The sequence below is a fragment of the Methyloversatilis discipulorum genome, from assembly GCF_018780585.1.
GTDB lineage: Bacteria > Pseudomonadota > Gammaproteobacteria > Burkholderiales > Rhodocyclaceae > Methyloversatilis > Methyloversatilis discipulorum_B.
In genome coordinates this window covers 1-86,493 of record NZ_JADMJL010000041.1, presented here as the reverse complement: position 1 = coordinate 86,493, position 86,493 = coordinate 1, and the positions used below count along the sequence as shown (strand labels likewise).

General features: G+C 66.9%; 85 protein-coding genes and 1 tRNA gene. 32 read left to right on the top strand and 54 right to left on the bottom strand.

Going from position 1 to position 86,493, the window contains the following annotated elements:
* Window positions 1-108: 108 nt before the first annotated feature.
* Both IV112_RS17235 and IV112_RS17230 read right to left on the bottom strand, forming a co-directional pair.
* The gene (locus IV112_RS17235; RefSeq protein ID WP_304005561.1) at window positions 109-525 is read right to left on the bottom strand and encodes an SMI1/KNR4 family protein; all 417 of its coding nucleotides are present in this window, start codon (window positions 523-525) and stop codon (window positions 109-111) included.
* Between the two features lie 221 nt (window positions 526-746).
* Window positions 747-1,634, bottom strand: coding sequence for a LysR family transcriptional regulator (locus IV112_RS17230; protein WP_304005558.1), 888 nt, complete (start codon window positions 1,632-1,634; stop codon window positions 747-749).
* A 95-nt stretch (window positions 1,635-1,729) separates the two neighbouring features.
* On the opposite strand from IV112_RS17230, the gene IV112_RS17225 reads away from it, so the two are divergent.
* From IV112_RS17225 to IV112_RS17210, 4 genes are all read left to right on the top strand, one after another.
* The gene (locus tag IV112_RS17225) at window positions 1,730-2,554 is read left to right on the top strand and encodes a DODA-type extradiol aromatic ring-opening family dioxygenase (protein ID WP_304005556.1); all 825 of its coding nucleotides are present in this window, start codon (window positions 1,730-1,732) and stop codon (window positions 2,552-2,554) included.
* Entirely contained in the window at window positions 2,551-3,138 is a 588-nt protein-coding gene (locus tag IV112_RS17220) for a cytochrome b (protein ID WP_304005554.1), read from the top strand. Before IV112_RS17225 ends, IV112_RS17220 begins: the two co-directional genes overlap by 4 nt.
* Before the next feature lie 56 nt (window positions 3,139-3,194).
* A complete protein-coding gene (locus tag IV112_RS17215) occupies window positions 3,195-3,770 on the top strand; it encodes a YceI family protein (RefSeq protein ID WP_304005552.1) in 576 nt (191 codons plus the stop codon).
* A 289-nt stretch (window positions 3,771-4,059) separates the two neighbouring features.
* Entirely contained in the window at window positions 4,060-4,623 is a 564-nt protein-coding gene (locus IV112_RS17210) for an antibiotic biosynthesis monooxygenase (protein WP_304005550.1), read from the top strand.
* Window positions 4,624-4,898: 275 nt separating this feature from the next.
* Here the strand turns inward: IV112_RS17210 and IV112_RS17205 are convergent, their stop codons facing one another.
* Entirely contained in the window at window positions 4,899-5,543 is a 645-nt protein-coding gene (locus IV112_RS17205) for a histidine phosphatase family protein (protein ID WP_304005547.1), read from the bottom strand.
* Between the two features lie 310 nt (window positions 5,544-5,853).
* On the opposite strand from IV112_RS17205, the gene IV112_RS17200 reads away from it, so the two are divergent.
* The 3 genes from IV112_RS17200 to IV112_RS17190 all read left to right on the top strand — a co-directional run bounded on the left by IV112_RS17200 (window position 5,854) and on the right by IV112_RS17190 (window position 9,743).
* Entirely contained in the window at window positions 5,854-6,360 is a 507-nt protein-coding gene (locus tag IV112_RS17200) for a TRAP transporter small permease subunit (RefSeq protein WP_304005545.1), read from the top strand.
* Window positions 6,357-8,021: a TRAP transporter large permease gene (locus IV112_RS17195; RefSeq protein ID WP_304005542.1), complete on the top strand. Its 1,665-nt coding sequence runs from the start codon at window positions 6,357-6,359 to the stop codon at window positions 8,019-8,021. Before IV112_RS17200 ends, IV112_RS17195 begins: the two co-directional genes overlap by 4 nt.
* Before the next feature lie 114 nt (window positions 8,022-8,135).
* The gene (locus IV112_RS17190) at window positions 8,136-9,743 is read left to right on the top strand and encodes a methyl-accepting chemotaxis protein (protein ID WP_304005539.1); all 1,608 of its coding nucleotides are present in this window, start codon (window positions 8,136-8,138) and stop codon (window positions 9,741-9,743) included.
* A gap of 46 nt (window positions 9,744-9,789) precedes the next feature.
* Here IV112_RS17190 and IV112_RS17185 read toward each other — a convergent pair whose 3' ends face one another.
* A complete protein-coding gene (locus IV112_RS17185; RefSeq protein WP_304005536.1) occupies window positions 9,790-10,605 on the bottom strand; it encodes an alpha/beta fold hydrolase in 816 nt (271 codons plus the stop codon).
* A 125-nt stretch (window positions 10,606-10,730) separates the two neighbouring features.
* Here IV112_RS17185 and IV112_RS17180 point away from each other — a divergent pair, with 125 nt between their 5' ends.
* Window positions 10,731-11,234 (top strand): hypothetical protein, encoded by a 504-nt coding sequence (locus IV112_RS17180; protein WP_304005534.1) that lies wholly within the window; start codon window positions 10,731-10,733, stop codon window positions 11,232-11,234.
* An 18-nt stretch (window positions 11,235-11,252) separates the two neighbouring features.
* Here the strand turns inward: IV112_RS17180 and IV112_RS17175 are convergent, their stop codons facing one another.
* The 7 genes from IV112_RS17175 to IV112_RS17145 form a co-directional block, all read right to left on the bottom strand.
* On the bottom strand, window positions 11,253-12,986 hold the full coding sequence (locus tag IV112_RS17175; protein WP_304005530.1) for a cation:proton antiporter domain-containing protein: 1,734 nt from the start codon (window positions 12,984-12,986) through the stop codon (window positions 11,253-11,255).
* A 79-nt stretch (window positions 12,987-13,065) separates the two neighbouring features.
* Window positions 13,066-13,839: a fumarylacetoacetate hydrolase family protein gene (locus IV112_RS17170; protein ID WP_304005528.1), complete on the bottom strand. Its 774-nt coding sequence runs from the start codon at window positions 13,837-13,839 to the stop codon at window positions 13,066-13,068.
* A gap of 59 nt (window positions 13,840-13,898) precedes the next feature.
* Complete coding sequence (locus IV112_RS17165) at window positions 13,899-14,540, bottom strand: NADPH-dependent FMN reductase (RefSeq protein ID WP_020163331.1); 642 nt, start codon at window positions 14,538-14,540, stop codon at window positions 13,899-13,901.
* Window positions 14,537-15,178, bottom strand: a complete 642-nt coding sequence (locus IV112_RS17160; RefSeq protein ID WP_020163330.1) for a ParA family protein — start codon at window positions 15,176-15,178, stop codon at window positions 14,537-14,539. Before IV112_RS17160 ends, IV112_RS17165 begins: the two co-directional genes overlap by 4 nt.
* Complete coding sequence (locus tag IV112_RS17155) at window positions 15,175-15,834, bottom strand: SDR family NAD(P)-dependent oxidoreductase (protein ID WP_019915384.1); 660 nt, start codon at window positions 15,832-15,834, stop codon at window positions 15,175-15,177. The genes IV112_RS17160 and IV112_RS17155 overlap by 4 nt, the downstream gene beginning before the upstream one ends.
* A gap of 33 nt (window positions 15,835-15,867) precedes the next feature.
* Window positions 15,868-16,206 carry a hypothetical protein gene (locus tag IV112_RS17150; protein WP_304005523.1) on the bottom strand — a complete coding sequence of 113 codons (339 nt, stop codon included), beginning with the start codon at window positions 16,204-16,206 and terminating at the stop codon, window positions 15,868-15,870.
* A 44-nt stretch (window positions 16,207-16,250) separates the two neighbouring features.
* The gene (locus IV112_RS17145) at window positions 16,251-17,234 is read right to left on the bottom strand and encodes a quinone oxidoreductase (protein ID WP_304005521.1); all 984 of its coding nucleotides are present in this window, start codon (window positions 17,232-17,234) and stop codon (window positions 16,251-16,253) included.
* Window positions 17,235-17,400: 166 nt separating this feature from the next.
* Between IV112_RS17145 and IV112_RS17140 the strand changes: the two genes are divergently transcribed.
* From IV112_RS17140 to IV112_RS17130, 3 genes are all read left to right on the top strand, one after another.
* A complete protein-coding gene (locus IV112_RS17140; RefSeq protein ID WP_019915387.1) occupies window positions 17,401-18,168 on the top strand; it encodes a ParA family protein in 768 nt (255 codons plus the stop codon).
* Window positions 18,165-18,377: a hypothetical protein gene (locus IV112_RS17135; RefSeq protein ID WP_304005518.1), complete on the top strand. Its 213-nt coding sequence runs from the start codon at window positions 18,165-18,167 to the stop codon at window positions 18,375-18,377. Before IV112_RS17140 ends, IV112_RS17135 begins: the two co-directional genes overlap by 4 nt.
* Window positions 18,378-18,438: 61 nt before the next feature.
* Window positions 18,439-18,954, top strand: a complete 516-nt coding sequence (locus IV112_RS17130) for a hypothetical protein (protein ID WP_304005516.1) — start codon at window positions 18,439-18,441, stop codon at window positions 18,952-18,954.
* 127 nt (window positions 18,955-19,081) lie between these two features.
* Here the strand turns inward: IV112_RS17130 and IV112_RS17125 are convergent, their stop codons facing one another.
* The 6 genes from IV112_RS17125 to uvrD form a co-directional block, all read right to left on the bottom strand.
* Window positions 19,082-20,566 (bottom strand): diguanylate cyclase, encoded by a 1,485-nt coding sequence (locus IV112_RS17125; protein ID WP_304005514.1) that lies wholly within the window; start codon window positions 20,564-20,566, stop codon window positions 19,082-19,084.
* Window positions 20,567-20,726: 160 nt separating this feature from the next.
* Window positions 20,727-23,912 (bottom strand): sensor domain-containing protein, encoded by a 3,186-nt coding sequence (locus tag IV112_RS17120; RefSeq protein ID WP_304005513.1) that lies wholly within the window; start codon window positions 23,910-23,912, stop codon window positions 20,727-20,729.
* The gene (locus IV112_RS17115; RefSeq protein WP_304005511.1) at window positions 23,909-24,745 is read right to left on the bottom strand and encodes a transporter substrate-binding domain-containing protein; all 837 of its coding nucleotides are present in this window, start codon (window positions 24,743-24,745) and stop codon (window positions 23,909-23,911) included. Before IV112_RS17115 ends, IV112_RS17120 begins: the two co-directional genes overlap by 4 nt.
* A gap of 31 nt (window positions 24,746-24,776) precedes the next feature.
* A complete protein-coding gene (locus tag IV112_RS17110; protein WP_304005508.1) occupies window positions 24,777-25,358 on the bottom strand; it encodes a poly-gamma-glutamate hydrolase family protein in 582 nt (193 codons plus the stop codon).
* 5 nt (window positions 25,359-25,363) lie between these two features.
* The gene (locus tag IV112_RS17105) at window positions 25,364-26,260 is read right to left on the bottom strand and encodes a tetratricopeptide repeat protein (protein WP_304005506.1); all 897 of its coding nucleotides are present in this window, start codon (window positions 26,258-26,260) and stop codon (window positions 25,364-25,366) included.
* A 6-nt stretch (window positions 26,261-26,266) separates the two neighbouring features.
* On the bottom strand, window positions 26,267-28,495 hold the full coding sequence (gene uvrD / locus IV112_RS17100) for a DNA helicase II (protein ID WP_304005503.1): 2,229 nt from the start codon (window positions 28,493-28,495) through the stop codon (window positions 26,267-26,269).
* Between the two features lie 136 nt (window positions 28,496-28,631).
* On the opposite strand from uvrD, the gene IV112_RS17095 reads away from it, so the two are divergent.
* From IV112_RS17095 to IV112_RS17070, 6 genes are all read left to right on the top strand, one after another.
* Window positions 28,632-29,561, top strand: a complete 930-nt coding sequence (locus IV112_RS17095; protein WP_304005502.1) for a mechanosensitive ion channel family protein — start codon at window positions 28,632-28,634, stop codon at window positions 29,559-29,561.
* A 94-nt stretch (window positions 29,562-29,655) separates the two neighbouring features.
* A complete protein-coding gene (gene leuS / locus IV112_RS17090; RefSeq protein ID WP_304005500.1) occupies window positions 29,656-32,289 on the top strand; it encodes a leucine--tRNA ligase in 2,634 nt (877 codons plus the stop codon).
* Complete coding sequence (locus IV112_RS17085) at window positions 32,283-32,819, top strand: LPS-assembly lipoprotein LptE (RefSeq protein WP_304005498.1); 537 nt, start codon at window positions 32,283-32,285, stop codon at window positions 32,817-32,819. Before leuS ends, IV112_RS17085 begins: the two co-directional genes overlap by 7 nt.
* Window positions 32,820-32,824: 5 nt before the next feature.
* Window positions 32,825-33,829: a DNA polymerase III subunit delta gene (gene holA / locus IV112_RS17080; protein ID WP_304005497.1), complete on the top strand. Its 1,005-nt coding sequence runs from the start codon at window positions 32,825-32,827 to the stop codon at window positions 33,827-33,829.
* A gap of 96 nt (window positions 33,830-33,925) precedes the next feature.
* Window positions 33,926-35,182 carry a glutamate-5-semialdehyde dehydrogenase gene (locus tag IV112_RS17075; protein ID WP_304005495.1) on the top strand — a complete coding sequence of 419 codons (1,257 nt, stop codon included), beginning with the start codon at window positions 33,926-33,928 and terminating at the stop codon, window positions 35,180-35,182.
* 70 nt (window positions 35,183-35,252) lie between these two features.
* A complete protein-coding gene (locus IV112_RS17070; RefSeq protein WP_304005492.1) occupies window positions 35,253-35,849 on the top strand; it encodes a MarC family protein in 597 nt (198 codons plus the stop codon).
* Window positions 35,850-35,892: 43 nt separating this feature from the next.
* Here the strand turns inward: IV112_RS17070 and IV112_RS17065 are convergent, their stop codons facing one another.
* A complete protein-coding gene (locus IV112_RS17065) occupies window positions 35,893-37,290 on the bottom strand; it encodes a FecR family protein (RefSeq protein ID WP_304005489.1) in 1,398 nt (465 codons plus the stop codon).
* Window positions 37,291-37,299: 9 nt separating this feature from the next.
* Complete coding sequence (locus tag IV112_RS17060; protein WP_304005487.1) at window positions 37,300-38,628, bottom strand: tetratricopeptide repeat protein; 1,329 nt, start codon at window positions 38,626-38,628, stop codon at window positions 37,300-37,302.
* Between the two features lie 199 nt (window positions 38,629-38,827).
* Here IV112_RS17060 and IV112_RS17055 point away from each other — a divergent pair, with 199 nt between their 5' ends.
* Window positions 38,828-39,409, top strand: a complete 582-nt coding sequence (locus tag IV112_RS17055) for a chalcone isomerase family protein (RefSeq protein WP_304005485.1) — start codon at window positions 38,828-38,830, stop codon at window positions 39,407-39,409.
* Window positions 39,406-39,957 carry a methylated-DNA--[protein]-cysteine S-methyltransferase gene (locus IV112_RS17050; RefSeq protein WP_304005482.1) on the top strand — a complete coding sequence of 184 codons (552 nt, stop codon included), beginning with the start codon at window positions 39,406-39,408 and terminating at the stop codon, window positions 39,955-39,957. The genes IV112_RS17055 and IV112_RS17050 overlap by 4 nt, the downstream gene beginning before the upstream one ends.
* Here IV112_RS17050 and folB read toward each other — a convergent pair.
* A complete protein-coding gene (folB, locus tag IV112_RS17045; RefSeq protein ID WP_019915410.1) occupies window positions 39,896-40,255 on the bottom strand; it encodes a dihydroneopterin aldolase in 360 nt (119 codons plus the stop codon). The genes IV112_RS17050 and folB overlap by 62 nt on opposite strands.
* 63 nt (window positions 40,256-40,318) lie before the next feature.
* Here folB and plsY point away from each other — a divergent pair, with 63 nt between their 5' ends.
* Entirely contained in the window at window positions 40,319-40,936 is a 618-nt protein-coding gene (plsY, locus tag IV112_RS17040) for a glycerol-3-phosphate 1-O-acyltransferase PlsY (RefSeq protein WP_304005478.1), read from the top strand.
* A gap of 6 nt (window positions 40,937-40,942) precedes the next feature.
* Here the strand turns inward: plsY and tsaD are convergent, their stop codons facing one another.
* Window positions 40,943-41,953 carry a tRNA (adenosine(37)-N6)-threonylcarbamoyltransferase complex transferase subunit TsaD gene (gene tsaD, locus IV112_RS17035; RefSeq protein WP_304005475.1) on the bottom strand — a complete coding sequence of 337 codons (1,011 nt, stop codon included), beginning with the start codon at window positions 41,951-41,953 and terminating at the stop codon, window positions 40,943-40,945.
* A gap of 129 nt (window positions 41,954-42,082) precedes the next feature.
* Between tsaD and rpsU the strand changes: the two genes are divergently transcribed.
* The 5 genes from rpsU (at window position 42,083) to IV112_RS17010 (ending at window position 47,337) form a co-directional block, all read left to right on the top strand.
* The gene (gene rpsU / locus IV112_RS17030; RefSeq protein ID WP_008061479.1) at window positions 42,083-42,295 is read left to right on the top strand and encodes a 30S ribosomal protein S21; all 213 of its coding nucleotides are present in this window, start codon (window positions 42,083-42,085) and stop codon (window positions 42,293-42,295) included.
* Window positions 42,296-42,408: 113 nt separating this feature from the next.
* Entirely contained in the window at window positions 42,409-42,864 is a 456-nt protein-coding gene (locus tag IV112_RS17025) for a GatB/YqeY domain-containing protein (RefSeq protein ID WP_304005471.1), read from the top strand.
* A gap of 11 nt (window positions 42,865-42,875) precedes the next feature.
* Window positions 42,876-44,645: a DNA primase gene (dnaG, locus tag IV112_RS17020; RefSeq protein ID WP_304005468.1), complete on the top strand. Its 1,770-nt coding sequence runs from the start codon at window positions 42,876-42,878 to the stop codon at window positions 44,643-44,645.
* Between the two features lie 181 nt (window positions 44,646-44,826).
* Complete coding sequence (gene rpoD / locus IV112_RS17015) at window positions 44,827-46,848, top strand: RNA polymerase sigma factor RpoD (RefSeq protein ID WP_019915415.1); 2,022 nt, start codon at window positions 44,827-44,829, stop codon at window positions 46,846-46,848.
* Window positions 46,849-46,905: 57 nt separating this feature from the next.
* On the top strand, window positions 46,906-47,337 hold the full coding sequence (locus IV112_RS17010) for a CBS domain-containing protein (RefSeq protein ID WP_304005464.1): 432 nt from the start codon (window positions 46,906-46,908) through the stop codon (window positions 47,335-47,337).
* Between the two features lie 39 nt (window positions 47,338-47,376).
* On the opposite strand, the gene IV112_RS17005 is transcribed toward IV112_RS17010, so the two are convergent.
* Window positions 47,377-48,537, bottom strand: coding sequence for an alkaline phosphatase family protein (locus IV112_RS17005; RefSeq protein WP_304005461.1), 1,161 nt, complete (start codon window positions 48,535-48,537; stop codon window positions 47,377-47,379).
* Between the two features lie 76 nt (window positions 48,538-48,613).
* Here IV112_RS17005 and IV112_RS17000 point away from each other — a divergent pair.
* Together IV112_RS17000 and IV112_RS16995 are read left to right on the top strand one after the other, a co-directional pair.
* Window positions 48,614-48,692 (top strand) — tRNA-Ile (locus IV112_RS17000).
* Window positions 48,693-48,853: 161 nt separating this feature from the next.
* Entirely contained in the window at window positions 48,854-49,624 is a 771-nt protein-coding gene (locus IV112_RS16995) for an MBL fold metallo-hydrolase (RefSeq protein WP_304005457.1), read from the top strand.
* Between the two features lie 20 nt (window positions 49,625-49,644).
* Here IV112_RS16995 and IV112_RS16990 read toward each other — a convergent pair whose 3' ends face one another.
* The 4 genes from IV112_RS16990 to IV112_RS16975 form a co-directional block, all read right to left on the bottom strand.
* The gene (locus tag IV112_RS16990; RefSeq protein ID WP_304005454.1) at window positions 49,645-49,989 is read right to left on the bottom strand and encodes a BON domain-containing protein; all 345 of its coding nucleotides are present in this window, start codon (window positions 49,987-49,989) and stop codon (window positions 49,645-49,647) included.
* A 183-nt stretch (window positions 49,990-50,172) separates the two neighbouring features.
* Window positions 50,173-51,549, bottom strand: a complete 1,377-nt coding sequence (locus tag IV112_RS16985; protein WP_304005453.1) for a sigma 54-interacting transcriptional regulator — start codon at window positions 51,547-51,549, stop codon at window positions 50,173-50,175.
* The gene (locus tag IV112_RS16980; RefSeq protein ID WP_304005450.1) at window positions 51,546-52,028 is read right to left on the bottom strand and encodes a hypothetical protein; all 483 of its coding nucleotides are present in this window, start codon (window positions 52,026-52,028) and stop codon (window positions 51,546-51,548) included. The genes IV112_RS16985 and IV112_RS16980 overlap by 4 nt, the downstream gene beginning before the upstream one ends.
* Window positions 52,018-53,415 (bottom strand): HAMP domain-containing sensor histidine kinase, encoded by a 1,398-nt coding sequence (locus tag IV112_RS16975; RefSeq protein WP_304005447.1) that lies wholly within the window; start codon window positions 53,413-53,415, stop codon window positions 52,018-52,020. Before IV112_RS16975 ends, IV112_RS16980 begins: the two co-directional genes overlap by 11 nt.
* Before the next feature lie 351 nt (window positions 53,416-53,766).
* Here IV112_RS16975 and IV112_RS16970 point away from each other — a divergent pair, with 351 nt between their 5' ends.
* Window positions 53,767-54,348 carry a bactofilin family protein gene (locus IV112_RS16970; RefSeq protein ID WP_304005444.1) on the top strand — a complete coding sequence of 194 codons (582 nt, stop codon included), beginning with the start codon at window positions 53,767-53,769 and terminating at the stop codon, window positions 54,346-54,348.
* 6 nt (window positions 54,349-54,354) lie between these two features.
* Here the strand turns inward: IV112_RS16970 and IV112_RS16965 are convergent, their stop codons facing one another.
* The 4 genes from IV112_RS16965 to IV112_RS16950 form a co-directional block, all read right to left on the bottom strand.
* Entirely contained in the window at window positions 54,355-55,797 is a 1,443-nt protein-coding gene (locus tag IV112_RS16965; protein WP_304005442.1) for an efflux transporter outer membrane subunit, read from the bottom strand.
* Window positions 55,794-58,907: an efflux RND transporter permease subunit gene (locus tag IV112_RS16960; protein WP_304005439.1), complete on the bottom strand. Its 3,114-nt coding sequence runs from the start codon at window positions 58,905-58,907 to the stop codon at window positions 55,794-55,796. Before IV112_RS16960 ends, IV112_RS16965 begins: the two co-directional genes overlap by 4 nt.
* Before the next feature lie 14 nt (window positions 58,908-58,921).
* A complete protein-coding gene (locus IV112_RS16955; RefSeq protein ID WP_304005437.1) occupies window positions 58,922-60,145 on the bottom strand; it encodes an efflux RND transporter periplasmic adaptor subunit in 1,224 nt (407 codons plus the stop codon).
* A gap of 104 nt (window positions 60,146-60,249) precedes the next feature.
* Entirely contained in the window at window positions 60,250-61,641 is a 1,392-nt protein-coding gene (locus tag IV112_RS16950; protein WP_304005435.1) for a TAXI family TRAP transporter solute-binding subunit, read from the bottom strand.
* Between the two features lie 204 nt (window positions 61,642-61,845).
* Here IV112_RS16950 and IV112_RS16945 point away from each other — a divergent pair, with 204 nt between their 5' ends.
* Together IV112_RS16945 and IV112_RS16940 are read left to right on the top strand one after the other, a co-directional pair.
* Complete coding sequence (locus IV112_RS16945; RefSeq protein ID WP_304005432.1) at window positions 61,846-62,880, top strand: HD domain-containing phosphohydrolase; 1,035 nt, start codon at window positions 61,846-61,848, stop codon at window positions 62,878-62,880.
* Window positions 62,881-62,883: 3 nt separating this feature from the next.
* A complete protein-coding gene (locus IV112_RS16940) occupies window positions 62,884-65,997 on the top strand; it encodes an ATP-binding protein (RefSeq protein ID WP_304005431.1) in 3,114 nt (1,037 codons plus the stop codon).
* Here IV112_RS16940 and IV112_RS16935 read toward each other — a convergent pair whose 3' ends face one another.
* From IV112_RS16935 to IV112_RS16870, 14 genes are all read right to left on the bottom strand, one after another.
* Window positions 65,998-66,651, bottom strand: a complete 654-nt coding sequence (locus IV112_RS16935; RefSeq protein ID WP_304005428.1) for a laminin B domain-containing protein — start codon at window positions 66,649-66,651, stop codon at window positions 65,998-66,000. It lies immediately after the preceding gene.
* A 98-nt stretch (window positions 66,652-66,749) separates the two neighbouring features.
* On the bottom strand, window positions 66,750-67,148 hold the full coding sequence (gene gloA, locus IV112_RS16930; RefSeq protein ID WP_304005425.1) for a lactoylglutathione lyase: 399 nt from the start codon (window positions 67,146-67,148) through the stop codon (window positions 66,750-66,752).
* A 15-nt stretch (window positions 67,149-67,163) separates the two neighbouring features.
* Complete coding sequence (locus IV112_RS16925) at window positions 67,164-67,940, bottom strand: M48 family metallopeptidase (RefSeq protein WP_019915436.1); 777 nt, start codon at window positions 67,938-67,940, stop codon at window positions 67,164-67,166.
* Window positions 67,909-68,652 (bottom strand): lysophospholipid acyltransferase family protein, encoded by a 744-nt coding sequence (locus tag IV112_RS16920; protein ID WP_304005422.1) that lies wholly within the window; start codon window positions 68,650-68,652, stop codon window positions 67,909-67,911. Before IV112_RS16920 ends, IV112_RS16925 begins: the two co-directional genes overlap by 32 nt.
* Entirely contained in the window at window positions 68,652-69,194 is a 543-nt protein-coding gene (gene gmhB / locus IV112_RS16915; RefSeq protein WP_020163287.1) for a D-glycero-beta-D-manno-heptose 1,7-bisphosphate 7-phosphatase, read from the bottom strand. Before gmhB ends, IV112_RS16920 begins: the two co-directional genes overlap by 1 nt.
* A gap of 4 nt (window positions 69,195-69,198) precedes the next feature.
* The gene (glyS, locus tag IV112_RS16910) at window positions 69,199-71,304 is read right to left on the bottom strand and encodes a glycine--tRNA ligase subunit beta (RefSeq protein WP_304005418.1); all 2,106 of its coding nucleotides are present in this window, start codon (window positions 71,302-71,304) and stop codon (window positions 69,199-69,201) included.
* Between the two features lie 63 nt (window positions 71,305-71,367).
* Entirely contained in the window at window positions 71,368-72,318 is a 951-nt protein-coding gene (gene glyQ, locus IV112_RS16905) for a glycine--tRNA ligase subunit alpha (protein ID WP_304005415.1), read from the bottom strand.
* Between the two features lie 38 nt (window positions 72,319-72,356).
* The gene (lnt, locus tag IV112_RS16900) at window positions 72,357-73,817 is read right to left on the bottom strand and encodes an apolipoprotein N-acyltransferase (protein ID WP_304005413.1); all 1,461 of its coding nucleotides are present in this window, start codon (window positions 73,815-73,817) and stop codon (window positions 72,357-72,359) included.
* Window positions 73,814-74,671: an HlyC/CorC family transporter gene (locus IV112_RS16895; protein WP_304005412.1), complete on the bottom strand. Its 858-nt coding sequence runs from the start codon at window positions 74,669-74,671 to the stop codon at window positions 73,814-73,816. The genes lnt and IV112_RS16895 overlap by 4 nt, the downstream gene beginning before the upstream one ends.
* Window positions 74,672-74,763: 92 nt before the next feature.
* Window positions 74,764-75,246: an OmpA family protein gene (locus IV112_RS16890; RefSeq protein ID WP_304005410.1), complete on the bottom strand. Its 483-nt coding sequence runs from the start codon at window positions 75,244-75,246 to the stop codon at window positions 74,764-74,766.
* Window position 75,247: 1 nt separating this feature from the next.
* Complete coding sequence (ybeY, locus tag IV112_RS16885) at window positions 75,248-75,721, bottom strand: rRNA maturation RNase YbeY (RefSeq protein ID WP_304005408.1); 474 nt, start codon at window positions 75,719-75,721, stop codon at window positions 75,248-75,250.
* Window positions 75,721-76,704, bottom strand: a complete 984-nt coding sequence (locus IV112_RS16880; protein ID WP_296808578.1) for a PhoH family protein — start codon at window positions 76,702-76,704, stop codon at window positions 75,721-75,723. Before IV112_RS16880 ends, ybeY begins: the two co-directional genes overlap by 1 nt.
* On the bottom strand, window positions 76,701-78,050 hold the full coding sequence (gene miaB, locus IV112_RS16875) for a tRNA (N6-isopentenyl adenosine(37)-C2)-methylthiotransferase MiaB (protein ID WP_304005405.1): 1,350 nt from the start codon (window positions 78,048-78,050) through the stop codon (window positions 76,701-76,703). Before miaB ends, IV112_RS16880 begins: the two co-directional genes overlap by 4 nt.
* Before the next feature lie 17 nt (window positions 78,051-78,067).
* Window positions 78,068-78,382, bottom strand: a complete 315-nt coding sequence (locus IV112_RS16870; protein WP_304005402.1) for a hypothetical protein — start codon at window positions 78,380-78,382, stop codon at window positions 78,068-78,070.
* A gap of 193 nt (window positions 78,383-78,575) precedes the next feature.
* On the opposite strand from IV112_RS16870, the gene rpoH reads away from it, so the two are divergent.
* Window positions 78,576-79,463, top strand: coding sequence for an RNA polymerase sigma factor RpoH (rpoH, locus tag IV112_RS16865; protein WP_020163277.1), 888 nt, complete (start codon window positions 78,576-78,578; stop codon window positions 79,461-79,463).
* 65 nt (window positions 79,464-79,528) lie between these two features.
* Here rpoH and IV112_RS16860 read toward each other — a convergent pair whose 3' ends face one another.
* Genes IV112_RS16860 through IV112_RS16840 form a run of 5 tightly spaced genes read right to left on the bottom strand, consistent with a single transcriptional unit; the run spans window position 79,529 to window position 83,282 of the window.
* Window positions 79,529-80,113 carry an SCO family protein gene (locus IV112_RS16860; protein WP_304005398.1) on the bottom strand — a complete coding sequence of 195 codons (585 nt, stop codon included), beginning with the start codon at window positions 80,111-80,113 and terminating at the stop codon, window positions 79,529-79,531.
* On the bottom strand, window positions 80,110-81,009 hold the full coding sequence (gene cyoE, locus IV112_RS16855) for a heme o synthase (RefSeq protein WP_304005396.1): 900 nt from the start codon (window positions 81,007-81,009) through the stop codon (window positions 80,110-80,112). The genes IV112_RS16860 and cyoE overlap by 4 nt, the downstream gene beginning before the upstream one ends.
* Window positions 80,990-82,006 (bottom strand): COX15/CtaA family protein, encoded by a 1,017-nt coding sequence (locus IV112_RS16850; protein ID WP_304005394.1) that lies wholly within the window; start codon window positions 82,004-82,006, stop codon window positions 80,990-80,992. The genes cyoE and IV112_RS16850 overlap by 20 nt, the downstream gene beginning before the upstream one ends.
* The gene (locus tag IV112_RS16845) at window positions 82,006-82,563 is read right to left on the bottom strand and encodes a hypothetical protein (protein ID WP_304005393.1); all 558 of its coding nucleotides are present in this window, start codon (window positions 82,561-82,563) and stop codon (window positions 82,006-82,008) included. The genes IV112_RS16850 and IV112_RS16845 overlap by 1 nt, the downstream gene beginning before the upstream one ends.
* Window positions 82,560-83,282 (bottom strand): SURF1 family protein, encoded by a 723-nt coding sequence (locus tag IV112_RS16840; protein ID WP_304005391.1) that lies wholly within the window; start codon window positions 83,280-83,282, stop codon window positions 82,560-82,562. Before IV112_RS16840 ends, IV112_RS16845 begins: the two co-directional genes overlap by 4 nt.
* Window positions 83,283-83,336: 54 nt before the next feature.
* Here IV112_RS16840 and IV112_RS16835 point away from each other — a divergent pair, with 54 nt between their 5' ends.
* Window positions 83,337-83,531 (top strand): twin transmembrane helix small protein, encoded by a 195-nt coding sequence (locus IV112_RS16835; protein ID WP_019915456.1) that lies wholly within the window; start codon window positions 83,337-83,339, stop codon window positions 83,529-83,531.
* 154 nt (window positions 83,532-83,685) lie between these two features.
* On the opposite strand, the gene IV112_RS16830 is transcribed toward IV112_RS16835, so the two are convergent.
* The 5 genes from IV112_RS16830 to IV112_RS16810 form a co-directional block, all read right to left on the bottom strand.
* Window positions 83,686-84,552 (bottom strand): cytochrome c oxidase subunit 3, encoded by an 867-nt coding sequence (locus IV112_RS16830; RefSeq protein WP_020163271.1) that lies wholly within the window; start codon window positions 84,550-84,552, stop codon window positions 83,686-83,688.
* Window positions 84,553-84,577: 25 nt separating this feature from the next.
* Window positions 84,578-84,766: a DUF2970 domain-containing protein gene (locus tag IV112_RS16825; protein ID WP_019915458.1), complete on the bottom strand. Its 189-nt coding sequence runs from the start codon at window positions 84,764-84,766 to the stop codon at window positions 84,578-84,580.
* Window position 84,767: 1 nt separating this feature from the next.
* Entirely contained in the window at window positions 84,768-85,352 is a 585-nt protein-coding gene (locus tag IV112_RS16820) for a cytochrome c oxidase assembly protein (RefSeq protein ID WP_304005386.1), read from the bottom strand.
* Window positions 85,349-85,459, bottom strand: coding sequence for a cytochrome oxidase small assembly protein (locus IV112_RS16815; RefSeq protein ID WP_304005564.1), 111 nt, complete (start codon window positions 85,457-85,459; stop codon window positions 85,349-85,351). The genes IV112_RS16820 and IV112_RS16815 overlap by 4 nt, the downstream gene beginning before the upstream one ends.
* Window positions 85,460-85,476: 17 nt before the next feature.
* Window positions 85,477-86,493, bottom strand: a 1,017-nt coding sequence (locus IV112_RS16810; protein ID WP_304005383.1) for a cbb3-type cytochrome c oxidase subunit I, incomplete at its 5' end; no start/stop codon positions are given.

Below are 86,493 nucleotides of genomic sequence, written 5' to 3'. Positions count from 1 at the left end.
ACAACGGCATGTGAACGGGCGAGGGTGGGAAGGGGGTTTTTCTACAGCCTCAACGCTGGAGTTAAGCCGCGGCGCGTAGCGCCGTCGGCTTGAACGACTTGTTAGGACTCACAGCCGTAACTCACCAGCCAGTGACTTTGATAAAAGATCAAATACTGAATCAGCTACTTTCACAAATTCGTTATCAATTGGCATGTGAGCAAAGACTTGTTGACCTTTTTGATCCAAAACAAAGAAGATGCCATCAACGCCAGGAGCACCAATAACTAAGTGCGAGTCTTGATAAGCAGCTTGAGACCAATGCAATGCTTCGTCTAAATCAAACAAAATCATATTACGAACGAAGCGAAGAGAGCCTTCAGAGAACAATTCGCCCACACCATTGCTTTCATGTAGGAAGGCTATGTACTCGGTTAGTGAAAAACCATGAAATCGCTTTGTCAGTTCATGAATTTTATCCGACGAAGCTGGTGGGAAGAACTCCAGCTTTCCTTCAGACTCTTTACGAAGCATCGAGATAGTCATTGTTGTGAGTCCTAACTTTGTTTTCTGGCGCAGTTTTGCGCCATAACTACGGAGGCTGCCGGATAAACGGGCTGGGGTGAGCGTTCCGAAACGGTTTCAGGCTCACGGTTTTGGCGCGCCATGCTGTATATTCATCCAGTATTAAACAGCGATGAAAAACCTCACCCCTTCAATCTCTCATCTGCGGTCATCCGGAATGTACCCGAACAGGCTGTGTCCAACTATGCCATCAGCCTTTCGGCCAACCAGTCCATCAGCACCCGGACCCGGTGCGGAACATGCCGGTTGCCGGGCAGCACGGCATACACGCCCAGTTCCGGTGTCGCGCAGTCGGTGAGCACAGGCAGCAGCCGGCCGTCGGCCAGCCAGGGGTCGAGGATGAAATCGGGCTGGCAGGTGAGGCCCATGCCGCGGGCGGCGGCTTCGGTCAGCACGTCGCCGTTGCTGGCGGTGAGCGGGCTGCGCAGCGGCACGGTGACGGTGCGGCCGTCGGGCGTGGTGAAGGTCCAACTCGGCTGGGTGGCAACGGCGGTGTAGCCGAGGCAGGCGTGGTTCGCCAGATCTTCCGGCGTGGCCGGCGCACCGTGGCGGGCGAGGTAGTCGGGTGAGGCGACGGCGATCAGCCGGCTCGTGCCGATGCGGCGCGCGACGGTGGCTGGGTCGAGCTTCGCGGTGACGCGGATGGCGATGTCCATGCCCTCTTCAATCAGGTTCACGCGGCGGTCGTTGTAGTCGATGTCGAGCGTGACTTCCGGGTAGTGCTCGGCGAAATCGAGCAGCAGCGGCGACAGGCGTTTCAGGCCGTAGCTCAGCGGCGCGCCGACGCGGATCGGGCCGCGCGGCGTCTGCCGCTCTTCGGCGATGCCGGTTTCGGCGGCTTCGACCAGGTTCAGGATGACGCGGCATTTCTCCAGATAGGCGGTGCCGGCCGAGGTGAGCGACAGCCGGCGCGTGCTGCGCGCCAGCAACTTGGCGCCGAGGTGGGCTTCGAGCGCGGCGATCTGACGGGTGACCACCGAGCGGGCAACACCCATCTGCTGGGCGACGGCGGAAAAGCTGCCCAGTTCAGTCACGCGAACGAAGAGCTGCATGGCGTCGAGTCGATCCATTGTTGCTATTCCTGCAACGAGTATTTGCGGATTGTCGTCTATTTCGGACAAGCCGGAATGACTAAGCTGCAGTCATCGAATCACGGATGTCCGCCATGAGCACCGCCGCACTGCACACCTACCCGTCCAGCCTCTTCGTACCGCACGGCGCGCCGACCTTTGCGCTGCGCCCGGGTGCGGCCGGTGCGGCGCTGAAGGCGAAGGCCGACCTGCTGCCGCGGCCGCGCGCCATCGTCGCGGTCAGCGCGCACTGGGACCGCACCGTACCCACGGTCGGCACCGCCGACCGGCTGGACACCATTCACGATTTCTACGGCTTCCCGCCCGAGCTGTATGCGATCCGCTACCCGGCGACCGGCTGCCGCGAACTGGCGGGCATCGTTGCCTCGGCCATCGAGGACGCCGGCCTGCCGGTGCAGCTCGACGCCGAACGCGGCCTCGATCACGGCGCCTGGGTGCCGCTGCGCCTGATGTACCCCGACGCCGACGTGCCGGTGATTCCGCTGTCGCTGCAGAGCCGCGGCGGCGCCGAGGGCGCCTACCGGCTGGGCCGGGCGCTGGCGCCGCTGGCGGCGCAAGGCCTGCGCGTGCTCGGCTCCGGCAACCTCACACACAACCTGCGCGACTGGCAGATCGTCGCCCACGGCGACGGCCGCACGCCTGCCTATGTGCGCGCCTTTGCTGACTGGTTCGCCGGACGGCTGGCGGCGGGCGACACCGACGCACTGCTCGACTACCGCCGACGCGCGCCGGACGCCGTGCGCGCCCACCCGAGCGAGGAACACCTGCTGCCCTTCTTCGTCGCACTCGGCGCGGCGGGCGAAGGGGCAACCGCCGAGCGCTTCCACGCCGGCATCGACGACTATGTGCTGGCGATGGACGCCTGGGCCTTCACCCCCGCGCAAGGAGCGCTGCAATGAGCCTGAAGAACACCGCCGACAGCTACGGCCGCATCGCCAAGTGGTTCCACTGGACGACGGCGGCGCTCTTTCTCGCCGCCTACGTGTCGGTCTATTACCGCCAGTGGTTCACCGAAAAGCAGACGCCGGAGAACATGACCGCGCTGCAGATCCATCTGTCGGTCGGCGTCAGCATCGCCGTCATCGTGGCGCTGCGTGTGATCTGGCGCCTGATGAACCGCGCGCCCGCTGACGAGCCGGGTACGCCGCTGGCGCACCTCGCCGCCCATATGGGCCATCTGGCGCTTTACGCAGTGATGATCGTCGCGCCGATCACCGGCTACCTCGGCACCGGCGTGAACACGGATTTCTTCTTCCTGTTCGAGATTCCGAAGTTCGAGAGCACCGCGCTGTTCCAGAGCGTGGTGGCCGAAGGCATGGGTCTGGACTTCAAGACCTTCGAAAAGCCGATCGACTTCATCCACAAGGATGTGCTTGGCGCCTGGCTGATCTGGCTGCTCGTGCTGGGCCACGCCGGGGCCGCGCTGTACCACCACTTCGTCCTGCGTGACCGCACGCTGGTGAAGATGACTTCCGGCGGCTGAGCCGCCCTCACCCTCGCTGCATATATATATAGATGTACCCAAACCGGAGAACCGCCATGACCTCGCTGAAAACCCTCATCGCCTCGCTCGCTCTCGCCGCTGTCGCCGCCCCCGCGCTGGCCGCGCCGGAAACCTTCAAGCTCGACCCGAACCACAGCTTTCCGCGCTTCTCGTACAGCCACTTCGGCTACTCGACCCAGCTGAGCCGTTTCGACAAGACTTCCGGCACGATCACGCTGGACCGCGCGGCGAAGACCGGCGCGGTGGATATCACCATCGACACGAAGTCGGTCAGCACCGGTTCGTCGCTGTTCAACGAGCACATCCAGGCCGAGGATTTCCTCGACACCGCCCGCTACCCGACCGCCACCTTCAAGTCGACCAAGGTGGTGTTCGACGGGGACAAGCCGGTCGCGGTCGACGGCACGCTGACGCTGAAGGGCGTGAGCAAGCCGGTGACGCTGAAGGTGACCAGCTTCCATTCGATGCCGCATCCGATGACCAAGAAGGACGCCATCGGCGCCAACGCCACGGTCACCGTCAAGCGCACCGACTTCAACATGGGCAAGTACGCCCCGAACGTCGGCGACGAGGTGACGATCGACATCGCGGTCGAGGCGAGCAAGGATTAAGCAGCCGGAAATGCGCCCGACCTGCCGCCGGGCCAGGGTTCTGCAGGAGGGGTCTTCCGACCCCGACAGCAGCGGTGCGTCATACGCACTGTCGCGGCCAAGGCCGCTCCCACAAGGGTTGCGCCAGATCCGCGACCCGAGCCTGGAGCATGGTTCTGTGGGAGGGGTCTCGACCCCGACAGCGGCGGGTCGTCATGCGCACTGTCGTGGCCAAGGCCGCTCCCCCGGGGGCACCGACGTACACAACCCTGCTTCTCTGACAAACGTCATACGGATAACGGAGATCATCATGAGCGCCGCCCCACCGCAAGCCCATGTCACCCGCATCGCCCGCCGCCGGGCACGGGTCGGGTTCGAGGTCGAATACGAAGCGCTGATCCGCGAAATGTTCGCAGCCATGCGTCATGCGCCCGGCTTTCTCGGCGGGCAGATGATCACGCCCGAGCAGCCGGGCGGCGACTACCAGGTGATCGCACATTTCCGCACCGAAGCCGACCTGAAGGCATGGGACGAAAGCCCGGCACGCGCGGCACTGCAGCCGCGCCTGTGCGCGGCCGGCGAAAACGAGCCCGAGTACCGGGTGGTCACCGGGCTGGAAGCGTGGTTCGGGCCGCAGGTGGTGGCGCCCTCCACCCACCCGCCGCGCGCCCGCATGGCGCTGGTGACCTGGATGGGCATTTTTCCGACGGTGTCGCTGTTCCTGTGGCTGGTGGCGCCCTGGCTCACGCCGCTGCCCTTCCTGCCGCGCGTCGCGCTGCTGACCGCGCTGATCGTGATCACGATGACCTGGGTGGTGATGCCGCGGCTGACGCGACTGATGCGCGGCTTCCTGAACCCGGCCGCAGGCGGATAGCGTCCGTCTCCGGGCAGCACCTGGACCGTGGTTCCGCAGGAGGCGCCTGCCGGTCCCGACAGCCGCCTTCATCGAAGCCGGCGGACCGCATCGGCCCTGTCGCGGTCAGAAGACCGCTCCTACAGGTGAAGCGCCCCCCGCAACCGGAGCCCTGATTCCGTAGGAGGGGCCCTCTGACCCCGACAGCGGCCGGACCAGAGCCGAGGTCTGGTGGGAGCGAGCTTGCTCGCGATTGCGGCGTGGATCGAAGCCGATGGCTTGCGACGCCGCGCTGCTTACGCCGGCAACTCGTCCAGCGCGCCGTCGAGGTGGGTCTGGTCGCCCCAGCGCTCGATGCGCCAGCCGTTCGCATCGTGCGCGATCCAGTTCAGCGCACAGTTGGGAATTTCGAAATCGCGTGGGCCGGTAAGACCCATATTGCGTACACGGCGGGCGACGATGTCGAGCACGCCGCCGTGCGTCACCAGCAGCAGCGTGTGGCCGGCGTGGCGTGCGCGCAGTGCCTCGACCAGCCCCCAGATGCGCGCATCGAACTGCAGCAGGCTTTCTCCGCTGCCACCCGGAAACTGCGCCGCCGGCTCCCGCGCCTCGAAACGGTGGAAGTCCTCAGGGTGGCGCTCGCGCGCTTCGGCATAGGTCAGCCCCTGGAAGGCGCCGTAATGGCGCTCGCGCAACTGCGGTTCCGGCATCACCGGCTGGCCGCGCGGTACCGCGATGCGGCCGGCCGTGACCCAGGCGCGCCCAAGATCGGATCCGTAGAGGTGATCGATGCGCTCACCCAGCAGCGCCTGCGCGGTCGCCTGCGCCTGCCGCAACCCATGCTCGTTCAGCGGAATGTCGATCTGGCCCTGTACGCGGCGGTCGACGTTCCAGGTGGTTTCGCCGTGGCGGACCAGGCAGATGCGGGTGGTGGCGGTCATGAGGCGATCCTTGTGCGATGCAATATTGTAGGACGTGCCGGCGCCGGGCGCGCAACCGGGCCGGACCGAAGCCCTGTTGGGTCAGAAGAACGCGCCCACAAGACCCGACCACCGCTCACGCGTTTCTGCAGGAGGGGCCTTCCGACCCCGACCGCTGGCGACCGAGCCACCGCCCTGTCGCGGTCAGAAGACCGCTCCTACACAACCCGGCTACTGGACACGCCCCGCAGGAGGGGTCTTCCGAGCCCGACCGCCGGCGCCCGACCCGCGGCAGCGGTTACCATCGCGACTTCATTTCCACACGCATGCCATGCGCACCCTGCTCCCGCTCGCCGACCTGATCGATCGATTGAATGACGCCTGCGGTCGCGTGCTGCCGTGGACCGTGCTGGCGGCGGTGCTGCTGGCGGTAGGCAATGCGCTGGCGCGCAAGTTCGACGCCGGCTCGAATGCGCTGCTGGAGGCGCAGTGGTATCTGGTGTCGGCCGCTTTCCTGCTCGGTGCCGGGCGCGTGCTGAAGCTGGACGAGCACGTACGCATCGACCTGCTCACGTCGCGCCTGTCGCCGCGCGGACGCATCAAGGCCGACATCGCCGCGCTGGCGCTGACGGTGCTGCCGGTGTGCCTGCTGATGCTGTGGCTGTCCTGGCCCTGGTTCGTCGGGGCCTGGGTCAGCCACGAGGTGTCGGCCAGCGCCGGCGGCCTGCCGCTGTGGCCGGCCCGTATTCTCGTGCCGGCAGGCTTCGCGCTGCTCACGCTGCAGACGCTGGCGCTCATCGTGCGCCGGGTGGCCGCGCTGGCGGAGACTGACGCGTGACCGCCTGGCTGGCCGCCAATCTGGCCCCGGTCATGTTCTGCGCGATGGTGCTGTTCCTGCTGTCGGGGGCGCCGGTCGCGTTCGCGCTCGCCACCTGCGGCATCGTGTTCGGCCTGATCGGCATCGAACTGGGCCTGCTCTCCGCGTCGCTGGTGCAGGCGATGCCGGACCGCGTGTTCGGCGTCATGAGCAACGACACGCTGCTGGCCATTCCCTTCTTCACCTTCATGGGCCTGCTGCTCGAACGATCGGGCATGGCCGAGGACCTGCTCGACACGGTCGGCCGGCTGTTCGGCACGCTGCGCGGCGGGCTGGCGGTGGCGGTGGTGCTGGTCGGCGCGATGCTGGCAGCCACCACCGGCGTGGTCGCCGCGTCGGTCATCTCGATGGGGTTGATCTCGCTGCCCATCATGCTGCGCGCCGGCTACGACGCGCGGCTGGCCAGCGGCGTGATCGCCGCATCGGGCACGCTGGCGCAGATCATTCCGCCCTCGCTCGTGCTCATCGTACTGGCCGACCAGCTGAACCGGCCGGTCGGCGACATGTACCGCGGAGCGCTGCTGCCCGGTCTGGTGCTGACCGGCTTCTATCTGATCTACGTGCTGGGGGTCGCCTGGTTCAGCCCGAAGCGCGCACCGGCGCTGCCGGAGGCCGACGACCACGACGCAGCCGAACGGCGCGGCGTGTGGGTGCTGTTCGCGGTCGCGCTGGCGGCCGGTGTCGGCGCCAGTCAGTTGCCGGCGCTGCAGGCGCACGCCGCCGACGCGCGCGCGCTGCTGTCGGTCACCGCCGGTGGCGCAGCGGCCTGGCTGCTGGCGCTGACCGACCGCCTGCTGCGCCTGAACCTGCTGCCCGATCTGGCGCGCCGCGTCGCCTTCGTGCTGATGCCGCCGCTGGCGCTGATCTTCCTCGTGCTCGGCACCATCTACCTCGGCCTGGCGACGCCGACCGAAGGCGGCGCGATGGGCGCGGCCGGCGCGCTGCTGATGGCGCTGGCGCGCCGCCGGCTCAGTGGCGAGCTGCTGAACCAGGCGCTCGACCGCACGGTGCGGCTGACCTGCTTCGTGCTGTTCATCCTGATCGGCGCGCGCCTGTTCTCGCTCACCTTCTACGGCATCGACGGTCACCTGTGGGTCGAACACCTGCTGCTGTCGCTGCCCGGCGGCCAGACCGGCTTCCTGATCGCGGTGATGCTGCTGGTGTTCGTGCTCGCCTTCTTCCTCGACTTCTTCGAACTGGCTTTCATCATCGTGCCGCTGCTGGCGCCGGTGGCCGAAAAGCTGGGCATCGATCTGGTGTGGTTCGGCGTGCTGCTGGCGGTGAACATGCAGACCTCCTTCATGCACCCGCCCTTCGGCTTCGCGCTGTTCTACCTGCGCTCGGTGGCGCCGAAGACGCTGCCCACGCGCGACATCTACTGGGGCGCCGTGCCCTTCGTCGGCATCCAGATCGTCATGGTGGCGCTGGTGCTGGCGGTGCCTCAGCTGGTGACCGCCAACCTCGGCGGGCCGGCGCGGGCGGCCGGCAGTGGCGGCTACATCGACGACGGCTACGCGCGTGCCGGCAGCGCGCCTCGTCTGCCGGCCGACCACCCCGAGGCGGCGCTCGAAGCGGCAATCGAGCGGGCGGAACGCCTGTCCGGCCAGAGCGAGGGCGACTGAGGGCAGCACAAGCGCCCTCCATCGGGAATCCGTCCTGCGCGGTCGCCGCGGCGTCAAGTAATGCCGCGTACGGCCGTGAACCCTTCGTCCATAGCGAATCGAAGGAACTCCCCCGTGAAAATATCCACACGACTGGCGCTGATCGTGTCGTGCTCCGCCATCGGACTGGTCCTGATCGGCGGCATCGCGCTGAGCGAAATCCGCTCGACCATGATGGCCGAACGCGAAGCCCGCATCGTCACGCTGCTCAAGCTGTCGACCGGCATCCTGCAGCGCTATCACGAGCAGGAAAAGGCCGGCACGCTGACGCGCGAACAGGCTCAGGCCCATGCGCGAGAGGCGCTGCTGGGTCTGCAGAGCGACGATCACTACATGTTCGCGCGCAGCGCCGACGATGTGCTGCTGGCCCATGTGCGCAAGGAAAAGCTCGGCCAGAAGGACAATGGTGGCGTTGCCCCGGACGGTCGCACCAACACCGACGTCTACCGCGAAGCGCTGGCCAAGGCCGACCCCGCCTTCGTCACGGTACCGGCGAAGAAGCCGGGGGCCAGCGAGGCGCTGCCGAAGATGAACGGCGTCACCCATTTCGCGCCCTGGGGCTGGACCCTGGGGACCGGCTTCTTCGTCGATGACATCGAACAGGCCTTCAAGTCCTACGCGCTGACGCTGCTGGTCATCGCGCTGGCGGTGATCGCGGCCACCGTGGCGCTGACCATCACCGCGTCGCGCCGCATCTTTGCGCAGATCGGCGGCGAACCGGAGGTCGCGATGCGGGCCGCCACCGAAATTGCCGCCGGACGACTCGACGTGGCGATGCCGTCGGCACGCAACGGCAGCCTGATGCATTCGCTGTCCATCATGCGCGACAGCCTGAAAACCATGATAGGCGGCATCCAGCAGGGTTCGAAGTCGCTGACCGCCGCGGCCTCCGACATCGCCGAGCGCATGCAGCAGATCCGCGAGGCCTCCGGCCAGTCGTCGTCCGCGACCTCCTCGACCGCCGCGGCAATCGAGGAAATGACGGTCAGCGTGAGCCAGATCGCCGACAGCGCGCGCGACTCGGAGAACCACTCCAGCCGCTCGGCCGAACTGGCCATCGTCGGCGAACAGCGTGTGCAGTCGGCCGCCGGCGCCATCGAGGATGTGTCACGGCAGGTCACCGACGCGTCGGAGCGCATCGGCGAACTGGCCGAACGCTCGCGTCAGATCAGCGGCATCGCCAAGACCATCAAGGAAATTGCCGAACAGACCAATCTGCTGGCGCTGAACGCGGCGATCGAAGCAGCACGTGCCGGTGAACAAGGCCGCGGCTTCGCCGTCGTCGCCGACGAGGTGCGCAAGCTGGCCGAGCGCACCACGCAGGCGACCGGCGAAATCGCGCAGACCATCGCGGCGATCCAGACCGACACCGACGCCGTCGTGCACAGCATGGAAGCGGTGCGCCCGCAGATACAGAAGGGCGTGGCACTCGCCGGCGAAGCCGCGGCAGCACTGCGCAGCATCAACGACGGCGCGACCGAGGCGCTGCACCAGATCCGCAGCGTCGCCCATGCGACCGCGGAACAGACGCAGGCCAGCAACAGCATCGCCAGCAACGTCGAACGCATCGCCCACATGGTCGAGGAATCCGACCACTCGGTGCTGGCTGCAGAACAGACCGTTCATCAGCTCGGCGCGCTGGCCACCGAGCTCGATTCGACCATCGCCCGCTTCCGCGTCTGATCGCGGTCAGCGTCCGCTGCAGGCAAGGTCGGTGATCGCCGTGCGCTCACCGGCCTCCGCCCCGCTCGATCATTTCGAGCACCGCCCGCGCGCACGCCTCCGGCGCCTCCATCGGCACCAGGTGGCCGGTCGGCAGTTCCATCCAGTTCGCACCCCAGAAGCGGCGGTTCTGTTCGCGACCGGCGAGGCGGGTTTCTTCGGAATGACTGCCGGTGATGAAGCCGACCGGCGTACCGCGGGCGCGCAGCCGGCGCACGGCGATCAGCGCGTCGCGGTGCGCGATCGTCGCGTACACGTCGCGCTCGGTTTCGCGCGGAATGGCCAGCGTGACGCCGCCGCCCGGGTGCTCATGCAGGCCGGCACGGATGAAGTCGTCGAGCACGCCGGGTGCCCAACGCTGCACGAAATCCTTGCTACCCAGATGCGCGCGCGCGTCCTCGCGCGACGCCCAGTGGTTGCGCCGACGCGCCGCCACCGGCGCCGGACCGAGCTTCCAGGTGAGTCCGGTCGCTTTGGCCGCCGACACGAGCGTCGCCCGCCAGCCGAGCACCATGGGCGAGTCGATCAGCACGACCTGCGCCACACGCTGTGGCAGTCGCGCGGCCGCCATCGCGGCCAGATAGCCGCCCATCGAATGCCCCACCAGCACCAGCGGCCCATCGGGCAGCGCCTGGATGCACTCCATCACCTGCGCCCGCATGCGCCGCCAGCCGTGACCGGGCCGGTGCCGCGCTTCGGTGCCTATGGTGTCGATCGCGTGGACCGTCCAGCGCGCCGACAGCAGGTCGAGAAAGGCGCGGTAAACGCCCGCCGGATAGCCGTTCGCGTGCAGGAAAAGGAGGCGGGAAGACGGTATGTTCATTGGATCGGAAGCATAACCCCGGCCGGCAGAATGCTCCCTGCGGCCGTTTGAGTCATGTCAATGTTGCGGCGCGGAATCCAGCGCAGACTGGTTATAAACAACCCACCAATCGGAAGGAAGACATCATGAAAAGAGAATGGGCAGTCATCGCGCTCTCCCTCTGTATGAGCGGCCCGGTATGGGCCGACGCGTCGGGCAAGCACGCCGGCGCCGACCACCCGGCCGAGGCCGTCAAGGGCAAGAAGCCGGCCAATGTCGCCGCCAAGCCTGCGCTGCCTCCGGGCGTCAGCACGAAGTCGAAGAAGGTGCATGCCGGCTACGAGCATCCGGCCGTTGAAGGCCATGACCAGCATGTGCCGACCGCGGTGGAGAACAAGCCGGCCTTGCCGCCGGGCGCCACCACGGCAACGCACAAGGTGCACGCAGGCCAGGAGCATCCGGCCGTCGAAGGTCATGACCAGCATGTGCCAACCGCGGTCGAGAACAAGCCGGCCTTGCCGCCGGGCGCCACCACGGCCACCCACAAGGTGCACGCCGGTTACGAACACCCGGCGATCGAAGGCCATGACCACCCGCTGCCGTCGGCCACCGAAAGCCGGCCGGCCTTGCCGCCGGGCGTCAAGCCCTGAACCGGCGACCGGTGGCGCTCAGGCGCTGCCGGCTGCCCGCTCCGCATTGATCAGCCGTGCGCCCGTGTCGGCATCGACGCCGACGCGGTCGAGCACATGCACCCCCATCTGCAGCGCCGCTTCGAGCGCTTCGGGAATCACTTCGCTGGCCCCCGCCGCCATCAGTTCGCGCGCATGTGCGGCATCGCGCGCACGCGCGATCAGCGGCAGCGCCGGAAACTCCGCGCGCAGACTGCGCACGACGTGACGGGCCGCTGCCGTGTCGTCCATCGTGACGACGATGGCGCGCGCGCGGCCGGCGCCGAGGTGATGCAGCAGGGACGGGCGGCCGGCATCGCCGACGATGACCGGTCGCCCCTGCGCGTGATGTTCGGCCGCCGCCGCCACGTGGCGCTCGATCGCCACCCAGCGCACGTCGGCGCGGTCGAGCAGGCGCGCCACCAGCTGGCCGACGCGGCCGAAGCCCGCGATGATGACCAGGTCCTCGTCGGCTTCGTCGTCCGGCAATGACACGGGTGCCTCGGCCTCGCGCGTGTCGAGCTTCTGCCGCAGCATGCGGCCGGCCCGCGCCGCCAGCGGCGTCAGGAACATGCTCAAGGTCACCACCAGCAGCATGAAGTTGCCAACCGCGCCGGCCAGCACACCGCCGGCGATGGCCACACCAATGACGATGAAGCCGAATTCGCCCGCCTGGCCGAGCAGCAGCGCCGCCTCGGCCGCCTCGCCGCGGCTCAGGCCGCTGCGCCGGAACAGGCCGTACATGGTCGCGCTCTTGATCGCGTACAGGCCGAGCACCGAGGCGACCAGCCAGCCGGCGTCGCCGGCCACCTGCAGCAGATCGAGGCTCATGCCGACCGACACGAAGAACAGGCCCATCAGCAGACCCTTGAACGGCTCGATGGCGAGCAGCGCGGCGTGACGGTATTCGGTTTCGGCCAGCATCAGGCCGGCGAGGAAGGCGCCGAGCGCCATCGACAGGCCGGCGGCGCCGGTCAGCGCCGCCACGCCAAGCGTGGCGAACAGCGTCAGCGCCATGAAGCTGTCAGCCTGGGTGGTGACCGACACGCGGCGGAACAGCGGGGTCAGCACGAGGCGTCCGAACAACAGGATGAGCGCCACGGCCGCCGCCGCCTTCAGCAGCGCGGTCAGCATCAGCATCAGGAAATGCCCGCCACCGCCCTCTCCACTCTGGCCGGCCATCAGACCGAGCAGGATGAGCAGCGGCACGACGGCGATGTCCTGCAGCAGCAGCACGGCGAAACTCATGCGGCCGACGGTGGAGCGGGTCTGGCCGGATTCGGCCAGCAACTGCATCACCACCGCCGTTGACGACATGGCCAGACCGAGGCCGAGCACCACCGCCGTTTCTTCGCTGTGGCCGAAGCCCAGCGCGACCGCGCCGATCAGCGCACCGCAGCCCAGCCATTGCGCGGTGCCGACACCCAGCACCCAGCGGCGCAGCGACCACAGCTGACGCGCCGGCAGTTCGAGGCCGATCACGAACAGCATGAACACCACACCCAGTTCCGCGAGTACGCGCACACCCTCGCCGTCGGCGATGGTGAGCCAGCGCAGCCAGCCCTGATCGGCGGCAACGCGACCCAGGCCGTTCGGGCCGACCAGCGCGCCGATCACCAGAAAGGCCACCACCTGGCTCACCCGCGCGCGGGCGAGCAGCGGCATCACCAGACCGGCGATGGCGAGGAAGAGCAGGATGGGCTGCAGATGAGGCAGGCCGGCGTGGGCGTCCATTGTTTCAGGATGCCTCGGCGCACGGCCGGCCGTATTGACGCAGGTCGGTCGGCGCGCGGCGGTTCATGCCGCGGCGGCCTTACTCGGTCGGGGCGTACACGTTGGTCAGCGTGCCGACGCCGCTGACGGTGACCTCGACCGTGGTGCCCGGCTTCATCGGCAGCACGCCGACCGAAGTGCCGCAGCAGATCACGTCGCCCGGCATCAGCGTCATGTCGCGCGAAATGCGCGACACCAGCTGCGCCGGCGAGAAGATCATGTCGGTCACCGGGTAGCGCTGGCGCTCGCGGCCGCCGACCGTGGTGACGATTTCGGCATCGGCCGGCAGCGGATCGGTCGAGATGACCGGGCCGAAGCAGCCGAAGCCGTCGAAGCTCTTGGCGCGCGTCCATTGGCCGAAGGACGGGTTCTTGTCCACCAGCTCGAGCGCGCTGACGTCGTTGATGCAGGTGTAGCCGAAGATGGCGTCGGCGGCCTGCGCCTCGTCCAGATTGCGCGCGACCTTGCCGACGACGACGCCCAGTTCGCCTTCGTAGAACACGCGACCGTCGAAGCCGGCCGGCTTCGGGATGGGCTGCTGGTGCCAGTTCAGCGCCTGCGGCGAGCGCACCAGGTAGAGCGGATCTTCCGGAATCGGGTGGCCGGCCTTTTCCACTGCGGCGCGGATGTTGTGCACGATGATGACCATCTTCGGCGGCAGGCAGGGCATCAGCCACTCGATGCCATCCAGCGGCACGGTCTCACCGGTCGGTACCGGGTTGGCGAACAGATCGCCGTCCAGCAGTTCGACCGCATCGCCATTGATGCGGCCCAGGCGTTCGGCGCCGTTATGGCGCAGGCGCAGGTATTTCATGTCTCTTCCAGGCTCGTGTTTGTTGTAATGAAAAACTTCAGTCGCGCAGGCGAGTTCCGTCAATCGCGCAGGCGCGAGGCGACATCGACCAGGCGCGCGACCGTGCGGCGCAGCATCTGCTGCATCCGTTCGTCGGCCAGGCCGCCTTCCGGCGTGAAGGCAGAAGCGGCGTTGCCGACCGCGATCTGCTCCGACAGCACCAGCGCGCCGACCGACTGCAGCACCGCGCGCAGATGCACCAGACCGCGCAGACCGCCGAGCGCGCCAGGCGAGGCAGCGCCCAGTGCGACCGTCTTGTTGGCGTAGGGCACGGTGCCCGCTTCGTCGCCGGCCGGGCGCGACACCCAGTCCAGCGTGTTCTTGAGCACGGCGCTCATCGAACCGTTGTATTCGGGCGATGCGATGAACAGGCCATCGTGCGACTTGAACAGTTCCTTCAGCGGACGCACACCCAGCGGCAGCCCGGCCGACGCTTCGAGATCGCCGTCGTACAGCGGCAGCGGATGATCACGCAGATCCATCAGCGTCGCCTCGCCGCCGGCCTCCTCGATCGCGCGCGCGGCGGCGATCGCCAGCTTGCGGTTGAACGAGGCCTCGCGCGTGCTGCCGGCGAACACCAGGATGCGGGCCTTGGCGCCATCCAGCTCGGAACTGTCGCGGACGACGGCCAGGCTCTTGCTGTTGCGTGTCGAGTTGTTCATGGGGAATCCAGCCAATCGATGATGGGTTGCCACTGTTCGCGGTCGGTCTGCGCGCGCGAGCGCGACAGGTCGAAAATGCTCATGCCGTGCGCCGCTGTCTGCACGTACAGCTGCGAGTTGCGCAGATAGGCCAGCACCGGCAGTTCGAGGCCGGCGCAGAAACGCTCCAGCTCGTGCGCGGCGCGGGTGCGGGTGTCCACGCGCATGCCGACGATGCCGATCTTCACCTTGTTCGCGGCGACCCGCTTGTGCTCGGCCAGTTCGGTCAGGAAGTCGCCGGTGGCGAGAATGTCGAAGATGGAGGGCTGGACCGGAATCAGCACGCGGTCGACCATCTTCAGCATCGCCTCCAGCCGCTTGCCACGCAGGCCGGCCGGCGTGTCGAGCACGACATGGGTGGTGCCGCGCGGCGGACGGGCCGGCTGTTCCGGCTCGAGTTCCCAGGTGGAAATCGGCGCCAGCAATGGCGAGCGCATGCCCAGCCAGTGGCGGGCCGACTGCTGGCGGTCGATGTCGCCCAGCATGACGCGCGCGCCCTGGGTGGCCCAGTGACCGGCAACATTGGTGGCCAGCGTGCTCTTGCCGGCGCCACCCTTGGGGTTGGCGATCAGCACGCTGCGCAGTGCCCGCTCCGTCATGACAATACGATCTCGCGCGCAAACTGGCCCGGCGGCTGCGCGTGCAGCGTCCAGAACGCGTCGGCCACGCGGGCGGCATCGAGCAGGCTGCCTTCGCGCAGCACGCCGGCAATGGTGACGATGGCGGCATGCACGCCGGCCGGCGACAGTTCCTGGTGCAGGCTGAAAACGAGGTTGCGCAGAGCCGCCTTCTGCACCGACAGCGAGGCGGCCGCGGCGACCGGCTCCATCGCCAGACCACCGCCGGTGTACAGGATGCTGCCCTGACCGGTCGCCCGCATCGCCGGCAGCACGGCGCGTGCCGCGGTCAGCGCCCCGAGCACGCCGATGCGCAGGTCGGACGCCAGCGCTTCCGGGTCGAGCACCGACGGTGCGCATTCACGCGGCACCGAGGCGTTGAAGATGAGCACCTCTGGCGGCGGCATCGCCTGCCGCATGTTCTCGATGGCCGATACGATGGATTCGTCGCTGCCGGCATCGACCACGAAACCCTGCGCGGTCACGCCGCGCGCGGCCAGTTCGTGCTCGTAGCGCTCGAGTTTGCCGGCGTCGCGCGAAATCATCGCCACGCAATAGCCCTCGGCGGCGAAGCGCCGCGCCACTGCGGCACCGACGCCCGAGCCCATGCCGACGATGGCACACACTTTCGAACCCATAGTTCTCTCCCGACCTGCTGCGCTTCTGCGTGTTTACTTGTTCTTTGCTGCCGCACGTGCCGCGGCCAGTGCGCTGCGACGTTCCTCGTCCGCCTGCGCGATGGCCTGCTTCTGTTCGTCGCTCAGTGGCTCGCCCAGCTGCTTCTCGATGCCGGCAGCCACCCGCGCCGACGGTTCGGTGATGCGCCCTTCCGCCGGCATGGCGGCGCGCACCTGTGCCGCCGGCAACTTCGTGATGTCGACGACGCGACGCACGAACTGCTCGTCGATGCGGCGGGTTTCGGCCTTCAGAAAGGCCGTCTGCGCCGGCGTCTGCGCCGCGGCGGGAGACAGGATGCAGCAGCAGGCGAGCAGCGACAACAGAAACTTCATCGAAAAGCGCTCCGAAAGAGGGTGTCGCCAGTGCAGCGGATGCTTCACTGCGGCAACAGGATGGTCGAGCCGGTCGTGCGGCGCGCGGCCAGTGCTTCATGCGCGCGGGCACAGTCGGCTAACGCATGACGCTGCTGAATGTTGATCTGCAGCGTGCCGTCGAGCACGCGGGCGAACAGTTCGCCGGCCGCGGCGACCAGGTCGGCACGGGCGGCGATGTAGTGGAACAGCGTCGGCCGGGTCAGGAAGAGCGAGCCCTTCTGCGCCAGCATGCCGGGCTCGAATGGTGCGACCGGACCGGACGCGTTGCCATAGCTCACCATCATGCCCATGGGCTGCAGGCAGTCGAGCGACGCCATGAATGTGTCGCGGCCGATGCCGTCATAGACCACGCGCACGCCGCGGCCACCGGTCAGCGCGCGCACCTGCGCCGGCAGATCGGCGGGTACGACGCCGGTCAGCACGTGTTCGCAGCCGTTGGCCTGCGCCAGCGCCGCCTTGTCCGGCGTGCTGACGGTGCCGATGACGGTGGCGCCGAGCGCGCGTGCCCACTGGCAGGCGATCAGGCCGACACCGCCGGCGGCGGCATGAATGAGCACCGCATCGCCAGCTTCAACGCGGCAGGTGCGGCGCAGCAGGTAGTGCGCGGTCAGTCCCTTGAGCATCAGCGCGGCAGCGGTGTCGACGGAAATGCCGTCCGGCAGCCTCACCAGCCGGTCGGCCGCGATGTTGCGCGCCGTCGCGTAGGCGCCGAGCGGACCGCCTGCGTAGGCGACACGGTCACCGACCGCGACCTCGCTGACGCCGGCGCCCACCGCCTCGACCACGCCGGCCGCTTCCTGCCCCAGTCCGCTCGGCAGCGGCACCGGGTAGAGACCGCTGCGGTGATAGATGTCGATGAAATTGACGCCGACCGCGTGCTGGCGCACACGCGCCTCGCCTGGCCCCGGCGCGCCCGGCTCGACCGCCTCGTACTGCAGCACTTCAGGACCGCCGGTGCGGTGCATGCGTACAGCGAAATCCGTCATGGTCATCCTGCCCTCATGGTGATTGGCGCGGAATTCTACCGGTCATGATCAGGGTCTGTTGCCCTTCGCGTCGCGGCGTGCACGCGCGGCGACCGCCATCGGCACGCTTATTGTGCACTGCACCCAATGATTTGGCAGAATGCCTCTTTCGGTCAGGGAGTCCGTCATGCGTCGCGTCGTGTTCAACCAGAAAGGTGGCGTCGGCAAGTCCACCATCACCTGCAATCTCGCCGCCATCAGCGCGGCAAGCGGCAAACGTACGCTGGTGATCGACCTCGATACGCAGGGCAATTCGAGCAACTACCTGCTGGGCAAGGCGGCGGATAGCGTCGAACTGGGCGCCGCCGACTTCTTCGACCAGATCCTGAACTTCAAGCTGACGCCGAAGGACACCACCGAATTCATCACCGACACCGCCCACCCGGGCCTGGCCGTGATGACCGCCAGCGCCAAGCTGGCCGAGCTCGAGAACAAGCTGGAATCGCGCTACAAGATCTACAAGTTGCGCGAGGCGCTGGAAGCGCTGGACCAGTTCGACCACATCTACATCGATACGCCGCCGGCGCTGAACTTCTACTCGCGTTGCGCGCTGATTGCGGCGGAATCGGTGCTGATCCCGTTCGATTGCGACGAGTTCTCGCGCAAGGCGCTGTACCAGCTGATCGACAACATCGAAGAGATCCGCGCCGACCACAACGAGGCGCTGAAGCTAGAAGGCATCGTCGTGAACCAGTACCAGGCGCGCTCCAGCCTGCCGGCCCGCGTGGTGCAGGAACTGCGCGACGAGGGCCTGCCGGTGCTCGACGCGACGCTGTCGCCGTCGGTCAAGGTGAAGGAGTCGCATGAGGCGGCACTGCCGCTGATCCACTTCGCGCCGTCGCACAAGCTGGCGCAGGAATTCGTCGCGCTGCACACGCTGCTGAACGGCGCGTGAGCGGTTTCGTCGTCGCGCTGATCGCTGTCGCGGCGCTGGTGTGGCTGCTGACCGGCGGTCTGCGCCGCCTGCGCGAGCGCCAGCACGGCTCGCAAGCGGACGGCAGCGGCATCGCCGGCAGCAGCAACGATTCGGGCTGCACCCATATTGGCGACGGCGGCAGCGATTGCGGTGGAGGTGGTGGCGATGGCGGCGGTGGTGGTGACTGAGGCCGAGCGGGCCGCGGGCGAGCACTGCGAACTCCGGACGCCCGGCGGCGTCTGAGCCGGCATGAAACACGGCGCCCTGCTCCTCTCCTTGCTGGCATGTCTGGCCGCCGCGCCGCTGGCGGCCGCGGACAGCGTCGCTGGCAGCTACCGCGCAGTGGTCGAGCTGGACAACGGCTGGCCGCGCGGCTGCGGCACCGCGGTGACGGTCTCCGGCTGGGACATCCGCATCGTGCGCCAGCGCGACGGCGACGAGGTGAATGCCCGCGTCGAGGTGCAGCCGCCGCCGGGCAATCCGGGACTGCCGGTGCTGGCGCGGCTGGAAGTCGAGCAGTTCCGCCCCGCCATACTGCTGGTCGCTCAGGACGGCCAGCTCACGCTGCCCGGCTTCGAAGCCGACAAGCAGCTCGACTGGGCGACGCTGATGCGCAACTTCCTGTTCTTCGGCGGTCGCCTGGTGCTGGGCCAGATCGGCGGCGACGTCGACCTGCCGTTCAACGGCCCGGCGCCGCGCGACGTGACGGGTCAGTACCTGAACTGCGCCGGCGACCTCGCCGCGCCGTTCCGCAACGGCAGCTAAGCGGCAACGCCAGGGTCTGTTGCCGCGTGGGGCCTCCTGGCCTGACGATCAGTCAGCGGGCGCCGGCCCGCCTTGATCCGGACGCATCGGGATTCGCGCGCGGCCCGCGATTCAATGCGAACAGACCCTAGCGCCGGATCGCCGTCAGCACCCAGCCTTCGCCGAACGACGTTTCCTCGACCCGCAGGATGCGCCCGTCCATCATGTCGACATCGAACGAGCGCCACGGCCGGCTGCGCCGCTTGCTGTCCGCAGCGGAAAGCCAGGCTTCGATGTCGTCGGTTTCGATGCGCGGTCCGATGCGGTGCGTGTAGCAATGACGCATCAGGTCGGCAAAGCGGAGATCGCCGGCCGGCACGCAGTACATTTCGATGAAGGCGGCGTTGGCCAGCACCAGCCGGTCGACCGGATCGAACAGCGCGAAGGCGGTTTCGCTCATGTCGATGCCGGTCAGCAACTGGCGCAGCACGTCCGGCCGCGCTGCAGCCACCGCCAGATGCGGCGGCATGCCCTCTTCGCCGGTGATCGGCCCGCCGTCGACCTCGCCGCCGCCCGGGCCCGGCAGCACGATGCGATCACGGCCGGCGTGCTTGGCGCGGTACAGCATCTGGTCGGCCACCCGCATCCACGCCTCGCAGGTATCGAGCATCGGCGTCAGTTCGGCCACGCCGAAGCTGGCGGTGACCACGTGCCCGTCGATCAGCGGTTCGGCATGCAGGCACTGACGCAGGCGCGCCATCATTTCGCGTGCGCCCTCGCCGGTGGTGTCCGGCAGCAGGATGCCGAATTCCTCGCCGCCGTAGCGGCCCGCCGTGTCGTTCATCCGCAGTTCGCGGGCGAGCAGCGCGGCGAAGCGACGGATCGCCTCGTCGCCAGCGGCGTGGCCGTAGCGGTCGTTGATGTACTTGAAGTGATCGAGATCGGCCATCACCAGCGTGGCCGTATGCCCGTAGCGACGGTAGCGCGCGAATTCCTTGCGCACCAGCACCTCCCAGTGACCGCGGTTGGCGAGGCCGGACAGCGCGTCGATCCGGCTCAGCGTCTCCAGCGCCTCGCGCTGTCGCTGCAGCTTGCGCAGCGCCTGATTGGTGACGAAGCCGATGGCGATCGGATGCAGCAGCATCGGCACACTGGCCGCGACGACGACCAGAGTGGACAGTGGCTGCCAGTCGAAACCGTAGAGCAGCACGCCGGCGAACACCCCCACCGCGTGCACCAGCAGTCCGCGCAGCATCAGGCGCGGACCACAGCCGGCGACACTGTCCATGCTCATCAGCGCGAGGATGAGCAGCGAGGGCACGGCGTTGAAGGCCATCAGTGCGGTCCACGCGCCACCGAAGAAATGATCGGCCAGCAGGTTGTCGCCTTCGGCACGGAAGGGATCGCGCGACTGCCGGGCGCGCCACCAGGCGAGATGCGGCCACAGCAGTGCGTGCAGCAAGGGGCCCAGCCAGAGCAGCCAGGACGACCACGACAGGTCGCCGCGCTCGTACAGCACAGCGAGCACCATGGGCAAGCCGAACAGCAGCCCGGCCTGCCGCGCGCGATAGCTGCGCTGCGCGAAACCGAGCTGCGGCGTGTGCTCGCCACCGCCTGCGGCAGGGGCGGTCATGCCGTCACCCTGTTCGGGCGCGGGCATCTCGAAGCATCGGGGGACATTGCGGACTGCACGGGCAACTCGCTGAAATCGGACCGGGCCCGGAAGGCGGACCCGCGACCAATCATTCTAGCGACGGCGCCCGATACCGCTTGAAAGGATTGGTGTCGTGTGTTCATTGCGCGCGGGCCGCCGGGCGCAGGAAGCGACGTTCGAACTCGGCAGCCGTCAGCGGTTCGGCGTACAGATAGCCCTGGCAGGCGTCGCAGCCGTGCGCGCGCAGCAGATCGCGCTGGCCCTCGGTTTCGACGCCCTCGGCCAGCACCGACATGCCCAGCTTGTGACCGAGCGTGATGATGGTGTCGACCAGTTCGACCGCGCTGGCGTCCCCCGGCAGATCGCAGATGAAACTGCGATCTATCTTGAGCTTGTTGACCGGCAGTCGCTTCAGATAGGCGAGCGACGAATAGCCGGTGCCGAAGTCGTCGATCGCCATGCGCAAGCCGAGCCGCTTGATCGCATCGAGGAAATGACGCGCTTCGTCGCCCTGTTCCATCAGGCTGGATTCGGTCACTTCGAGTTCGAGCAGCGCAGCCGGAAAGCCTGTATCGCCGAGCAGCCGCTCGATGCGCCGTTCCAGCCCGCCGCGGCGGATCTCGGCGACCGACATGTTGACCGCCAGCGTGCCGATCCGGTAACCGGCGTCGAGCCATGCACGCCCCTGCCGGCAGGCCAGCTCGCGCACGCGCTCACCGAGCTGCACGATCAGTCCGTTGGCTTCCATGATCGGGATGAACTGCGACGGGCCGGCGTGCACGCTGGCCGCGGCGGACAGCCGCACCAGCACCTCGGCGCCGATCAGGGCACCGTCGGACAGGTCGACCAGCGGCTGGAAGCGCAGCTCGAATTCGTCGTTCTCCAGCGCGCGCCGCAGACCGGTCTCCAGCGACAGCCGCCGCGTCGCCTCGTCGGTGTAGGCGTCGGTGTAGAAGCGCAGCGTGTTGCGGCCGCTGCGCTTGGCCTGGTACATCGCCGCGTCGGCGTCGCGGATCAGGTCCTCGGCGCTGTTGCCGTTGTCCGGGTAGAGGCTGATGCCTATGCTCGCCTGCAGGTAGATGTCCTGACCGGAGGCCAGACGTACCGGTGCGCTCAGGTTGTCGAACACGCCCTGGGCGACCAGCGCCGCCTCGCCCGGCTGGTCGAGGTTTTCGAGCAGCAGCACGAATTCGTCGCTGCCCTGCCGGCCCAGCGTGTCCTGTCGGCGCAGCCGCGCGCGCAGGCGCTGCGCGACGGCAGCGAGCACCTCGTCGCCGGCGGCGTGGCCGAGGCCATCGTTGATGGTCTTGAAGTTGTCCAGATCGAGGAACAGCACGGCCACGCGCGTGCCGCGCCGCGCGGCCAGATCGATCGCGTGCATCAGGCGCGACTGGATGAGTACGCGATTGGGCAGGTCGGTCAGCGGATCGTACTGCGACAGGTGATGCAGCATTTCCTCGGTGCGCCGCGCCTGCGTGATGTCGGTGAGCACGCTGACGCGGTGGGTCGCCCGGCCGTCGTCGTCGTGCACGGTGGCGCAGGACAGCCAGCCCGACCACGCTTCGCCGTTGCGCCGCCGCGCCGCCACCTCGCCCTGCCAGAAACCGCCGCCGCGCAGCGCGCGGTCGATGTCGGCATACAGCCCCTCGGCGCCCTCGACATCGAGCAGCGACACCAGCGTGCATCCTTCGGTGGCGGCCGGATCGAGGCCGTTCAGTTCGCAGAAGGCCTCGTTCACGGTGACCACGACGCCGTCGAGATCGGTCACCACGACGCCGTCGCGCGTACTGCGCAGCGCCGCCGCCAGCAGGCGCGCCGACTGTTCGGCGCGCGCGCGGTCGCGGTCGTCGCGCAGGCGACGCACCGCGAACGACAGATCCATCATCACCTCGTCGAGCAGACGCGCTTCGTCCTCGTCCTCGGGGGCGACTTCGCGCGCGATCAGGCCAAGCACCGCGACCACCTTGTCGTCGAGCCGGATCGGCAGGCCGACGTAGCCCATGCAACCGGCGGCCCGCGCTGCCGGCATCCACGCGTCGTCGCCGTCGAGCGCCGACAGGCGACACAGCTTGCCGCTGCGCATGACCGCGGCGGTGACGCTGTCGGCGTCGGTGGACGATGCACTGACCAGCTGCGCGCGATCGGCGACCGCGCTGCCGGCACTGGCGCGCAGCGCGAGCGTGCCGCTGTCGTCGGCGCGCATGATCCAGGCGAAGCGATAGGCGCCGAACTCGATGGCGACGCGACAGATGCGTTCGAACAGCTCGTCCTCATCGGCCGACCAGACGATGGTCTGGTTCACCTGACTGAGGAAGTTGTACAGCCGGCCCAGCGCCTGCACGTGCGCCTCGGCGCGGCGGCGCGCGGTCACGTCCCACGACACCCAGACGACGCGGTCGCTGCCGGGCACCGGCGACACGCGGGCATCGAACACCACCTGCCGGCCCGCCAGTTCCAGCGTGTATTCGTAGGACTGCGTGCGCTGCCGCGCCAGCGCCTGGCGGATCACCGCGAGGAAGCGGCTGCTCACGTCGGCCGGGAACACCTCCTCGACGGTGCGACCGACCAGGGTTTCCGCTGGCGATGCGAGCAAGGCGCCGCCATTGCCGAAGGACTCGATATAGCGACCGTGACGGTCGAGCATGAAGGCGATCTCGGGCAGGCTGTCGACGAAGGCGCGCAGGCGCGACTCGCTGCCGAGCAGCGCATCGACTGCGGCATCGCGACGCCGGTGCGCAACGTACAGATAGAACAGCACGAGCAGACCGAGTACCGCCACCAGCGCCAGCGTCGCCGTGTCGTGCTGGCGCAGCAGCCGGCGCTGTGCCGCGAGATGGCGCAGCAATGCGTCCTCCAGCGCGACGGCGCGGCCATCGACCGCGCGCTGCGCCAGCAGCAGCGCGCTGCCGCCCGCCTCGAATCCGTCGAGCTGGCGTTCCATGATGGCGCGCGCATCGGCCAGCGCCGCCATGTAGGCATCGGCGGCCGCGGCCACGTCGCCGGCCACCGGCGCCCGCGCCGAGAAGCCGGCGATGGCACCACCGCCGCTGCGCAGATCGCGCGCGGTCGTGAGGGCACGGTCCAGATGGGCAATCACACGGGTGCGCGGTATCGTCGTCGCGCCGGTCAGCAGGCGCTCGGTGTCGAGCTGCGCAAGCAGCGCGTAACGGCGCGACTGCGCCAGATTGTCGCGCGCGGTCAGCGCGGCAGCGAGGCTGTCGTCCCAGCGCACGTGCGCATAGCTCATCAGGCCCATGCAGGCGCACAGCAGCAGCGCCAGACCGAATACCGGCGGGCCGCCCGCCATTGCGCTGCGCCCGTTCATCGCTGTGCAGGCGCCGGCAGGTTGTGCGGACCGAAGCCGAAGGCCGCGACCAGCGCGCGATGCTCGGGCGAACCGAGGTAGCCGGCCATCGCCTCGTCGATGCGGCGCGCCATCGCCTCGTCCTGCGGACGCAGCGCGAAGGCGGGCCAGCCTGCTTCGCCCCGCCCTTCGCGCTGCGGCGGCCGGTAGGGCTGCGCCAGTTCGACACCGGTCAGACCGGATACCGCCAGCATGTGGCGCAAGGACACGTCGGACAGCGCAAGCGCGTCGGCCCGGCCCTCGATCACCGCCACCGCTGCGCTGGTCGCGTCGCTGTGCCGCTGAATGCGGGCGGCCGGCACGCCGGCTCGCTTGGCCACCGTCAGTTCGACCGCGCCGTCGATGACGGCCAGCACCGCATCCGGGTGCGCGGCGATGTCGTCGAGGCCGTGCAGGTCGAGCGGATTGCCCGCACCCACCAGCAGCGCCGACGATACCTGCGCGGTCGGCCGGGTGAAGCGAGCGCGCTGCGCGCGCTCGGGTGTCACGAACAGACCGCTGGCGACAATGTCAGCGCGACCAGCCTGCAGATCGTGCAGCAACTGGCCGAACTCGGTGTGGATGAACTCGACCTCGCCGAGACCCGCCCGCTTGGCCAGCACGCGCAGCATTTCCGGTGCCTCGCCGGTGACACGGCCGCGCGCGTCGATGTAGGCGAACGGTGGCTCGATCGAATACAGCGCACGCAACGTCGGCGCAGCGCCCGATCGCGCTGGATCGTCGTAGATGATCCGGCCGAGCACCAGCGCGACGAGGGCAACGATGAATCCGGCAAGCAGGTAGGGGGTGCGCATGACGGGTTGCTGACGAGGTCAGCCTTGCATTCTAGCGTCGCGTCATGACCCGTCCATGCAGGGCAGCACGAACGGCATCGATCACTGCCTTTTCGTAGCGACCGCCGCGCAGCCGGTCGCTCAGTTCGATCTGCACGCCGCGGCCTAGCCGCCCCCGGTTGCACAGATTGCGCGGGTCGAGGCCGGCGTAGCGATGGCCGCTGGTCTGCGCGAGCACGCCGCGTGCGTACAGGCGATCGGCCAAGGCACAGGCGAGCGCACGATCGCGGCCGCCGAGCAGCGCGCGCTCGCCGGTATCGGCCACGCCATGCACCGCCAGCACGGCGTCGCAATCGGCGATCAGCGCCAGCGCGCGCGGCTCGTCGAAGCGGGTGCTGGTGATGTGCAGCGTTTCGAAGTTCATTGTCGGCAACGCGCCTTCGAACAGGTAAAGATCGAAGTCGTTGCCGGCGATCGCACGCGCCACCTCCGACGTGCCGCGCTCGATGCGCCCACCATGCGGCGCGACGATGGCGACCCCGCTGCCGCGTCGCTCGACGGTGACGTGGTAGTCGATGCCCTCGCGATGCGCGGACGACAGCTCGGCGTAGCTGCGATGGCGGTCGCGGTGCACGTCGTTCAGGGCTTGCCGGACAGGAACAGCTTCTCGATGCGCGCCATGCCCGGGTGATCGCGTCCGGAACGGCGCAGTTCGGCAAAGTCCTCGCGCAGGATGCGGCGGAATTCGTCGGCGCCGCGCAAGGTCATATTGGCGGCGTACACCTCGCGCGCATTGCCGATCTGTCCGTTCAGCAACAGTGCGTGCGCGTGGTTGATCTGCGCCGCCTTGAATTCCGGCGCGTCGTTCGGCACCTTGGTCGCCGCCTGCAGCACCTCGTCGTAACGGCCAAGGTTGAGGCAGGCCCATGACCAGGCGACCCAGACCGAATTGTCCTTGTAGCCGGCCTGCATCGCCTTCTCCAGCCAGCGTGCCGATTCGGCGTAGTCGGTCTGGGCACCACCACCGCTGTAGATCGCCGCCAGATGGACATAGGCCGGCGCGTAGTTCCTGTCGGCCGCGCGCCGGACCCAGGCCAGCGCCAGTTCCGGCGCCAGCGGGTCGGCGGTGTCAGCTTCGATCATCTTGGCCAGCAACAGCATGCCTTCCGGGTCACCGCCTTCGGCCGCCAGCGTGTACCAGCGGCGTGCCTCTGCCGCATTGCGCTCGACGCCGATGCCGCTGGCACGGATCTGCCCGGCCACGGCCTGCGCCCGCGCCAGTCCGGCCTCCGCCGACAGCAGCGCCCAGCGTGCCGATTCGGTGTCGTTCTTGTCCAGGCAGGTGCCGAAGAAATGCCAGTCGGACATCTGCAGCATCGCTTCCGGCTCGCCCTTCTCGGCGGCGCCACGCGCCTCGGCCAGCGCCGTGTCGCACTCGCCACGCAGGTGGGCGGTGCGCCACTGTTCCGACGCGGCAGCCGTGCCCGCTGCGGACAGCAGCGCTGCGAAACAGAAGAGGCGGAGGCGCGCGCTCATGAGCGATCAGGCCGGCGACAGCTTGGCCACGGCGAGCGCCAGCCACTTGACGCCCGACGCACCGAAATTGACCTGGACCCGGGCGTCGGAGCCCGAGCCTTCGGCGTTGACGATGACGCCAGCGCCGAACTTGGCGTGGCTCACCTGTTGGCCGACGCGGAAGCCGCTGTCATTGACCGCCGTCGTCCGGCGACCGCTGCCGAAGCTGCGCGGATTGCTGCTCGCCGGTGCCGACGGCGCGGCACTGCTGCTGCCGAAGCCGCCGTAGCCGCGTGCGCTGGCCGGCGGCGTGAGCCACTTCAGCAGTTCGGCCGGAATCTCGTCGAAGAAGCGGCTGCGCAGGTTGTAGCGGGTCTGACCATGCAGCATGCGCGACTGCGCGAACGACAGGTAGAGGCGCTTGCGGGCGCGGGTGATGGCGACGTACATGAGCCGGCGCTCCTCTTCCAGACCGTCTCGCTCCAGCACCGAGTTCTCGTGCGGAAACAGGCCTTCTTCGAGACCACCGATGAACACCACGTCGAATTCCAGTCCCTTGGCTGAGTGCACGGTCATCAGCTGCACCGCAGCCTGGCCGGCGTCGGCCTGGTGTTCCCCCGCCTCGAGCGACGCGTGCGACAGGAAGGCGGACAGCGGATCGGGCGGCGCGGCTTCGTCCTCGGCCGCGACCTGGGCGTAGCCTTCCTCGGAAATGAAGTTGGCGGCCGCGTTGATGATTTCGTCCAGGTTGGCAACGCGCTCCTGACCTTCCTTTTCAGTCAGGTAGTGCGCGCGCAGGCCGGACAGTTCGAGTACCTGCTCGACCATTTCCGGCAGCTTCAGCCCCTCGCAGGCGAAGCGCAGCTGGTCGACCAGCTTGATGAAGGCGCCGACCGACTGCGCCGCCTTGCCGGTCAGGAAGTTCAGCGCGCCGTACAGGCTGCTGCCGTGCGCCTGCGCGGCGTCCTGCAGCTGTTCCAGCGAACGCGCGCCGATGCCGCGGGTCGGGAAGTTCACCACGCGGGTGAATGCGGTGTCGTCGTGCGGATTGGCGATGAGCCGCATGTAGGCCAGTGCGTGCTTCACCTCCTGCCGCTCGAAGAAGCGCAAACCGCCATAGACGCGATAGGGAATGCCGGCCGAGAACAGCGCGTGTTCGAGCACGCGCGACTGCGCATTGCTGCGGTAGAGCAGCGCGATGTCGTCGCGCGCCGTGCCGTCGTGGATCAGCGCCCGGATTTCCTCGACCACCCAGCGCGCTTCCTCGATGTCGTTGAAGGCCTCATAGACGCGCAGCGGCTCGCCGTGGCCGGCTTCGGTCCACAGGTTCTTTCCGAGGCGGCCGCTGTTGTGCTTGATCACCGCGTTGGCGGCGTCGAGGATGTTGCCGTGCGAGCGGTAGTTCTGTTCCAGCCGGATGACGTTGTCGACGTGGAACTCGCGCTCGAAGTCGCGCATGTTGCCGACCTCGGCGCCGCGGAAACGGTAGATGCTCTGGTCGTCGTCGCCGACCGCCATCACCGCCGCCTGACCTTCGGTGCCGAGGCCGGCCAGCAGCTTGAGCCAGCGGTACTGCAGCACGTTGGTGTCCTGGAACTCGTCGACCAGGATGTGGCGGAAACGGCGCTGGTAGTGCGCGCGTATCGGCTCGTTGCGTTGCAGGAGCTCGTGACAGCGCAGCAGCAGCTCGGCGAAATCGACCACGCCCTCGCGCTGGCACTGCACCTCGTAAGCCTGGTACAGCTCGACCCGCTTGCGCGCGAAGTCGTCGAAGGCCTCGACCTCGTGCGGGCGCAGCCCCTGCTCCTTGGCCGAATTGATGAAATACATCAGGTCGCGCGCCGGGAATTTCTCGTCGTCGATGTTGAGCGCCTTCAGCATGCGCTTGATGGCCGACAGCTGGTCTCCCGAATCGAGTATCTGGAACAGCTGCGGCAGCCCGGCCTCTTTCCAGTGCGCGCGCAGCATGCGGTTGCACAGACCGTGGAAAGTGCCTATCCACAGGCCGCGTGCATTCATCGGCAGCATCGCGGTCAGCCGCGCCAGCATTTCCTTGGCCGCCTTGTTGGTGAAGGTGACCGCGAGGATGCCGTGCGGCGACACCTGGCCGGTCGAAATGAGCCAGGCCAGACGCGTGGTCAGCACGCGCGTCTTGCCCGACCCGGCGCCCGCGAGGATGAGCGCCGACTGCGACGGCAGCGTGACGGCCTGGAACTGCTGTTCGTTCAGACCGGAAAGAAGCGGGTTGGATGTCATGCGGCGGATTCTACCGGGCTGCCTGCCGACGGTCGCGCCCCGCGGACGTGTAGTCCTCCTCCTACAGCGAGGAACCGGCCCCGGGCAGGGCGGTCGCGTCTAACCCGGACAACGCAAACAGGGAGAGACCACGACAATGAACGACTGGACACAGACTGCCGCCTGGCTGTACGCATGGGCGGGCGACCGCCTGCCTCAGGTGCTTGACCTCGCGGTGAAGCTGTTCCTGATCCTGCTGCTCGCCTGGATGCTGCAGCACCTCGCCCGGCGCTCGATACGGCTGATCCACGAAACACTGCGCCGGCGCACCGACTGTGCGGAAGACATCAAGCGCATCGACACCCTGGTTCGGGTCGCGCGCTACGCGGCATCGGTGGTCATCCTCGTGCTGGCCGGCGGCATCGCGCTGAGTGCGCTGGGCATTTCGGTCGCCCCGCTGCTGGCCACTGCTGGCGTGGCCGGCATCGCCATCGGCTTCGGTGCCCAGTCGCTGGTGAAGGATCTGTTCTCGGGGCTGTTCGTGCTGCTGGAAAACCAGATCCGCGTCGGCGACATCGTGGACATCGCCGGCCACGGCGGCGTGGTCGAGGAAGTGACGCTGCGCTATGTGCGGCTGCGCGACTACGAGGGCAATGTGCACTTCGTCCCGAACGGCGAGATCACGACGGTCACCAGCCGCTCGCGTGAATTCGCCCATGCGGTGATCGATGTGCGGATGGCGCCGACTGACCGGGTGGCCGACATCTACGCCATCATGTTCGACGTCGCCAAGGCGATGCGCGAGGACGAGTACTTCGGCGCCCGCATCCTCGGCGACCTCGAGATGGCGGGCGTGGACCAGTGGCAGGAATCTGCGCTCATCGTGCGGGCACGCATCCGTGTCGCGGCGATGGCGCAATGGGAGGTGCGGCGCGAATTCCTGCGGCGGGTGAAGGAAGCGTACGACGAGCGCGGCCAGACCTTGCCGCTGCCGCATCTCACGCTGCGCTTCGCCGACGACGCCGAAACCATGCTGCGCGAAGTGTCGCGCAGCAGCCCGGCAACACGCCGGACGGCTCCGGCCTGAGCCTGCCCGGTAACGGCGCCGTGTTTTCCGGCGGGCGGCGGGCCGCCGGGCCTATAATTGCGGGTTAGCGTTCATTTCCGCCGCATCCCGCCTCATGTCAGAAAAACAGACCCCCGCCTACACCCCGTCCGAGGTCGAAGCCGCCGCGCGCCGCTACTGGGACGACAGCCAGACCTTCAAGGCCATCGAGGACGCCTCGAAGCCCAAGTACTACTGCCTGTCGATGTTCCCCTACCCTTCGGGCAAGCTGCACATGGGCCATGTGCGCAACTACACCATCGGCGACGTGCTGACCCGCTTCCACCGGATGCGCGGCTACAACGTGCTGCAGCCCATGGGCTGGGACGCCTTCGGCCTGCCGGCCGAGAACGCGGCGATCAAGAACGCGGTGCCGCCGGCGAAATGGACCTACGACAACATCGACTACATGCGCCAGCAGCTCAAGGCGCTGGGCTTTGCCATCGACTGGAGCCGCGAACTGGCGACCTGCCAGCCGTCGTACTACAGGTGGAACCAGTGGCTGTTCCTGCGCATGCTGGAAAAGGGCATCGCCTACAAGAAGACGCAGGTCGTGAACTGGGACCCGGTCGACCAGACCGTGCTCGCCAACGAACAGGTGATCGACGGTCGCGGCTGGCGCACCGGCGCGCTGGTCGAGAAACGCGAGATTCCCGGCTACTACCTCGGCATCACGCAGTACGCCGACGAACTGCTGGACGACCTGGACACGCTGGACGGCTGGCCCGAGCGAGTAAAGACCATGCAGGCCAACTGGATAGGCAAGAGCACCGGCGTGCGCTTCGCCTTCAGCCACGACGTCCGCGATGACACCGGCGCGCTGATCGACGACGGCCGGCTGTGGGTGTTCACCACCCGCGCCGACACCATCATGGGTGTCACCTTCTGCGCGGTCGCCGCCGAACATCCGCTGGCCACCCACGCCGCCCGCAACAACCCGGAACTGGCCGCCTTCATCGAGAAATGCAAGCACGGCTCGGTGATGGAAGCCGACATGGCGACCATGGCAAAGGAAGGTCTGCCGACCGGCCTCTCCGTCGTGCACCCGCTGACCGGCGAATCGGTGCCGCTGTGGGTCGGCAACTACGTGCTGATGAGCTACGGCGACGGCGCGGTGATGGCGGTGCCGGCGCACGACGAGCGCGACTTCGGCTTCGCGAAGAAATACGAACTGCCGATCCGGCAGGTAATCGCGGTCGGCAACAACGCGTTCTCGACTGACGCGTGGGCCGAGTGGTACGGATCGAAGGACGGGGTCTGCGTAAACAGCGGCCGCTACGACGGCCTGGGTTATGCCGCGGCGGTCGATGCAGTGGCGGCAGACCTCGCCGGCAAGGGTGGCGAGAAGAAGGTGCAGTGGCGCCTGCGCGACTGGGGCGTGTCGCGCCAGCGCTACTGGGGCTGCCCGATTCCCATCATCCACTGCGATCACTGCGGCGACGTGCCGGTGCCGGACGACCAGCTGCCGGTGGTGCTGCCGGAGGACTGCATTCCGGATGGCTCGGGCAACCCGCTGCTCAAGCGCGACGACTTCATCAACGTCGCCTGCCCGAAGTGCGGCGCCGCCGCCAAGCGCGAAACCGACACGATGGACACTTTTGTCGATTCGAGCTGGTACTACGCCCGCTACTGCTCGGTCGGCAACGACGCGGCCATGGTCGATGAGCGCGCCAACTACTGGATGCAGGTGGACCAGTACATCGGCGGCATCGAGCACGCCATCCTGCACCTCTTGTACTCGCGCTTCTGGTCCAAGGTGATGCGCGACATGGGCCTGATGTCGGTGAAGGAACCGTTCGCCCGTCTGCTCACCCAGGGCATGGTGCTGAACCACGCCTGGCTGCACAAACCTGAAGGCGGCGGCAAGAACTACTACTGGGAAAGCGAGGTCGAGGTCCAGCGCGACGCCAAGGGGCAGATCACCGGCGGCCGGCTGAAGGCCGACGGCACCGTGCTCGAGCACGAACTGACCACGATGTCGAAGTCGAAGAACAACGGCGTGGACCCGCAGGCGCTGATCGACCAGTACGGCGCCGACACCGCGCGCTTCTTCATGATGTTCGCCAGCCCGCCGGAACAGACGCTGGAATGGAACGACGCTGGCGTCGAAGGCGCGCACCGCTTCCTGAAGCGCGTATGGAATTTCGCCCAGGACTACACCGCCGAACTGCGCGCGCGTGTACCGGCCGCGTCGACGCTGGGCAAGGCCAAGCTGCCGGCCGCGCTGGCCGACCTGCGGCGCGAACTGCATCTGGTGCTGAAGCAGGCGAGCTACGACCTGGGCAAGCAGCAGTTCAACACGGTCGCCTCCGGCTGCATGAAGATGCTCAACGCGCTGGAAAAGGCACCGCGCGACGGCGTCGAAGCGGCCGAGGTGATCGGCGAAGGCCTATCCATGCTGCTGCGCGTGCTGTCGCCGATCTGCCCGCACATCACGCACGTGCTGTGGCGCGACTGCGGCTTCGGCGACGACATCCTGAGCGCCGAATGGCCGGAGCCGGCCGACTCGGCGCTGGTGCAGGACGAGGTGGAACTGATGCTGCAGGTCAATGGCAAGCTGAGGGGCAGCCTGCGCGTCGCCGCCGATGCGGCCAAGGACGCCATCGAGGCGGCGGCGCTGGCCAACGAGTCGGCGCAGAAATTCATGGAAGGCAAGCCGGCGAAGAAGGTGGTCGTCGTGCCCGGCCGTCTGGTCAATATCGTGTGCTGAAGCAGGAGATGCCCGTGAGCGCCCCCGCCAACCCGTCCCGCCGCAGCCTGCTGCTGGCCGCCGCCGCCGCGCTTCCGCTGGCGGCCTGCGGTTTCCACCTGCGCGGTGTACGTGATCTGCCTTTCCAGACGCTGTACATCAACTCCAACCGTTACTCGGAGCTGACAGCCCAACTCAGGCGCGCCATCGAAGCGCAGACCACGTCCAAGGTCGCGGATGACATCAAGGCGGCCGATGCCGTGCTCGACATCACCGAGAACAGGACCGAAAAGGTCATTCTCAGCTTGAACTCGGCAGGCCGCGTCCGTGAGTATCAGCTGCGCCAGCGTTTCTCGTTTCGCGTACGCACGCCGACCAATGAAGAGATCGCGCCGGTGGCGACCATCGAGATGCGTCGCGACCTCACGTTCAATGACAGCGACACGCTGGCCAAGCAGGAAGAGGAACAGCTCCTGCTGGCCGAAATGCAGTCGGACGTGATCCAGCAGTTGCTGCGCCGCCTGCAGGCGATCAAGCGCAAACCTGCCTGAGCGCGATGCAGCTGCGCGCCGAACAGCTCGACGCCCACCTGAAGGGCACGCTCGCGCCGCTCTATGTGCTGCACGGCGACGAGCCGCTGCTCGTGATCGAAGCGGCGGACGCCATCCGCGCCGCCGCGCGTACGCGGGGTTTCAGCGAGCGCGAAGTGCTGGTGGTGACGCAGTACTTCAAATGGTCGGCGCTGGCCGAGGCGGCCGGCAATATGTCGCTGTTCGGCGGCGACAAGCTGATCGACCTGCGCATTCCGACCGGCAAGCCGGGTCGCGAAGGCAGTGATGCACTGGCCCGCTACGCCGCGAATCCGCCGGCAGGCACGATCACGCTGGTGACGCTGCCACTGATGGACTGGAAGGCGAAGAAGAGCAGCTGGTTCGCCGCGCTGATCGAATCCGGCATGGAACTGGAACTGAACGCGCCCGGTCTTGCGCGCCTGCCCGCCTGGCTGGCCGGCCGGCTCGCCCGCCAGCAGCAGAGCGCGACACCGGAAGCGCTGGAATTCATGGCCGGCCATGTCGAAGGCAATCTGCTGGCGGCAAACCAGGAAGTGATGAAGCTCGCGCTGCTGCATCCGCCCGGTGAACTTTCTGTCGAACAGGTGCGCAACGCGGTGATGGACGTCGCCCGCTACGACGTCGACGACCTGCGTCAGGCGCTGCTCGCTGGCGATGCCGCGCGCGCCAGCCGCCTGCTCGACGGCCTGCGCGCCGAGGGCGTGGCCGCTCCGCTGGTGCTGTGGATCATCGTCGCTGAACTGCGCGTGCTGGCGACCGCGCGAGCCGAAATGGCTGCCGGGCGCAGCGCCGACGACGCACTGGCTGCCGCCCGCATCTTCGGCGCCCGCCAGTCACCGTACAAGCGTGCGCTGCAGCGGCTGTCCTCGGCCGCCACCCGCACTGCACTGATGCAGGCCGCGCGACTGGACCGCATGATCAAGGGCGTGGCGCGTGGCGACGTGTGGGACGAGTTCCTGCAGATCGCGCTGCGACTGTGCGCACGCTGAGCGTGGCCGACTGGCAAGTCGCCGCGCTTTCTGCTTTCATCCGTGTTTGGCCGCCGTTTTCATAAGGTGCGCGGTCTGAGCATTTCGGGAATCAAGATGGACATCCAGGACTACATGAACACGCTGGGCCGCCAGGCCCGCGCCGCCTCGCGCATCGTGTCGCAGGCATCCACCGCCGCCAAGAACGACGCGCTGATCCGCATCGCCGCCCTGCTACGCGAGCGTGCACCGCAGCTGCTCGAAGCCAACGCGGCCGACGTCGACGCGGCACGCGCCAATGGCCTGGACGCGGCGATGATCGACCGGCTCACGCTGACCGCCAAGGGCGTCGAGGCGATGGCGCAAGGCCTGGAACAGGTCGCCGCGCTGCCCGACCCGGTCGGCGAAATGACCGACTTCAAGCGCCGCCCCACCGGCATCACGGTGGGCAAGATGCGGGTACCGCTGGGCGTGATCGGCATCATCTACGAAGCGCGGCCGAACGTGACGGCCGACGCAGCGGCCCTGTGCCTGAAGAGCGGCAACGCCGCCATCCTGCGCGGCGGCTCCGAAGCCGCGCGCTGCAATCAGGCAGTCGCCGCCTGCGTGCGCGAAGGGCTGGTTGCCGCGGGTCTGCCGGACACTGCGGTACAGGTGGTGGACACCACCGACCGCGCCGCGGTCGGCGCGCTGATCACGATGCCGCAGTTCGTCGACGTGATCGTGCCGCGCGGCGGCAAGGGCCTGATCGAACGCATTTCGCGTGAAGCCAAGGTGCCGGTGATCAAGCACCTGGACGGCAACTGTCACGTCTATATCGACGAATTCGCCGACGACGACAAGGCGGTGCGCATCGCCGACAACGCAAAGACCCATCGCTACGGCACCTGCAACACGATGGAAACGCTGCTGGTGCATGTCGCTGCGGCACCGCGCGTGCTTGGCCGACTGGCCGACATCTACCTCGGCAAGGGCGTCGAACTGCGCGGCTGCGAGCGCGCGCGCGCGCTGGTGCCGGCGATGAAGGCGGCGACCGACGAGGACTGGGCGACCGAATACCTCGCCCCCATCCTCGCGGTGCGCATCGTCGATTCGCTGGACGACGCGATCGACCACATCAACCGCTGGAGTTCGCAGCACACGGACGCCATCGTGACCGAGAACCACACGCGGGCGATGCGCTTCATCCGCGAGGTCGATTCGGCGTCGGTCATGATCAATGCCTCGACCCGCTTCGCCGACGGCTTCGAGTACGGGCTGGGTGCGGAGATCGGCATCTCGACGGACAAGATCCACGCCCGCGGCCCGGTCGGTCTGGATGGGCTGACCAGTCAGAAGTGGGTGGTGCTCGGCGACGGCCACGTGCGTAGCTGAACACGCTGACGGGACGGCACGCCGTCCCGTCACCCCTAGCCCCTAGCCCCTAGCCCCTAGCCCCTAAGCATTGTCCGACAGCTTCCTCTCCGCCAGCATCCTGCTCCTGCTGCTGTTCGATCCGTTCGGCAACGCACCGGTCATGACCGTGCTGCTGAAGGACGTACCGAAGGCGCGGCGTCAGCGTGTCGTGCTGAGGGAGTGCTTCTTCGCCTGGCTGGCGCTGCTAGCCTTCATGTGGGCCGGCGAATCGGTGATGAGGATCCTGCAGCTGTCGCAGACCTCGCTCGGCATTGCCGGCGGCGTACTGCTGTTCCTGATCGCACTGCGCATGATCTTTCCGCAGCCGGCCGGCGTGTTCGGCGAGTGGGCCGGCGGCGAGCCCTTCGTCGTGCCACTGGCGATTCCGCTGATCGCCGGGCCGTCTGCGATGGCCATGGTGATGCTGCTGGTGTCGCGCGAGCCGGACCGCTTCTGGACCTGGACCGGCGCGATGAGCGCTGCCATGGCGGTCACCGCCTGCGTACTGCTGGCGGCAGGGCCGCTGATCCGCCGGCTGGGTGAGCGCGGAACCTCCGCGCTTGAGCGACTGATGGGTCTGCTGCTGTGCGCGGTCGCCGTCGAAATGCTGCTGACCGGTATCCGCAGCTTCGCCGGATCACTCTGAGCGGCGCGCGTCCGGACGCCGGAGCGGCCGGATGACGCGCCCGTCAGTTGCCCAGACCGAGCGAAGTCTGCGTGAACACCGCCGCGCCGCTGACCTTGTTGATGCCGCCAATGCCGCTGTCGAAGGTGTAGACCATGCCCGCGCGCTCGGCCCCTGCGCCGGCGAAGAAGCCATGGAAACTGCCGCTCGGCGGGCTGAACGAACATCCGCTGCAGTTCGAGAACGAACCCGAGAACGCCGCGGTGCCGCTGTTGATGCTGCCGGACCCGGTCAGCCCGAAGGTGGTGGCGCTGACGGTCACGTTCATGCCGACGCTGAGCGTGTAGGCCGAGAAATCGGCGGTCATGGACCCGCTCACCGAGCCGCCACTCGCACCGCCGGACGTGGTCGGCGTGGTGTAGCCGCTCAGCGCATAGGTGCCGCTGGCACCGCCCAGCGCGGCCAGATCCGGCGTCGGCTTGCCAGCGATGTAATGCACGTCGAGCAGCGTGTCGCCAGCGCAGTCGAATTCGCCAGAACACGAGCCGCTGGTCCAGCGCCCCCAGCCGATGATGCCGTCCTGATGTGCTTCGGCAACCGAAGACGCCTGGATGTCACCGTTCGAATTCGACGCCGAGACCAACGTGCTGCCCTCGAAGGACGCGGTCGCCGAATCCAGCATCACCAAGCCGCCATAGCCGCCGTACTGATCGACGTACTGGCCATAAACGTAATAACCGTCACCGGACTGCAGACTGCCGCCCGCATAGCCGTCCAGCACATCCAACCCACCGCCCTCACTGCGATTCTCCGACACCAGGAAGGTGTCGTCGCCCTGCGGCGGCGTCAGGTTGCCGCTGTTCGACGGCGGCGGGGGCGGCAGATCAGTCTTCACTTCGGTGATGACCGGCGGCGTGCTCTGGTCGGCGACATAGGCGCTCTGCCCGTCGGACACCGTAAGGCAGCCGCCTCCATTGCAGACATCGACCGCGCCATCGCCGGTCGTCACGTTGATGCTGTTGCCGTAGACGACGGAAAACTCGGTGCCGCGGATGCCGATGGTTGCAACTGAAGTGGTGAGCTTGTAATTGCTGCGGTTGCCCTTGCCGACCAGACCGGTGATGGTGCGCAGGCCGCCCTTGATCAGGCTGAAGAAGCCACGGTCCTCGGTCGGCTTGCCAGCGAACGCGTACTGGTCGATGCGGAACTGGGTCTGCGGCTGAAGCGACACCAGCGAGCCATCGGTGAAGCGCATCTGGGCGCGTCCGCTGCCGGTGTCGACGGTGTCGCCGCTGCCCACCTGAGCGCCGCGCGCCAGCACGCGGCTGCTGCCGTCAGCCGCCAGTGCGCGCACGTCACCCGACGTGAATTCGACACGCGCCGCGTTATCGGCCAGCGCATGCAGCGGAAACGCCAGTGCGATTGCGAGCGTCAGGCGTGCGGGAGTGAAGGGTTTCGCCATGGCGCTCTCCTAGAACGTACGACGCACGGCGAACTGGGCGACGCCGCGACGGTATTCGTTGAGATTGATGCTGGAGTCATTGCGCACCAGTGACACCGACGGCGTGAGCAGCCACTGCTTGGCGAAGGCATAGCTCGCGCCCAGCGACAGCGAAGTCAGATTGTCGTCGCGCACGCGGGCGAAGATCGGGTCGACATTCTTGTACTCGCGCGCCTCGTGCGCCAGCGCGCCGAACAGCATCCAGCGCTCGTCCAGCGTGTGCTGGGCGCCGACGCGGAAGCCGATCACGTCGTTGGCAGCGATGTTCACGCCCGAGGGCAGATCGTTGCGGCCGGTTTCGGCGCCGAGGTAGAAACTGCCGAACAGCATGGTGCGGTCGTTCGGCAGCACCAGCGCGTGGCCGACGCCATAGATGTTGCGATTGACGTCGCGCACGTCGTTCGTGCCTTCGTAACGCAGCCGGCTCTGCTGGGCGAACACGGTGGTCTGGTTGCGCGCGTCGTGCGTGTGCTGCCATTGCAGCGAGCCACCGGTGTAGTCGCGCAACTTGTCGTCATCGACCTCGAACATGCCCAGCTGCAGCGCTGCGGTGATCCGGTTCGCGCCGCGCGACCACGACACGCCGGCATTGCCGTCCAGTGCGGTCGTGTCGAAGCGCGACTCGCCGCCATTGAAGCGCGCCGCGCCGGTGGCGCCGGCGAGGAAGGCCCATTCGCGGTTCAGCGGCACGCGCGCAGTGATACCGCCGGACAGCGCACTGAACCATGCGTCGCGACTCTGGCTGGCGGGGTCGAGCAGGAAGGCGCCGAGGCCGGGTACCGCGACCGCGTTCTGCGAGGTGGCGCTGTTCACGTTGGTGTCACGTCCGACCGCCGCTTCGACGAAACCGGCGAAAGACGGCTTGCCTGCGTCCGGCGCGCGGTCGATGGCCGACAGCAGTCGATCGATGGCACGGGCCACCTCCGGCGGTACGTTCTGATTGCGCACCGTCTCCAGCTCACGCCGGGCGCCGACCGATTCGCCGAGCGCCAGATAGGCACGGCCGATTTCGGCGCGGGCACGCGCATTGTCCGGCTGCACGGCGAGCACGCGTTCGAGCGCGAACACGGCCAGCGTATGCCGCCCGGTTTCCAGCGCCGAAATGCCCAGCAATAGATCGAACTGCGGATCCCCGGCCCGCTCCGACTCCTGCGGCGACAGTAGCTGGTAGGCCGCAGCATGGCGACCGGCTTCGATGTGCGCGGCCGCCTGTTCGGTCAACGATTGAGCATGCGTGGCGACCGATGTGCCCAGCAGCAGTGCAAACAGCAGCGGATGTGTTCTTTTTTGTGCGCGCATGCGCCCTCCTCGTTGTCGCGTGACCGACAACTGACTGACCTCAATGGCCGGATGATTGCATTTCATTGATTGAAAAACAATAGCTTGCACAACCTTATTAAGGTTGATTCCTGAAGCAGGCCGTCATTTCTCACATCTTGCGAGCACGATCAGTGCCCGTCCGCCGGATAATTCGAGACCCGAACCCGACGGAGTCCCCATGAATCTGCGCGCATTGTGTTTCGTGTCGATGTTGATGCTGTCTTCGGTCGTCACGGCCATCGAAGTCGAAGGCACGCGTTTCGATCCGACGACACGCCTGTCCGATTCGACGCTTCAGCTGAACGGCGCTGGCGTGCGCACGCGCTTCATCATCAAGGCCTACACCGTCGCCCTCTACCTCGGCGCGCCGGCCGACAGCCTGGACGCGGCAATGGCCGCGGCAGGCCCGAAGCGTATCGAGATCGTGCCGCTGATGAGCTTTTCCGCAACGCAGTTCACCGAACCGCTGGTCAAAGGCATGAAGAAGAACTTGCCGCCGGCGGAATTCGAGGCGATGCAGCCGCGCATCCGCGCTTTCGTCGACGATCTGATGGCGGTGCAGGAGGTGAAGAAGGGCAGCCGAATCGGCCTCGAATGGCTGCCCGGTCGCGGCACCCGCGCCGTGATCGACGGCAAGGAGGTGAGCAAGACGGTCGAGGGCGACGATTTCTACCGCGCACTGCTCGCCATCTGGATCGGCCCAAAGCCGACCCAGGACGACCTGAAGCAGCAGTTGCTCGGGGGCAGGCAAGCGCAATGATGAAGGACTCCGGCGCGCCCGACTGGGACGCTGTGATCGTGGCGCCCGGCTTCGCACTGGGCATCCGCACCGCGGACGATGCGCTCACGCTGATCGAGTTCCTGCCGCCGCGGTCGCCGCAAGCGGCGCGCACGCTACTGGCGGCCGAAGCCACACGCCAGATCGACGCCTACCTGCGCGATGCCCGGCACCGCTTCGATCTGCCGCTGGCTCCCGGCGGCAGCGCACACCAGAACGCGGTGTGGGCGGTGATGCAGCAGATAGCGGTCGGCGACACGCTGACCTATGGCGAAGTAGCGCGTCGCATCGGCTCCGCGCCGCGTGCCGTCGGCGCGGCCTGCGGCGCCAACCCACTACCGGTGGTGATTCCCTGCCATCGCATCGTCGGGGCGGGTGGCGCACTGGGCGGCTTCGCGCACGCAACGCAGGGCTTTCTGCCCGGCATCAAGCGCTGGCTGCTGGCGCACGAGGCCGCGACGCGCGAATTCAGGCTGTCGGCGAACGCCCCCTCTCTATCGTCACGCCGACCTGACGCACGTCCTTCATGATGCCGGTCTTGGCGATCGAAATCCGGACCCATGACGCGCGGAAGTCGTTCAGCATCATGTTGATGACGAACTCGCCCAGCGTTTCGAGCAGATTGAAATGGCGCTGCGCCAGTTCGGCGCGGATGCGATTGACCACTTCGGCGTAGTCGATCGTGTCGTTGATGTCGTCGTTCTGAGCCGCGGCGTCGGGCACGCCGAAGGTCATGCTTATCTCCAGCTGCTGCGTGTGCGCACGCTCGCGCGCGTAGATGCCGACCGATGCGGTCACCTTCATGCCTTCGATGAAAATACAGTCCATGTCTGCCCAGTTGCCCGTGTCGAACTAGAATTGCCGGATTCTACGTCCGACCCGTCGCCCATCGTGAATTCAGCTTTCAGCATCGCCATCGCGATCGCCCTCGGTTACGCACTCGGCTGCATCCCCTTCGCCGTCGTCAGCAGCAGGCTGTTCGGCCTCGCCGATCCGCGCACCTACGGTTCAGGCAACCCGGGCGCAACCAACGTGCTGCGCTCCGGCAACAAGAAGGCCGCGCTGCTGACGCTGATCGGCGACGCGCTGAAGGGCTGCGTCGCGGTATGGCTGGTGCGCGCTCTGGGCATGGGCGACAACGCCGCGCTGCTGGCAGGCGTCGCGGCCTTCGTCGGCCATGTCTTCCCGGTCACGCTGGGTTTTCGCGGCGGCAAGGGCGTGGCGACCGCAGCCGGCGTGATGCTGGCCGCCGAACCGACGGTGGGACTGATCGCGCTGGGCATCTGGCTGGCGGTCGCGCTGCTCACTCGTTATTCGTCACTGGCCGCGCTGGTTGCCGCGTGCAGTGCGCCGATCAGCGGCCTGCTGTATACGCAATCTGCAGTCGTGTGCGGCGCGCTTGCCGCGATGTCCGGGCTGCTGATCTGGCGCCACGCGGACAACATCCGCCGGCTGATGAATGGCACCGAAAGCCGCATCGGCGGCAAGAAGGCCCAGAACGCGGGCTGACTCCGCTCAGAGCGTATCGAGCGGCCAGCGCGGCCGTACCGCGATGGCGTGTTGCGACGACGACGCTGCCACGCCCGCTGCCAGCCGCTGCGCGCCGGCGAAGGCGATCATCGCGCCGTTGTCGGTGCACAGTGCCAGTTCCGGATAGAACACGCGCCCCTTGCGCTGCGCCAGTTCGACGTCGAGCCGCGCGCGCAGACGCCGGTTGGCACCGACTCCGCCTGCCACCACCAGCTGATTCAGCCGGGTCTGCCGCAGCGCAGCCAGCGACTTGGCGACCAGCACATCGACCACCGCTTCCTGGAACTCGGCCGCCAGATCGGCGCGTGCGGCCTCGTCGAGGCCCTTGTTCACCGCGTTCAGTACGGCCGTCTTCAGCCCGGAGAAGCTGAAATCGAGATCGCCGCTGCCGAGCATGGGCCGCGGCAGCTTCAGACGCCCCGGCGTACCCTGCTGCGCCAGCGCCGCCAGGTGCGGTCCGCCCGGATAGGGCAGGCCGAGCAGCTTGGCCGTCTTGTCGAAGGCTTCGCCGGCCGCGTCGTCCAGCGTCTCGCCGAGCATTTCGTAATCGCCGACCGCCGACACCCGCATCAGCTGCGTGTGGCCGCCGGACACCAGCAAGGCGACGAAGGGATAGGTCGGTGGGTCGGCCGACAGCAGCGGCGACAGCAGATGCCCTTCCAGGTGATGAATGGGGATGGCCGGCCTGCCGAGCGAGAATGCAAGCGATTCGGCGAACGCCGCACCGACCAGCAGCGCGCCGGCCAACCCCGGCCCCGCCGTGTAGGCGATGGCGTCGATATCGCCGGCGGCAATGCCGGCTTCGGCCAGCACCTGGCGATACAGCGGAACGATGCGCCGCACGTGATCGCGCGACGCCAGCTCCGGCACCACGCCGCCATACGCTTGATGCAGATCGATCTGCGAGTGCACGGCGTGCGCGACCAGACCCCGCTGGTCGTGGTACAACGCCAGCCCTGTTTCGTCACACGACGATTCGATGCCAAGTATCCACATGCGACGCATTGTACTTGCGCGCCCCGCAAATCGGACTTGGCACATCGCCGGCACCGAGATATACTCGCCGGCTTTCCGTTATGCGTCCGCTCACATCGAGCAGCGGACGCGCCATTGAGGGCTGTTTGTATGCCGGGTATTCGCGTCAAGGAAAACGAGCCGTTTGAAGTTGCGATCCGCCGCTTCAAGCGCACCATCGAAAAGGCTGGCACGCTGACCGAACTGCGTTCGCGCGAGTTCTACGAAAAGCCGACGGCCGAGCGCAAGCGCAAGCTGGCTGCCGCCGTGAAGCGTCACCACAAGCGGCTGCGCAGCCAGACCCTGCCGCCGAAGCTGTACTGATTCGCCGGGCCCTGCAAGGCTGCAGGGCTTGAACCCAAAAAGCCGGATGCGCAGTGACGCATTCGGCTTTTTGTGTTTGTTGCTTCCCTTCAACCGCCGCCGCGAGTGACACCATGAGCCTGAAGGAACAGATCAGCGAAGACATGAAGACCGCGATGCGCGCCAAGGACAGCGCGCGTCTGGGCACCATCCGCCTGCTGCTGGCTGCGATCAAGCAGAAGGAAGTGGACGAGCGCATCACGCTAGACGACGCCCAGGTCACCGCCGTGATCGACAAGATGATGAAGCAGCGCCGCGATTCGATCAGTCAGTACGAAAGCGCCGGCCGTCAGGATCTGGCAGACGCCGAGAAGTTCGAACTCGAGGTGCTGACCGCCTACATGCCGCAGCAGATGAGCGCGGACGAAGTACGTGCCGTCATCGCCGAGGTGATCGCGGCGGTGGGCGCCGCCGGTCCGGCCGACATGGGCAAGGTGATGGCCCCGCTGAAGGCGAAGCTGGCCGGTCGCACCGACATGGCGCAGGCGTCCGCGCTGGTGAAGGCCGCGCTGAGCGGCAACGCCGGCTGAGCGACGGCGGGATGATCCCGCAGTCCTTCATCCAGGAACTGCTCAACCGCGTCGACATCGTCGACGTGGTCGAGCGCTACGTCCCGCTGAAGAAGGCCGGCGCCAACTATCAGGCCTGCTGCCCCTTCCACAGCGAGAAGACCCCCTCCTTCACGGTCAGCCCTGCCAAGCAGTTCTATCACTGCTTCGGCTGCGGCGCGCACGGCAGCGCCATCGGCTTCCTGATGGAATATTCCGGGCTGAGCTATCCCGACGCCATCGAGGAACTGGCGCGCAACGCCGGCATGACCGTGCCGCGCGAAGACTTCACGCCGGAAATGGCACAGCGCCGCCAGCAGGCGGCGTCACTGACCGAGGTGATGGCGCGCGCCGCACAGCATTACAAGCAGCAGTTAAAAAAGAGCCCGCGCGCGATCGAATACCTGAAGGGCCGCGGGCTGTCGGGCGAGATCGCCGCCCGCTTCGGCATCGGCTACGCACCGGACGACTGGCAGGGCCTGCGCGAAGCCTTCGACGATTACGAAGCTGCAGCGCTGGCCGAATGCGGTCTGGTGATCGACGCCGAGCCCTCGGAAGGCCAGAGCAAGGGCCGACGCTACGACCGCTTCCGCGACCGCGTGATGTTTCCCATCCTCGACGCGCGGAACAATGTGATCGGTTTCGGCGGCCGCGTGCTCGACCGCGGCGAGCCGAAGTACCTGAATTCCCCGGAAACACCATTGTTCTCGAAGGGCCGCGAACTGTACGGCCTGACGCAGGCGCGCGCGGCGATCCGCGACGACGGCTTCGTGCTGGTGGTCGAGGGCTATATGGACGTGGTGGCGCTGGCCCAGTTCGGCGTCGGCAACGCGGTCGCCACACTGGGGACGGCGACCACCCCTGACCACATCCACAAGCTGTTCCGTCAGACCGACCGCATCGTATTCTGCTTCGACGGCGACCGCGCCGGTCGCAAGGCCGCGTGGCGCGGCCTCGAATCGGCGCTGTCGGAACTGAGCGACGGGCGAAGCGCATCCTTCCTCTTCCTGCCGACCGAGCACGACCCGGACAGCTTCGTCCGCGAACAGGGTGCAGACCGCTTCCGTCAGCTCGCGCTGTCGGCGCAACCGCTCAGCGAATACCTGCTGCACGAACTTCAGGCGCGCTGCGACACGCGCAGCGCCGAAGGTCGCGCCCAGTTCATCAACGAGGCGAAGCCGCTGGTGACGCAGATCCCGGCCGGCGCGCTGCGCACGCAGTTGCTGCACCTGCTGGCACCGGCGGTCGGGCTGTCGGCGCAGGAGCTGGCCGAAGCCTGCGGCCTGCGCATGCCGCGCCGCACTGGCCGCTACAACGCGCCACCGGCGCCAGCGGCACCGCGTGTCGCGCCGACGACGCCGGCACGCAAGCTGCTGTGCATGCTGATGCAGCGCCCCGCGCTCGGCAGCAAGGTCGGACATCTGGAAGACATCGACGACGACCCCTGGCTGCGGGCCGTGCAGGCGATCGCCGACTGCATCGAACATGGCGACATCGATGCCGGCAACACGGCCGCGCTGGTCGAGTACTTCAGGGATGGTCCGCACGGACCGTTGATCGAGGACGCGGTCGCCGCGGCGATCGACGACCCGGCTGACGAGGGCGCGCTGCCGCACATGTTCGACGACACGCTGCAGCATCTGAGGAAGACGGGAATTTCCCGCGCAATCAATCATCTGACGATGCTCGGTCGTCAGGCGCCACTGACTGCAGAGCAACAGGCCGAACTCGGCCGTCTGCTCAGAGAGAAGGCGCGGACTTGAAAGACGAGAAGCCAACCCCTAAAACGGGTATAATGACGGGTTTTCCCTGTCGACCGCTTACATAGGTCGGGCTCATTGCCGGCCCGGTACGACGGGGTCCTGTGCGCAGGCGGACGGCAATCCGGTGAGGGTTTTGCCTTGCCGGGTTCGCCGCTGGTTACACGCAGATCTGAGGATATACATGGTCGCCAAGGACAAGTCGAAGGATACACGCAAGCAGGCTGAAGTCGCAGAAAAGCCTGTTGCAGCCGCAAAGCCCGTCACCGCCCGCGGTGCAAAGGCCGCCAAAGACGCCAAAGCCAAGGATCTGAAAGCGAAGGCGGGTTCCGCCGAAGCGAACGCCCTGCCGATGGACGCCGATCAGCGTCGCCTGCGTCTGAAGACGCTGATTGCGCTGGGCAAGGAACGCGGTTACCTCACCTACGCCGAAATCAACGATCACCTGCCGGACGACATCGTCGACGCCGAGCAGATCGAATCCATCATTTCGACCTTTAACGACATGGGCATCCGTGTCTTCGACGAAGCGCCCGCTTCGGAAGACCTGCTCATGGGCGAGAACGCGCCGGCCGTGGTCGACGCGTCGGAAGTCGAAGAGGAAGCCGAACAGGCGCTGTCGACGGTCGAATCGGAATTCGGTCGCACGACCGATCCGGTGCGCATGTACATGCGTGAAATGGGTACGGTCGAACTGCTGACGCGCGAGGGCGAGATCGAGATCGCCAAGCGCATCGAGGACGGCCTGCGCCACATGATCCAGGCGATTTCCGCCTGCCCGACGACCATTGCCGAAATCCTCGACATGGCCGATCGCGTCGCGCGCGAAGAGATGCGCATCGACGAACTGATCGACGGCCTGATCGACCCGAACGCGGTCGAGGAAGAGGAAGAAGCGGCCGCCAGCGCCGAAGCGTCCGACGAAGAGGACGAGGACAGCGACGAAGAGGACGAGGACGGCGAAGGCGGCGCGATGAGCGCATCGCTGATCCAGCTCAAGGCCGATGCGCTGGAGCGCTTCGAAAGCATCCGCGCGCTGTACACGAAGATGCAGTCCACGCTGGACAAGAAGGGCTCGCAGGACAAGACCTATCTGAAGCTGCAGAAGCAGCTGTCGGACGAGCTGATGAACATCCGCTTCACCGCGCGCATGATCGAGAAGCTGTGCGACTCGGTGCGCAACATGGTCGAATCGGCGCGCAAGCACGAGCGCAAGATACTTGAACTGTGCGTGGACAAGGGCAATATGCCGCGCGCCCACTTCATCAAGGTGTTCCCGGGCAACGAGGTCAATATCGACTGGCTGAAGGGCGAAATCACCGCCGCCAAGTCGAATGGCGCGCAGCTGCTGCGTGCCGCCCCGGCCATCATCGAGGAACAGGGCAAGCTGATCGACATCCAGGACCGCATCGGCCTGCCGCTGAAGGAACTGAAGGACATCAACAAGCAGATGTCCACCGGCGAAGCCAAGATGCGCCGTGCCAAGCGCGAGATGACCGAAGCCAACCTGCGTCTGGTGATCTCGATCGCGAAGAAGTACACCAACCGCGGCCTGCAGTTCCTCGACCTGATCCAGGAAGGCAATATCGGTCTGATGAAGGCGGTGGACAAGTTCGAATACCGTCGCGGCTACAAATTCTCGACCTACGCGACCTGGTGGATCCGTCAGGCCATCACGCGTTCGATCGCCGATCAGGCGCGCACCATCCGTATCCCGGTGCACATGATCGAAACGATCAACAAGATGAACCGCATCTCGCGCCAGATCCTGCAGGAAACCGGTGCCGAGCCGGATCCGGCGACGCTGGCCATCCGCATGGAAATGCCGGAAGAGAAGATCCGCAAGATCCTGAAGATCAGCAAGGAGCCGATCTCGATGGAAACGCCGATCGGCGACGACGACGATTCTCATCTGGGCGACTTCATCGAGGACACCGCGACGCTGGCGCCGACCGACGCCGCACTGTTCGCCAGCCTGCGCGACATCACGAAGGAAGTGCTGGACAGCCTGACGCCGAGGGAAGCCAAGGTGCTGCGCATGCGCTTCGGCATCGAAATGAACACCGACCACACGCTGGAAGAGGTCGGCAAGCAGTTCGACGTGACCCGCGAGCGCATCCGCCAGATCGAAGCGAAGGCGCTGCGCAAGCTGCGTCACCCGTCGCGCAGCGAAAAACTGCGCAGCTTCCTCGACACGGAAACCTGATTTTCGTGTGAAACTTGAGCGACCCCATCGTCACGGAAAACAACAGGGAGGCCTACCGTGAAGACCATCGCTCAGGTGATTGAAGGCAAGCAGGGTCCGATCGCGACCGTCGAAGCGGACAACACGGTCATCAGCGCGCTGCGCGTGATGGCCAACCGCGGCATCGGTGCCGTGCTGGTGACCGACAACGGCGCACTGGCCGGCATCTTTTCCGAGCGCGACTATGCGCGCAAGGTGGTGCTGCAGGGCAAGGATTCCGCCACCACGCCGGTGCGCGACATCATGACCAGCAAGCTCATCCACGTGACGCCGGACATGACGGTCGATCAGGCGATGCAACTGATGAGCGACAAGCGCATCCGTCACCTGCCGGTGCTGGACACCGCAGGTTCGCTGGTCGGCGTCATTTCCATCGGTGACATGGTCAAGGAAACGATCGAGTACCAGCAGTTCCTGATCAAGCAGCTCGAAAGCTATATCGCGAGCTGATCTTCACGGCGGGAGCGCGAACGCGCTCCCGTACGTCTTTCAGAGCACCTTCCCCACCAGCGGCACCGTCATTTCCGCTTCGCTTGTGCCTCCATGCACGCCGATCAGCCGGTGCAGACGTTCCCCCGGTACGGTGTCGCGCAAGGTCCAGTCCGCTCTCATTTCCAGCGTGTAGTCACCGATGCGCTCAAGCAGGCGTGGATGAGGTACGCCCGGCCCGAAACGCCCGGCCGCAAAGAGATCGCTCGATCGCCACGGGATGCAGGCGCTGTCCAGAGCCTGCAGCGCGCGTTCGAAATCGCGCGCCCGCCCGGGTTTGAGGTGACAGAACACGGCGCGCCGCTCGCCCGACAGCGGGCCGGCGAGACAGTCGGCCAGCGACGGCAGCTGCTCGAGTTCGATCAGATGCTCCGTGGGCGCATCGATGAAGCCGTGATCCGCGGTCACCAGCAACTGCACGTCGCACCCTGCCATGCCTGCTGCCCAGTCGGCCAGCGCAGCGTCGGCCACGCGCAGCAGCTCGCGCGCACTGTCGGAAGCGCAGCCACGCACATGGGCACAATGGTCGAAGTCCGGCCAGTAAGCGTAGATGTAGCCAGGCGGCGACGGTGCGCGCAGCGCGCCCGTCAATGCGGCGAGCATGCCCTCGAGTCCAGCATAGGCGAGAACCTCGGCGCCAGCACTGTGCAGCGTATTGAACGGTGAATGCGCAATGTCGGCGGGCGAAATCACCTGCGACGCACCCGGCAGCGACGCGAACACGGACGGCGCCCGGCACACGCGCGCCAGCACCTCCTCCTGCGAACAGGGCAGATCGCCGTCGCCACGTGGTGTGACCGGCAGGATGGCGAGCACTCGGCCATCCAGGCCCGGTTCGGTACAGCGCAGGTGCCAGCCGGTCAGCCCATGCACCGCTGGCGACCGGGCTGTCATGAAAGTGGTGATGGCCGCCGCGGTGGTCGACGGGAACACGGAAGTCAGCGTCGCCATGCAGTGCCGGCGCAGGAAGCTGTCCTCGGGCAGCAGTTCGAGCTGCTTCATGCCGACGCCGTCGAGCACCAGCAACACGACGCTGCGCGCGGCACGCCAGGCTGACGCGTCCACATCGCGCAACCCCGCGCCGGTACGCTCACCGCGGCATGCGCGCACCACATCCTGCATCAGGTCGGCGATCGACCCACCTTCGAAATCCGGCCACATCGTCCGGCACCCTCCTCCGAAACCCGCTCCGCAGGCCCCGATACGGCGCCCCTTTGCTATAGTACCGCTCCCTTCCGGGCCTCTAGCTCATGCTTGGTTAGAGCAGCGGACTCATAATCCGTTGGTGCTGGGTTCGACTCCCAGGGGGCCCACCAGATCGCCCGCCCCAGCCCGCACACGGCTGGGGCCGCTCGCTCCGGGCGCCCGCCCATTGATCGTCATCAAGCCCCCCGCTGCCGGCGCCTAAAACCCCGCCGATTTGCGGCACACTGTCGCCTTGGTAATCAGTCGGCATTTCGGCAAGGGGTGATGGGCAATGGCAGTCGAACTGTTCAACAACGGCAAGCACGTCTGCCTGGCCTTCTACGATCTGGTCGACGAAGGCGCCGACCATGCGGTGCAGTGCAACCAGTTCCTGGTGGTGGACGGCGAACACGGCGCGCTGATCGACCCCGGCGGCAACATGACCTACACCGGGCTGATGATGGCGATGCAGCGCTATTTCCCGTCCAAGGATCTCGATCTCATCCTCGCCTCGCACGCCGACCCCGACATCATTGCGTCGATGAACAAATGGATGGTCAGCACCTCGTGCAAGGTGATGATTTCGAAGCTGTGGGCGCGCTTTCTGCCCCATTTCACGACAGGTCGCGACTACACGGCACGCATCATTCCGATCCCGGATGAAGGCATGCGGATTCCGCTCGGCGCCATGGAAATGCTGGCACTGCCGGCGCACTTCATGCACTCGGAAGGCAATTTCCAGTTCTACGACCCGGTGTCGAAAATCCTCTTCTCCGGCGACATGGGCGCCTCGATGATCGGCCACAGCGAAGCGCTGCCACCGGTCGGCGATTTCGACGCGCACGTTCCGCACATGTTCGGCTTCCACCGCCGCTACATGGTGTCGAACAAGATCTGCCGCTACTGGGCCAGCATGGTGCGCGGACTCGACATCGACATGATCGTGCCGCAGCACGGCGCCCGCTTCGAGGGCAAGGCGATGGTGAAGCGCTTCGTCGACTGGATAGAGAACCTGCCCTGCGGCGTCGACCTGATGACGCAGGCGCACTACAAGGCGCCCTGAACCGGCGCGTCGGAGCGCACTCAGCGTCCGGCCACTTCCAGCGCGTTGTCGACAGCGCGCACGCCGGGTACCGCCATCGCCGTCTGCAGCGCGCGCGCCAGTTGCGACGCGTCGCGCACGACCCCGCTCAAGGTCACGCGCCCGTCACGGGCGCTCACCGCGACATAGCAGCCGCGCAAGGCCTCGTCGCCGCCGAGTGCGCCCTTGATCGCCTCCTGCAGGCCGCGGTCGCGATCGTCGGTGACCGGATCGCGCAGCGTCGCCTGCGTGGCGGCGACCAGACTGGCCACCTGCGCGGGCGAGCAGATCGAGTAGGCGATTGCGGTCGTGGTGAGTAGGGTCGCAATGGACTGGCGGGTGATCATGGTCTGCCTCCGTATCTGTTTTAGCGGCGTACTCCGGCCGATGGGAGTGCCCGCATCAGCACACGCCATGCCACACCTCGCCTGCTTTTGAATTCAGATACTTGGACGGGGCCGCACACACTTCGCGTCGGGCTGCGGCGACGCGCGCCCGACACTGGACCGCAACCCCTTGCGCCGCGCCGGTCAGGCCTGTCGCATCTCGGCGACATCGCCGCGGAACAGGCCGGGGTTCAGGTCGTAGCGCTGCAGCAGGCGGTAGAACTCGGTGCGGTTGCGGCCGGCGATGCGCGCCGCGTCGGTCACGTTGCCGGCGGTGAGCTTGAGCAGCTGCACCAGGTAATTGCGCTCGAAGCGCTGTTTCGCCTCGGCGTAGCCCAACGCCTCCATCGGCTTCACACGCAGCGCACGATCCACCAGCGCGCGCGGCACCAGCGGCGTAGTGGCCAGCGCGCACGCCTGCTCGACCACGTTCTGCAGCTGCCGCACGTTGCCGGCCCAGTGCGCGGTCGCCAGCGCTTCCAGCGCGTCGGGCGCGAAGCCGCGCAAGCGCTTGCCGTACTTCTTTGCCAGCGTGCGCAGGAAGTGCTCGGCCAGCAGCGGAATGTCCTCACGCCGCTCGGACAGCGGAGGCAGCGTCAGCGTGACCACGTTGATGCGGTAATACAGGTCTTCGCGGAACTGCCCTTGCGCGAGCAGCGCGTCGAGATCGCAATGGGTGGCCGACACGATGCGCACATCGACCGGCTCGGCCTGCGTCGCGCCGACCGGTCGTACCGCCCGCTCCTGCAGCACGCGCAGCAGCTTCACCTGCAGCGCTGGCGGCATGTCGCCGATCTCGTCGAGAAACAGCGTTCCGCCGTGCGCTGCACGGAACAGCCCGGTGTGGCGCGCGACCGCGCCGCTGAAGGCGCCGCGTTCGTGGCCGAACAGTTCGGATTCGAGCAGCGCGTCCGGTATCGCGCTGCAGTTGATGGCGACGAAAGGCGCCTGCGCGCGCGGGCTGGCGCGGTGCAGGGCGCGTGCCAGCAGTTCCTTGCCAGTGCCGCTGTCGCCGCGTATCAGCACGCTGGCATCGGAGGCCGCCACCAGCCGCGCCTCGTCGAGCAGTGACTCCATCCGCGCACTGCGGCTGATGAAGCCGTCACGCCAGCCAGCGTCGATCGCCGTCACCGCACCGGCCGGAGCGGCGTGCGACAGCGCCTGAGCGATGCGATCGAGCAGTGAGGCGCTGTCGAAAGGTTTGGTCAGATAGCCGGCGACGCCGCGCGAGGTCGCCTCCACCGCATCGGGAATGCTGCCGTGCGCGGTCAGCAGGATGACCGGCAGCGCCGGGTGCTGCGCACGGATATCGTCGAACAGCGCGAGCCCGTCGCGGTCCGGCAGACGCACGTCGCTCAGCACCAGGCTGAAGCGCTCTACTGCCAGTCGCGTCAGCGCCGCCTCGGCCGTTTCGGCGGTGCTGACGCGATAGCCGCTGGCCTTGAGCCGCAGCGACAGCAGGCGCAGCAGATCGGTATCGTCGTCGACCAGCAGCAGACGGTGCTGCCCGTCCGCCCTCACCGCGGTACGCCGCGCGACGGAATGCGCGCGGGCGGCAGGCTGCGCTCGATGTCGGCCAGCGCGTCGAGCTTGCGCTGCAGTTCGTCCGTCCGCGCCTGGCTGTCCTTCAGTTGCTGGCTGCTGCGTTCGAGCTGCTGCGTCAGCTTCACGTTGGCAGCGTCCAGGCGCTGGCGCTCAATCACCTGTTCGAGCAGCGATTTCGCATACGGCTGCACGGCCCGCGCCTCGTCGCTGCTGGAGGCGACCAGCGCCTCCAGCAGGGTGCGCGCGCGCGTCAGATTGCCGCCGCGCGGCTGCGCCGCCTGCATCGCCTGCTGCAACTGGCGTTCCGCCGCATTCGTATCTGTTTCAAGCGCTGCCGGCTGTGGCGCCTCGTTCGTCGCCGGCGCGGATGGAGCGGGCTTCACTCCGGCGCAGGCAGCGAGCGAGAGCGCAAGCGCGATCGGGATCAGACGGGTCAGACGGACGTCAGCTGGCATGGGGCAATTCGATCCTGAAGTGGGCGCCGCGCTCGGCCGGCAGCACCAGTGCGCGACCGCCGTGCGCGGCGATAAATTCGCGCACGATGGCCAGGCCGAGGCCATTGCCCTTGTCCGGGCGCGGTGCGCGGCGGCTGCCGCGGAAGAAGGGTTCGAAGATGCGTTCGGTCTCGTCCGGCGCGACACCCGGACCTTCGTCGATGCAGTCGATGCGCGTGGTGCCACCATCGCTGCTCAGTTCGAGGCGCACCGTGCCACCGTGCGGGCTGAAGGCGATGCCGTTGGCCAACAGGTTCGTGAGCGCGATGCGCAGCTTGGCGGCGTCGCCGCGCACCGGCGGCGCATAGCCGCTGACATCGAGACGGATGTCCTTGGCCTGCGCCTGCAGCTTGAGGTCGGCCGCCACTTCGCGCGCCAGCGCACGCAGCGCGGTCGGCTTCAGTTCGAGGTGGCGGGCGTCGAACTGCGTCGCGTTGTAGCCGATCAGCTGTTCGATGCGTTCCTGCAGCGCGCGCGCATTCGCGTCGAGTATGCCGCTGACTTCGATCTGCTCGTCGCTGAGCCGTCCTGTCACACCGTCCTGCAGCAGCGCAATGCCCTCGCGCAGCGATGCGAGCGGCGTCTTCAGTTCGTGCGACACATGGCGCAGCACGCGATTGCGATGCGCTTCGAGATCGGCCAGCCGCAATCGCAGCCATTCGAGCTTCTCGCCGAGCCGGCGCAGATCGGCCGGGCCGCCGACCTGTACCGGCGTCGAGAACTGTCCTTCGCCGAGGCGCGCAATCGCCTGCTCCACGCGCTTCAGCGGCCGCAGTATCCACCAGCCGGTTGCCACCGCGAGCAGGAGCGCGAGGGCGATGGCCGCCAGCACCTGCGTCGCCAGGGTGTCGCGGCTCGACTCCAGCGTATCGAGCAGCGCCGCATTGCGGCCATCGATGGCCTCGCGCACGCCGGCGGCAAGGCGATCGTTGATCGGTGCGAGATCGGGCAACGCGTCGCCGACGGCGGCCTCGGCTGGCTGGTCGAACACGGCGCGCAACTGAGCTTCGGTGCGTCGCCACGTGTCCGCGTGCGGCGCGATCTGCGGCAAGCTCGCGGTCATCGTCGCCAGCGAGGCCAGCGCTTGCGTCTGAGCCTCATCGTAGCGGCGACGCAAACCGTCGTCCCGCAGCACGGCGTATTGACGCGCGCTGCGCGCCATGTCGAGCGAGCGCTCGTCGATCTGCTGCATCGCCGACGTCAGATTCAGTGCGCCACTGCCGGCCTCACGACTGGCGCGGGCGAAATCCTGCAACATGATCCAGCCATTTGCTGCTGCGGCACCGAGCGCGCCGGCAATCAGCAGCACGGTCAGCAGCAGGGTGGTACGGAAGGATGCATGAGGCATGGGTCGAAGGATTTCCGGTGAACGTCCGAGTCTAGGCAGCCCGGACGCGGGCCGCGGTAAGGTCCGGTAATGGAATGCAACAGAACGTTAAATCCGCCACGTCCCGGCGGTGTGTCGCCACGCGGCGACAGGGCGCAGCGCACATCTGGATGGGCGCTGCGCCCCTTCCCCGCAGCCGACTGTCGCGCTGCGGCGACAGAATCGCGTGCATGCGCTGCAGAAGCGCCGGAAAAGGTCGAATAGAAGCGCATAAATCATTGATTCAATAATAGATTCACCACCAGGCACACGACTTGCGAACGGTCGGTGCGCGCCGTGCCGCACGGTGCGAGCCACTTTCAAGGAGACGATATGTTCAACAAGCCCGGCCTGTTCCCGAAATCCACCGAATCCACGCTGCCGCGCACGATACGACCGGGCGGCGGCGGCACGTCCGGCAGCGGTATGACGGTGAGCACGACACCGTCGCCGGCCGCACTGTCGCCGCAGCGCGACACTCCGGCGCCGCAGCCGTCGAAGCCGGAAGCGATCGAACCCTCGCCCACGCACGGCAGCCGTCTCATCGTCGGCCCCGACGTGAAGCTGCGTGGCGCGGAAATTCTCGATTGCGACACGCTGGTGGTCGAAGGTCGGGTCGAAGCGACGATGGACAGCCGCGTCATCCGCATCGCCGAGAACGGTGCCTACTCCGGCACCGTCAGCATCGACGTGGCGGAAATCCACGGCAATTTCGACGGCGAACTGACCGCGCGCGAACAGCTCATCGTCCATGCCACCGGCCGCGTCAGCGGCAAGATCCGCTACGGCAAGATCCATATCGAGGAAGGCGGCGAAATTTCGGGCGACATTAAATCGCTGGCCAGCGCCGGCAAGGAAAAGCCGGTCGAGCGCAAAGCCGACGAGCCGCGGTCGCTGACCGCGCTCGCCGGTTGAAGCGGATCAGCGTGAGGACGACGCTGCGGCGTCGTCCGGCGCGGCCACAGCCTCCTCACCCCGTCCGCCGCCGAGCGCGGCGTACAGGTTCACCACTTCGGCCAGTTGCCCCTGGCGTGCGCGCACCAGTGCCAGCGATGCCTCGTTGGCGGTGCGCTGCGCATCCAGCACTTCGAGATAGCGCGAGTAGCCTGCGTCGTAGCGCTTCTGCGCCAGTTGCAGGCTGCGCGCCGCGGCGTCGGACTGCGCCAGCAGTGCGCTCACACTCTGCGCGTACTGTTCGGCAGCGACCAGTGCGTCACGCACGTCGGTGAAGGCGTTACGGATGGCCGACACGTAGCCGGCCAGCGCCTGCTTCTGCTGCGCCGTGGCCTGATCGACGCGGGCGCTGCGGCGACCGGCGTCGAACAGGGGCAGATCGAGTGCGACGCCGAGCGACCAGATATTGGCCGGGCCACTGAACAGGTCCGACAATTCGCGGCTCTGCGAGCCGTAGTTGCCGGTCAGCGAAATCGACGGATAGAGCGCCGCCTTGGCGACACCGATCTGTGCGTTGGCCGACGCCAGCTCCGCCTCCGCCTGTCGCACATCGGGACGGGCGTCGAGCAGTGACGACGGCAAGCCGGCTGGCGGCAACGGCGGCAGCGGCAGGCTGCGCAGGTCGCCGGCCTCGATGCGCATGCCCAGATTGCCGGTCAGCAGCGCGATCTGGTTTTCGGCGATGCCGCGGCTGCGCGCCAGATCGGCGATCTGCGCCTCGATCGCCGCGACCGCGCCGAACGCCTGCTGCAGTTCCAGTTCGTTGGTGAGACCACGCTCGACACGGCTGCGCAGGATGTCCACGTTCTCACGCCGCGTGGCCAGCGTGTCGCGCGACAGCACGAGCTGTGCGTCGAGCGCGCGCAGGTTCAGGTAGCCACCGACCACCTGGCTCACCAGCGTCAGTTCCACCGTGTCCTTCGCGTGCCGCGTACCGAGCGCCTGCGCGCGCGCCGCCTCGCTGGCGCGGCGCAAGCGGCCCCAGAAATCGAGTTCGAACGAGGTCGAGATCGCCGTCTGGAAGCTGTTGCGGTAGAGCGGCGCGCCGGCCGGTATGGGCGCACCGACGCCACTGATGCGCGAACGGCTGGCCGAGGCGCCAAGACCGACATCGGGGAACAAAGCCGCGCCGGCTTCGCGCAGCAGCGCGTCGGCCTGTTCGATCCGCGCCGCGGCGCGCTGTACGTCGGCGTTGTCGGCAAGCGCCCGCTCGACCAGCGTGTTCAGCGTGTCGTCGTTGAAATGCTTCCACCAGCCACGCGCGACCGCAACGGGCGCCGCGTCCTGCGCGGGTGCGTACTGTGCCGGCAGATCGACCGTCGGGCGCACATAGTCCGGCCCGACCATGCAGCCGGACAGCAGCGCTGCGCAGGCCAGCGCGATTGGCGTCTTCAGGGCGGCGGGCATCATGCGGTCACCTCGTCGGCCGGGCCGTCGTCACGGCGCGCCGCCTTGCGGCCGGCCATCCAGCTGTAGAACATCGGAATGAATATCGTGGCGATGAAGGTGGCGGCCAGCATGCCGCCGAACACGCCGGTCCCCATCGAGCGGCGCGCCGCGGCGCCGGCACCGGTGGCGGTGACCAGCGGCACCACGCCGAGGATGAAGGCCAGCGCCGTCATGCAGATCGGGCGGAAGCGCAGTCGTGCCGCCTCCAGCGACGCGGTGATGGCGTCCATGCCTTCCTGCTGCTTCTGCAGGGCGAACTCGACGATCAGAATGGCGTTCTTCGCCGCCAGCCCGACCAGCACCACCAGACCGATCTGGAAGTAGATGTCATTCGGCATGCCGCGCACCCATACGGCCAGCAGCGCGCCGAGGATGGCGAACGGGATGGCCATGATGACCGCCAGCGGCAGCGACCAGCGCTCGTACTGTGCAGCCAGGATCAGGAACACCATGATGATGCCGAACCCGAGCGCCAGCACCGAGGTGATGCCCGTGCGCTTCTCCTGGTAAGCCTGCCCCACCCACTCCAGCGTGTAACCGGCTGGCAGCACCTGACGCGCCACCTCCTCGACCGCCGCGATGCCATCACCGGAGCTGCGACCGGGGGCCGCATTGCCCAGTATCTTGGCGGCGACGAAGCCGTTGAAGCGCTCGACCATTTCCGGCCCGACCACGGTACGCACGCTGATCACCGCCGACAGCGGAATCATCGCGCCGGAGCTCGACCGGACGTAGGGCTTGCCGAGGTCCTCCGGCTTCATCCGGTAGGGCGCGTCGGCGCCGAGCTGCACCTTGTAGGTCTTGCCCGAGCGGTTGAAGTCGTTCACGTACAGCGTGCCCATCGTCGCCTGCAGCGTCGAATACAGCGCGTCGAGCGGAATGCCCAACGACAGCGCCTTCGGCTCATCGACATCGACCGCGAGCTGCGGCGACGACACACGGAAGAAGGTCTTCACGTCCACCAGTTCCGGTCGCTTGTTCAGCTCAGCGATCAGCTGCCCCGTAATGGCCGCCAGCTTGCGCGCATCGGAATCCTCGCGCGCCTGCACATAGGCTTCGAAACCACCGGCCGCGCCCAGCCCCTGGATCGGCGGCGGATTGAAGATGAAGCCCATGCCGTCGGTCAGCTTCATGCCTTCGGCGGCGATCACCTTCTGCAGGTCGTCGGCCGTGGTCGCGCGGTCCTTCCACGGTTTCAGCACGACGAAGGTCATCGCCACGCTGGGCCGGTTGTTGCCGGTGATGAAGTCCATGCCGCGCACCATGAACACGTTCTCCACCGCCGGGTGGTCGTTGATCACGCGGCGGATCTTCTCGAACGACACCTCGGTCCGCTCGGCCGAAGCGCCGTCGGGCAGCGTGACGAAGCCGAACAGATAGCCCTGGTCCTCGGACGGAACGAAGGCGCCGGGCACAACGCGGAACATGAAACCGGCGCCGGCGAACAGCAGCAGCACCAGCAGCGTCGCCACGACGCGGTGACGCAGCGTGGCGCCCACGGTGCCGGTATACAGCCGGGTGAGCCATTCGAAGCCACGGTTGAACGGGCGGAAGAATTTCACCTCGCCCTCGTGCTCCTTCAGCATCAGCGCGCACAGCGCCGGCGTCAGCGTCAGCGCGACGACACCGGAGATCGACACCGAAATCGCCACCGTGGCGGCGAACTGCTGGTAGAGCTGACCGGCGATGCCGCCGAGGAAAGCCACCGGTACGAACACCGCGCACAGCACCAGCACCATCGCCACCAGCGCGCCCGACACCTCGCGCATCGCCGCCATCGACGCCTGCTTGGGTGGCAGCGCGTGTTCGCGCATCTGCCGCTCGACGTTCTCCAGCACGACGATGGCATCGTCAACCACGATGCCGATCGACAACACCATTGCGAACAGCGTCAGCGTGTTGATCGAGAAACCGAGCGCCCACAGACCGGCGAAGGTGCCGACCAGCGACACCGGCACCGCGATCAGCGGAATCAGCGTGGCGCGCCAGTTCTGCAGGAACACCCACACCACCAGCACCACCAGCACGGTGGCCTCGGCCAGCGTGTGCACCACCTCCTTGATCGACTCGCTGATGAAGCGCGTGGTGTCGTTCGGGATGATGAATTCGGTGCCTTCGGGCAGTCGCTGCGACAGTTCGTCGAGCTTGGCGCGCACCGCCTTGGCGGTGTCGAGCGCGTTGGCACCCGACTGCAGATAGACACCCATGCCGGACACCGGCGTGCCATTCACCTTGGTCGTACGGTCGTAGTTCTCGGCACCCAGTTCGATCCGTGCGACATCCTTCAGCCGCACCACGCCGCCCGGGCCGTCGGCGCGCAGGATGATGTTCTCGAACTGCGGAATGTCGAGCAGTCGGCCCTTGGCGGTCACCGTGTAGGTGAGCTGCTGGCCGTTGGTGACCGGCTCCTGACCGATACGGCCGACCGCGTTCTGCGCGTTCTGCACGCGGATGGCGGCCGCCACCTCGGTGGTCGTGATGCCCAAGCGCGCCATCACGTCCGGCTTCAGCCAGACGCGCATCGCGTACGGCGCGTCGAAGGCGATCGCGTCACCGACGCCGGGCAGGCGGCGCAGTTCCTCCAGCACGTTCACCTGCACGTAATTGGTCAGGAACAGCGTGTCGCGCTGGCCGTCGGTCGACTTCAGCGCAGCGATCATCAGCAGGTTGTTCGAGCGCTTGCGCACCACCAGGCCGGAGCGGCGCACGTCTTCCGGCAGCCGCGACTCGGCCACCGAAATGCGGTTGTTCACCGCGATCAGCGCGGTATCCGGATTGGTGCCCACCTCGAAGGTGAGCGTGATGGTGACCGTGCCGTTCGACGTCGAAGTCGAGTTGAAGTACAGCAGGCCCTCGATGCCCGACAGCTGTTCCTCGATCGGGGCCGCCACCGTGCGCGCCAGCGTTTCCGAGTTGGCACCCGGATAGGAGGCGGTGACGATCACCGTGGGCGGCGAAATCTCCGGGTACTGCGCGATCGGCAGCGACAGCGAGGCCACCAGGCCCGCAATCATGATGACGATGGATATGACGCCCGAAAAGATCGGGCGGTTGATGAAGAAGCGGGCCATGTGCGGGCGCTCCTTCAGGACTTCGCCGGCGGCGCGGCTTCACCCGCCGCGCGCGGCGCCACCGGCGCGCCCGGACGCAGCTTGATCAGGTTATCGACGATGACGCGGTCACCGGCCTGCAGGCCGCCGGTCACCACCCAGTCCTTGCCCTGCCACTGGCCGAGCTTGACCGGACGCGGCTCCACCTTGCCTTCGGCATTGGCCAGCATCACCACCGGACCGCTCTCGGTCTGCGTCACCGCAGCCTGCGGCACCAGGAACACGTTGTCGCGCTCCCCGGCGATCACCCGGGCGCGGACGAACTGGCCGGGCAGCACGACGGCGTCGGCATTGGCGAATTCGGCGCGCATTTCCAGCGTGCCCAGCGCCGGATCAATGCGGCTGGCGGAGAAATTGATGCGGCCGCGCTGCGGCAGGATGCTGCCGTCGGGCAGCTGCAGCTCGACCTCGCGGAAACTGCGCACCGCCGCCCGACCACCCGGCACACCGGCCAGATCGTTGTCCGAAAGGCTGAAACGCACCCAGATCGGGTTGATCTGCGCAATCGTGGTGAGCAGGCTGTCGGTCCCGGTATTCACCAGAGAACCTTCGGAACGCTGGGCGCGTCCGGTCACGCCGGCCACCGGCGCAGTCACCTGCGTATAGCTCAGATTCAGTTCCGCTTCGCGCACCGCCGCTTCGGCCGATTTCACCGCCGCCCTGGCCACTGCGCTGGCCGAGCGCGCGTCATCAAATTCCTTCTGGCTGATCGCCTTGTCGGCCACCAGCCCGGTCAGACGCTGCGCTTCACGCGCCGTCTGTTCCTCGACCGCCTGCGCTTCGGCCAGACGCGCCTTGGCCTGCGCCAGCGCAATCTCGAACGGGGCACGCTCGATGCGGAACAGCATCTGCCCGGCCTTGACCGGCTCGCCCTCGCGGAACAGCCATTTCTCGAGGATGCCGCTGACCCGCGCCCGCACCTCGACCTCGCGCGCACCTTCGGCCTGCGCCACCGCCTCCACCACCAGCGGCGCCTGCGTCGGCGCCACTTCGATCACGGTGACCGGCAGGGCCTGCGGCGCCGCGGCGGCCGGCTGCGCTGACTTGTCGCCGCTGCAGGCGGAGAGCAGCAGCGCCGCAGCGATCAGTACGACGAAACCGAAAGAGGCGTGGCGCGGAGAAAGTCGGCGCCCCGGGCGCACGGCCAGGCGGGAAATCGGGCGCGAGGCGGGCACGGCGGCCGCGGAGCGGACAGGCATCGGGGAACTCTCCTGAATTCGGCCTGCAATTATATACAAGCACGAATGTTTGTAAATTTGCCCCATGCGGGGTATCGGCGCACGGCGGGCGAACTGTCACTGAGTCATGACGGCGCCGATTCGGTTCCTGCGGACGGCGGATTCTCCGGTGCCGTGCCCTCCGGTATGCCCTGCAGTCGGCGTCGGACCATGTGAATGTGGGCACGCAGCTGGTAGTGATAATCGGAATGCGCCAGCGGCACCGTGATGCGCGCGACCGCCGCCTCTATGCGGTCGATGTCGTCCAGCCACTCGGCCCGGCTGCGCGTCGTGTCCGGCAGCATGGCCTGACGTTCGACGTCCTTCAGTTCGCCATACCAGCGGTACAGCTTGCTGCGCACGCGCCAGACATACAGTTGCGGCAGGATCTTGAACAGCGGCAGTGCCAGGGCCAGCAGCGGCACCAGCAGCACCAGCATGCGATCGAGAAGGTTGGCGATCGAGAACGGCAGATAGCGCTGCAGGAAGGGCGGGCCGACCTCGTAGAAGCGCTTGGCGCGCGGATGCAGTTCGAAGTCGCCGCCGTCCGCCTTCGGAAACTCGCCCGGCCGCTGGAACACGCTGGCCTCGGCATGCGCCGGCTTCATCGCGCCGAGCATCAGGTCGATCAGCGCCGGGTGCGTGTCCTCGCGCGCCACCATATAGGCCTGTGTCGCCACCAGCGACACGTCCTTCGACGGAATGTCGCGTACGAAATCGATTGCGCCACGCGGCAGCGTCAGCATGGTCAGATGCGGAAAGCGGCGCGAGTAGGCGGGCGCCTGCGTCATGCTCATCAGCGAAACGCCGTCCGAATACAGCAAGGCCCATACGCTTGCCGAATGCACGGCGCCGACCACGACCAGCGCGTCGATGCGGCGGTTGCGCAGCGCGGTGACGCCGGCGATTCCACTCAGCGGCAGCAGACGCCGCTTGTCGTCCGCCATGCCGTGCGCCGCCAGCATCTGCAGCGCAAGGTGGCGGGTGCCACTGCCTTCCGGCCCGACGCCGATGCGCAGGCCCTTCAACTGATCCAGCCGCTCCAGTCCGGGCCGGCCGCGGTAGAACACCCACACCGGTTCGTAATAGGCGGCCCCGAGAGACAGCAGCCCGGGCGGGTGATCTTCCGCACTGCCGCCCTGGACGAAGGCGAAATCGACGCTCTGTTCCGGGTCGTTCAGACGCTTCAGATTCTCTATCGAACCGGCGCTTTCGAGCAATTTCACGCCAACGCCGAAGGGCTCGATCAGCGGCTTGTAGCGGGCGCAGAAGGATTCATAGGCAGAACCCTGGGCACCGCAGGAAATCGTCGCCTGGTCGGGCGGTGCCGGCTTGATGTAGCGGGCGGCGAACCAGAAACCGGCGGCGATGATGAGCAGGGCCGGCAGGCCGAGCGCGAACATGTCGCGGAAGGACAACTGGCGCAACCAGTTGCGCAGCGCGGAAGCGCGGAGCGTATAGGGCGTCGGAGCATTCATCGGGCAGTAGGGTAGCGCGCCGACCGGGCTCGCGCACGGCCTGATGCCCTCGCGCACATCTGTTTCATTCTGTCAGCCGCGATTCGGGCCGTCTAAAGTCGCCCGCGCGCGGCGCCGTTATTCCTTCGTGCGGAAAGGATGGATCGGACGGGCCGATCGGGCACCGCCGCACATCGAACAAGATACGCACATGGGGTGCCCTGGATGAATGTAGTGGTCGTGGATGACGCGCAGGTGAATCTGGTTCTGATGTCTGCGCTGCTGGGCAAGCTGCCGGACGTCGAATCGGCCTGTTTCCTGTCGCCGTCGGAGGCGCTGGAACACTGCATGCGCGAAGACCCCGATCTGGTCATCGTCGATTACATGATGCCGGACATGGACGGCATCGAGTTCATCCGGCGCTTCCGCTCCAATCTTTCGCGCACGCAGACGCCGCTGCTGATGGTCACCGCCGACCACGAGCGCGAGGTGCGCTACCGCGCGCTGGAATCCGGCGCCAACGATTTCCTGACCAAGCCGGTAGACCGCGTCGAGTTCACGTCGCGCGTCAAGAACATGCTGTCGCTGCGTCGCAGTCAGGTCGTGCTGGCCAACCACGCGCGGGTGCTGGCCGACGAAGTGCGTCGCGCCACCGCCGAAATCTTCGAGCGCGAGCGCGAGACATTGAACAAGCTGGCGCGTGCCGCCGAATTCCGCGACCCCGAGACCGGTGCCCACATTCTGCGCATGGCGCACTTCTCCGCCATGATCGCGCGCGAAATGGGGCTCGACGCCGACATGCAGGAGGCGCTGCTGATCGCCGCACCGATGCACGACGTCGGCAAGCTGGGCACACCGGATCACATCCTGCTCAAACCGGGCCGTCTTGACGCGGACGAGTTCGAGATCATGAAGCAGCACGCCTCCATCGGATACGAAATCCTGAAGGACTCGGCGTCGCCCTACATGCAGATGGCGGCGACGATCGCACTCAGCCATCACGAGAAGTTCGACGGCAGCGGCTACCCCAATGGCCTTGCCGGCGAGGCCATCCCGCTGGTCGGGCGCATCGTCGCAGTGGCCGACGTGTTCGACGCACTGACCTCGTCGCGCCCCTACAAGAAGGCGTGGGAAGTCGCACGCGCACGCGACTTTCTCGCCGCTGGACGCAACCTGCACTTCGACCCGAGCTGCGTGGACGCCATGCTGGGTCGCTGGGAGGAAGTGCAGGAGATCCGGGCACGCTTCCGGGACGACTGAGTCATGAAGCTGCCAGCCTTCGGGCCGCACCGCCTGCTGCTGCGCATCACCGCGCTGTTCGCCCTCGCCTTCGGCATCGGCGCCGCAGGCAACGCGCTGTATACCGCCCACGAGCAGGCAGGCGAAACACTGCGCCTGCTTGAGCGCAGCGCACTGGCCGAGACACGCACCATCGCGGCAGGTCTGGCTGCCGACATCGAATACGACCGTGACGCGCTGGTCGCGCTGCGACCGCGACTACCCGACACGGCGGCGCTGATGGCAGCGGCGCTGCTCACGCCGAGCGGCGAAGTCCTGTCGGCACTCCGACGCGCCGGCGATGGGGCTTGGCGCACTGCCGACACCCGCCCGACCGACGCGCCGCCACCAGGCCTGATCGCGCGTGCGCGCGCCGCGGTAGAGGACGACACGGAGCGGCAGATCGTCGTCAGCTGGGTACCGCTGGTGGCCGGCGGTCAAACCCTATGGCTGCGCACGGAGACCGATACCCCGGAGGCGCGCGAAGTCCATGCGCACATCCTGCGCGACAGTCTGCTGTACGGGCTGTTCGCCCTGCTGCTCGGCTCCGCGGCGCTCTATCTGCTGCTGCGCCGGCCGCTGGCCACGCTGAACCAGTGCACCGACTTCGCCGAACGGCTGGATCAGGCAATGGGCGAAACCCTGCCGGCGGCGACCGGCTCGCACGAAACCGACCGCCTGGCGCAGGCACTGAACTGGGCATCGCTGAGCCTCTACGACCAGCGCAGCGCGCTCGCCGAGAGTGAAGCGCGGACGGGAGCCATCCTCGGTGCGGCGCTCGACGCGGTGATCACCTTCGACGGCTTCGGCAACGTGATCGAATACAACCCGGCTGCCGAACGCATGCTGGGCTGGACGGCTGCCGAGGCGATGCAGCATCCGGTAATCGAACTGCTGGTGGCCCCCGCCGAACGCGAGCCGGGTCAGCACGACCTGCTGCAGTGGCTGAGCCGCCACTTCGAGTCCGTCATCGGCCACCACATGGAGCTGGACATCCGCCACCGTAGCGGTCGCCGCTTCCCTGCACAGCTCGCCATCACCTCGACGCACATGAAGGGACGCGCACTGTTCACTGCCTTCATCTCCGACATCAGCGAGCGGCGCGCGGTGCACGAGCAGATGATGCGGGCGCGTGACGCCGCCGAGGCAGCAAGCCGCGCCAAGAGCGACTTCCTGGCCAATATGAGCCACGAGATCCGTACGCCGATGAACGCCATCATGGGCATGACTGAACTTGCGCTCGACACCGACCTGACCAACGAACAGCGTGAGTACCTGACACTGGTGAAGCAATCGTCGGACACGCTGCTGACGCTGATCGACGACATCCTCGATTTCTCGAAGATCGAGGCCGGCCACCTCGACTTCGAGAACATTCCGTTCAGCCTGCGCGAAGTGATCGGCAGCATCGTGCGCACGCTGGCGCCCAAGCCAGGCCGTCCTGTCCAGCTCGGCTGCCGTATCGATCCATCGGTGACCGACGGTGTCTGCGGCGACCCGGTACGCCTGCGTCAGGTGCTGACCAATCTGATCGGCAACGCATTGAAGTTCACCGAACGCGGCAGCGTCGACCTCTCGGTCACGCTCGCGCACCAGGACGAAGGCGTGCAGGGCCTGCGCTTCGCAGTGCGCGACACGGGCATCGGCATTCCTGCTGACAAGCAGGCGCTCATCTTCGACGCCTTCTCGCAGGCGGACAGTTCGACCACCCGCCGCTTCGGCGGCACCGGTCTCGGCCTGGCGATCTGCACGCGACTGGTCAAACGCATGGGCGGCCGGCTGGAAGTGATCAGCGCACCGGGCGAAGGATCGACCTTTCATTTCACCGTCCCGTTGACCAGCGCGCGCGCCGGCGAACTTGCAACCCAGGAATCCGGCTCGCTGGAGCGTATGCCACTGCTGGTGATCGAGCCCGACGAGGCCTCGCGTACTCATCTCGCTGCCCAGCTGACGCAATGGCAGATGGCGGCACGGCTGTGCGCCGATCTCGACGAAGGCATCGGTGCCATCGTGTCGGCAGAAAGCGAGGCACAGTGCTTCCGCGCCCTGCTGGTGGCCGAGGACCTCGCCGCGCGCGACGGCTGGGCCCTGGTGCATGCGCTGAAGGGACAGTGCGCGGCCGAACTGCCCATCATCCTGCTGCACGATGGCGAAGCGCCCGTGGCCGGCAGACTGCCGGCCGGTATCAGCGGCGTTGTCGCGCGGCCTGCGCAGACCGCCGCGCTGCTCGACGCATTGATGGCCGCCACCGGCACCGGGTCGGCTGGCGGGCGGCGAAGCATTCCGGTCACGCAGGGCGGAGAGGGGCGGCGACTGAATATCCTGCTGGCCGAAGACAATCCGGTGAACCAGACGCTCGCAGTGCGTCTGCTGGAGCGCCTGGGCCACCACGTCGATGTCGCCGCGAACGGTCTCGACGCCGTCGAGAAGGCCGCCTGCATCCGCTACGACGTCATCCTGATGGACCTGCAGATGCCGCAGATGGGCGGCTTCGACGCCACGCGTCACATTCGTGCGCAGGATGGCGAGCGGCACACGCCCATCGTCGCGATGACCGCGCATGCCATGGCTGGCGACCGCGAGAAGTGCTTTGCTGCTGGCATGGACGGCTACGTATCGAAGCCGATACAGGTCCCGGCACTGATCCGCGCGCTCGAGGAAGCGCTGCAGAAACCGGGCTCGACCCGAATCGGGCGCGCTTCCGAGCACTCGGCCAGCGAGACTGACGGCGCGGATGACGCCCACGTCGCGCAGTTCGACCGCACGTTCACGCTCGGCAATCTGGGCGGCGACGAAGTGCTGATGCACGACATCATCGTGCTCTTCCTGCGCGACTACCGGACCATGCTGGGTGCGTTGCGCGAGGCACGGTCGGTGTCGCGCGATGCGCTGGCGGTCGAGGCGCACACGCTCAAGGGCACGGTGCGCAACTTCGGCGGCACCCGGGCGGCCGGCATCGCCGGGCGGCTCGAACGCAGTGGCGCCACGGCGCCGGACGACGCCGGCACCGACCTGCTGATCGACCAGCTGGAAACCGAGGTGGAGGCCCTGGCCGCCGAACTGCGGGCGGAACTGCAGGCCGCCCGCGTCGCGGCCTGATCAGCCGAGACGTCGCCGCGCCACACCGGCAACCAGCGCCACGCCGGACAGCATCAGCGCCCACGATGCTGGCTCGGGCACGGCGGTAATGGCGACGTTGTCGAGCGCCGTCGTCTCCACCACCCCCGAAATGTACTCGCCGCGGATACGCAGGCGCTGCAGGTCGCCGAGCACCGACTGCATTTGTGCAGCGGTGGCGAAACTGCCGCCAAGACCGCCGACGCGCCAGCTCCCCTCCGCCAGCGACACCGTGAAGTCGGTCCAGTCGATGCCCGGCTGGTTGTCGTGCTGGAACACCAGCACCAGGCCCGCACCGTTCACCAGCACCACGTCCGGATCGTCGCGCCATTGCGGTGTCTGCACCGACAAGGTCTGGCTGTAGCGCAGCGTACCGCCGTAGTAGCCCGACAGATCGCCGAGGAAGGACTCCGGTGCTTCGAAGAAGAAGCTCATCGCCGACGGATCGGTGTAGCGGATGAACTGGCCTTCCTCGTCGTAGTCCGGTGTGAAGGAGCCGCCGAAGGAATCGAAGGGCGGATTGGTGTCGGACACCGTCCAGCCGTCGGTGCCGGAATCGAAGGTGCTCGACGGTGCGGCAAATGCCGCCTGGGACGCGCCGAGCGACAGCAGCAGCACGATGATGTGGGAACGCATGTCCGACCTCCGATTCCGATGTTGGAAGCCGGCAACCTAAACCTGCAGGGCACGCACGCCACGTGAATATCTCACGGACGTGCGTTGCCAGTCGCCGCTCAGCCTGCTGACTGCGAACCGCGCTGGATGAACTCGATCTTGTAGCCGTCCGGGTCCTCGACGAAGGCGATCACGGTCGAACCGTGCTTCATCGGGCCGGCCTCACGCACCACCTTGCCGCCGCGCGCCTTCACCTGATCACAGGCGGCGTAGGCGTCGTCGACCTCGAGCGCGATGTGCCCGTAGGCGTTGCCGAGGTCGTACTTGTCGGTATCCCAGTTGTGGGTCAGTTCGAGCACCGCGCCGTCGGCTTCGTCCTGGTAGCCGACGAAGGCCAGCGTGAACTTGCCGTCCGGATAGTCCTTGCGGCGCAGCACGCGCATGCCGAGGACACTGGTGTAGAAATCGATGGAGCGGTCGAGATTGCCGACGCGCAGCATGGTGTGAAGGATGCGCATGTGAAAGTCCTCGTATCAGGGGGCGACGATGCGCCCCGGGTGGTGCGCGCGCAGTTCGCGTCGCGCCGCCTCGAAGCCGGGCAGGATGGCGGCCACGGTGTCCCAGAACGCGCGCGAGTGATTCAGTTCCTTCAGGTGCGCCAGTTCGTGCGCGATCACGTAATCGATCAGCGCCGGCGAGAAATGGATCAGTCGCCAGTTCAGCCGTATCACGCCCTGCGCGGTGCACGAACCCCACAAGGTGTTCGCGGAACTGAGCACCACACGTTCGGGCGCCACGCCGATACGCGCGCCGAGCTCGGTCGCGCGGCGGGTGAACAGCGCCAGCGCCTCCTGCTGCAGGAAGCCGCACACCGCGTCGCGCACGCGGTCGTGGTCGGCGTCGGCCGGCAGCGGCAGGCGCAGCACCTCGTCGTCGATCAGCGGGCGCGCGCAGGTATCACCGAGCCGCAGCATGACGTGAGTGCCCAGCCAGGGCAGTCGGGCGCCATCGCGCCAGTCGGTTCGCACCGGTGCGCGACGGGCACGCACTTCGCCCAGCTTGGTGAATATCCAGCGCTGTTTCTCGCGCAACGCCTCCTCGATCTGCGGCAGCGTCACCCAGTGCGGCGCGGTCACGCGCAGACCGGATTCACCGATGGAAAAGCCGATCGAGTTGCGGCGGCTGCGGCGCAGTGCGTACTCGATGATCTGCTGACCGAGCACGATGTGGCGACCGCGCGGCTGCGGCGGCGCGTTGTCCGGCGTATCGAGCGCCAATTCAAGCTGCTGCGGGCTGTGGGTTTGAGCCATAGTGATGCGGGAACAGTCTGCGCATTTCACTTTCGATCCAGGCTTGAGCCTGCCCGTTGATCTGTTCCGCCGTCAAGCCCTGCGTGTCGATCGCCGGTCCGATGCTCACCGTGATCTCGCCCGGCAGCTTGAGGAAGGCATTGCGCTTCCAGAAGTCGCCGGCGTTGTGCGCGATCGGCACCACCGGCGCACCGGTCACCTCGGCCAGCCGCGCGCCGCCTATCTTGTAGCGCTTCGTCTGCCCGGGCGGCATGCGCGTGCCCTCGGGAAAAACGGTCACCCAGAAACCGAGGTCGAGCAGGCGGGCGCCCTGTTCCTCGACCTGTTTCAGCGCGTCCTTGCCGGCGCCGCGGTCGATCGCGATCATCGGCATGCAGCCTAGGCCCCAGCCGAAGAACGGAATGCGCAGCAGTTCGCGCTTGAACACGAAGGCGACCGGCGGCAGGAACACCTGCAGCGCCATCGTTTCCCATGCCGACTGGTGCTTGCACAGCACCACCGCCTTGCCCTTGGGCAGGTTCTCGCTGCCGATGACGCGGTGGCGCAGACCGACGATGATGCGCAGCGCGAACATGGTCAGATGCGTCCACAACCCGATCAGGCGATAGCGCACGTGCGGCGGCAGCGGCCGCGCGACGATGGCGATCAGCGAAAACGGCGGCGTGATGACGAAGAGGAAGACGAAGAACAGCAGCGAGCGGACGAAGGGCATCAGTCGGTATTCACCGTGAGTGCGCGCACATAGGCGGCGAGGTTGTCATGAACCGGCGTGCCGGGCGGCAGCTCGGGATCGGCTTCGGTCTTCCCGCCCTTGCCGGTGCGTACAAGCACCGGCTGCGCACCGGCGGCGACGGCCGACTGCAGGTCGCGCAGGCTGTCGCCGACCACCGGCACGTCGTTCAGGTCGACGTTGAAGCGTTCGGCGATCTCCAGCAGCATGCCCGGCTTCGGCTTGCGGCAGGCGCACTTGGAATCGGCTGCGTGCGGACAGAAGAAGATGGCGTCGATGCGGCCGCCGGCCTGCGCCACCGTACGGTGCATCTTGTCGTGGATGGCGGCCAGCGTGTCCATGTCGAACAGGCCACGACCCACGCCCGACTGGTTGGTCGCCACCACCACGCGCCAGCCCCACTGGTTCAGCAGCGCGATCGCCTCCATCGACCCTTCGATCGGTCGCCATTCCTGCGGCGACTTGATGAACTGGTCGGAGTCGTAGTTGATGACACCGTCACGGTCGAGAATGATGAGCTTCACCCGCTCAGTCCTTCAGCTCAAGGCGCGAAATGTCGGCCACCGCATTCATCGCTGCCGCTAGCTCGCCCAGCAGCGCGAGGCGGTTGGCGCGCACCTTGAGGTCGTCGGCATTGACCATCACGTCGTCGAAGAAGCGGTCGACCGGCGCGCGCAGCTGCGCCAGGGCGGTCAGCGCTTCGGTGTAGCGACCCGCGTCGAGATCGGCACGCAGCGCCGGCTGCACCCCCGTCAGCGCGGCGTGCAGGTCGCGCTCGGCAGCCTCGGCAAACAAGGCCGCGTCGACACCGACCGCCACGCCATCCGCCTTCTTCAGGATGTTGACGATGCGCTTGTTGGCCGCGGCCAGCGACTGCGCCTCCGGCAGCGCCGAGAAGGCGACCACGGCTGCGAGCTTGGCCGGCACGAGGTCGATGCGCGTCGGTCGCAGTGCCAGCACGGCGTCGATCGCGCGCGCATCGTGGCCGGCTTCGCGCAGCAGGTTGCGCAGACGCTCGAACATGAAGTCCTGCAGTTGCGCCTCGAAGTTCGCAGCGTCGCCCTCGCCCACCTGGCCGGCGCGGAAACCGCCGCGCGCGGCGGCGATCAGTTCGGCCAGATCGAGCGGCAGCGGCGTTTCCATCAGGATGCGCAACACACCGAGCGCGGCGCGGCGCAGCGCGAACGGGTCCTTGTCGCCGGTCGGGATCTGGCCAATGCCGAAGAAGCCGGCCAGCGCGTCGATCTTGTCGGCCAGCGACACGGCGCAGGCCACCGCGCCCTCCGGCAGCGCGTCGCCGGCGAAGCGCGGGCGGTAGTGCTGCTCGACCGCCTGCGCGACGACCTCGGCTTCGCCGTCGTGCTGCGCGTAGTAACGCCCCATCACGCCCTGCAACTCGGGGAACTCGCCCACCATGTCGGTCATCAGGTCGGCCTTGGCCAGCAGACCGGCGCGCGCCGCCTGCATCACGTCGGCGCCGAGGCGGCCGCCAATGTCGGTGGCCAGACGCTGGATGCGCATGACGCGGTCGAACTGGCTGCCCAGGCGGTTGTGATAGACCACCGCCTCCATCTTCGGAATGCGTGCGGCCAGCGGCGTCTTCTTGTCCTGCTCGAAGAAGAAGCGGGCGTCCGACAGCCGGGCGCGGACCACGCGCTCGTTGCCGGACACGATGTTGTGCGGGTCGGCCACCTGCATGTTCGACACCACCAGGAAGCGGTTCAGCAACTTGCCATTGGCATCGAGCAGCGGAAAATACTTCTGGTTGGCCTTCATCGTCAGGATGAGACACTCCTGCGGCACGGCGAGGAAGTCCGGTTCGAACTGCGCGACATAGACATTCGGGTTCTCGACCAGCGCCGTCACTTCGTCGATCAGCGCTGCGTCATCGACGTGGTGTACGCCGTTGCCGATGTCGCCACAGACGTGTGCCAGTCGCTGCACGATGAGCGCGCGACGGGCGTCGAAGGACGCCATCACCGCACCGCGCTCGTACAGCGCACGCGCGTATTCGTCGGCGTTCGCCAGTGTCACTTCGCCCTCGCCCATGAAGCGGTGGCCGCGCGTGCTGCGACCGGACGCGTGGCCGAAGGCCTGGCCCGGCACGACGCGGTCGCCGTGCAGCAGCACCAGACCGTGCACCGGGCGCACGAACTGGTAGTCGCAGTCGGCCCAGCGCATCAGCTTCGGAATCGGCAGCTTCTTCAGCGCGTCGAGCACGATGCCAGCCAGCACGTCGTCGAGCGCAGCGCCCGGCACCGTCATCGCGTAGAACAGCGTTTCGCTCTTGCCGTCCAGGCGACGGGTGAACTGCGGCAACGCCTCGACCGCAATGTTCTTCGCCTGCAGCTTTTTCAGCAGCGCCGGTGTCGGCTTGCCATCGGCATCGAGCGCGACGGCGACCGGCATCAGCTTTTCATCGACCACCGCGTCGGGCGCGCGGTCGGTCACGCCCTGCACGGTCAGCGCGAGACGGCGCGGGCTGGCATAGCGGTCCATGCGCGCGTCGGCAGCGACCAGCTTGCGCTCGACCAGCGCCTTGAACACCGCGTCGGCAAACACTTCGCCCAGGCGCGACAGGGCCTTGGGCGGCAATTCTTCGGTCAGCAGTTCGACCAGCAATGTGGCTTGCATAGCTCTTCCAGAGGGCCGCCGCAGCGGCCTCAAAACAGTTCTGTCGGATCGGAACGGGGCAACTCAGGCGGCACGCAGCGCTTCGATGCGCTGGCACTCTTCCTCGCCGAGCAATGCGCGCAGGCGCGGGCTGCTCAGATCGGCCATCGGGAAACCGCGCTGTTCGCGCGAGGCGTAGTAGGCCTGCGCCACCAGCCGCGCCAATGCGCGCACGCGACCGATGTAGGCGGCGCGCTCGGTCACCGAAATGGCGCCGCGCGCATCGAGCAGGTTGAAGCTGTGCGAGGCCTTCATGACCATTTCGTAGCCGGGCAGCGGCAGACCGGCCTCGATCAGGCGCTTGGCTTCCGACTCGTAGTCGCCGAACTGCCTGAACAGCCATTCGACGTTCGAATGTTCGAAGTTGTAGGTCGACTGTTCGACCTCGTTCTGATGATAGACGTCGCCGTAGCGGATACCCGGCGCCCACACGAGGTCGTACACGTTCTCGACGCCCTGCAGGTACATCGCCAGGCGCTCGGCGCCGTAGGTGATTTCGCCGAGCACCGGCTTGCACGGAATCGAACCCACTTCCTGGAAGTAGGTGAACTGCGTGACCTCCATACCATCCAGCCACACTTCCCAGCCGAGGCCCCAGGCACCCAGCGTCGGCGATTCCCAGTCGTCCTCGACGAAGCGGATGTCATGCTGCGACGGATCGAGACCGAGTGCGCGCAGGCTGTCGATGTACAGCTCCTGGATATTCGGCGGCGACGGCTTCAGCGCGACCTGGAACTGGTAGTAGTGCTGCAGGCGGTTCGGGTTCTCACCGTAGCGGCCATCCTTCGGCCGGCGCGACGGCTGCACGTAGGCGGCGCGCCAGGGCTCGGGGCCGATGGCGCGCAGGAAGGTGGCGGTGTGGAAGGTGCCCGCACCGACCTCGATGTCATAGGGTTGAAGCAGCGCGCAGTTCTGATCGCCCCAGAAACGGGACAGACGCAGCAGCACTTCCTGGAATGTGGGTGCAGCAGACATGGAGCCAGACCGTGAGGGAAAGGCGGGATTTTACCGGCTCAGCCTCTTTTGCGCTGCACCGCGGCAACGATGATGACGGCAAGCGCCAGCAGCAGCACCGGCCCATTGCCCCAGCGCATGAAAGGGGTGAGGCCCTGATAGCCCTGCAGCTCGACGCGCAGGGCCGCGCGGGTGAAGGCCGGCAGTGCCGCAACGACGCGACCGTCCGGCTGTATCGCGGCGGTCATGCCGGTATTGGTTGCGCGCAGCATCGGGCGCCCGAGTTCGAGCGCACGGATCTGCGCAATCTGCAGATGCTGAGGCTGCGCCCATGAATCGCCGAACCAGGCGGTGTTCGACACATTGACCAGCAGCGTCGCGTCGCGCGCGGCATCGATCAGCTCCTCGCCGAACACGTCCTCGTAGCAGATGTTCACCGCCACCTTCTCGCCGGCCAGCGCCAGCGGCGGCTGTACTTTCGCGCCACGGCCGAAGTCGGACATCGGAATGGACAGCAGTTGCAGCGTCCATGCGAACAGCGGCGGCGTGAACTCGCCGAAGGGCACCAGGTGCGACTTGCTGTAACGGGCGTCTTCGTGGCCGAGCGCCACCGCACTGTTGAAATAGCGCGCGCGCCCATCGACCTCGCCCAGCGTGACCGCCCCCATCAGCACGTCGCGCCCGGTGGCGCGCACGGCCGCCAGCCAGGCCGGATCGATTTCGGCGTAAGGCAAGGGAATGGCCGTTTCCGGCAGCACCACCAGATCGGCCGGCCAGGCGCGCGCGAGGTCGAGGTAGGTCTGCATCGAATCGGGCAGGCGCTCGGGCACCCACTTCATGCTCTGTTCGATATTCCCCTGCAGCAGGCTGACCGTCAGCGGGCGTCCGGTCGGTTCGGTCCAGCGCACGCTGCCGAGCAGGGCGCCGAACGCCAGCAGCGCAGCCAGCGACAGCAGCACCGGACGCAGCGCGATGCGCCGCAGCACGAACAGCGCGAGCACACCGGCCATCAGCGCGGCGACGAAACCGGCGCCGTGCACGCCGAACAGCGGCACGTAGCCGGCGAGCGGGCTCGGCGTCGCGTGCGCATAGCCGCTGGCCAGCCACGGGAAGCCGGTGAACAGCGTGCCACGCAACCACTCCGAGGACACCCACAGCGCGGCGAACAGCCACGGCGTCAGCGCCACCGACGGTCGCAGCGTGCGCATGGCGGCACAGACGGCAGCGGGGAACAGCGAGAGATAGGCGCAGAACAGCACGGTGGCCAGCAGCGAAAGCGGCAAGGGCATGCCGCCAAACTGGCTCAGACTGACATTGACCCAGGACACGCCGGCGAGGAACCAGCCCATGCCGAAGGCAAAACCGGTCATCGCGGCGCTGCGCGGCGACACCGTATCGACCAGCCACAGCAGCGTGGCCAACGCGACGACCGGCAGCGCGAACACGCCGAAGGGCGCGAAGCCGCCGACCGCCAGCGCACCGGCCGCAGCAGCAGCGGCCAGTCGGACGACCGGCTTCATTCGACGGCGGACGGTACGGCCGGAGGCGCGATGCGATCGACCATCAGCGTGTGCACGCGGCGACTGTCGGCGCGCAGCACGGTGAAGCGCAGCGCGTCGATCTGCACCACCTCGCCCCGCTTGGGCAGACGACCGATCTGGTGGATGACCAGCCCGCCCACGGTGTCGTAGGCGTCGTCGTCGAAGGTGGTGCCGAACACCTCGTTGAAGTCCTCGATCTCGGTGCCGGCCTTGACCCGGTAACGACCGGTCTGGTCGACCCGGATGTTGTCGGCCGACTCATCGAAGTCGTACTCGTCCTCGATGTCGCCGACGATCTGCTCCAGCACGTCCTCGATGGTGACGAGGCCGGCGACGCCGCCGTATTCGTCGACCACGATGGCCATGTGGTTGCGGCTGGCACGGAACTCGCGCAGCAGCACGTTCAGACGCTTCGATTCGGGGATGAATACCGCCGGGCGCAGCATGTCGCGCAGGCTGTCGTCGTCACCCGACATGAGGCGCAGCAGATCCTTGGCGAGCAGGATGCCGATCACATCGTCGCGGTTCTCGCCGATCACCGGGAAACGCGAATGCGCGGTGCGCAGCGCGGTCTGCACGATCTTGTCGAGCGGATCGTCGATGTCGATCACGTCCATCTGCGCGCGCGGAATCATCACTTCGCGCACCGGCATGTCCGACACCTGGAGCGCGCCCTCGATGATCGAGAGGGCGTCGGCGTCCAGCAGATTGCGTTCGAAGGCGGAGTGCAGCAGCACCAGCAGTTGTTCTCTGTCTTCCGGCTCGCGCATCAGCAGATGCGACAGCCGCTCGAGAAAACCGGGGCGCTGCGAAGGTGAGGAACTACTGTCCATGCGGGACGCGGGAAACGAACACGCCGGCAGTGTAACCCGGCCAGCGTGTCGGTTTCGAGTCAGGCATCCGGAATCTCCCGGATGTCACGGCCTTACTGGACGCGCAGCTCGACCCGCCGCGCCTCTTCCGGCGGGCCGTCGGCAGCGGTGACTTCCGGCTTGCGCAGCTTGATGCCGGCTTCGGCGACGCCTGCCGCGACCAGCGCGTCACGCACTGCCAGGGCCCGCGCCTTGGCCAGTTCGGCGTTCTGGGCGGCATCCCCCGACGGGTCGTGGAAGCCGGACAGCAGCACGATGGCGTCCGGCGTCGCGCTCAGCGCAGCCTGCGCCCGCGCCACGGCATCGGCCAGATCGGCGCCGGGTTCGGCACTGCCGACAGCGAAATAGATGCGCGCCAGCGCCTCGCCCACTGGCTCGGGCACCTCGATCACCTCCACCACCTCGACCACTGCGGCATCCGTAGTCGGCTTGCCGGCCAGCGATACGGCAAAGCCCACCACCGCCGCGACGACCGCGATCACGATGATGGCCACCACCCTCAAACCGACATTGCTGTCGTCGTCCTGATCCGACATTTCAAACCTCCGTTGATTGAATCGAGTAGTCGTCCGAATACGGATCGGCCACGCCAAGTCCTTGCAGGATGACGCGCTCCTCCGCTTCCATCGCGTCGGCATCGTCGTCCGACGTTTCGTGATCCCAGCCCTGCAGGTGCAGCGTGCCGTGCACGATCAGGTGGGCGGCGTGGTCGGCAAAGGCCTTGCCCTGCTCCACCGCCTCACGCGCCAGCACCGGCTGGCACACCACCAGGTCGCCGGCAAGATGCGCACCCTGTTCGTACGGAAACGACAGCACATTGGTCGCGTAGTCGCGGCCACGGTATTCGAGATTGAGCGCCTGCCCCTCTTCCGCATCGACGAAGCGCACCGTTAGGTCGGCGCGCACTACCACGTCCGGGTCCAGCGCAGCGCGCACCCAGCGCTTCACGTCGTCACGCGGCGGGCACGCATCGCGCGCGCACGCGTACTGCACCGACAGATTGAGCCGCATCAGCCGCGCGGCCCCTTGCGCATCGCGTCCTCTGCTTCGCGCTGCGCCTCGAAACGTTCGTAGGCCGACACGATGCGCGCCACCAGCGGGTGGCGCACCACGTCTTCGGCGAGGAAATCGGTCATCGCGATGCCGCGCACGTCGGCAAGTATCTTCCGCGCCTCGGCCAGACCGCTCTTGTGGCCTCGTGGCAGATCGACCTGGGTCAGGTCGCCGGTGATGACGGCCTTCGAGCCTATGCCCATGCGGGTCAGGAACATCTTCATCTGTTCCGGCGTCGTGTTCTGCGCCTCGTCGAGGATGATGAAGGCGTTGTTCAGCGTGCGTCCGCGCATGTAGGCGAGCGGCGCGATCTCGATCACCTGCCGCTCGAAGGCGCGGGCGACGCGCTCGAAACCCATCAGGTCGTACAGCGCGTCGTACAGCGGCCGCAGGTAGGGATCGACCTTCTGCGCCAGGTCGCCCGGCAGGAAGCCGAGGCGCTCGCCCGCTTCGACCGCCGGTCGGGTCAGCACGATGCGCGCTACCGTCTCGCGCTCCAGCGCGTCGACGGCGCTGGCCACCGCCAGATAGGTCTTGCCGGTGCCGGCCGGGCCGATGCCGAAGGTGATGTCGTGTTCCTGGATCTGCCGCAGATACTGCGTCTGGCGCGGCGTGCGGCCGTGCAGATTGCTCTTGCGCGTCATCAGCACCGGCGCCGCAGGTTCGGCGGCGATGCGGTTCGACAGCTCGATCAGGCCAAGCTGTATCGCGTCTATGCTCAGGTGCTCGGTGGCCGCTGCATAGAAATGGCGCAGTGCCGCGGCCGCACGCTGTGACTGCCCGGGCTCGCCGCTGACCCGGAAACGCTCGCCCCGGCGGGCGATCTCGACGTCGTAAGCCGTTTCGAGCTGGCGCAGGTTTTCGTCGAGTACACCGCACAGGTTGGCGAGCCGCGCGTTGTCGAGCGGCTCCAGCACCAGTTCGAGCGGCCGCGGCTTCAAGCGCTGACCGCCTCGCGGATGACCACTTCGCCGCGCAGGCTGTGCGGCAGCGCGCTGGTGATGCGCACGTCGATGAACTGGTTGATCAGCCGCGCCGGGCCGGGGAAATTGACGACGCGGTTGTTGTCGGTGCGTCCGGCCAGTTCGGCGGCGTCCTTGCGCGCGTGGCCTTCGACCAGGATGCGCTGCACGCTGCCGACCATGCTCTGACTGACCGCCTGCGCTTGCTCGTCGATGCGCTTCTGCAGCCGCGCCAGCCGTGCCAGCTTGACGTCCTGCGGGGTGTCGTCGGCCAGATCGGCCGCCGGTGTGCCCGGGCGGGCGCTGTAGATGAAGCTGAAGCTGCCGTCGAAGCCGACGTCGTCGATCAGCTTCATCGTCTTTTCGAAATCCTCCTCGGTCTCGCCGGGGAAGCCGACGATGAAATCCGAGGTCAGCGACAGGTCGGGCCGCGCCGCGCGCAGCTTGCGCACGACCGCCTTGTATTCGAGCGCGGTGTAGCCGCGCTTCATCGCGGCCAGCACGCGGTCGGAACCCGACTGCACCGGCAGGTGCAGCTGCGATACCAGCTTGGGCAGTTTCGCGTAGGCGTCGAACAGGCGCTGCGTCATTTCGCGCGGGTGTGACGTGGTGTAGCGGATGCGCTCGATGCCCGGCACTTCATGCACGCATTCGAGCAGGAAGGCGAAGTCGCCAATGTCGTCCGAGCCGCGGCTGATCGGCGCACGCCAGGCATTGACGTTCTGACCGAGCAGCGTCACCTCCTTGATGCCCTGGCCGACCAGCGTCGCGATCTCGGTCAGGATGTCGTCCAGCGGGCGCGACACTTCCTCGCCGCGCGTATAGGGCACGACGCAGAAGGTGCAGTACTTGGAGCAGCCTTCCATGATGGACACGAAGGCGGTCGCGCCCTCGACCCGGGCGGGCGGCATGTGATCGAACTTCTCGATTTCCGGAAAGCTGATGTCGACCTGCGGCCGGCCGCTGGCGCGGCGCTTCGAAATGAGGTCGGGCAGGCGGTGTAGCGTCTGCGGGCCGAAGACGAGATCGACGTAGGGCGCGCGCTCGACGATGGCCGCGCCCTCCTGGCTGGCGACGCAACCGCCGACGCCGATGATCAGATTGGGATTGTCGCGCTTCAGGTGCTTCACCCGGCCGAGGTCGTGGAACACCTTCTCCTGCGCCTTCTCGCGCACCGAGCAGGTGTTGAACAGGATCACGTCGGCGTCTTCCGGACGGTCGGTCTTTTCCAGACCTTCGGCGTCGCCGAGCACATCGGCCATCTTGTCCGAGTCGTACTCGTTCATCTGGCAGCCGAAGGTCTTGATGTAAATCTTGCGGGTCATCGAAGGGGACGGGGAAATTACTGTTTGGGTGCCGGCAGGTCGATCTCTTCGGGCGACAACACCCAGACGCGATACAGGTCGCCGTTGTTGTCGAGCTTGTAACGGACCACCTGCTCGCTGCCTATCATCACCGGCAGCATGATGCGGTTGTCGGTCGAACGGATCTGGGCGCCGGGCGCCAACCTGAAGGAGTACTTGCCGACTTCGACCATGCCATCGACCGGCGGCTTCATCTTCGCCTTGATCGCATCCGGCGGAATCGCGCGCAGCTGCGCCGCAGCGAGCAGCGGCAGACAGAGCAGGACGGCACACAGGGCGGAAGGCAGGCGCATCGGAGCCGGGGCGAGGAAGCGGTCGGGAATTGACGGATTGTAGCGTGCGCTCGCCGCGAACCCAAACCAGCGCGAACGCACTGCAGGCGGGGCGCTCCGCTCGGCTTACATGTTGCAACGCAATGAACGGTCGCAGTTGTTAGCACTCAAACGCGGGGAGTGCTAATCTTGCTTCCCAAGGGAGGAATGAATCATGACCCATGCTCTGATGGTTCCGAATCTGTCGATGCCCGGTGCGCTGGGCAATATCGACAGCTATATCCAGGCAGCCAACCGCGTGCCCCTGCTCAGCGAAGAGCAGGAACAGTCACTTGCCCGCCGTTTCCGCGACGACGAAGACCTCGAAGCCGCCCGCGCGCTGGTCATGTCGCACCTGCGTCTGGTGGTGGCGATCGCCCGCGGCTATCTCGGCTACGGCCTGCCGCACGCCGATCTGATCCAGGAAGGCAATATCGGCCTGATGAAGGCGGTGAAGCGCTTCGACCCGGACCGCGGTGTGCGTCTGGTGTCGTTCGCGATCCACTGGATCAAGGCGGAAATCCACGAATACATCCTGCGCAACTGGCGCCTGGTCAAGGTCGCCACGACCAAGGCGCAGCGCAAGCTCTTCTTCAACCTGCGCAGCCTCAAGAGCAGCAGCAACACGCTGAACCCTGCCGAAGTGCGGGAAGTGGCGAAGACGCTGGGCGTGAAGCCGGAAGAAGTGGTCGAGATGGAAACCCGTCTGACCGGGCAGGACGTCGCGCTCGAAGGCAGCAGTGAGGACGACGATCGCGACAGCGCCCGTCTGGCGCCCATCCACTGGCTGGCCGACTCGGCCGCCGAGCCGCTGGAAGTGCTGGAGGCCGCGCAGAACGTGCGCCTGCAGGAAGACGGTCTGCATTCGGCCCTGGCCTCGCTCGACGACCGCAGCCGCACCATCGTGCAGCGGCGCTGGCTGGCGCAGGACGGCGAAGCCGCCACCCTGCACGAACTGGCCGCCGAGTACGGCGTGTCGGCCGAACGCATCCGCCAGATCGAAGCCAAGGCGATGCAGAAGATGAAGGCGTCGATGCAGAAGATGCTGGGCATGGCCGCCTGATCTTCGTTTGCCCCAACAAAAAAGCGACCCTCGGGTCGCTTTTTTGTTGGCGTCAGCGCCCAGGATCAACCCTGAGCCAGCAGTGCCTTCAGGTCGTCGGCGATCTTCTGCGGCGTTTCGCCGTGGCGGATGAACAGCCGCAGGCGCCCCTGCGTGTCATGCACATAGGTGCCGGCCGAGTGATCCAGCGTGTAGCTGTCCGGCGTGCTGCCCGGCACCTTCTGGTAGAAAATCTTGTATTCCTTCGCGACCGCAGCGGTGGCCGCCGCGTCGCCGCGCAGGCCGACGAAGGACGCATCGAACTTAGGCACGTAGGCGGCCAGCAGTTCGGTGGAATCGCGCTCCGGGTCCAGCGTGACGAAAAGCACCTGCACCCTGGCAGCGTCCGGCCCGAGCAGCGCCAGCGCCTGTTTCATCGTCGCCAGACTGGTCGGGCAGACGTCCGGGCAGTGCGTGAAGCCGAAGAACAGCGTGACCGCCTTGCCCTTGTAGTCGGCCAGCGTGCGTGCCGCACCGGTGTGGTCGGTCAGCGCAAAGCCCTTGCCGTAGTCGGCGCCGGTGATATCCACGCTGTGGAAGGTCGGCCCGGATGGCGCACAGCCCGCCAGCCCTGCCGACAGCAGGGCGGCGAGGAAAAGACGGCGCTTCATAGCGGAATGTAGTGGTCGACCAGCAGGGCCGCGAACAGCAGCGACAGGTGCCACAGCGAGAAACGGAAAGTCTTCTTCGCCAGTTCGTCCGAGTAATTGCGCATCAGGCGCCAGGCGTAGACGATGAACATGCCGGACAGCGCCACCGCAGACACGAGGTAGATCCAGCCGCTCATGCGCGAGGCGAACGGCAGCATGGTCACCGCGAACAGGATGAGGGTGTACAGGAACACCTGCAGCCGCGTGTATTCGGCACCGTGCGTCACTGGCAACATCGGCAGACCCGCCTTGGCGTACTCCTGCGTGCGGTACAGCGCCAGCGCCCAGAAATGCGGCGGCGTCCAGGCGAAGATGATCAGGAACAGCAGCAGTGCGTCGGCCGACACCTCGCCGGTCACCGCGGCCCAGCCCAGCACCGGCGGCATCGCACCGGAGGCGCCGCCGATCACGATGTTCTGCGGCGTGGCCGGCTTCAGGAACACCGTGTAGATGATGGCGTACCCGATGAAGGTGCCCAGCGTCAGCCACATGGTGAGCGGATTCACCCAGTGGTAGAGCATGGACAGGCCGGCGCCGCCGACCACGCCGGAGAAAGCCAGCGTTTCCAGCGAATTCACCTCGCCACGCGGCAGCGGGCGGGCGCGAGTACGCGCCATCACCGCGTCGATCTTCTGCTCGACCAGGCAGTTCACCGCAGCCGCTGCACCGGCGACCAGGGCGATACCGACGGTCGCCGCCGCAACGATGCCGAAATCCGGCAGACCGACCGGCACCGCCAGGAACATGCCGATGACCGCACAGAACACGATCAGCGACACGACGCGCGGCTTGGTCAGCTGCAGGTAATTCGCGAGCCTCAGCGAGAAGGGCTGGATATCAAGCCGCAGGGCTTTCATTTAGGACTCCGGAAACGCGTTGCTGCGCCGTGGCGCGGACGCGGTAGTTTATCAGCACCATGAGGATCACCAATGCTGCAGCGCCACCGTTGTGCGCAGCGGCCAGCGGCAGCGGCAGGCTGAACCACACGTTGGCCAGGCCCAGCATGATCTGCAGCGCGAGCACACCCAGCAGCGCCGTGCCGAGCGGACGGTGGCCGGCAGCGCGCAGCGCGAAGCCCAGCGCACCGATCACCAGTGCAGCAACGATGGCACCGACGCGATGCATCCAGTGAATGGCGGTCAGCGCATCCATCGTCAGCGTTTCGCCGTCGGCGCTCTGCCCCAGCTCGCGCACGATGTGGAAACCGTTGCGGATATCCATCTGCGGCACCCACTCGCCGTGGCAGGTCGGCAGGTCGGTACAGGCGAGCGCCGCGTAATTGGTGCTGACCCAGCCGCCCAGCGATATCTGCATCGCCAGCACGACGAAGGCGGCGACCGCCAGCGCACGCGTCGCCGGCGACACGGTCGGTACCGCCGGCCCACGCGTGCGGGCGTACAGCCATACCAGCAGGGTGAGCACGGTCAGCCCGCCGATCAGGTGGCCGGTCACGATGGCCGGCTTGAGCAGCATGGTCACCGTCCACTTGCCGAACATCGCCTGCAGGAACAGCACGCCGACCAGCACCGTTGCCAGCACCGGCGAGGCACCGGCTTCACGCCGATGACGCCAGGCAAGTGCAGCGATCGCCAGGATGAACAGACCGACGATGCCCGCAAAGTAGCGGTGAATCATCTCCTTCCACGCCTTGGCGAAGGTGACCGGACCTTCGGGGTTCGCTTCCTGTGCCGCGGTGATGTGCTCGGACGCATGAATCACCGTGACGTGGCCGTAACAGCCCGGCCAGTCCGGACAGCCGAGGCCGGCGTCGGACAGTCTTACGTAGGCGCCGAGGACGATCAGCGCAAAAGTCATTGCAATCGTGGCAAGCAACAGCGTGCGGTAGGTTTTCATCAGCCCAGCCTCGAGTACTTCATCAAACGTTGGAAATCCTTGATCATCTTCTTCGGATCCGGGTCATCCGGATAACGCATCATCACCTGCCCCAACGGGTCGACCAGATGAATGGCGCGCGGATGCGTCGCATCGCCGGCGAACGCGCCCAACGTGGCGCTGCCGGCCGCCTTGACCACGTGCATGCCTTCGATCGCGGTCAGCAGTTCCGCCTTGGGCTGCGTACCGTCGGTCACCAGCCAGACGCGCTCGATGCGCTCCTGGTGCTCGCCCTGCGCCTTGCGCACCTGGCGGATGTAATAGAGCAGTTCCTCGCACTTCGCATCGCATGCGCCGCCGTCGGCCAGCACCAGGGTCCAGCGCCCCTTGATGGACGCAAAGTCGAAAGGTTTGCCATCGACCGTGGTCAGCGCCTCGGCCGGCAGCGCGCGCGGCGACAGCAATTGACCGTAGTTCACCGTGCTGTCGGGGCGCCACAGGAAATACATCGCGTAGGACGCGAGCAGCGGCAACACACATATCGCCGCGAGCACGATCAGGACCTTCTTGCCTTTCAAGACTTCTCTCCCTCTTTCTGCATGGCTGCGTAGAGCCCGAATACCAGCGTGACCAGCGCGAACGCGTACCACTGCGCGGCGTACATCCAGTGCTTCTCGACGCCGAACTCCGGCTTCACGTCGTCGCGCCTCAGGCCGTCCGCGGCATCACCGGTCTGCACGAGAATGAAGGGCGCGAGCTGCAGACCGGTCGTCTTTGCCACGCGGTCGACCGTGACGTTCTGCCAGACGGCACCCTGCACCGAATCGCCCGACAGCTCGACGAAGCGCGGCTGCGCACGCGTGACGACACCCTCGATGCGTTGCAGCCCGGCCGGCGATACAACCGCCGGCAACACGTCTCGACGCCCGCCGTGCCGGACCCAGCCGCGCGCAACAAGCACACAGCGCTGCGCGGTCTGACACAGCGGCATGTGCACGAGGAAGCCGGCCTGTCCGTCGCGGACCTGATTGTCAGCGTAGATCAGCACTTCGCTGTGCCAGCGACCGGACACCGTCGCGCGCGCGAACTCGGGCGGCGCCTGATCACTCCACTGGTCCAGGTCGAGCGCCGGCTGCCGCTGCTGCGTCGCGTAAGCGTCTGCCAGCGACTGCTTGTAGTGTGCGCGGGCGGTCTGCCAGCGCGCCGCCGACAGCGTGACGCCGATCACCAGCAGGCAGGCCAGCGCAGGCCACAGGCGGATGCGAAAACGACGGCGGGCGAAATGGAACTGGAACATTGCTGTCGGACGCCCGGCAGGTACACTGACCACCCGGACTAAGGATTCTTCCTGATGCGTTATCTCGTGATATTCATGCTGCTGACCGTGATTGCCAGCCTCGGTTCAGCGCTGTTCTTCCTGTTTCGCGACAGCGGCAACTCGAGCCGCATGCTGCGCTCGCTGGCCATCCGCGTCGGCCTGTCGATGGCGCTGTTCATCTTCCTGATGCTCGGCTACCGCTTCGGATTCATCACCGGCAAGCTCTGACCACCGGCGGCGCCTCGCCGCCGAAAGCCACCCGCCCCAACGCTCCCTACCCACGAAAAAAAGCGCCGCACGATGTGCGGCGCCGAGCGTTTATTTTATAAGGGCTCTTTTTGCTTACCGGCCCACTCTCCTCCTCGCAGATCCCGTCTTTACATCAAATCCAGTACACGACGACGAACAGCAGCAGCCAGACGACGTCGACAAAGTGCCAGTACCACGCGACCGCCTCGAAGCCGAAGTGGTTTTCCGGGCTGAAATGCCCAGCGAAGACGCGGCACAGTATCACGATAAGCATCGTTGCACCAACCGTCACGTGGAAGCCGTGGAAGCCGGTCAGCATGTAGAACACCGAACCGAACACGCCGGTGGTCATCTTGACGTTCAGGTCCGAGTAGGCGTGCATGTATTCGTAGGCCTGGAAGCCGAGGAACACGACGCCGAGCGCGATGGTCAGGAACAGGCCCAGCTTGAGCTGGCCGCGGTTGTTGTGCAGCAGGCCGTGGTGCGCCCAGGTCAGCGTGACGCCCGAGGTCAGCAGCAGCAGCGTGTTGATCGCCGGGATGCCCCAGGCGCCCATCGGCGTGAACGGACCGCCGTCGTAGCCCGGACCCGCGTTCGGCCACATTGCGGTGGCATCCGGCCACAGCAGCGCCTGATGTTCGAGGCTGGCCAGATCGGGCACGGCGAGCACGCGAGCGTAGAACAGCGCGCCGAAGAAGGCGGCGAAGAACATCACTTCAGAGAAGATGAACCAGCCCATCGCCCAGCGGAAGGAAACACCCACGCGCTTGCTGTACAGGCCGCCTTCGGATTCGTGCGCAACTTTGCCGAACCAGGAATACATCATGTAGAACAGGACCAGCACCCCCGCGCCGAGCACGAAGCCGCCGCCGGTGATCTTGTTCATCGTCAGCACAGAACCCAGTGCAAACAGGAACAGCGCGATCGAACCCGTGATCGGGTAGGTCGATGGCGCAGGTACGTAGTAGTAAGGGGCCTGTTGTGGCGTATGCGAGCTCATTTATGTTTTTCCTTCCCGGTTTCTCTCAAGCGATGCTTATCAGAATTCTTACACCCAAGATCACTGCAATCACGAACAGCGCTGCAGCCACAACGCCCGTGATGATAACTTGCAACGGCGTCAGCGATGACACCGCTGCGTCGTGATCGCCCTTGCGGCGTATGCCGACGAAGGCCGAAAGCACTGTCACCACACCCTTCACGAACCCGGCCATTTCAGCCTCCCGTGCGACCGTCCTGCGTCGTCGCTGCAGTCGCCCCCGGCACCTCGAAGAAGGTGTAGGAGAGCGTGATCGTGTTGATGTCCTTCGGCAGATCCGGCGACACGAGGAAGGCGATCGGCATGCGTCGCGTTTCCCCGGCTGCCAGCGTCTGCTGCTTGAAACAGAAACAGTCGAGCTTCTGGAAGTACTGCATCGCCGCCGACGGCGTGTAACTCGGAATCGCCTGTCCCGTCACCGCGTTCTCGCGCGTGTTCGAAACTTCGTACTCCACCGTCACCACCTCACCCGGATGAACCACGAGTGAGCCGGTCACCGGCTTGAAATTCCACGGCAGCTTGTGCAGGTTCGCATCGAACTCGACCGTCACGTTACGCGAACGATCGACCTGGGTATTGAGCGGCAGCGTGTTGTCCTGCTTGTTCAGGTTGTTGACGTCGAGCACCTGGCACAGCTTTTCGTAGAACGGCACCAGCGCATAGCCGAAGCCGAACATCAGGAAAGCCGACACCACCAGGCGTATCAGCGTCGAACGGTTGCGGCGCTCGGAACCGGCCGCAACACGGGTTTGCTCGGTCATTGACCCGACATCCCGTAACGCACGACAAACAGCACGAACACCGCCACCGCGGTGGCCGCCAGCCACAACGCCGTGCGGACGTTGCGGCGGCGGAGTGCCTCATCCATCTCGGTCACGCCAATACTCACTTGAAGACCGGCGGGGTTTCGAAGGTGTGGTGCGGCGCCGGCGACGGCACCGTCCATTCGAGACCTTCAGCACCGTCCCAGGGCTTGGCCGAAGCCTTCTCGCCACCCTTCATGCACTTCAGCACGACAACCAGGAACACGAGCTGCGACAGACCGAAACCGAAGGCACCGATCGACGAGATCATGTTGAACTCGGCGAACTGCAGCGAGTAGTCCGGGATACGACGCGGCATGCCGGCCAGACCCAGGAAGTGCTGCACGAAGAAGGTCATGTTGAAGAAGATCAGCGACAGCCAGAAGTGCAGCTTGCCCAGCTTCTCGTCATACATGTGACCGGTCCACTTCGGCAGCCAGTAGTAGGCGCCGGCGTAGGCCGAGAACAGCGCACCCGCCACCATCACGTAGTGGAAGTGGGCGACGACGTAGTAGCTGTCGTGCAGTTGCACGTCCACCGCCGTCATCGACAGCACCAGGCCGGAGAAACCGCCCAGCGTGAAGAGGAACAGGAAGCCGATCGAGAACAGCATCGGGGTTTCGAAGGTCAGCGAGCCGCGCCACATCGTGGCCACCCAGTTGAACACCTTCACGCCGGTCGGGATCGCGATCAGCATGGTGGCGAACATGAAGTACAGCTGGCCGGCCACCGGCATGCCCACCGTATACATGTGGTGCGCCCACACGATGAAGGACAGGATGGCGATCGACGAGGTCGCGTACACCATCGAGGCGTAGCCGAACAGCGGCTTGCGCGAGAAGGCCGGAATCACCTGCGACACGACACCGAAGGCCGGGATCGCGATGATGTACACCTCGGGGTGACCGAAGAACCAGAAGATGTGCTGGTACAGGACCGGGTCACCACCACCGGCAGCATTGAAGAAGCTGGTGCCGAAATGACGGTCGGTCAGGATCATGGTGACCGCACCGGCCAGAACCGGCATCACGGCGATGACCAGGTAGGCGGTGATCAGCCAGGTCCAGCAGAACAGCGGCATCTTCATCAGCGTCATGCC

Excerpts from the sequence above, each read along its gene's own strand:
- IV112_RS17235 (WP_304005561.1), bottom strand. The coding sequence starts at position 525 with ATGACTATCTCGATGCTTCGTAAAGAGTCTGAAGGAAAGCTGGAGTTC.
- IV112_RS17230 (WP_304005558.1), bottom strand. The coding sequence starts at position 1,634 with ATGGATCGACTCGACGCCATGCAGCTCTTCGTTCGCGTGACTGAACTG.
- IV112_RS17225 (WP_304005556.1), top strand. The coding sequence starts at position 1,730 with ATGAGCACCGCCGCACTGCACACCTACCCGTCCAGCCTCTTCGTACCG.
- IV112_RS17220 (WP_304005554.1), top strand. The coding sequence starts at position 2,551 with ATGAGCCTGAAGAACACCGCCGACAGCTACGGCCGCATCGCCAAGTGG.
- IV112_RS17215 (WP_304005552.1), top strand. The coding sequence starts at position 3,195 with ATGACCTCGCTGAAAACCCTCATCGCCTCGCTCGCTCTCGCCGCTGTC.
- IV112_RS17210 (WP_304005550.1), top strand. The coding sequence starts at position 4,060 with ATGAGCGCCGCCCCACCGCAAGCCCATGTCACCCGCATCGCCCGCCGC.
- IV112_RS17205 (WP_304005547.1), bottom strand. The coding sequence starts at position 5,543 with ATGACCGCCACCACCCGCATCTGCCTGGTCCGCCACGGCGAAACCACC.
- IV112_RS17200 (WP_304005545.1), top strand. The coding sequence starts at position 5,854 with ATGCGCACCCTGCTCCCGCTCGCCGACCTGATCGATCGATTGAATGAC.
- IV112_RS17185 (WP_304005536.1), bottom strand. The coding sequence starts at position 10,605 with ATGAACATACCGTCTTCCCGCCTCCTTTTCCTGCACGCGAACGGCTAT.
- IV112_RS17180 (WP_304005534.1), top strand. The coding sequence starts at position 10,731 with ATGAAAAGAGAATGGGCAGTCATCGCGCTCTCCCTCTGTATGAGCGGC.
- IV112_RS17175 (WP_304005530.1), bottom strand. The coding sequence starts at position 12,986 with ATGGACGCCCACGCCGGCCTGCCTCATCTGCAGCCCATCCTGCTCTTC.
- IV112_RS17170 (WP_304005528.1), bottom strand. The coding sequence starts at position 13,839 with ATGAAATACCTGCGCCTGCGCCATAACGGCGCCGAACGCCTGGGCCGC.
- IV112_RS17165 (WP_020163331.1), bottom strand. The coding sequence starts at position 14,540 with ATGAACAACTCGACACGCAACAGCAAGAGCCTGGCCGTCGTCCGCGAC.
- IV112_RS17160 (WP_020163330.1), bottom strand. The coding sequence starts at position 15,178 with ATGACGGAGCGGGCACTGCGCAGCGTGCTGATCGCCAACCCCAAGGGT.
- IV112_RS17155 (WP_019915384.1), bottom strand. The coding sequence starts at position 15,834 with ATGGGTTCGAAAGTGTGTGCCATCGTCGGCATGGGCTCGGGCGTCGGT.
- IV112_RS17150 (WP_304005523.1), bottom strand. The coding sequence starts at position 16,206 with ATGAAGTTTCTGTTGTCGCTGCTCGCCTGCTGCTGCATCCTGTCTCCC.
- IV112_RS17145 (WP_304005521.1), bottom strand. The coding sequence starts at position 17,234 with ATGACGGATTTCGCTGTACGCATGCACCGCACCGGCGGTCCTGAAGTG.
- IV112_RS17140 (WP_019915387.1), top strand. The coding sequence starts at position 17,401 with ATGCGTCGCGTCGTGTTCAACCAGAAAGGTGGCGTCGGCAAGTCCACC.
- IV112_RS17130 (WP_304005516.1), top strand. The coding sequence starts at position 18,439 with ATGAAACACGGCGCCCTGCTCCTCTCCTTGCTGGCATGTCTGGCCGCC.
- IV112_RS17125 (WP_304005514.1), bottom strand. The coding sequence starts at position 20,566 with ATGACCGCCCCTGCCGCAGGCGGTGGCGAGCACACGCCGCAGCTCGGT.
- IV112_RS17120 (WP_304005513.1), bottom strand. The coding sequence starts at position 23,912 with ATGAACGGGCGCAGCGCAATGGCGGGCGGCCCGCCGGTATTCGGTCTG.
- IV112_RS17115 (WP_304005511.1), bottom strand. The coding sequence starts at position 24,745 with ATGCGCACCCCCTACCTGCTTGCCGGATTCATCGTTGCCCTCGTCGCG.
- IV112_RS17105 (WP_304005506.1), bottom strand. The coding sequence starts at position 26,260 with ATGAGCGCGCGCCTCCGCCTCTTCTGTTTCGCAGCGCTGCTGTCCGCA.
- uvrD (WP_304005503.1), bottom strand. The coding sequence starts at position 28,495 with ATGACATCCAACCCGCTTCTTTCCGGTCTGAACGAACAGCAGTTCCAG.
- IV112_RS17095 (WP_304005502.1), top strand. The coding sequence starts at position 28,632 with ATGAACGACTGGACACAGACTGCCGCCTGGCTGTACGCATGGGCGGGC.
- leuS (WP_304005500.1), top strand. The coding sequence starts at position 29,656 with ATGTCAGAAAAACAGACCCCCGCCTACACCCCGTCCGAGGTCGAAGCC.
- holA (WP_304005497.1), top strand. The coding sequence starts at position 32,825 with ATGCAGCTGCGCGCCGAACAGCTCGACGCCCACCTGAAGGGCACGCTC.
- IV112_RS17075 (WP_304005495.1), top strand. The coding sequence starts at position 33,926 with ATGGACATCCAGGACTACATGAACACGCTGGGCCGCCAGGCCCGCGCC.
- IV112_RS17065 (WP_304005489.1), bottom strand. The coding sequence starts at position 37,290 with ATGGCGAAACCCTTCACTCCCGCACGCCTGACGCTCGCAATCGCACTG.
- IV112_RS17060 (WP_304005487.1), bottom strand. The coding sequence starts at position 38,628 with ATGCGCGCACAAAAAAGAACACATCCGCTGCTGTTTGCACTGCTGCTG.
- IV112_RS17055 (WP_304005485.1), top strand. The coding sequence starts at position 38,828 with ATGAATCTGCGCGCATTGTGTTTCGTGTCGATGTTGATGCTGTCTTCG.
- IV112_RS17050 (WP_304005482.1), top strand. The coding sequence starts at position 39,406 with ATGATGAAGGACTCCGGCGCGCCCGACTGGGACGCTGTGATCGTGGCG.
- folB (WP_019915410.1), bottom strand. The coding sequence starts at position 40,255 with ATGGACTGTATTTTCATCGAAGGCATGAAGGTGACCGCATCGGTCGGC.
- tsaD (WP_304005475.1), bottom strand. The coding sequence starts at position 41,953 with ATGTGGATACTTGGCATCGAATCGTCGTGTGACGAAACAGGGCTGGCG.
- rpsU (WP_008061479.1), top strand. The coding sequence starts at position 42,083 with ATGCCGGGTATTCGCGTCAAGGAAAACGAGCCGTTTGAAGTTGCGATC.
- IV112_RS17025 (WP_304005471.1), top strand. The coding sequence starts at position 42,409 with ATGAGCCTGAAGGAACAGATCAGCGAAGACATGAAGACCGCGATGCGC.
- dnaG (WP_304005468.1), top strand. The coding sequence starts at position 42,876 with ATGATCCCGCAGTCCTTCATCCAGGAACTGCTCAACCGCGTCGACATC.
- rpoD (WP_019915415.1), top strand. The coding sequence starts at position 44,827 with ATGGTCGCCAAGGACAAGTCGAAGGATACACGCAAGCAGGCTGAAGTC.
- IV112_RS17005 (WP_304005461.1), bottom strand. The coding sequence starts at position 48,537 with ATGTGGCCGGATTTCGAAGGTGGGTCGATCGCCGACCTGATGCAGGAT.
- IV112_RS16995 (WP_304005457.1), top strand. The coding sequence starts at position 48,854 with ATGGCAGTCGAACTGTTCAACAACGGCAAGCACGTCTGCCTGGCCTTC.
- IV112_RS16990 (WP_304005454.1), bottom strand. The coding sequence starts at position 49,989 with ATGATCACCCGCCAGTCCATTGCGACCCTACTCACCACGACCGCAATC.
- IV112_RS16980 (WP_304005450.1), bottom strand. The coding sequence starts at position 52,028 with ATGCCAGCTGACGTCCGTCTGACCCGTCTGATCCCGATCGCGCTTGCG.
- IV112_RS16975 (WP_304005447.1), bottom strand. The coding sequence starts at position 53,415 with ATGCCTCATGCATCCTTCCGTACCACCCTGCTGCTGACCGTGCTGCTG.
- IV112_RS16970 (WP_304005444.1), top strand. The coding sequence starts at position 53,767 with ATGTTCAACAAGCCCGGCCTGTTCCCGAAATCCACCGAATCCACGCTG.
- IV112_RS16965 (WP_304005442.1), bottom strand. The coding sequence starts at position 55,797 with ATGATGCCCGCCGCCCTGAAGACGCCAATCGCGCTGGCCTGCGCAGCG.
- IV112_RS16960 (WP_304005439.1), bottom strand. The coding sequence starts at position 58,907 with ATGGCCCGCTTCTTCATCAACCGCCCGATCTTTTCGGGCGTCATATCC.
- IV112_RS16955 (WP_304005437.1), bottom strand. The coding sequence starts at position 60,145 with ATGCCTGTCCGCTCCGCGGCCGCCGTGCCCGCCTCGCGCCCGATTTCC.
- IV112_RS16950 (WP_304005435.1), bottom strand. The coding sequence starts at position 61,641 with ATGAATGCTCCGACGCCCTATACGCTCCGCGCTTCCGCGCTGCGCAAC.
- IV112_RS16945 (WP_304005432.1), top strand. The coding sequence starts at position 61,846 with ATGAATGTAGTGGTCGTGGATGACGCGCAGGTGAATCTGGTTCTGATG.
- IV112_RS16940 (WP_304005431.1), top strand. The coding sequence starts at position 62,884 with ATGAAGCTGCCAGCCTTCGGGCCGCACCGCCTGCTGCTGCGCATCACC.
- IV112_RS16935 (WP_304005428.1), bottom strand. The coding sequence starts at position 66,651 with ATGCGTTCCCACATCATCGTGCTGCTGCTGTCGCTCGGCGCGTCCCAG.
- gloA (WP_304005425.1), bottom strand. The coding sequence starts at position 67,148 with ATGCGCATCCTTCACACCATGCTGCGCGTCGGCAATCTCGACCGCTCC.
- IV112_RS16925 (WP_019915436.1), bottom strand. The coding sequence starts at position 67,940 with ATGGCTCAAACCCACAGCCCGCAGCAGCTTGAATTGGCGCTCGATACG.
- IV112_RS16920 (WP_304005422.1), bottom strand. The coding sequence starts at position 68,652 with ATGCCCTTCGTCCGCTCGCTGCTGTTCTTCGTCTTCCTCTTCGTCATC.
- glyS (WP_304005418.1), bottom strand. The coding sequence starts at position 71,304 with ATGCAAGCCACATTGCTGGTCGAACTGCTGACCGAAGAATTGCCGCCC.
- glyQ (WP_304005415.1), bottom strand. The coding sequence starts at position 72,318 with ATGTCTGCTGCACCCACATTCCAGGAAGTGCTGCTGCGTCTGTCCCGT.
- lnt (WP_304005413.1), bottom strand. The coding sequence starts at position 73,817 with ATGAAGCCGGTCGTCCGACTGGCCGCTGCTGCTGCGGCCGGTGCGCTG.
- IV112_RS16895 (WP_304005412.1), bottom strand. The coding sequence starts at position 74,671 with ATGGACAGTAGTTCCTCACCTTCGCAGCGCCCCGGTTTTCTCGAGCGG.
- IV112_RS16890 (WP_304005410.1), bottom strand. The coding sequence starts at position 75,246 with ATGTCGGATCAGGACGACGACAGCAATGTCGGTTTGAGGGTGGTGGCC.
- ybeY (WP_304005408.1), bottom strand. The coding sequence starts at position 75,721 with ATGCGGCTCAATCTGTCGGTGCAGTACGCGTGCGCGCGCGATGCGTGC.
- miaB (WP_304005405.1), bottom strand. The coding sequence starts at position 78,050 with ATGACCCGCAAGATTTACATCAAGACCTTCGGCTGCCAGATGAACGAG.
- IV112_RS16870 (WP_304005402.1), bottom strand. The coding sequence starts at position 78,382 with ATGCGCCTGCCTTCCGCCCTGTGTGCCGTCCTGCTCTGTCTGCCGCTG.
- rpoH (WP_020163277.1), top strand. The coding sequence starts at position 78,576 with ATGACCCATGCTCTGATGGTTCCGAATCTGTCGATGCCCGGTGCGCTG.
- IV112_RS16860 (WP_304005398.1), bottom strand. The coding sequence starts at position 80,113 with ATGAAGCGCCGTCTTTTCCTCGCCGCCCTGCTGTCGGCAGGGCTGGCG.
- cyoE (WP_304005396.1), bottom strand. The coding sequence starts at position 81,009 with ATGAAAGCCCTGCGGCTTGATATCCAGCCCTTCTCGCTGAGGCTCGCG.
- IV112_RS16850 (WP_304005394.1), bottom strand. The coding sequence starts at position 82,006 with ATGAAAACCTACCGCACGCTGTTGCTTGCCACGATTGCAATGACTTTT.
- IV112_RS16840 (WP_304005391.1), bottom strand. The coding sequence starts at position 83,282 with ATGTTCCAGTTCCATTTCGCCCGCCGTCGTTTTCGCATCCGCCTGTGG.
- IV112_RS16835 (WP_019915456.1), top strand. The coding sequence starts at position 83,337 with ATGCGTTATCTCGTGATATTCATGCTGCTGACCGTGATTGCCAGCCTC.
- IV112_RS16830 (WP_020163271.1), bottom strand. The coding sequence starts at position 84,552 with ATGAGCTCGCATACGCCACAACAGGCCCCTTACTACTACGTACCTGCG.
- IV112_RS16825 (WP_019915458.1), bottom strand. The coding sequence starts at position 84,766 with ATGGCCGGGTTCGTGAAGGGTGTGGTGACAGTGCTTTCGGCCTTCGTC.
- IV112_RS16820 (WP_304005386.1), bottom strand. The coding sequence starts at position 85,352 with ATGACCGAGCAAACCCGTGTTGCGGCCGGTTCCGAGCGCCGCAACCGT.
- IV112_RS16815 (WP_304005564.1), bottom strand. The coding sequence starts at position 85,459 with ATGGATGAGGCACTCCGCCGCCGCAACGTCCGCACGGCGTTGTGGCTG.